This window comes from Dyella sp., from assembly GCF_035277725.1.
Classification (GTDB): Bacteria; Pseudomonadota; Gammaproteobacteria; order Xanthomonadales; family Rhodanobacteraceae; genus Dyella_B.
Map to the genome: position 1 here is coordinate 1 of NZ_DATEJY010000104.1, position 82,025 is coordinate 82,025.

At 61.4% G+C, this 82,025-nt stretch carries 59 protein-coding genes, 1 pseudogene and 1 riboswitch; of the genes and pseudogenes, 15 read left to right on the forward strand and 45 right to left on the reverse strand.

Going from position 1 to position 82,025, the window contains the following annotated elements:
• From VJR68_RS09310 to VJR68_RS09345, 8 genes are all read right to left on the reverse strand, one after another.
• The gene (locus VJR68_RS09310) at positions 1–183 is read right to left on the reverse strand and encodes a hypothetical protein (protein WP_324147394.1); all 183 of its coding nucleotides are present in this window, start codon (positions 181–183) and stop codon (positions 1–3) included.
• A 56-nt stretch (positions 184–239) separates the two neighbouring features.
• Positions 240–3,131 (reverse strand): TonB-dependent receptor, encoded by a 2,892-nt coding sequence (locus VJR68_RS09315; RefSeq protein ID WP_324147395.1) that lies wholly within the window; start codon positions 3,129–3,131, stop codon positions 240–242.
• A gap of 202 nt (positions 3,132–3,333) precedes the next feature.
• Positions 3,334–4,644 (reverse strand): HAMP domain-containing sensor histidine kinase, encoded by a 1,311-nt coding sequence (locus tag VJR68_RS09320; protein WP_324147396.1) that lies wholly within the window; start codon positions 4,642–4,644, stop codon positions 3,334–3,336.
• Positions 4,645–4,669: 25 nt separating this feature from the next.
• Positions 4,670–5,347, reverse strand: coding sequence for a response regulator transcription factor (locus VJR68_RS09325; protein ID WP_324147397.1), 678 nt, complete (start codon positions 5,345–5,347; stop codon positions 4,670–4,672).
• 130 nt (positions 5,348–5,477) lie between these two features.
• Entirely contained in the window at positions 5,478–5,762 is a 285-nt protein-coding gene (locus VJR68_RS09330) for a hypothetical protein (protein ID WP_324147398.1), read from the reverse strand.
• 80 nt (positions 5,763–5,842) lie between these two features.
• Positions 5,843–7,270, reverse strand: coding sequence for an efflux transporter outer membrane subunit (locus VJR68_RS09335; protein WP_324147399.1), 1,428 nt, complete (start codon positions 7,268–7,270; stop codon positions 5,843–5,845).
• Positions 7,257–8,468: an efflux RND transporter periplasmic adaptor subunit gene (locus VJR68_RS09340; RefSeq protein ID WP_324147400.1), complete on the reverse strand. Its 1,212-nt coding sequence runs from the start codon at positions 8,466–8,468 to the stop codon at positions 7,257–7,259. Before VJR68_RS09340 ends, VJR68_RS09335 begins: the two co-directional genes overlap by 14 nt.
• Complete coding sequence (locus VJR68_RS09345) at positions 8,458–11,670, reverse strand: efflux RND transporter permease subunit (RefSeq protein WP_324147401.1); 3,213 nt, start codon at positions 11,668–11,670, stop codon at positions 8,458–8,460. The genes VJR68_RS09340 and VJR68_RS09345 overlap by 11 nt, the downstream gene beginning before the upstream one ends.
• 284 nt (positions 11,671–11,954) lie before the next feature.
• On the opposite strand from VJR68_RS09345, the gene VJR68_RS09350 reads away from it, so the two are divergent.
• Together VJR68_RS09350 and VJR68_RS09355 are read left to right on the forward strand one after the other, a co-directional pair.
• On the forward strand, positions 11,955–12,872 hold the full coding sequence (locus VJR68_RS09350; RefSeq protein WP_324147402.1) for a LysR substrate-binding domain-containing protein: 918 nt from the start codon (positions 11,955–11,957) through the stop codon (positions 12,870–12,872).
• A 256-nt stretch (positions 12,873–13,128) separates the two neighbouring features.
• Complete coding sequence (locus VJR68_RS09355) at positions 13,129–13,650, forward strand: acyloxyacyl hydrolase (protein ID WP_324147403.1); 522 nt, start codon at positions 13,129–13,131, stop codon at positions 13,648–13,650.
• A 75-nt stretch (positions 13,651–13,725) separates the two neighbouring features.
• On the opposite strand, the gene VJR68_RS09360 is transcribed toward VJR68_RS09355, so the two are convergent.
• From VJR68_RS09360 to VJR68_RS09380, 5 genes are all read right to left on the reverse strand, one after another.
• A complete protein-coding gene (locus VJR68_RS09360; RefSeq protein WP_324147404.1) occupies positions 13,726–15,246 on the reverse strand; it encodes a DHA2 family efflux MFS transporter permease subunit in 1,521 nt (506 codons plus the stop codon).
• 223 nt (positions 15,247–15,469) lie between these two features.
• Positions 15,470–16,699 carry an efflux RND transporter periplasmic adaptor subunit gene (locus tag VJR68_RS09365; RefSeq protein ID WP_324147405.1) on the reverse strand — a complete coding sequence of 410 codons (1,230 nt, stop codon included), beginning with the start codon at positions 16,697–16,699 and terminating at the stop codon, positions 15,470–15,472.
• A 27-nt stretch (positions 16,700–16,726) separates the two neighbouring features.
• Positions 16,727–18,166: an efflux transporter outer membrane subunit gene (locus VJR68_RS09370; protein WP_324147406.1), complete on the reverse strand. Its 1,440-nt coding sequence runs from the start codon at positions 18,164–18,166 to the stop codon at positions 16,727–16,729.
• A 114-nt stretch (positions 18,167–18,280) separates the two neighbouring features.
• On the reverse strand, positions 18,281–18,745 hold the full coding sequence (locus tag VJR68_RS09375) for a MarR family winged helix-turn-helix transcriptional regulator (protein ID WP_414647761.1): 465 nt from the start codon (positions 18,743–18,745) through the stop codon (positions 18,281–18,283).
• An 86-nt stretch (positions 18,746–18,831) separates the two neighbouring features.
• Entirely contained in the window at positions 18,832–19,077 is a 246-nt protein-coding gene (locus VJR68_RS09380; RefSeq protein WP_324147407.1) for a hypothetical protein, read from the reverse strand.
• A 262-nt stretch (positions 19,078–19,339) separates the two neighbouring features.
• On the opposite strand from VJR68_RS09380, the gene VJR68_RS09385 reads away from it, so the two are divergent.
• The 5 genes from VJR68_RS09385 to VJR68_RS09400 all read left to right on the forward strand — a co-directional run bounded on the left by VJR68_RS09385 (position 19,340) and on the right by VJR68_RS09400 (position 26,583).
• Complete coding sequence (locus VJR68_RS09385; RefSeq protein WP_324147408.1) at positions 19,340–20,152, forward strand: helix-turn-helix transcriptional regulator; 813 nt, start codon at positions 19,340–19,342, stop codon at positions 20,150–20,152.
• 110 nt (positions 20,153–20,262) lie between these two features.
• Positions 20,263–24,783, forward strand: coding sequence for a DEAD/DEAH box helicase (locus VJR68_RS09390; RefSeq protein WP_324147409.1), 4,521 nt, complete (start codon positions 20,263–20,265; stop codon positions 24,781–24,783).
• Between the two features lie 208 nt (positions 24,784–24,991).
• Complete coding sequence (locus VJR68_RS22050) at positions 24,992–25,123, forward strand: addiction module protein (RefSeq protein ID WP_414647762.1); 132 nt, start codon at positions 24,992–24,994, stop codon at positions 25,121–25,123.
• A gap of 543 nt (positions 25,124–25,666) precedes the next feature.
• The gene (locus tag VJR68_RS09395) at positions 25,667–26,110 is read left to right on the forward strand and encodes a hypothetical protein (protein WP_324147410.1); all 444 of its coding nucleotides are present in this window, start codon (positions 25,667–25,669) and stop codon (positions 26,108–26,110) included.
• 92 nt (positions 26,111–26,202) lie between these two features.
• On the forward strand, positions 26,203–26,583 hold the full coding sequence (locus tag VJR68_RS09400) for a VOC family protein (RefSeq protein ID WP_324147411.1): 381 nt from the start codon (positions 26,203–26,205) through the stop codon (positions 26,581–26,583).
• 40 nt (positions 26,584–26,623) lie between these two features.
• On the opposite strand, the gene VJR68_RS09405 is transcribed toward VJR68_RS09400, so the two are convergent.
• On the reverse strand, positions 26,624–26,995 hold the full coding sequence (locus VJR68_RS09405) for a nuclear transport factor 2 family protein (RefSeq protein WP_324147412.1): 372 nt from the start codon (positions 26,993–26,995) through the stop codon (positions 26,624–26,626).
• Positions 26,996–27,115: 120 nt separating this feature from the next.
• On the opposite strand from VJR68_RS09405, the gene VJR68_RS09410 reads away from it, so the two are divergent.
• Positions 27,116–27,625, forward strand: coding sequence for a dihydrofolate reductase family protein (locus tag VJR68_RS09410; RefSeq protein ID WP_324147413.1), 510 nt, complete (start codon positions 27,116–27,118; stop codon positions 27,623–27,625).
• A 75-nt stretch (positions 27,626–27,700) separates the two neighbouring features.
• On the opposite strand, the gene VJR68_RS09415 is transcribed toward VJR68_RS09410, so the two are convergent.
• The gene (locus VJR68_RS09415; protein ID WP_324147414.1) at positions 27,701–29,281 is read right to left on the reverse strand and encodes a S10 family peptidase; all 1,581 of its coding nucleotides are present in this window, start codon (positions 29,279–29,281) and stop codon (positions 27,701–27,703) included.
• Between the two features lie 78 nt (positions 29,282–29,359).
• Positions 29,360–30,352, reverse strand: coding sequence for a transcriptional regulator FtrA (gene ftrA, locus VJR68_RS09420; RefSeq protein WP_324147415.1), 993 nt, complete (start codon positions 30,350–30,352; stop codon positions 29,360–29,362).
• Positions 30,353–30,431: 79 nt separating this feature from the next.
• Between ftrA and VJR68_RS09425 the strand changes: the two genes are divergently transcribed.
• Positions 30,432–30,830, forward strand: a complete 399-nt coding sequence (locus VJR68_RS09425; RefSeq protein WP_324147416.1) for a rhodanese-like domain-containing protein — start codon at positions 30,432–30,434, stop codon at positions 30,828–30,830.
• A gap of 157 nt (positions 30,831–30,987) precedes the next feature.
• Here VJR68_RS09425 and VJR68_RS09430 read toward each other — a convergent pair whose 3' ends face one another.
• From VJR68_RS09430 to zwf, 4 genes are all read right to left on the reverse strand, one after another.
• Positions 30,988–31,638: a bifunctional 4-hydroxy-2-oxoglutarate aldolase/2-dehydro-3-deoxy-phosphogluconate aldolase gene (locus VJR68_RS09430; RefSeq protein ID WP_324147417.1), complete on the reverse strand. Its 651-nt coding sequence runs from the start codon at positions 31,636–31,638 to the stop codon at positions 30,988–30,990.
• Positions 31,639–31,722: 84 nt separating this feature from the next.
• Positions 31,723–33,534, reverse strand: coding sequence for a phosphogluconate dehydratase (gene edd, locus VJR68_RS09435; RefSeq protein ID WP_324147418.1), 1,812 nt, complete (start codon positions 33,532–33,534; stop codon positions 31,723–31,725).
• Between the two features lie 105 nt (positions 33,535–33,639).
• Complete coding sequence (gene pgl, locus VJR68_RS09440; protein ID WP_324147419.1) at positions 33,640–34,332, reverse strand: 6-phosphogluconolactonase; 693 nt, start codon at positions 34,330–34,332, stop codon at positions 33,640–33,642.
• Positions 34,329–35,819 carry a glucose-6-phosphate dehydrogenase gene (zwf, locus tag VJR68_RS09445; protein WP_324147420.1) on the reverse strand — a complete coding sequence of 497 codons (1,491 nt, stop codon included), beginning with the start codon at positions 35,817–35,819 and terminating at the stop codon, positions 34,329–34,331. Before zwf ends, pgl begins: the two co-directional genes overlap by 4 nt.
• Before the next feature lie 274 nt (positions 35,820–36,093).
• Here zwf and VJR68_RS09450 point away from each other — a divergent pair, with 274 nt between their 5' ends.
• A complete protein-coding gene (locus tag VJR68_RS09450; RefSeq protein WP_324147421.1) occupies positions 36,094–36,846 on the forward strand; it encodes a GntR family transcriptional regulator in 753 nt (250 codons plus the stop codon).
• A gap of 17 nt (positions 36,847–36,863) precedes the next feature.
• Here VJR68_RS09450 and VJR68_RS09455 read toward each other — a convergent pair whose 3' ends face one another.
• Positions 36,864–38,057 carry a hypothetical protein gene (locus VJR68_RS09455; RefSeq protein WP_324147422.1) on the reverse strand — a complete coding sequence of 398 codons (1,194 nt, stop codon included), beginning with the start codon at positions 38,055–38,057 and terminating at the stop codon, positions 36,864–36,866.
• 138 nt (positions 38,058–38,195) lie between these two features.
• Positions 38,196–38,418, forward strand: a riboswitch (cobalamin riboswitch).
• A gap of 134 nt (positions 38,419–38,552) precedes the next feature.
• On the opposite strand from VJR68_RS09455, the gene VJR68_RS09460 reads away from it, so the two are divergent.
• From VJR68_RS09460 to VJR68_RS09470, 3 genes are all read left to right on the forward strand, one after another.
• The gene (locus VJR68_RS09460) at positions 38,553–40,451 is read left to right on the forward strand and encodes a TonB-dependent receptor domain-containing protein (RefSeq protein ID WP_324147423.1); all 1,899 of its coding nucleotides are present in this window, start codon (positions 38,553–38,555) and stop codon (positions 40,449–40,451) included.
• Positions 40,452–41,005: 554 nt separating this feature from the next.
• Positions 41,006–44,203, forward strand: coding sequence for an efflux RND transporter permease subunit (locus VJR68_RS09465; protein WP_324147424.1), 3,198 nt, complete (start codon positions 41,006–41,008; stop codon positions 44,201–44,203).
• 247 nt (positions 44,204–44,450) lie between these two features.
• A complete protein-coding gene (locus VJR68_RS09470; protein WP_324147425.1) occupies positions 44,451–47,639 on the forward strand; it encodes an efflux RND transporter permease subunit in 3,189 nt (1,062 codons plus the stop codon).
• Between the two features lie 154 nt (positions 47,640–47,793).
• Here the strand turns inward: VJR68_RS09470 and VJR68_RS09475 are convergent, their stop codons facing one another.
• The 7 genes from VJR68_RS09475 to VJR68_RS09505 all read right to left on the reverse strand — a co-directional run bounded on the left by VJR68_RS09475 (position 47,794) and on the right by VJR68_RS09505 (position 53,595).
• Positions 47,794–48,339 carry a hypothetical protein gene (locus VJR68_RS09475; RefSeq protein ID WP_324147426.1) on the reverse strand — a complete coding sequence of 182 codons (546 nt, stop codon included), beginning with the start codon at positions 48,337–48,339 and terminating at the stop codon, positions 47,794–47,796.
• 42 nt (positions 48,340–48,381) lie between these two features.
• Positions 48,382–49,953 carry a DUF2235 domain-containing protein gene (locus VJR68_RS09480; protein ID WP_324147427.1) on the reverse strand — a complete coding sequence of 524 codons (1,572 nt, stop codon included), beginning with the start codon at positions 49,951–49,953 and terminating at the stop codon, positions 48,382–48,384.
• 17 nt (positions 49,954–49,970) lie between these two features.
• Complete coding sequence (locus VJR68_RS09485; protein ID WP_324147428.1) at positions 49,971–50,585, reverse strand: hypothetical protein; 615 nt, start codon at positions 50,583–50,585, stop codon at positions 49,971–49,973.
• Between the two features lie 45 nt (positions 50,586–50,630).
• Positions 50,631–51,110 carry a DUF4189 domain-containing protein gene (locus VJR68_RS09490; RefSeq protein ID WP_324147429.1) on the reverse strand — a complete coding sequence of 160 codons (480 nt, stop codon included), beginning with the start codon at positions 51,108–51,110 and terminating at the stop codon, positions 50,631–50,633.
• 68 nt (positions 51,111–51,178) lie between these two features.
• Positions 51,179–52,105, reverse strand: a complete 927-nt coding sequence (locus VJR68_RS09495) for a type IV secretion system protein (RefSeq protein ID WP_324147430.1) — start codon at positions 52,103–52,105, stop codon at positions 51,179–51,181.
• A 206-nt stretch (positions 52,106–52,311) separates the two neighbouring features.
• Positions 52,312–52,950 carry a hypothetical protein gene (locus VJR68_RS09500; protein ID WP_324147431.1) on the reverse strand — a complete coding sequence of 213 codons (639 nt, stop codon included), beginning with the start codon at positions 52,948–52,950 and terminating at the stop codon, positions 52,312–52,314.
• A gap of 315 nt (positions 52,951–53,265) precedes the next feature.
• Positions 53,266–53,595: a hypothetical protein gene (locus VJR68_RS09505; RefSeq protein WP_324147432.1), complete on the reverse strand. Its 330-nt coding sequence runs from the start codon at positions 53,593–53,595 to the stop codon at positions 53,266–53,268.
• 202 nt (positions 53,596–53,797) lie between these two features.
• On the opposite strand from VJR68_RS09505, the pseudogene VJR68_RS09510 reads away from it, so the two are divergent.
• Positions 53,798–54,277 (forward strand): annotated as a pseudogene (locus tag VJR68_RS09510) (efflux RND transporter permease subunit); the annotation flags it as partial.
• 350 nt (positions 54,278–54,627) lie between these two features.
• Here VJR68_RS09510 and VJR68_RS09515 read toward each other — a convergent pair.
• The 15 genes from VJR68_RS09515 to VJR68_RS09585 all read right to left on the reverse strand — a co-directional run bounded on the left by VJR68_RS09515 (position 54,628) and on the right by VJR68_RS09585 (position 79,506).
• A complete protein-coding gene (locus VJR68_RS09515) occupies positions 54,628–55,080 on the reverse strand; it encodes a ShlB/FhaC/HecB family hemolysin secretion/activation protein (protein WP_324147433.1) in 453 nt (150 codons plus the stop codon).
• A 78-nt stretch (positions 55,081–55,158) separates the two neighbouring features.
• The gene (locus VJR68_RS09520; RefSeq protein WP_324147434.1) at positions 55,159–57,273 is read right to left on the reverse strand and encodes an HlyD family efflux transporter periplasmic adaptor subunit; all 2,115 of its coding nucleotides are present in this window, start codon (positions 57,271–57,273) and stop codon (positions 55,159–55,161) included.
• 4 nt (positions 57,274–57,277) lie between these two features.
• Positions 57,278–58,600 carry an efflux RND transporter periplasmic adaptor subunit gene (locus VJR68_RS09525; RefSeq protein WP_324147435.1) on the reverse strand — a complete coding sequence of 441 codons (1,323 nt, stop codon included), beginning with the start codon at positions 58,598–58,600 and terminating at the stop codon, positions 57,278–57,280.
• A gap of 49 nt (positions 58,601–58,649) precedes the next feature.
• Complete coding sequence (locus tag VJR68_RS09530) at positions 58,650–59,408, reverse strand: efflux RND transporter periplasmic adaptor subunit (protein WP_324147436.1); 759 nt, start codon at positions 59,406–59,408, stop codon at positions 58,650–58,652.
• On the reverse strand, positions 59,405–60,946 hold the full coding sequence (locus VJR68_RS09535; protein WP_324147437.1) for a TolC family protein: 1,542 nt from the start codon (positions 60,944–60,946) through the stop codon (positions 59,405–59,407). The genes VJR68_RS09530 and VJR68_RS09535 overlap by 4 nt, the downstream gene beginning before the upstream one ends.
• A 27-nt stretch (positions 60,947–60,973) precedes the next feature.
• Positions 60,974–69,322, reverse strand: a complete 8,349-nt coding sequence (locus VJR68_RS09540) for a DUF4347 domain-containing protein (RefSeq protein ID WP_324147438.1) — start codon at positions 69,320–69,322, stop codon at positions 60,974–60,976.
• A gap of 744 nt (positions 69,323–70,066) precedes the next feature.
• On the reverse strand, positions 70,067–70,684 hold the full coding sequence (locus VJR68_RS09545; RefSeq protein WP_324147439.1) for a phage tail protein: 618 nt from the start codon (positions 70,682–70,684) through the stop codon (positions 70,067–70,069).
• Between the two features lie 118 nt (positions 70,685–70,802).
• A complete protein-coding gene (locus tag VJR68_RS09550) occupies positions 70,803–71,420 on the reverse strand; it encodes a phage tail protein (RefSeq protein ID WP_324147440.1) in 618 nt (205 codons plus the stop codon).
• A 71-nt stretch (positions 71,421–71,491) separates the two neighbouring features.
• Positions 71,492–71,809 (reverse strand): DUF6916 family protein, encoded by a 318-nt coding sequence (locus VJR68_RS09555; protein ID WP_414647763.1) that lies wholly within the window; start codon positions 71,807–71,809, stop codon positions 71,492–71,494.
• Between the two features lie 54 nt (positions 71,810–71,863).
• Complete coding sequence (locus VJR68_RS09560; protein WP_324147451.1) at positions 71,864–72,469, reverse strand: GNAT family N-acetyltransferase; 606 nt, start codon at positions 72,467–72,469, stop codon at positions 71,864–71,866.
• 249 nt (positions 72,470–72,718) lie between these two features.
• A complete protein-coding gene (locus VJR68_RS09565; RefSeq protein WP_324147442.1) occupies positions 72,719–74,065 on the reverse strand; it encodes a hypothetical protein in 1,347 nt (448 codons plus the stop codon).
• A gap of 259 nt (positions 74,066–74,324) precedes the next feature.
• The gene (locus VJR68_RS09570; RefSeq protein WP_324147443.1) at positions 74,325–74,780 is read right to left on the reverse strand and encodes a hypothetical protein; all 456 of its coding nucleotides are present in this window, start codon (positions 74,778–74,780) and stop codon (positions 74,325–74,327) included.
• Positions 74,781–74,851: 71 nt separating this feature from the next.
• Positions 74,852–76,888: an alkaline phosphatase family protein gene (locus VJR68_RS09575; RefSeq protein WP_324147444.1), complete on the reverse strand. Its 2,037-nt coding sequence runs from the start codon at positions 76,886–76,888 to the stop codon at positions 74,852–74,854.
• Positions 76,889–77,255: 367 nt separating this feature from the next.
• A complete protein-coding gene (locus VJR68_RS09580; protein ID WP_324147445.1) occupies positions 77,256–78,902 on the reverse strand; it encodes a multicopper oxidase family protein in 1,647 nt (548 codons plus the stop codon).
• A 73-nt stretch (positions 78,903–78,975) separates the two neighbouring features.
• Positions 78,976–79,506: a lipocalin-like domain-containing protein gene (locus tag VJR68_RS09585; RefSeq protein WP_324147446.1), complete on the reverse strand. Its 531-nt coding sequence runs from the start codon at positions 79,504–79,506 to the stop codon at positions 78,976–78,978.
• Between the two features lie 94 nt (positions 79,507–79,600).
• On the opposite strand from VJR68_RS09585, the gene VJR68_RS09590 reads away from it, so the two are divergent.
• Positions 79,601–80,461, forward strand: a complete 861-nt coding sequence (locus tag VJR68_RS09590; protein WP_324147447.1) for a LysR family transcriptional regulator — start codon at positions 79,601–79,603, stop codon at positions 80,459–80,461.
• A 63-nt stretch (positions 80,462–80,524) separates the two neighbouring features.
• Here the strand turns inward: VJR68_RS09590 and VJR68_RS09595 are convergent, their stop codons facing one another.
• Positions 80,525–80,995, reverse strand: a complete 471-nt coding sequence (locus VJR68_RS09595) for a GNAT family N-acetyltransferase (protein ID WP_324147448.1) — start codon at positions 80,993–80,995, stop codon at positions 80,525–80,527.
• 115 nt (positions 80,996–81,110) lie between these two features.
• The coding region (locus tag VJR68_RS09600; RefSeq protein ID WP_324147449.1) for an autotransporter outer membrane beta-barrel domain-containing protein at positions 81,111–82,025 on the reverse strand (915 nt) is incomplete at its 5' end.

Sequence of the window (82,025 nt, forward strand, 5' to 3'; positions counted from 1 at the left end):
TCAACGCGGTACGCGCAACGACGAATTGCGCAACGCGTCTTCATGCTGCACTTCATCGTGTGCAGCAATCTCCTCCATATCCAGGGCGCTGTGACGCGGACCATGCATGCCACCCGGCGGGTTGGCGGCGTCCGTACTGCCTTCCTTGTTGATGCTGACGTCGGCGTTGGGTTTGGTGGTCATGCGGAGCTCCAGCGAAGATCCGCGTATTGTTGCATGGGTTCGACGTGGCATACGCATCACAAATGGATGCGTACCCCGGCCGTAAAGGTCTGATCGTAGAACTCCCGCTGGATCGGGCGATTGTCGCTGGACGTTTCCGTAAACCGCAGCTTGGTATTGGTGAGATTCTTGGCGCCGAAGTACACCGAGAACGTGTCGTTAAACGCATAACTCGCGCCGAAATCCAGCGAGGTGCGCGCCGACGAATACTGGTCGGCGTAAACACTCGACGGCGTGCCGTCCGCATTGGTGTACAGCGGGCCGCCTAGCGCAAAGATGTTCTTGCTTTCGTAATACGCACCAAGGTCCATGCGCAACCCGCGATACTCGTAGGTCAAGGAAAAGTTGGCCGTATCGCGGGAGGTGGACGGCAGCGGCGAATACACGCCGGGATGGATCTGGATACGGGAATCGACGTAGGTAAAGTTGGTATTCACGCCCAGCCCACTGAGCGCGCCCGGCAGCCAGCGGAAGCGGTCTGTGTAGGCCAGCTGCAGGCCGCGCGCAAACGCCGAGGAAATATTTTCGTAGCCGTTGAAGGTGACCAGGGTACCCGGCGCGAATACATCCAGGATGCCGGCCGGATTGGTGATCGTCTGCACCGACGCCAACGGCACGATGTAGTTGGTCAGCTCCTTGTCGAAAAAGCCGGCATACGCCAGGCCGCCTTCGGGCAGGTAGTACTCGAAGGACGCATCGATGTTGTCGCTATAGGTAGGCTTGAGTGCCGGATTGCCTTGCGACACCGTATCGTTGACGTCGTCCACCTGGGTAGCGGGCGTGACTTGCTGGAAGCCTGGGCGGGCGATGGTTTTGGAATACACCACGCGGCCGATCAGATCCGGCTGGAAGCTGTATTTCAACTGCAGCGAAGGAAATACGTTGCCGTAGTTGCGCTGGATGATGTTTGGCGAATAGCTGACCAGATTGCCATTGTTGGTCACGACATTCAGGCCTTCATAGCGCGCCCGCGTCGCCTCGTAGCGCACGCCGCCGAGAATGCTGAGCTTCTCCACCGGCTGGAATTGATACTCCGCGTAGCCGGCGAAGATGTTTTCACGGTCGCGCGCCTGCGATTGCAGATCGGCGAGAAAATCGTTTGCCGTGTTTTCGGCGAACGCACCGGGATTGCTGTTGAGCAGATTGATGAGCGTTTGCGGATTGATCAGCGGACCAATGTTGTAATGGCCGTTGTAATACGTGATCGGCCCGCCCTGCACGGCATCGGACAACAGCACGGCTGGCGGGTTGTAGTCGTAGCTGGCTTGCGCGCCATGGCGGCTGCGCAAACGCGCGTTCACGCCGAACTTGATGAATTCGTCCGTGCTGGTGGAAAACCAGTGCGTCGGCACGGTGACGTTGTCGCCGAGGTTGTATTCCTGATCGTGGTCGTGCTGCGTGCCGGCGCTGTAGTCGCTCAAGGTGTAGCCGCTGGGATTGGCCGGATTCTGCCCTTGCAGAATGCTGTAGCTGGGCACGTTGGGACGGGTGATGTTGTCGTAGGCGATGAGCGCCTGGCCGGAGCCGTCCGCGTTGTTCGGATTCGGACTGCCATTCACGAACGTTGCGTTGTAGTTGTACGGCATGTTGTAGGAGCCGATCGACATCGCCAGGTGGTAATCGGTGCGCCAGCTGTGGAAGTCGTTCTGGCCGCCGAGCATGGCCACGCGCGAATCGATAGTTTCCTTTTCATGCTGGTTGCCGCGTTGGTAGCTGGCGTCGTCGATCAATCCGTTCGGATTGTTGGGATCGACCGCCGGCGCACCGGCGAAGTTGAAGATCAGGTTGTCGCGGCTCTTGCGCTCGGTGTAGCCGGCATCGAAGTAGCGCGCGTACCACTTGTTGTCTTCATCCGGCTGAAAATCGAATTCCACGCCGTAACCGAGGCGCGTGCGCTGATAGTTGTAGAAACGCTGGTCCAGTGCCGCAAAAGCCTTATCCGGCACGCCTGCGCCCTGTTGATCGACGTAGCCTGCTTCGACGTCGTCGATGCCGCGATGGTCCTGGTAATAGTTGACCGTGCCGATCACCGAGAACGGCTTGTAGTTGGCGCTTGGACCAAAGCGCAGGCCACCGGTCATTTCGTAATTGTGGATCGGCGTGTCGCGCAGGTTTTCCAGGCCGGCGCCCAGCTGCAGATCAATGAACTGGTCCTTGTCCTTGGGCATCTGCTTGGAAGTGATCTCGATCGTGCCGCCGAGCGCTTCGGCGTCCTGGTCCGGCAGATTGGTGTTGGTGATGGTGAGCGAGCCGACCAGGCCCGCGGGGATCGAGTCGAACGCCACGGCGCGACCGCCGCCGGTCGGCGAGGCGGTGTTGGTGGGCATCATGCGCACGCCATCGAAAGTGGTGCTGTTGAGATCGGCATCCAGTCCGCGAATATTGACGAAGCGGCCTTCGCCGGTATCCGTTTCCAACGAAACACCGGGCAGGCGGCGCACCGCTTCACCCGCGTTGACGTCGGGCAGCCGTTCGATAGCGGACTGCGGCTGCACGAACACCATGTTCGGCGCCAGTTGCTGTTGCGCGCGCGCCTCCTCATCGGGCGTGGCGGCGGCGATCACGCGGACCTGGCCCAGCGATTTCACGTCGTTGCCCACGATGAAATTCTCGACCGCCGGCGCGCTTTCGCGCACGGTGATCTGCCGTTCCAGCTCAGCCTGCCCCGGCATGCTGATCACCAGCGTGTAAACACCCGGCACCACGTTGTCGAGGCTGAAATTGCCGTTGCGGTCGGTGGTGGCGCTGCGTTGCGCTTCGCGCAGCTCCACTTGTGCGCCGGCCACCGGCGCATGTGTTTTGGCCGTCTCCACGTGGCCATTGACGCCGCTTGGCGCTGCCAACACCACGGTGGGCAATGCCACCACCGCCAAACCCAGGGCCATACGACACGCACGTGCAAGAGACATCGCTTTTTCCTCGCTGCTGACTGCCCGTGGGCGGCCTCACCCGGACCGCCCACGAAAGCCACCAACGTAGGTGGGTGCGATGACAGCGAGAATGCAGCCACTATACGAATTCGTAAGCTTCAAGCTGAATGGCCATTCGCAGGCTGGGATGACAATCCCGGCTTTTTCTCGAATTCCCCGAATGCTGGGATGTCATCCCAGCCTACGTGAAGCGCATTTCGACAGCTAATCCGGGCTGGCGATCCGCCAGGTGCAGCGGAATGCGGTGCAATTGAGCAATCGCTGCTACCAGCGCCAGGCCAAGGCCGCTGCCCGGCGAACTGCGGCTGCTATCCAACCGCACGAAGCGATTGAACACGCGCTGGTGCGCTTCCGCCGGAATGCCGGGACCGGTGTCCTCGATACAACCGACGACACCTTGCATGGTCTGCATCAGCGACACGGTGATGCGTGTTCCCATTGGCGTGTGATGAATCGCGTTCTCGATCAGATTGGCGAGCATCTGCGTGATGAGCGCGCGGTCGCCTTTGAAGGCGAGCCCTGGCTGGATGTTGGCATCCACGATGCGCCCCGCATCCTCAGCCACCGGCCGGTAGACCTCGGCCATCGACGTGAACAGCTCGGACAGGTCCACGGGCGTAAAGCCTGCCCGGCGCTCACGCGCCTGGATGCGCGAAATGCGCAGCAGCGCGCCGAACGTCGCCAGCACCTGATCGACTTCCACGATGCATCGTTCGATCGTTTGACGTTGCTGCGCGGGCTCGTGTTGTTCGTCGCAAGCCGATTCCAGGCGCTGGCGAAGACGCGTGAGCGGTGTGCTCAGATCGTGCGCGATGTCGTTGGAGACTTGCCGCATGTTTTCCATCAACGTGTGCATGCGCTCGAGCATGCGGTTGAGCCGCGCGGTCAACTGCACGAATTCCTCGCTGCCGCGCTTAAGGCGCAAGGGGCCGGCTTCTTCGCCGGCAACGATGCGTTCGGCGCGTGCACTCAGGCTATCGACCGATTTCACGAACACGTGTCCGGCAATGCCGCCTGATAGCAAAGCGAACAGCATCGCCGCGCCCACGCTCACGAAGAAGTAGCGCCCGAGATCTTCATCGAGTTCGCCGATATCGCGGTTGTCCTGCCCCACCGTCAGCCAATGTCCGTCGTCGAGCGGCGTCACCAGCAGGTCTACTTGCGTGGCGTGATGCGCGTGAATGCCAATGGCATCGCGGATCGGCACGCGTTGCCAACCGGCAGCGGTGGGATGAAACCGCAGATTGCCAGCGATGCGCTGTCCACGCTCATCACTCAGCAAGTAGTAATCGGCGCCTTCCTGCTTGACCGACAGGCGCTGGCGAATTTGCGGCGCGAGCATGCCATCGCGCGCCGCTTCGCGCAGGCTCGCGGTTTCTATCTGCACCGCCGTGCGCATTTGATCCGCGACGTAGGCATGAATTTCACGCCATACCAGGCCGAACAGACCGGCGACCACGCAGGCGAACAGCATCGCCTGCAAGATGGCCATGCGAAACGTGGCCGTGCGGACAAAGCTAATCGGGCGCACGCAGGCAATATCCGGTGCCGCGGATGGTGTGCAGCAACGGCACGGCGTAACCGCGATCGATCTTTGCACGCAGGCGGCTGATATGGGTTTCCACCACGCTGGTTTGCGGATCGAAATGAAATTCCCATACGTGTTCCAACAACATGGCGCGCGTCACCACCTTGCCGGCCTGCTTCATCAAATATTCGAGCAGGCGGAATTCGCGCGGCTGCAATTCAATCGGCTGCTGCGCGCGGCTCGCCTCACGCGTGCGCCGATCCAGCTGCAGATCGGCCACGGACAGGCGCGCATTCGCATCGAGTGCCGGCAACCGGCGTGCCAACGCGCCGATGCGTGCCTTCAGTTCGCTGAGCGCGAAGGGCTTGCCCAGGTAATCGTCCACGCCGGCTTCCAGGCCTTCCACACGTGCATCGCACTCGCCCAGCGCCGAAAGCATCAGCACCGGCGTCTGCTTGCCCTCCGCACGCAGCTGACGCACCAGCGAGACGCCGTCGATATACGGCAGCATGCGGTCGACCACCAGCAGATCGTAGTCACCGCTCTGCGCCAGCTGCCAACCCGCCGAACCGTCGTGCGCGCAGTCGACAGCCTGCACCGTGCCGGCAAGGCTGGTTTTCAAATAGGCGGCCGTTTCGAGATCGTCTTCCACCACCAGGATCCGCATGTCACCTCCCGCGCTTGCGATGCGGTCGGCACCGAGGCGATGGTGCGGTGCCGGCGACCCGGTTGGGGTAGCGCGTCGGCAAGTGTGGCGCGCGTATCGCGGCAACTTGATGACAATGGACTGCGCTGAATCAGAGCATCCTTAAGAGAAGCGTGCCGATCTGTGCTGCCCGGTGCGCAGCCCAGCTTCTCCACTCATCAGAGACATGCGGATGGCGGGAAGATTCCGCCCATACTTCCTGCGCGATGGTCAATGCCTCGACATCATCGGCCTGGTAGAGCGGGTCGCTCTCGTCCATGCGCGGAATCGCACCCGTCGTGGCGGAGGGAATCCAGCGCATGGGCGCCATGTCGTAGACCGGGGCAAGTGTAAGCTGTGCGGAGCCATTGTCCGCGGGTAGCAGGAAGGAAAGCATGAGTAGGTTGGGGCGCGAACCCCAACGTCCTGACCTCGATATGCATGGCGATGATAGGGTTCGCACCCCAACCTACGCGGCTATTTCTGGGCCAGCTGGTCGGCGGACCAGCCGCCGCCCAGGGCGCGGATCAGATGCACGCTGGCGCGCAGGCGTTGCGTGTCCAGATCGAGCAGGCCGCGCTTTTCCTGCAGGGCGACCGTTTGCGCCTGCACCACATCCAGGTAGCTCACCGCGCCTTGTTTGTATTGCGACATGGACAGATCGAGCGCGTGCTGCGCCGCGTCGGCGGCATCTTTCTGATTGGCGCTGGCGGTGCCGAGGTGATCGAGCAGCGCGAGGTTGTCCTGCACCTGCTGGAAGGCGCCGAGCACAACGCCGCGGTAAGTGGCGCCGGCTTCGTCGGTCTTCGCCCTGGCGGCTTCGATGGTGGCCTTGCGGTAGCCACCATCGAATAGATCCAACGCCAGCGTCGGCCCCAGTGCCCAGATGCGGTTGCCGGCGGTGAGCAAGTTGGCCCAGCCGGTGCTTTGATAGCCGCCTTGCGCATTGAGGGTGAGCGACGGGAACCAAGCCGCGCGCGCCACGCCGATGCCGGCGTTGGCGGCAGCAACGCGGCGTTCGGCTGCCGCGACATCGGGTCGGCGCTGCAGCAGCGTGGAGGGCACGTCGAGCGGTACCACCGGTACCGGTACCGGCTCAGTACGCGCCGGCAGGCTGAAGTTGGCGGCGTTCTCGCCGACCAGCACAGCAATCGTGTCCTGCATCAGCGCGCGTTGGGCAAGCGTCTGCGACCACTGCGAACGCGCATCGGAAAGCTGCGTCTGCGCGCGCGAGACGTCGAGGCCGGAAACGATACCGCCGCCATGCAAGGTCTGCGTGAGCTTCAGCGCTTTCTCGTAGGCCTGGATGGTTTGCTGCAACAGCTCGATCTGCTGATCGAGACCACGCAGCTGCATGTAGCTGTCGGCAAGTTGGGCTTGCAAGCTCAGCTGCGCGGAAGCGAGATCGGCTTGCGCAGCAAGCGCATTGTCGCGGCCGGCTTCGACCGTATTGCGCACGCGGCCCCACAGGTCGACTTCATAACTGGCCTGGGCGCTAACGCTGTAGCTGTCGTAATCGGCCGGCGCGGAAGGATTGCGCACCGGCGGCGCGTGATCGGACTGGCGCTGGCGTACGCCGTTGGCTCCCGCGCTGAGCTGCGGAAACAGCCCGGAGCGTGCCTGCAGCGCGAAGGCCTGGGCCTGCTGGTAGTGCGCCAACGCAGCCGCCAGGTCGGCGTTGTTTGCCAGCAACTTGAGTTGCAATGCATCCAGTTCGTCTTCGCTATACAACTGCCACCAGCTCTCGCGCGGCAGCTGATCCGAAGGTTGCGCGTTGATCCACGGCCCGACGTCGCGATACGTCTGCGCTGACGGCGTCGCTGGCGGGTGATAGGCCGGTGCCAGCGAGCATCCGCTCAGCGTCGCCGCGATCATCACGACAAGGAGAGACTCACGCTTTTTCATGCGGCTTGGCCGTTGTGTCTTCGGTGGCAAGTTTCATGTCATCCGTGGCGAGCTTGACGGCGTCGCCATCCTTGATGCCATCGGGCGGGCTGTCGATCACGCGATCCTCGGCGCTAAGGCCGCTGCCGATTTCCACCGTCTTGCCGTAGTCGAACAGGATGCTCACCTTCTTGAAGGCGACTTTGTCGCCGGCGCCCACCGTCGCCACGCGCAAACCGGCATTGTCGAAAATCAGCGAGCTGGCTGGCACGCGCAGTGCGGTCGTGTCCACCGGCAAGTTGAAGCGCACGTGTGCAAAGGCGCCGGGCATCAGCGTGTTGTCGGCATTGTCGACCTGCAGCTGCACCAGCGTGGTGCCGGAGGTGGTGTTGACCGCATTGGCTGTTGCGACCACCTGCGCATGGAATTCGCGGCCCGGATATTCCGGCACGACCAGCACGGCACTGCTGCCGGGACGAACCGACGGCGCGTAGCGTTGCGGTACCTGCACGTATACGCGCAGCTTGTGGATGTCCGACACCACGAACAACTCCGGGCCGGTGCCACCGCCCGAATTGATCAATGCGCCGACGTCGGTATCGCGCGCCGTCACTACGCCATTGAACGGCGCGACGATGCGTGCAAACGCCTTGGCCGCTTCCAGGCGATCCACGTTCGCTTGCGCGGCTTTCATCTGCGCCAACTTGGCGGCATAGTCGGCGGTGCGCTGATCCACATCCTGCTGTGCGACCGAGTCGCTGCTCAACATCGCTTGCCAACGCTTTGCGGTCACGGCAGCCAGATCGGCATTTGCCTTGGTACTGGCGAGATCGGCACGCGCTTGCTGCAGTTGCTGATCGAGTTCCGGCGTGGAAATTTCGCCGAGCAGTTCACCCGCTTTTACGGGCGTGCCGATATCGGTTTTCCATTCTTTCAAATAACCGCTGACCTGCGCGTAGATCGGCGCGCGTGTATAGGCCTGCAGCTGACCGGGAAGATCCAGCACCGGACCGGTTTTGCCGAGTTCCGGCGCCACCACGCTGACCGTGGGCACGGCCTGTTCCTGCGTCCAGGTTTTCAAGGTATTCGCTTGCGTGGCGCGCGTAATCAGGCCGATCACCACGACGGCAGTCAGGACCACAGCGATGACGATGCCTGTAAGGCGCAGGCCGCGCTTGGACAGCTTCTGTGAGGGATGGATGCTTGCTTCAGACGACATAACCAGGTTCTCCGGAAGCGCGAATGGCTTTGGACGCATGGCGTCCATGGATGATGCTGAACACCACGGGCACGAACAGCAGCGTCGCGCCGGTGGCGAAAATCAAACCGCCGATCACCGCACGGCCGAGCGGTGCGTTCTGTTCGCCACCTTCGCCCAGCCCTAAGGCCATCGGCGCCATGCCGATGATCATCGCCAGCGCAGTCATGCAAACGGGACGGAAGCGGGTGAAGCCGGCTTCGAGTGCGGCCAGCGTGGCATCGCCGTGTTCGGCCAGACGCTCGCGACAGAAGCTCACCACCAAAATCGAGTTGGCGGTCGCCACGCCCATGCACATGATTGCGCCGGTGAGCGCCGGCACCGACAGCGGCGTATGCGTGGCGAACAGAATCCACACGATGCCGGCCAATGCCGCGGGCAACGCGGTGATGATCACAAACGGATCGCTCCACGACTGGAAGTTCACCACGATCAGCAGATAGATCAGCACCACGGCGCCAAGCAAGCCGAACAACAAGCCCGAGAACGCGCTGTTCATGGTCTGCACCTGGCCGAGCAGCACCACGTGCGAACCCTTGGGTTGCTGGCTGACACTGCTGTCGATCAGCTTCTGCACGTCCGCCGCGACGGCGCCGAGATCGCGATCCTGCGTAGCCGCGTAGATCTGCACCACTGATTGGATGTCGTATTGATCGATCACCGCATTGGTGTTGTTGCGCTTGAGCGTGACCAGGCCGCCAAGCACCTGCGATTGTCCATTGCTGCCGTTGATCGGCAGGTTGCGCAGCTGTGCCAGGCTGTCGAGTGCGTATTGCGGCGTCTGCATCACGATCGGGTACGACACGCCATTGGCCGGATTGAGCCAGAACGTCGGCGCGACCTGGCTGGAGCCGGCCAGGTTCACCACCAGGCTGTTGGTGACGTCGCGCTCGGTGATGCCGAGCAATTGCGCCTGCGTGCGATCGACGTTGACGTCGAAAGCCGGATTGGCTTGCGATTCCTGGATACGCGCATCGACCACGCCGGGAATGCGCTTGATCTGGCCCAGCAAAGTATTCGAATAAGCAAAATTGGCTGCCAGATTGGGGCCGCGAATCTGCAGATCGATCGGCGCCGGCGAACCGAAGTTCAGGATCTGGCTGACGATATCCGCCGGCGGAAACGAGAACGTGGCGCCGGGATACAGGCGAGGCAGCATTTCGCGCAGCTTGCGCACGTATTCGGCCGTGGGTCGGTGACCTTCGTTGAGCGCGATCTGGATGTCGCCATCCTGCTCGCCGACCAGGCCGGTGTTGTTGTACGTCGTGTTGATACCGCTGCCGGACACGCCGATGTTGTCCACTACCGTGCCCAGGTCTTTGGCGGGGATCACGTCGCGCACCGTGTTCTCGATCTTGTTGAACAGGTTGGCGGTTTCTTCCACGCGTGTGCCGACCTGTGCGCGCACGTGCATCAGGATCTGGCCGCCGTCCACGTCAGGGAAGAAGTTGCGGCCGAGAAACGGCACCAGCAGGAACGACACCAGCACGAAGGCGAGAAAACCGAGCACGAATGGCCGCCGATGCGCCAGCGCCAGATCGAGCATGCCGTGATAGGTCGTCCGGATGCGTTCGAAGCGCGCTTCGAACGCGCGCTGGAAACGCACCAGCGGATTGCTCGACGGCGGTGGCGCCGCATGCGTGCCTTGACTTTCGACACCATGCGCATCGACAGAAGGCGCATGCGGCTTCAGCAGGAACATCGCCATCGTCGGCACCAAGGTGCGCGAGAGGATGAACGAGCACACCATCGCAAACATCACCGCTTCCGCCATCGGCACGAACAGGAAGCGCGCCACGCCTTCCAGGAAGAACATCGGCACGAACACGATGCAGATGCACAGCAGCGACACGAACGCCGGCGTCACGATCTGCTTGGCGCCGTCGATGATCGACGTTTCCACGTCCTTGCCGTGCTCAAGATGCCAGTTGATGTTCTCGATGGTTACGGTGGCATCGTCGACCAGGATGCCGACCGCCAGCGCCAGGCCACCCAGCGTCATGATGTTGAGTGTCTCGCCAAACGCGGACAGCAGCGCGATCGCACCGAGAATCGCCAGCGGAATCGATACCGCGATAATCACGGTGGAGCGCCAGCTGCCCAGGAACAACAGGATCATCAAGCTGGTGAGTGCCGCTGCAATCACGCCTTCGCGCGCCACGCCGCTGATCGCCGCGCGCACGAACAGGGATTGGTCGCCGATGGGCGTGACCTTGAGGTTGTCCGGCAGGATGCCCTTGCTGTCGGCCAGGCGCTGCTTGATGCCGGACACGATCGCCAACGTAGATGCCGAACCGTTCTTGAGAATGCTCAACAATACGGAACGATTGCCGTCCACGTGCACGATATTGGTTTGCGGCGGTGCGCCGTCGCGCACGTGCGCCACGTCGCGAATGTAGATGGTGGTGCCGTTGACCTGCTTGATCGGCAGATTGCCCAGCTCGTTGATGTCGGACGGCGAGTTGTTGAGGTTGAGCGTGTATTCGAACGTGCCGATCTTCTGCGTGCCGACCGGGATGATCAGGTTCTGCGCCGCCAGCGCATTGGCCACGTCCTGCGCCGACAAACCGCGCGCCTGCAGCGCCGCGGAATCCACGTCGATCTGCACCTGGCGCGTTTTGCCGCCATACGGATAGGGAATGGCCGCGCCCGGCACCGACACGAGCTGCGGACGCAGGATGTTCTGGCCCAGGTCGCCCAGGTTCTGCTCGCTCAGGCCTTTGCCCGACAGCGCCAATTGCAGGATCGGCACGGTGGAAGCGTTGTAGTTGAGGATCAACGGCGGCGTGATGCCCGGCGGCAGCTGTTTGAGCATCGTCTGCGACACCGCCGTGACTTGCGCATTGGCAGTGGCAATGTTCACGCCGGGCTGGAAGAAGATCTTGATGATGCCGTAGCCGGCGATCGACTTGGCCTCGATATGCTCCACGTCGTTCACCGTGGTGGTGAGCACGCGTTCAAACGGTGAGGCAATGCGACCGGCCATCTGTTCCGGCGGCAGGCCGGTGTACGTCCACACCACCGCGATGACCGGAATCTTGATGTCCGGAAAAATATCGGTGGGTGTGCGCAAGGCCGCCAAGGGACCGACGATCAGGATCAGCAGCGCAAGAACGACGAAGGTATAAGGCCGCTCCAGCGCAAGCCGTACGATCCTTAGCATGGGGATGGGCTCCAGGGGTTGTTCGTCCGGGCGACGAGAGGGGCTGCCGATCTTGCGTTGGTTGATTTCTTCCTCGCCGTCATTCCCGCGAAAGCGGGAATCCATGTTGCTTTGATGTGAAAAGCGAAGATGGATTCCCGCTTTTCGCGGGAATGACGGCCGGCAAGTTCAAGACATTGCGAGAACGTGTAGCCGCCTGTGGCTAAGGGGAGTCGCCACAGAACGTGAAGATTAGTTGTACGACTTGCTAAGATCGATACAGCAACGCGAATGGCTTGATACGCATGACGAATGATTACCTCGAGCTGCGGCATCTGAAGTACTTCGTCACCGTGGCCGACGAATTGCACTTCGGTCGTGCGGCCGAACGATTAGGCATATCGCAGCCGCCGCTCAGCCAGCAGATTCATGCGCTTGAAACACGCCTGGGCGCGAATTTGTTCGAGCGCAAAGGCCGCGGCATCGCATTGAGCGCAGCCGGCACCGCCCTGCTCCCGCGCGCGCGCACCATTCTTACGCAGGCCGAACGCGCGGCCGAATCCGTGGCGCGTTCGCAGCGTGGAGAATTAGGCGAATTGCATCTCGGGCTGGTGTCGTCCGGCCCGTTCACCGTGGTAGTGCCGCGCGTGCTGGCACGCTTTCGCGAACGCTTGCCCAACGTGCGCCTGCTGATCCATGAAATGGCCACCTCGCAGCAGATCGATGCACTGGAACAGGGTTTGATCGACGTCGGCGTGATCCGTCCCGATGCGTTGCCGGAGAACATCAAGGCGATCGAGTTGTTCAAGGATTCGCTCACCGTGGTGATGCATGCGAGCAATCCGCTCGCCGCCGGTGAAGGTCCCGTCGATATCCATGAACTGGCCGGCGAGGATTTCATCTTCTACCAGCGCCACCTGGGCATGCGGCTGTATGACGAAGTGATCGCGCTGTGCACGCGCGCGGGTTTCAGTCCGCACATCCTGTATGAGGTGCGCGAACTGCCGACCATCATCGGCTTGATTTCCGGTGGTTTCGGCGTGGCGGTGCTGCCCGGTTCGATCCAGCGCGTAAGGGTGGAAAACGTGGTGTATCGCCCCCTGGCGAACACGGAAGCGGCCACGGCCGTGTGGGCCATTTACCGCGACGACGCCAACGACCCGATGGTGCATGCATTCCTGGATATCGCGCAGTGCCTGGCGTCCAAGGGCGTGAAAGCCTGAGATTTTCGCTGCGCCGCCACTGGCATGGCCACGCCGGGCGTAGCCATGGTCGTCCACGGCCTAAGTACCGCAGACGTGGTATCGAAGGTTGTGGGTGCCGATATTTGCTTACGCATCGCTGACGTTTTCCCGTACCGCTCTATCGGTCAACACTGTGTTGCCCGAAATGACACAAATATGGCTGGCGGCTTATCTTAATCATTTGTAAACTTTCGAGTACATAAACGCACTTCCTATCCCCCACATAGGTTCACTCATGCGCATGCATCCCCTTACCCGCGGCGCCGCTGCTGTACTGATGTTTGCTTTACCGGCGCTCCCCGCCATGGCGGCCCGCTTCGAACTGCAAGGCGGCGTCAGCTTCATGGACAGCTACAGCACGCCTGCCGCGTTCGGCGAAGTGATCTTCGACGAGCACCCCTTCGGCAGCAGCAACTTCACCTGGGCACCCGACATCACCGCCGGCTGGATCAGCGGCCGCGACTTGAAGCGCTTCGACGGCGGCCGCTACACCACCCGCGACGACATCGGCCTGGTTGGCGCCGGCGTACGCATCCACTACGGCCCTGCCGATGCGTGGTACCGCCGGCTCTTCATCAGCGAGCAGCCGTCGGTACATACCGGCCGCACGGAAGCACTGAGCAGCGCCTTTGAATTCGCCACCACGGTGGGTTACCAGGGCGATCACTGGAGCATCGGCATTCGCCATATTTCCAACGCCGGCATCCATGAGCCGAACCGCGGCGAGACGATGGCGCTGGTGGGTATTGCGTTCTAAACAACGCTATCAATGCATAAAGCAACGGCCCCTTGCGGGGCCGTTGTTGTTTTCAGGATCGACGGGCGGGCCATATCAATGCCCGCCACCGCCTGCCCCGGCTTTCGCGCCAAACGGCGGCTTGGCCAGCCAGATCACCACGATCAGCGACAGGAAGATCCATCCCAGCACGTAGAAGATTTCGTTGAAGGAAATCTGCAGCCCTTGTGCACTGATCGCTCCGTTCAACGTCGCCAAGGTCGTCTGCGCATCGCTGCTTTGGCTGAGCGCCTGCTGCGCCGTCGGGTTGTACGGCGTGATCTGTTCGGCCAGCTGCGAGTGATGCAACACGGCGCGGCGTTCCCACATGAAGCTGGTGAGCGAAGCGGCAAAGCTGGCGCCGACGGTGCGCAGGAAGGTCGCCACGCCACCGCCCGAAGCAAGTTCATGCGGCTGCAAATCAGACAGCAGGATGGTGGTGACGGGCATGAAGAACAGCGCCACGCCCAAGCCTTGCAGCAACTGCACGCTGGCGATGTGGTTGAAGTCCACGCCGATATAGAAGTCCGAACGTATGAAGCAGGTCACGCCCATCACCACGAACGAGGCCGCGGTAAGCATGCGCAAGTCAAAGCGTGCTGCATAGCGACCGACAAACGGCGTGAGGATCACCGGCAAGATGCCCAAAGGCGCCGCCGCGAAACCGGCCCATGTCGCGGTATAGCCCAGGTTGATCTGCAGCCACTGCGGCACCAGCAGGTTGATGGCGAAGAACGCGGCATACGCCAGCACCAGCGAAATGGTGCCCATGCGGAAGTTGCGGTGGCGGAACAGTTTGAGATCGACGATCGGTTCCTTGTCGGTCAGTTCCCAGATCAGGAATACCGCAATCGCGATCGCCGAAATAATCGCGGTAATGACGATGAAGTTGGAATTGAACCAGTCTTCGTCGTTGCCTTTGTCCAGCACCACCTGCAGTGCACCGATGCCGATCACCAGCGTGACCAGGCCGACGTAGTCGATCTTCGGCCGTGAGGTGACCACTTCGCGCAAACGCATCTGGTTCGCCACCACGAAACTGGCGAAGATGCCGATCGGCACGTTGATGAAGAAGATCCACGGCCAGGAATAGTTGTCCGTGATCCAGCCACCGAGAATCGGGCCGGCAATTGGCGCCACCACCGTCACCATCGCCAACAGCGCCAACGCCATCGGTCGCTTGTTGGGTGGATAGATGCCGATCAGCAAAGCCTGCGTCACTGGATACATCGGACCGGCCACCGCACCTTGCAGCGTACGAAACACGATCAGCATGCCCATGCTCTGCGCGATGCCGCACAGGAACGAGGCGATCGAGAAGGCCAGCGTGGCCCACACGAACAGTTTCACTTCGCCGAAGCGGCGCGTGAGAAAACCGGTGAGTGGCAGCGCGATGGCGTTGCTCACCGCGAACGAGGTGATCACCCAGGTGCTCTCGTCGGAGCTCACGCCGAGATTGCCGGCGATGGTCGGCAGCGACACATTGGCGATGGTGGTGTCCAGCACCTGCATGAACGTGGCCAGCGACAAACCGATTGTCGCCAGGACCAGGTTGGGTGGACGGAAATGCGTGCTCATGGAATGTCACCTGCAAACTGTGCGCATAGCTAGCCCCTCTCGCCGCGGACCTCAACCCGTCATTCCAGCGAAAGCTGGAATCCCGTGCCTTTAGACCCAAAATCGCTGGATTCCAGCTTTCGCTGGAATGACGAGCAAGAGTTTTCGGCGCTTGAAAATCTTAAGTTCGGAGCATTGCTTCCAAAGGGACAGGGGAGACGAAGTGCTTCACGGTTCCTGCAAATCAGTGCGCCTTCGCCATCGGGTCTTCGCCCTTGGCATTCACCGCCTGTCCCATGTTTTCGTGAACGATCCGCTCGATCTGCGCATTCGCATCGGCGAGCTGGTCTTTGTAGACGTCGGTGCTGAAGCGCGGCTCGGTACGCGCCGATTGCGCCAGCGTCGGGCCGCTCTGGTCGTGCAGGTTCACGTCGGTGGTCATCGACATGCCGATGCGCAACGGATTCTTGTCGAGCTGCGACGGATCGGTGAACACCACGCGTACCGGAATGCGCTGCACGATCTTGATCCAGTTGCCGGTGGCGTTCTGCGCCGGCAGCAGCGAGAACGCACTGCCCGTGCCCACGCCGAGACTTTCCACCTTGCCCTTGTACTTCACTGAGCTGCCGTAGACGTCGGAGGTGAGTTCCACCGGCTGGCCGATGCGCATCTGCGTGAGCTGCGTTTCCTTGAAGTTGGCATCCACCCACACCTGATGCAGCGGCACGACGGCCATCAGCGCGGAACCCGGCTGCACGCGCTGGCCCACCTGCACGGTGCGCTTGGCGACGTAGCCGGTGACCGGTGCCACCATGGTGGTGCGCACGTCATCCAGATACGCGGAGCGATATTGCGCGGCAGCGGCTTTCACGTCCGGATGCGAGGCGACGACGGTGTCATCCACCAGCACCTGGTTGGTCTGCAACTGCTGTTGCGAGGTCGCCAACGCGCTCTGTGCTGCCGTCAGTGCATCGCGTGCGTGCGCCAGTTCCTCGGCGGAGATGGCACCGGACTTGGCGAGATTGCGGCGGCGGTTGTAGTCGTCCTGCGCTTTCTGCAACGCGACCTTTTCCAGCGCAACCTGCGACTGCGCGCCGGTGACAGTGCTGTACAGACCACGCACGCGGCGCACGGTATTGGCGAGATTCGCCGTGGCGCGCTGCAGGCCCACGTCGGCGTCGGAGCGATCAAGCTTCACCAGCACTTCGCCCTGCTGCACCATGTCGCCGTCATCGGCGGTGATGCTGACGACGGTACCGGCGATGCGCGGCGTGATCTGCACGATGTTGCCGTTGATGTAGGCGTCATCGGTACTTTGGTACCAGCGCCCGACAATGAAATACCACGCCGTCCATGCGATGGCGGCGAGCACGATCACCACCAGCAGCAATCGCAGCAGGAAGCCACGCCGGTTGTTGGCCGGCGGTGCCTGCACGGCGGACGTGTCGGCGGTGTTGGGGTTCGGACTGGACATGGGAGCTGCCTCAGAAACGGATGGGGATTACTTGGAGGAAAGTTGGGTATCGGCCTGCGGTTGATAGCCGCCGCCGAGTGCCTGGATCAATTGCACGTTGAGATCGGACTGCTGCGCATGCAGTGCGGCCATGCGCTGCTCGGCGGCGAGCAGTTCCTGGCGTACGCTGAGCGCTTCCAGGTAGTTGCCGATGCCGGCCTTGTAGCGTTGTTCGGAGAGCGTCCATGCATCGTTCGCCGCCTCCAGCGCGCGTTGCTGCGCGGCGATCTGCGTCTGCAGCGAGGCCACGGCGTCGTAGTCGTCGGCCACTTCATTGACGGCGGATACCAGCGTCTTGTTGTACTGCGCGACGGCGAGGTCGTACTGCGCATCCTTGCTGTTCAAGTTGGCGCGACGGCGGCCGCCATCGAAGATCGGCAGGCTGATCGCCGGCGCCACTTCGTAGAAGCGATTCTTCAGCGTGAACAGATTGGCGCCGCCGAAATTGATCAGGCCTGCCAGCGCGCCGATGTTCACGTTCGGCAGAAAGTCGGTCTTGGCCGATTGGATGTCTTTGCTCGACGCTTCCACGCGCCAGCGTGCCGCGACGAGATCGGCGCGATGGCCGACCAGATCCACTGACAGATTGCCTGGCACGGCCAACGCGGCTGGCGGCAACAATTGCGGACGGGCGATGTCGAGGCCGCGGTCAGGGCCTTTGCCGAGCAGCACCGACAACGCGATACGCGCTGCATCGACGGCGCGATCGGTTTGCGCCTTCTGCCCTTCCGCGCTGGCGACTTCCGAATCGCTCTGCTTCAGCTGCATCTGGTTGTCGATACCGGCGGCGACGCGCTGGCGTGTGAGGTCACGCGCTTCGCTGGCGCGCTTCAATTCCGCTGTCGCGACGTCCTGCTGCGTGTAGGCATAGCCGAGTTGCACATAGGCGCGCGCGACATTGGTGGATAGCTCGATGCGCGCGGCTTGCGCATCGACTTCGGCGGCGCGTTGCTGGCCGAGGGCTGCTTCCCATGCATCGCGCTGGCCACCCCATAGGTCCAGGTTCCATTTGAAGCTGGCGTCGGCGTATTTCAGAGCGCCGACGTGGCCGGTGCCAAAGACGGGAACGGATTTGGGAATGAACGCTTCGCCGATGCTGCCGCCGACGTTGACGGTTGGCTTGCGCGAAGCATCCGCCGCACCGGCGGCGGCCTGTGCCTGGCGCGCGCGTGCATCGGCTTCGGCCAGGCTGGGGTTGTCGCGCAGGGCTTCGGTGATCAGCGCGCTGAGTTGGGGATCGCCCAGCCCGCTCCACCAATCCTGCTTCGGCCAGGCGGCGTCGGAGACCTGCACGTTCGCCAGGCTGCGGTCGGCCTTGAGCGACGACGCATCGGTCAGCGTGCCGTTCGGATGCAGACCGCCAGGGGTCGCGCAGCCGGCCAGAGCCAACGTAAGTACGACAGCAGCCGCAACAGTTTGCAGACGCATGGCTTTCAATCTCGGTGTGGGGTGTTTGTAGGCCGGGATGGCAATCCCGGCATCGGTGGAGTTGGTGGAAGCCGGGATTGCCATCCCGGCCCGCTCGCTACAGGTCGTCCATGGCTAACTTCGGTTCTTGTCGCGCAAGGCGTGCAGCACGCGGCCCAGGTAGTCATGCAGGCGCTCGCGCTCGACGTCGCTCAAGGAGTGTTGCGCCGCTTCCAGGACACGGTCATTGCAACTGGTCAGTTGCTGCCACAGCGCGTTGCCGGCCTCGGTCAGTTCGATGCGCAGCGCGCGCCGGTCCTGTGCGTGCGGCCGGCGGCGCAGATAACCCCTGCCCTCCAGCTGGTCGAGCTGGCGCGTCATGGCGCCACCATCCAGCTCGACCGAACGGGCCAGCTCGGTGGCCGTCATCGGCCCGAGCATGGCCAGCCGCTTGAGCATCACGAACTGGATGTAGCGAAGGTCCATGCCTTTGGCGGCGATTTCCGCCTCCATGCTGCGCACCAGTTCGACGCGAACCAGGTTGATCAGCAGGCCAAGGCTTTCCTGGCTGGTGGGAGTAACGAGCGGTCCGGTGTTCATGGCCGCGTATTCTATTGCCTCCAGAATATTTGTCAAGGCAAATATGTTTTGGGCACCTTTTGTTTTGGCAAATTGACAGAAATGGATTACTTCACGAGTTCGGCCAGCTCGTCATCCAGCCAGGCCTTGAGGGCCGGATCGCGCAGTTCGAACAGCTGGAAGACGCCCAGCGCGCGCAATGCGGGCAACTGCGCCAGCAGGCGCGGCTCCATCGCCCGGCGCACGGCCTCGGGTGTGGCGGGGTCCAGCATCTGGTGTGCACAGGCAACGAACGTCTCCAGCGGAGACCGCGAAACCTCGGATTTCAGGGAAACCAGTTGAAGCGGGGACATGACCTTTCCTTCTCAGTGCAGCGCGGATCGCTCAATAGACGGACGAACGAGGCGTGCCGTGACAGACATTTGCGCGCGCCCAACCAGGGGCCTGCGCGCCTGGCGCAGTCATGGCACAGCCCCCTGGGTTGGATCGGATAGCCGCGAGCGGCGGCAGCGGCGTGGGTGGACCGGCACCATCGGCCAGTCAGTGGAGGAAGCTTAGGCAAAGCCGATGACAAGCTGATAACGTTATTTGGTCAAATAATGTCGAGATTCGGCCATGCAGCGGACCAAGCAGGAGCTTTACGAACTGATCGAGCGGCTGGATGGCCCGGCCCTCATCGCCTATTGGGACGACGGCGAAGCCTTCAGCGAATACACCCAGGAAACCAAGCAATACGACTGGCACAGCCATGCGCGCGGGCAGTTCTTCTGCGTGGAAAGCGGGCTGGTGCATATGCACACCGCGCACGGTTCCTGGCTGTTGCCGCCGCATCGCGCCGGCTGGATGCCGCCGGGCGAGCTGCACAAGGTCAGCATCAACGGGCCGTTGACCGGCTGGGGCGTGTTTCTGCATCCGGACGTCGCGCATTGCCTGCCCGAACGGCCCGGGGTGATCGGCGTGAATCCGCTGATGCGCGAGCTGGTGCATCGCGCCAGTTCCTGGACCTGGAATCCGGAGCTGACCGAGCGGCAGGAACGCGTGATGGGCGTGCTGCTCGAAGAAATTCGCGCGGCGCCGCTCGAGCCGCTGCATCTGCCGATGCCGATCGACCGCCGCCTGCTGCGCATCGCGCATGCCGTGCTGGAGCAACCCCACGACAATCGCAGCCTGGAAGAATGGGCCGCCTGGGCCGGCCTTTCCGCGCGCACGCTCAGCCGCCTGTTCCGTGCCGAAACAGCGTTGAGCTTCGCGCAGTGGCGCCAGCAGGCGCGGCTCACCAAGGGTCTGGAGCAATTGGCCGAAGGCCTGCCGGTCGCCACGGTCGCCGATGGGTTGGGCTATGCGAGCACGAGTGCCTTCATCGCGATGTTCCGCCGCTGTTTCGGCCACTCGCCGGCGCGGTACTTCGGGCAGCGTGCGATGGCCTAGCGCGTCTCATCCTTTGCGACAGGGGGCAGCGAGCATGCTTTTACGCCGGCGAATCACCCCTATGTCATGATCGACGAGCCTTGAGCCCGTGCGACCACGGGTTACCTACGATGCCTCTGCAGAACTTCCATCCCGCGGTTGCCGCCTGGTTCGGCAATACGTTCCCGGCGCCAACGTCCGCGCAGGCCCAAGCGTGGCCGCAGATCAGGGCAGGGCGCCACACGCTGGTTGCCGCGCCCACCGGTTCGGGTAAAACGCTGACCGCCTTTCTTGCCGCCATCGACCAGCTGGTGCAGGAGAGCGTGGCCCGCGGCGGCACGCTGCCGGACGAAACACGCGTGGTGTACGTGTCGCCGTTGAAGGCGCTGTCGAACGACATCCACATCAATCTGGAAGCGCCGCTGGAAGGCATCGGCATCGAGCTGGAAAAACTCGGTCTGCCCGATGCGCCCATCCGCACCGCCGTGCGCACCGGCGACACGCCGCAAGCCGAGCGCAATCTGATGCGCAAGGCGCCGCCGCACATCCTGGTCACCACACCGGAATCCTTGTACGTGCTGATGGGTTCGCTATCCGGCCGCGAGATGCTGAAAAGCGTGCGTAGCGTGATCGTGGACGAAATCCATGCGGTGGCGACAAGCAAGCGTGGCGCGCATCTGGCGTTGACGCTGGAGCGGCTGGAAGCCCTGTGCCAGCGGCCGTTGCAGCGGATTGGTCTGTCGGCGACGCAGAAGCCGATCGAGGACGTAGCTCGGTTTCTCGTAGGGGAGGGGACTGGTTTTGCTCCCTCTCCCCTGCGGGGAGAGGGCTGGGGTGAGGGGCGAACCTCGCCGGAAGCTGAAAAAGAGCCACAGCCCTTTACTACCGACCTTTTCGCAAGAGCCGCCGCTCACCCCAACCTTCTCCCCGAAGGGGAGAGGGAGCAGGAGTCCTCAGGCGAAAGAGAAACGAACTGCACCATCATCGACGTCGGCCACACGCGCGCCCGCGACCTCGCCATCGAAGTGCCACCGGTGCAGCTGGAAGCGGTGATGTCCAACGACACCTGGGACCTGGTCTACAACCAGCTCGCGCAACTGGTCGAGCAACATCGCACCACGCTGGTGTTCGTCAACACGCGGCGCATGGCCGAGCGCGTGTCGCGGCATCTGTCCGAACGCCTTGGCCATGAGGCTGTCGCCGCCCATCACGGCAGCCTGGCCAAAGAGCAGCGCCTGGACGCCGAACAACGCCTTAAACGCGGCGAACTGAAAGTGTTGGTCGCCACCGCGTCACTGGAACTCGGTATCGATATCGGTGACGTCGACCTGGTATGCCAGCTTTCATCGCCACGCTCCATCGCGGCATTTCTGCAACGCGCGGGCCGTTCCGGTCACGCGGTGAATGGCACACCGAAAGCGCGTCTGTTTCCGACCAGCCGCGATGATCTGGTCGAATGCGCGGCGATGCTCGATTGCGTGCGTCGTGGCGAACTCGACACCCTGGTACAGCCGCCGCAACCGCTGGACGTACTGGCGCAACAGATCGTGGCCGAAGTAGCGTGCGCGGAATGGGACGAAGATGCGCTGTTCGATCTGGTGCGTCGCGCATATCCGTACCGCAGCCTGCCACGCGATACCTTCAATGCGGTGGTGCGCATGCTCGCCGATGGTTTCAGCACGCGCCGCGGTGCACGTGCGGCGTATGTCCATCGCGACGCCGTACATCATGAATTGCGTGCTCGGCGCGGTGCGCGACTCACCGCCGTCACATCGGGGGGCACCATTCCTGACACGGCCGACTACCTGGTCGTGCTGGAACCGCAGGCGACCATCGTCGGCACGGTGAATGAAGACTTTGCCGTCGAAAGCCTGGCCGGCGATATCTTTCAGCTGGGCAACACCAGCTATCGCATCGTTCGCGTGGAGCGCGATCGCTTGCGCGTGGAAGATGCGCAAGGCGCGCCGCCGAGCATCCCGTTCTGGTTGGGCGAGGCACCGGGACGCAGCAACGAATTGTCGGTGGGCGTATCGCGTTTGCGTGAAGAAATCGCTGCACGTATCGATGCCGGTGGCGTGCAAGCGGCGTTTGACTGGTTGCGCGACGTTCTCGGCTTGAACGAATCCGCCGCGCAGCAGATCGTCGAATATCTTGCCAAGGCCAAGGCCGCGCTAGGTGTAATGCCGACACAATCCACGCTGGTGTTCGAGCGTTTCTTTGACGAATCCGGCGGCACCCAGTTGGTGATCCACACGCCATGGGGCAGCCGCATCAACAAGGCGTGGGGCCTGGCCTTGCGCAAACGCTTTTGCCGGCAATTCAATTTCGAATTGCAGGCCGCCGCGACCGAAAACGCGATCGTGCTGTCGCTTTCCACCAGCCACAGTTTTCCGCTGATCGAAGTAGCGCGTTACCTGCACAGCAACACCGCCGAACACGTGCTGATCCAAGCCCTGCTCGATGCACCGCTGTTTCCGGTGCGCTGGCGCTGGAATGCCGTGACCTCGCTTGCCCTGCCGCGTTATGCCGGCGGCAAGAAAGTGCCCGCGCCCTTGCAACGCATGAAGAGCGAGGACCTGCTCGCCACCGTCTTTCCCGACCAGGTTGCCTGCCTGGAAAACATCGTCGGCGAGCGGCAGATTCCCGATCATCCGCTGGTGAACCAGACCTTGCACGATTGCCTGCGCGAAGCGATGGACGTGGATGGACTGCTGGATGTTTTGAAGAACATGGAATCGGGCGCGATCACCGTGGTCGCGCGCGATCTCACCGCCCCCAGCCCGCTCGCCAGCGAAGTGCTCAACGCCGCGCCTTACGCGTTTCTCGACGATGCGCCGCTGGAGGAACGCCGCACGCGCGCGGTGCAAACGCGTCATTGGAATGGCATCGAAGATACGGACGATCTGGCCAAGCTGGATCCGGAAGCGATTGCGGCGGTGCGCAGTGAAGCATGGCCGGACGTGCGCAGCGCGGATGAAATGCACGAGGCGTTGAATGTGCTCGGGTTCGTCACGGAAGAAGAAGCTTGCGCGAATGAAAGTTGGCTCGATTGGCTGCACAAGCTCGCCAAAGTGCATCGCGCCACGCAGCTCACGCGACGGCAAGAAGAAGGATCGGCTTCGCGCGACATTTGGATCTGCGCCGAAAAACTGCCCATGTGGCAGGCCGTGCACGAACACACCGCACTCAATCCATCCATCACCGCTCCCGCCGAATACGCCGCGCAAACCTGGACCCGCGAAGACGCTTTGCTGGAACTCGCGCGCGGCCGCCTCACTGGCCTGGGTCCCAGCACCGCCACCGCTCTCGCTGCGTCCATGCAGGTGGAAAGCACCGACATCGACCTCGCCCTGATCCGCCTGCAATCCGAAGGCTACGTGATGCAGGGTCACTTCTCGCCGGATGCCAACGACACCGAATGGTGCGAGCGCCACCTGCTTGCGCGCATCCACCGTTACACCATCGGCCGCCTGCGCCGCGAAATCGAACCGGTCAGCCGCCGCGACCTGATGCGCTTCCTGCTCGAATGGCAGCACACCACACCGGGCACGAAGCTCAGCGGTCCGGATGCGCTCAGTGGCGTACTGCATCAATTGGAAGGCTTCGAAGCCGCGGCTGGCGCGTGGGAAGGCGAGTTGCTGGCGTCGCGCATCGAGGATTACTCCAGCCGCTGGCTGGATGAACTTTGCCGCGCCGGCCGCGTCGGCTGGAATCGCCTGCGCAGCGGTGGTGGCAGCAATGGCCCGGTGCGCGCGACGCCGATCGTGTTGCTGCCGCGTCGGCAATTGCCAATCTGGACAGCCCAGGCCGATGGCAACCAGGAGCAGGAACCGCTGCTGTCGTCGCGTGCACAAGCCGTCGCTGATGCATTGACCGCACACGGCGCCTTGTTCTTCGACGAACTGCTCGACGCTGCACATTTGCTGCGTACCGAGCTGGAGGATGCACTGGGCGAACTGGTTTCTGCCGGGCGTGTCACCTCCGACAGCTTTGCCGGCCTGCGCGCGCTGCTCACACCTGCCGCCAAGCGCGAATCGTCGCGGCATCGCCGCGTGCGCAGGCATAACTTGAGCGAGATCGAGGATGCCGGCCGCTGGTCGATGGTGCGCAAGCTGCCCACAACCATGTCACCACGCAGCGAAACACCCGCCGCCGTGGACGATCCGGTCGAGCACATCGCGCGCGTGTTGCTGCGCCGCTACGGCGTCATCTTCTGGAAGCTGCTCGAGCGCGAAGCCCCGTGGCTGCCTTCGTGGCGCGAACTATTGCGCGTCTACCACCGCCTCGAAGCCCGCGGCGAAATCCGCGGCGGCCGCTTCGTGGAAGGATTGGTCGGCGAACAATTCGCACTGCCCGAGGCAATCGCCCATTTGCGCAGCATCCGCTTGCGGCCACCCGAACAAGTACGCGTCACGCTCAGCGGCAGCGATCCTTTGAACCTGGTCGGCACCGTCCTCACCGGCGATCGCCTGCCTGCCTTGGCTGGCACGCGCGTGCTTTACGAAGACGGCATGCCGGTCGCCGCATTGGTCGCCAACAAGCCGCAGTGGTTGATGGAAGGCGATCTTGCGCAGCAGCGGCGGTGGTACAACGCGCTGTTGCGGCGGCAAGAGCCGGATGGGACTAGCGATGTAGCATACGCCCATCGTTGATGGCGGATACTCAATCAGTCGCATTGACCAGCCCCGAAGGTGTTCAACTAAGGCCAATGCTTTACTGCGGTGAGTATCTGGTTTCACTCGGCGACACAGGTCGAACACTCCATCACGTCGCTTACTACGAATGGCCTTCACTGGTCGGCTCAACTCGGGCGTTGTGCGCTATTGGAACAAGGCACCTTTCGGCTTATCCTGTGAGCCCATGAACGCCAATCTTTTCAAGCTTCCCGTCAGCGAACGCATCCGCCTCGTCGAAGACCTGTGGGATAGCTCTTCCACTTACTTCGGAACAACGTTCCGAGCTCGATCATCGCCTGGACGCCTACGAAGCTGATGGCAATTCCGGTCGCCCGGCCGCCGACGTCGTCGCCGAGATACGCAAAAAATTATGAAGGACATTGTCCGGCTCAGGGATGAGGCGGATCGGGATTAGCCGACGCGGCTTCTTGGCATGAACAACAACGGGCCGGACTCGGTCACGAATTTCTCGGTGATGCCCAGGCCCTATTCGACCGGATTGGTGAGGAGCCGCTCAGCTTTCCAGGCGTACATAGAAAAGCACACCGTGCGGTAATGAGCCGATTTTCCTTTTGTATTTATTTTGTCGTGGAGCGGGTCGATATCGTTGTCTTTGCCGTCATGCACGGGACTCGTCATCCTCACCGCTGGAAAGGACGCACATAACAACGCGCTCAACAATAGGGCCGCGAAAAGTACGCCGTACTCGTTCGCGCAAAACGTCGGCCATGCTCGCAGAGATCGTCACTCATGGCACAAATCGTCTACATGCTGATTAACGAGGCCATGCCAGGGATCGTCAAGATCGGCATGATAACGGACTCTATCGAATAACGCGCTTAACGAGTACAACCAAACCATGACGACCGACTACGCACCCGTCAATTTCAACGACCTGCTTGAGGCGTTCATATGGGTAAGCGGCGGCAATTTGGGCTCGGAACCTGAGGCCTACGTATCCCGGCAAACGGGCAAAGTGTATTGGTCCGGCATTGCCGAGTTCGGCGTGGACGAAGATTTGCCGGAGGACATCGGCGATTCCGATCGCTACGTACCCGTGCCACACAAGAACGATCTTGATCTTGGGCGAGACCTCGTTTTTCGCTTTGCCGAGCAATATCTTCCCGATTCATGCGAGTTGGTCTACCACTTCTTCCGCAGACAGGGTGCTTATGGACGATTCAAGGACTTGCTGGATCGCAAGGGGCAGCTTGAGCACTGGCATGACTACGAAGACAAAGCTACGCGCCAGTCGCTACGCGACTGGGCCCAGGAAAATGGCCTTGCAATAGTCGAGTCGTAACGGTTATTTCTGCATTGTTATCAGGTGCCATTTTCGGCTCAATCTGACTGGCTTGGCAAAAACACTCGATATCTCAATTCAGCGGATCAACCATGCATCATTCAAGACTTTGCGCCCTGCTTATCGATTGCAACGTGGCTGACATCGACCAAGCCGCCCTGTTCTGGGCCAAGGCATTGGGTCGCCCGGTCGACTATGAGCACCCAGGCACCCACGGCAACTACCGCATGCTGGAAACACCACCCGACGAACCCATCGTGCAACTCCAGCGCGTCGACCACGAAAGCCGCGTGCACATCGACATTGAAACGGACGACATCGAGGCCGAAGTGCGGCGCCTGGAAAAACTCGGCGCCCGCATCGTCAGTCGCCTCGAACGCTGGGTGGTGATGCAGGCACCGAGCGGGCAGCGGTTCTGCGTGGTGCGGGTGCAGCGGCCTGGTTTTCCAAAAAATGCCAATCGCTGGGATTAGGGCGAACCGTTTGCGTCGCATCGACACCGACGACATCTAATCAATCGCTGTAATCGGCGATATAGATCAGCAGGCCATCGCGCTCGCGGTATTCGCTACGCCCGTCCAAAGCCATGCTTTGCCCCGCGCGTATGCCATTGGGCAAGTCGACGGCGAAAGTACCTCGGAAGTGGATCTGCGCGTAGGCGACACCCGCTGTTTCGGCATAAGTTGTAATGGTCTGGTGTCGCGCCGAAAACAACTGCCGCGAGCTCTCCGCGAGATGACGCAGCTCGTGAACACCCACGGTACGCACGCTGAGCACACCGGCAGTGTAGTTCTCGAAGATCACCTCGCTGTGCATGGTAGCGAGCATGGCATCGATGTCGATGCGGTTGTAGGCGTCTATGTAGCGGTCGATAAGGTCGCGCATGGCATGTCTCTAAGGCACGGCGTCGAGCATAGCGGAGTTCCCGAAACCCGTGCAGCAACGAGCGTAAGATGATGCTTCGGCCCGCGAGGCGTCACCGGAGGCGTCGCGATGAAAGCATCGGTGTTTGTCGGCATCAGCGTTGACGGGTTCATGGCCAGGCTGGATGGCGGCCTGGATTTTTTGCCGGAAGACGGTGGCGAGCCGCACGGCTATGAGGAATTCATGCGAACCGTGGATGCCCTGGTGATTGGGCGCAACACGTACGAAACCGTGCTTGGTTTCGGTGGCTGGGCCTATGGCGCGAAGCCGGTTGTCGTCTTGAGTTCGCGCGAGCTTGCGCCGGCGCCGGCCGGGTCGATCGTCCAGCACATGCAGGGAGAACCGAAGGACATCGTCGCCAAGCTGAGTGCCCAGGGGATCGGTCACATTTACGTAGATGGTGGCGTGACGATTCAGGGATTTCTTCGCGCCGGAATGATCCAGCGGTTTATCGTGACGCGCGTGCCGGTGCTGATCGGCTCGGGCATTCCGTTGTTTGGTGCGCTTGAACGGGATATCCGGCTCAGGCACGTTGCAACGCGGTCATACGCCAGCGGATTGGTGCAAAGCGAATATGAAGTTGTAGCGTGAGGAAACGTAGGCTGGGATGAAATCCCAGCATCGTCTTGCCTATGGATGCTGGGATTTCATCCCAGCCTACGGTTTTCAATGCTTCTTGACGTTGTCGGACTGCTCGATAAACCGCGCCACATTGTCGTGCAGCAACTTCAACGACGCCTCGTGCGCGTACACCATGTGTCCCGATGGATACCACGCGTAACTGATGTTGTTCATCAGCGCCGGCTGGATCGGCATATGGTGCATCTCGTAATCGGCGGCATAGAACGGCGTCGCCAGATCGTAATAGCCGCCGTTGAGGAACACCTTCAAGTCCGGATTGGTCTTCATCGCCTTCGCCAGATCGGGCATGACGTTGACCGCGCCATCGTGTCCGTTGTGCTTGAAATCCCAATCGTTGACGTCGGCAAATTCGCGGTAGACCTGATCCTGGCCGAATTTCAGATCCTTGCGTACGTAGTCGTTGAACGCCGCGATGTAAGCCGAGCTGATGGCGGACGATTGCGGATCGTATTCGGCTTCCTTGCTGAGCGGGTCGAGCGAGGGACCGGCAAAACGCGAGTCCAGGCGCCCGGCGGTGTCGGCACTGTCGGCCAGCAATTCATGCTCGAACATGCCGCCGGTGACGCGCAGATCCGCCTTCAGCAGATAGGCCACCGGAAGACCGGTGTATTGATGCAGCTTCTCGGCAATCGCCTGCTTGCGCGCATCATCCAGGCGCGAACCCTGCATCAGCGCCTGCGTGTAATCGCCGAGCGCGAACTGTTCCACCTCTTGCAGGAACGGCTCCAATGCAGCCGGTTGTTGCGGCAGCTTGTGATGGTAGTACGCGGTAGCCGCAAAGGTTGGCAGCCCCAATTCGTAAGGCAGATCGACGCCCGGGTTTTGATCTGCACCGTCGATGCTGGTGTCGAAGTTGAGGATCTGCGAAAGCAGGATCACGCCATTGAGATCGACGCTATTCTCGTTTTCCAGATCGTTGGCAAGCACGGCCGAGCGCGTGGTGCCGTAGCTTTCGCCGAACAGGTACTTCGGCGAATTCCAGCGTCCATAGCGCGACAGGAACTGCACGATGAACTGCGCAAAGGCGCGGCCATCGCCATCGACGCTGTAGATCTCCTTGCGGCGATCCTTCATCTGGTCCGCGCGCTTGGAGGCATCCGGATCGTTGGCGACCAGGCGGCTGAAACCGTCGCCGGGTGCGTCGATGAAAACGAGGTCCGACGCATCGAGCAGACTGTAGTCATTGTTAACCAGCTGATAGGGCGCCGCTGGCGTGTGGCTATCGTCCTTGGTCACGACGCGGCGCGGTCCGAACGCGCCCATGTGCAACCACACCGTTGCCGAGCCCGGACCGCCGTTGTAGATGAAGGTGATCGGTCGCCCGGATGCGTCATCGCCTTTCTTGAAGTAGGCGGCGTAGAACATGCTGACCGTGGGTTCGTTTTCCTTGTCGCCCTTGCCATGCAGCACGATGGTGCCGGCCACAGCCTTGTAGGCAATGTGTTTGCCTTCGACGGAAACGCTGCCTTCGCTGGTGGACGCTTGTGGATGCAACAAGGCCGCTTCCGGCTTTGGCTCGTCCGGCGTTTTGTCTTTTTTGTCGGCGGCAGCGGCATTACCCAGCAGCAACGCAGCCAGGGCAATAGCGAGCGGAAGCTTACGCATGGGAATCCTTCAAACGGCGCATTCGCGCAGGAATTCCCAGCTTAGGCAGCAATCACGGCGAGTTTCATACGCCAAAAGTCACTGTGCCACCTGCGCGAAGCGCTCCCGATAACGCGCCGGGCTCACTTTCAGCACACGGCGGAAATGGTGCCGCAGCGTATCGGCACTGCCGTAGCCGCAGGCATCGGCGATCCGTTCCACCGGCCACTGGCTGCCCTCCAGCAGTTCGCGCGCACGCGCCAGGCGTTCCTGGGTAAGCCACTGCTTGGGCGAGCAGCCGGTGGCCTCTTCGAAGCGGCGCAGGAATGTTCGCTCGCTCATGCGTGCGCGTTCGGCCAGTTCGGCCAGCGGCAATGGTTGATCCAGGCGGCGGCGCATCCATTCCAGCAGCCTGCCCAGCGCCACGCCCTGCTCAGGTAGCGGCGCCGGAATGAACTGCGCCTGCCCGCCGTCGCGATGGGTGGGCACCACGGCACGGCGTGCCACCTGATTGGCGATGCGCGGGCCGTAGTCGCGGCGGATCAAATGCAGCGAAAGATCGATGGCGGCAGCGCTGCCTGCCGAGGTAAGCACGCTGCCTTCATCGACATACAATACGTCCGGTTCGATGCGGATGCGCGGATAGCGCGCCGCCAAGGCGTCGGCGTAACGCCAGTGCGTGGTAGCCGTTTGGCCGTCCAACAGTCCGGTAGCGGCCAGCACGAACACGCCGGAGCAGAAGGACAGCAATCGTGCACCACGCTTGTGCGCGGTTCGCAGTGCTTCAAGAAGTGCCGTTGGCGGCGCGGCATCCACGCTGCGCCAACCTGGCACGACGATCGTGCCGGCCTGTGACAGTAGCTCCAGTCCGCCATCCGCCTGCACTCGCAAACCACCGGCGGCGCGCAGCGGCCCGCGTTCTATGGCGCACGAGGCAAAGCTGTACCAGCGATCGAATTCCGGCCGCGCAAGGCCGAACATTTCCACCGCGATGCCGTATTCGAACGTGCACAAGCCGTCGTAGACCAGAGCCACGACACGAGGGTTGGCTGGCCCTTTTCCGAGCGCGGAACGCTTTGGCGGTTTTTTCATGGTGACTGGCATTCTTGCCAATGTCGGGCGACGGCGCCAGTGCCCACACTGTGGGCATCTTCACCACGGAGCACTGCCCATGAGTACGGTTGTCACCCGCGTTCCTGCCGCCGCCAGTGCGTTGGCACTGGCGCATTTCGAAGCGCGGCTTGGTTTTGAAACCGATTGCGCCGACGTGTGGTACGCGACGCAGCACGAAACGAAAGACTTCGTATTGCTGGACGTGCGCACGCCAACACTGTTTGCCGCCGGTCATGTTCCCGGTGCTATCAATATGCCGGTGCGCACGATCAGTGAGCAGCGTATGGCGGACTATCCGGCCGATACGGTGTTCGTGGTGTATTGCGCCGGGCCGCATTGCAATGGCGCGAACAAGGCGGCGGTGAAGCTGGCGCAACTGGGGCGGCCGGTGAAAGAGATGATCGGCGGCCTCACGGGTTGGCTGGACGAAGGCTTCGGCCTGGAACGTGGCGCTTGACATGTCTGCGCCGGTGCAGGTTCGTCGCGGCGTTATGCGCTGCCGCTTGCGTAGGTTGGGGTGAGCGGAACGCGAACCCCAACCTCCGGAATGCATGCAGATGGCGATGTTGGGGTTCGCACCCCAACCTACATTTCATCCCACGATGTGGCGGGGATCAGCCGTGCAACGCAGCGGCTTCGCGCGCCAATTGTTCGATACCGGCCCAGTCGCCCGCCTTGAGCTTGTCGGTGGGCGTAAGCCAGGAACCGCCCACGCACAACACGTTGGGCAGCGAGAGAAAGTCCTTCGCGCTGGCGAGGGAAATACCGCCGGTCGGACAGAAGCGGATCTGCGGCAGCGGACTCGCCCACGCGCCGAGCAGCTTGGCGCCGCCCGCCGGAACGGCGGGAAAAAACTTCAAATGCCGATAGCCGCGCTCCAGCAGCGCCATCGCTTCGCTGGCGGTGGCGATGCCGGGCAGCAAGGGCAGGGCGCTGTCGTCGGCGGCAGCCAGCAACTTGGGCGACATGCCGGGCGACACGGCGAAGCGCGCGCCAGCTTTTTCCGCCGCATGCAGATCGTTGGCGGTGAGCACGGTGCCGACACCGACCACGGCGCCTTCCACTTCGGCGGCAATGGCGCGGATGGCATCGAGCGCAGCCGGCGTGCGCAGCGTCACTTCGATTGCCGGAATGCCACCGGCCACCAGTGCGCGCGCCATCGGCACGGCGTGCTTGGCGTCCTCAATGATCACCACCGGAATGACCGGGGCGAGGCGCATGGTGGTTTCGACGTGTTGTTGCTTGGTTTCGATATTCATGGTCATTCGGAATAGGTAGGTGGGGGTGCGAACCCCAACGTCGTGGTATCGACAGGGATGACGATGTTGGGGTTCGCACCCCAACCTACGTTAGAGCACGCCCGCGCCAAGGTCGGCAGTCATCGCATTGCGGCGGAAAATGCCGAACAGTTCGCGCCCCATGCCGTGCTGGTGCCGGGAAAGATCTTCCACCGCGGGTGTGCGTGCGGCGAATTCGGCGGCATCGACCAGCACGTCGAGCCTGCCGTTGACCGCATCCAGGCGAAGGATGTCGCCGTCCTGCACGCGGGCGATCGGGCCGCCATCGTCCGCTTCCGGCGTCACGTGAATCGCGGCCGGTACGCGGCCGCTCGCACCCGACATGCGGCCATCCGTCACCAATGCAATGCGATGGCCACGGTCCTGCAATACCGCGAGCGTAGGCGTGAGCTTGTGCAGCTCCGGCATGCCGATCGCGCGCGGCCCCTGGAAACGCACCACGGCGATGAAATCGCGGTTGAGCTCGCCGCGGTCGAACGCGTGCTTGATGTCGTCCTGGTCGTGGAATACCACGGCCGGTGCTTCGATCACCAGGCGATCGTCCGGCACCGAGGACACCTTGATCACCGAACGGCCAAGATTGCCGTTGAGCATGCGCAAGCCGCCATCCGCGCGGAACGGCTCGCCGACCGCACGCAACACACCGCGATTGCCGCTTTCCTTCGATACCGGTTTCCAGTTGAGCTTGCCGGCTTCGTCCAGTTCCGGCACCTGCGCGTAGCTGGAAAGCTCGGCGCCCATGATCGTGCGTGCATCGCCGTGCAACAGGCCGGCGCTCAGCAGCTGATCGATCAGGAAACCCATGCCGCCGGCTTCGTGGAAATGATTCACGTCGGCATAGCCGTTCGGATACACGCGCGCCAGCAGCGGCACCACCGACGACAGGGCGTCGAAGTCTTCCCAGCGCAACGCAATACCGGCCGCCTGTGCGATCGCCACCAAGTGCAACAGATGATTGGTGGAACCGCCCGTCGCATGCAGGCCGATCACGCCATTGACGATGGCGCGCTCGTCGACGATATGGCCGATCGGCAGATGTTCGCCGGCCTTGCCGAGCGCTGCGCAGCGACGCACCGCTTCGGCGGTGAGCGCATCGCGCAGCAATGTATCCGGCGCAACGAAGCTGGAACCCGGCAAATGCAGGCCCATGATCTCCATCAGCATCTGGTTGGAATTGGCGGTGCCGTAGAAGGTGCAGGTGCCGGGCGCGTGATACGAGGCGGCTTCCGCTTCCAGCAGTTCGTCGCGGCTGGCTTTGCCTTCCGTGTACGCCTGGCGCACTTTCGATTTCTGTTCGTTGCTGATGCCGCTGGGCATCGGCCCGCTGGGCACGAACACGCCGGGCAGATGGCCGAAGCTCAGCGCACCGATCAACAGACCGGGCACGATCTTGTCGCAGATGCCCAAGTACAGCGCGCCGTCGAACATGTCGTGCGAGAGCGCGATGGCGGTGGTCATGGCGATGAGATCGCGCGAGAACAGCGACAGCTCCATGCCGGCACGCCCTTGCGTGACGCCATCGCACATCGCCGGCACGCCACCGGCCACCTGCGCGGTAACGCCGGACTGGCGCGCGACTTCGCGGATGAATTCTGGATAGCGCTCATACGGCTGATGCGCAGAGAGCATGTCGTTGTAGGCAGTGACGATGGCGAGGTTCGGCGTGTGGCCTTCGCGCAAGGCGGCCTTGTCGTGCGTGTTGCAGGCCGCAAAGCCATGGGCGAGGTTGCCGCAGGAAAGTCGCGCGCGGTGCGGGCCGTCGATGACGGCGTTATTGATGCGTTCGAGATAAGCAGCGCGTGAGTCGCGGCTGCGTTCGCGCAGGCGTTCGGTAACTTGGGCAACGACGGGGTGCAAACTCATTTCATGCTCCGGCCGAACGGGTTCGGCGCTCTAACGTAGGTTGGGGTGCGAACCCCAACGTCGTGGTGTGTGCAGGCATGGCGATGTTGGGGTTCGCACCCCAACCTACGGACACCAATAGATTTCCAACGGCCGCTTGGCATCCAGAACACTGGCGATCGGCAGCCTGCTGCCCGGCTTTTCAGCCTCCGCCAGCACCTCGCGCTTGTCGCTGCCTTGAATGTGCAGATACAGCGTCCGCGCCTTCAGCAACACCGGCAAGGTGAAGGTGATGCGCGGCTCGCCCGCGCCCGGTGCGCGCATCGGCAGCACCAGGGCGGCGTTCGACGTATCGAGCGCTTCGCTCAAGCGATCGCCGCCAGGGAAGAACGAAGCGGTGTGCCCATCCGGCCCCATGCCCAGCACGATCACGTCGAACGGTTGCTTCAAGCCAGCCACGGTTGCACGCACCTCGCCGATGCCTGCTTCCGGCGTGGCAGCTTCCACGTACAACGGCACGAATTCGGCATCCGCCGCTTTCCGCTGCAGCAATAGCGATTCCACCAGGCGCGCGTTGGAACGTTCGTCGGTGTCGGGCACCCAGCGTTCGTCCACCAAGGTGACGGTGACGCGCGACCAATCCAGTGCTTCGTTCGACAACGCTTCGAACAGGCGCTTGGGCGTGCTGCCGCCGGAGACGGCGATCACCGCTTCGCCGCGTGCGTCGATCGCTTCGCGCAGCCTGCCGGCGATGCTGGCCGACAACGCCGTGGCCAGCGCCTGCGCATCGTCGAACGCGTGCAGATGTTGCTCGCTCACTGCTCGAAATCCTCGTCCCAGGTGCGGCCGTCGCGTTCGATCAAGGCGACCGCAGCGCTCGGACCCCAGGTGCCGGAGGTGTACGGACGCGGCGATTCGCCACTCGCCGCCCACGCCGCCAGGATCGGGTCGGCCCAGTTCCATGCGGCTTCCACTTCATCGCGGCGCATGAACAAGGTGGGATTGCCACGCACCACGTCGAGCAAAAGACGCTCGTACGCATCAGGCTGCTGCACGCCGAAGGCTTCGACAAAGCTCATGTCCAGCGGTACGTGACGCAGACGCAAACCGCCGGGGCCAGGATGCTTGATGGTGAGCCACAGCTTGACGCCTTCATCCGGCTGCAGGCGCAGCACCAGGCGGTTCTGCGCGAGCGGTCCGGCCGAGGAGGTGAAAATGGAATGCGGCACCGGCTTGAACGCCACCACGATTTCCGACACGCGCTCGGCCAGGCGCTTGCCCGTGCGCAAGTAGAACGGCACGCCGGCCCAGCGCCAGTTGGCGATTTCCGCCTTGAGCGCGACGAAGGTTTCGGTGTTGGAGTGATCGACCTTCGACTTGCTGCTGCTGTTCAAGTCTTCGATATAGCCCGGCACGCTCTTGCCTTCGCCGACGCCGGCGCGGTACTGGCCGCGCACGGTGAGCTGGGAGGCATTGGTGTCGTTGATCGGCTTGAGCGCGTGCAGCACTTTCAGTTTTTCATCGCGCACCGCATCCGGCGACAGCGAGGACGGCGGCTCCATCGCCACCATGCACAACAGCTGCAGCAAATGGTTCTGCACCATGTCACGCAGCGCGCCGGCGGTGTCGTAATACGGACCCCGGCGCTCTACGCCCAGCGTTTCGGCCACGGTGATCTGCACGTGATCGATGTGGCCGGCGTTCCACAGCGGCTCGAACAGCGCATTGCCGAAGCGCAGTGCCAGCAAGTTCTGCACGGTTTCCTTGCCGAGGTAGTGGTCGATGCGGTAGGTCTGTGATTCGTCGAACACGCGGCCGACGTCATCGTTGATGCGGTTGGCGCTCGCCAGATTTTTGCCGATCGGCTTTTCCAGCACCACGCGCGACTGGCCCTGGTTGAGGCCGTAGCCGCCCAGGCGCTGGCAGATGTCCACAAACAGATCGGGCGAGGTGGAGAGGTAAAACACGCGCACGTGGTCCGGACATTCGCCCATCAGCTTGGCGAAATCATCCCAGCCGGCATCCTTGCGGGCATCGAGCGGGCGGTAGTGCACCAGCTTGAGGAAGGCATCGACCTTGTCGGCCTGCTTGGAAGCGGCGCCGTTGAGCGCACCACGAACCTGGTTGCGGTAGCCGTCGTCGTCCAGACCCTCGCGGGCGACGCCGACGATGCGGCTGCCGGGCTGGATCTGGCCGTCGACAAAGCGGTGGAAAAGGGCAGGGAGCAATTTGCGGACGGCCAGGTCGCCAGTACCGCCGAAAATCACCAGATCGAACAGCTCGACCGGTAGCGCAGGTGCAGTCACAACTCACCTCTTCAAATGCGGGCAGCCGCGACAGTGCGACCGCCGGGGAAAGCCCGATGGTACCAATGCTATACCAGGCAATACCAGTCCCTTGTGCAGTGCAAACGTATGCATTCTTTTCATAACGGCGGGAATCGTAAGCCGCACATTGAAAATCGTAAAAATCGGCGTCACTGCCAGCACGGCCGAGCCGTCCCGGCGGCGGCCGAGCCGGAGGATTTGCGATGCAAAGACCAGTTGTCGCAGTGGTTACGCATTGGTATGGTTTGCAACTATGCAGAATGCCCTGGCCGAGGAATACCGGCGGCTGAGCCGCGATACCACCACCCACCAGCCGCTGGCTTACCTGCGGCTGCGGCGGGCCATTCGCAACGTGATCCAGCATCGCGACATCGAGCCTGGCCAGACCCTGCCTAGCGAACGCGATTTATCGCAGGCCCTGGGTTTGTCGCGCGTGACGGTGCGCAAGGCGATTTCAGGTCTGGTTGAAGAAGGTCTGCTCACCCAACGTCACGGTGCCGGCACCTTCGTGGCCGAACGCATCATCAAGCCGATGTCGCGCCTCACCAGTTTCACCGAAGACCTGCGCGCACGCGGCCTGCATCCGCGTTCCGAATTCTTCGAGCGCAGCGTGGGCGAGGTGACGCCGGAAGAATCGATGGCGCTCAACCTTTCGCCCGGCGTGCTGGTGGCGCGCCTGCATCGCGTGCGCTATGCGGAGGACGAACCGCTGGCGATCGAACGCAGCGTGGTGCCGGCCAGCGTGCTGCCGGATCCGCATGAAGTGCACGATTCGCTGTACGAGGCGCTGGAGAAATACGACTGCCGCCCGGTGCGCGCCCTGCAGCGTTTGCGCGCGGTGTTGCTGGCGGCGCGGCAGGCGCGTTTGCTGCACGTGAGTGCGGGCAGCGCAGGCTTGCATATCGAGCGGCGTGGTTTTCTCGACGATGGCCGCGTGGTGGAGTTCACCACTTCGTGGTATCGCGGGGATATTTACGATTTCGTGGCGGAATTGCAGACGGATTGATCCACGCTGCGTTTGGATCAGGGCAGCGTCATATGCCGCCCGCCCGGATGCTGGTTCACGATGCTGTAGGGTAGCAGCGACCAATCGTCATTGGCCTCGCATACGCGCATTGCTCGTGCAAACGACGGCGTAAACGAAATGCCCTTAGGCGTGAGATGCCACGAAGGGAAGTCCCACACAGAGGGGTCGCCGTAGTCGCAATCGTCATCCTTGATGTTCGTGGGATACAAGGCGGTCAGCTGCTGCGCCAACCACGGCGCCAAGTAGGTGCTGCGATACTTCGAATACTCATCGAAGCTCACCGCGTTGGCTTGGCCGTCGGACGCGGAACCGTCGTTCCCGGTGTCTTCGATGTAATGAAACGGCTTGCCCTTGCCCACCCAAAGCACGTCCTCAAGGGTGAGCACTTGTGCAGTATGAGCATCCAGATTGATTGGCGCATCGCCAAAATCGGGATGCGCGCCGCCGCAGTAGTAGCTTGTGAAAACGCTGATGCTGATCGCGTTGGGCGACAACAGCTGCGGCGTGACGGTTTGTTCGTAATCCCCTCCGCCTAATCGGCTGTTGCCCAGCATGCACGCATGGAAAGCACTCACCTCAGACCATTGGCGAGCGCGCAACGCATCGTTGATCTTCTGGCGCTGCGCATCCGGATAGCCGTCCAGAATTTCAAACAAGGCGATCTTCGATTGCGGCTCGACCCACCATTGCAAGGTGTGGCCCATGAAGGTTTCTTTGCGATCCTTTTGCAAGGTAAGACCGCTTAAACGCAGATATTCGTAAAGATCGCTGGCATAGAGTTTTTGCAGATAGCCATCCGAACCGACCGCAGGTGCCGGCAACTTGGCAGGCTGTAAAGCGAGCGCAAGGGTTTTGCCCTTCGGACTGCGCCACGTTCCCGACCAGTTGCCGCTGGCCGCTCGCGTCAGGTCGATTTGCGGGAGCTTTGATGCGTCATCATCCTGCCCCTCGGACATATGCATGCCATTCGGATTCTGCATGCTGCCGCCAAGCGGAAGGTCGCGATGGTATTTCGTATAGAAATAGCGCCCATCGATATGACCGTCTTTATCCGTATCGATTTCCATCACGATCGGCTGTGTGCCCAGCGTGCCGGTATAGACGGCCGCGCCTTCTTTGGCCATGGCAACGGCCAACCATGTACACCCGGCGCATAGCGCGAATACCACACGTGCAAAAGAACGGTTCATGGGCTGTCCCCTCCGTGGATGTCGTCGCGAACATTCAAACATACCGTTGCTTGCGACAAAAAGACCAGGACAAGGCGGAGTTCGGGCCAAACGCGCCATCCACATGGCGAGCCGTTTGCCTCGCTGATCGCCACCGGCTACAGTTCGCGCGTTCCAGGTGTCCCCAAGGATCAATCCAAGGGGATGAAACGGGAAGCCGGTGCGCTGTTCGCGCAGCAAAGCCGGCACTGCCCCCGCAACGGTAAGCGAGCAAGTCGAGCGATCACGCGCCACTGTGCGTAAGCATGGGAAGGCATCGTTCGAAGCATGTACAAACATGCCACTCGCAAGTCCGGAGACCGGCCTGGAACAGGTTCTGGCATTCGCGGTGGGCGAGGCACGGAGTTCGCGCTGTGGCGTTCTGCGCCTGCCCGCCTTCCGTTCCCACGTTCCATCCGACGCCGGCTTACTCATGCTTTAGCCGCGCGGGGACGTGCGGCAGGGGAAACATCCATCGTGTCGAAGAAGAACGCGCTTGCAGCCGCCTTGCTGCTGTCACTGGCCGCGCAGGCCGCTTACGCCCAATCCAACGGCGACCAGAATGGCTCGCTGGCGCCGGTGATCGTGACCGCCACGCGTACCGCCATCACCGCCAACGAGGCGCTGTCGTCGGTCACTGTGATCACGCGCGAGGACATCGAGCGCCTGCAGCCGGTATCGATCGTCGATGTGCTGACCGGCCTGCCCGGTGTGTCGATCGCGCAAACCGGCGGTGTCGGCGGGCAATCCTCGTTGTATCTGCGCGGCACCAATGCCACGCACGTGCTGGTACTGATCGACGGCGTGCGCATTGGCTCGGTGAGCATCGGCTTGCCTGCCTTGGAGCAGATTCCGGTGCAGGCGATCGACCGTATCGAGATCGTGCGCGGCCCGCGCGCCAGCCTGTACGGCTCGGATGCGATCGGTGGCGTGATTCAGATTTTCACCCGGCATGGCCAGCCGAACAGCGGCATTTCGCCATCGGTGAGCGTTACCAGCGGCAGCCATGGGTACGTCAATGGTCAGGCCGGCGTTTCCGGCGGCGATGCGCATCTCTGGTACAACGCCAGCCTCGGCGGCACCTACACCGGCGGCATTCCCAATTGCCGCATGGGCGCGGCGGAGCGCGGCATTGCCTGCTACGTGGACGATCCGCGCAACGATGCGTATCGCAACTGGAACGGCTTCGCCAACGTCGGCTATCGCTGGGACAACGGCACGGAGCTCGCCTTCGACTGGCTGCGCAGCAAAAGCAACGCGGAATTCGCCGGCAGCCCCTACAGCGGCAACGACAGCCTGGAAGAACAATACGTCGCCGGTGCGCGCCTGAGCTTTACGCCACTGTCGATCTGGAAAGTCACGCTCAGCGCCGGCCAAAGCCGTGACGATCTCGCCAGCTATTACCAAGGCACTTATTTCAGCCAGTACTACCCGCGCATGGCGACAGGTTATTTCAATTCGCGCCGCAACCAGGCGTCGTGGCAGAACGACATCACGCTGGCCACCGACCAGTTGCTCACCGTGGGCGTGGATTACCAGCAAGAACATGTCGCCAGCGACACGGCCTTCCAACAGACCACCCGCGGCGATACCGGCACGTTTGCGCAGTACCAGGGCACCTTCGGCCATAACGAAGTGCAGCTGGCAGCGCGCCACGATCACAACGATCAGTTCGGCAACCACAACACTGGTTCGGCAGCGTGGGGCTATCACTTCGAAAACGGCCCGGTGCTGTCGGTGAGCTACGGCAGCGCCTTCCACGCGCCCACGTTTGATGATTTGTACTTTCCGCCGCTCGGCGGCTTCCCGACGGCCAATCCGGATCTGCGGCCGGAAACCTCGCGCAGCGCGGAAATTGGCCTGACCCAGCAGATGCAGCACTGGAACTGGGGCGTCAACGCGTACCAGACCACCATCGACAACCTGATCGTGCTGGACCAGAACTACGTGCCGCAAAACCTGAGCCGCGCGCGCATCCGCGGCCTGGAAGGCCAGGTCGGCTTCAACCTGGACGATTGGCGCGTGCAGAGCTATCTCACACTGATGCAGCCGAAGAACAACGACGGCGGCCCCAACAACGGCAACCTGCTGCAGCGGCGTGCACAGCGCACGGCGCGCGTCGACGTCGATCGCAAGCTGGGCCGGTTCAACCTGGGCGCCACGTTCTTTGCATCCAGCAAGCGCTACGACGACATCGCCAACACCGAACGCATGGGCGGCTACGCCACCACCGACCTGCGTGCCAGCTACCGCTTCGCACCGGATTGGCAGGTGGAGGCCAAGCTGGCGAATGTGTTCGATCACAACTATGAAACGGTCTACTACTACAACGAGCTGGGCCGCACCTGGTATTTGACCGTGCGTTACGGCCTCTGACATAGGTTGGGGTGCGAACCCTGAGGTATCCCCACGTTTTTGCCGTCGTTCCGTTTAGGGGAATTGAAGTTCACGTCAAGCCCATTTCAGAGCGAGTCGTCATTCCGGCGCAGGCCGGAATCCAGTTCAAATACGCCGTGCGAAGCACTCAACATGGAAGATGCTGTGTCCTTCGGACGCTTATTCCACTGGATTCCGGCCTGCGCCGGAATGACGAGCAAAAGAACATCACACGACTATGTCTTTGATTTTTTGGCACCACTGAGCAAAAACCGTTGGGGATACCTCAGGGTGCGAACCCCAACTCTCGTGATACATGGAATGGCGATGTTGGGTTCGCACCCCAACCTACCTGGCTCGGGCGGGCATGAGATTTCTTCATCATGCCCGCCATGCCTTTCGGCACGGCCCGACTTCAGGCACATTTGCGCTTCTGGCCCCCAAGGCATAAAGGTGCCCATGAATGTGCCCTTCTTTTTGCTTGCGCCACGGCCAGCGCGGGATGCGCGCGACCGTGGCTTTCGCTTGCCTGGCGTATCGGCGCGGGTGATGGCATGAATATCTTTGCCCCCATCATCCGCCGCCCGATAGGCACCTCGCTGCTGGCGATCGGGCTGACCATTGCCGGCTTCTGCGCCTATCTCATGCTGGGCGTCGCCGCATTGCCGACCCTGGATTTCCCGGGCGTGTTCGTCACCGTCGCGCAGCCGGGCGCCAGTGCGCAGACCATGGCCAACACCGTGCTCGCGCCGCTGGAGCGCCATCTTGGCCGCATCCCCGGCGTCGAGGACATGTACGGCAATGCCAACCAGGGCAGCGCCACCGTGATGGTGCGTTTCTCCTTCGGGCGCAACATCGACAAGATCGCCGAGGACGTACAAACCGCGATCAATGCCGCCCAGCCCGACCTGCCTTCGTCGCTGCCGAGCCCGCCGCAGTACTTCAAGTTCGACACTTCCCAGATTCCGATCCTGCACATCGCGCTCACATCCAGCAGCCTGCCGCCGGACAAGCTCTACGATCTCACCGATACGCTGCTCAGCCCTGCGCTGGCGCAGATTCCGGGCGTGGCGCGGGTCGAATTGTTTGGCGGCACGCCGCACGCAGTGCGCGTGGACGTGAACACCGCGGCGCTGTCCGCCAAGGGTCTCACCGCCAATGACATCCGCAACGCGCTGATCGCCGCCAACGTCACCTCGCCGCAGGGCATGCTGACCGACGGCCAGACGCAGATGATGGTGACGGCCAACGACGCGCTGCACACCCCGGCGGATTTCGCCAAGCTGGTGATCTCCAACCACAAGGGCGTGCCGGTTTATCTATCCGACGTCGCCAAGGTCAGCAGTGGCGAGCAGGATAAATACCAGGCCGCGTGGTTCAACGGCATGCGCACCGTGGGCCTGCAGATCAACAAGCGGCCGGAAGCCAATGCGGTGGCAACGGCCGAAGCAGTGCGCGCCAGGCTGCCTAAACTGCGCCATCTGCTGCCGGCCGACGTGCAGATGACGCCGATCTTCGACTTCACCGAAAGCACCAAGGGCGCGCTGCACGAAGTGGAAGTGGCGCTGTTGATCAGTATCGTGCTGGTATCGCTGGTGATGCTGGTGTTCCTGCGCCGGCTGCGCCCCACCTTGATCGCCTCCCTCAGCGTGCCGTTGTCGCTGGCCGGCGCGTTCGTGGTGATGTGGTCGCTCGGTTACACGCTCAACACGCTGTCGCTGGTGGCGCTGGTGCTGTGCATCGGCTTCGTGGTGGACGACGCCATCGTGGTGATCGAGAACATCTTCCGCCACATGGAGCACGGCGAGGCGCCACTGGATGCCGCCATGCGCGGCGTGAGCGAAATCGGCTTCACGGTTATTTCGATCACGCTGTCGCTGATCGCGGTGTTCGCACCGCTGCTGTTCGGCAACAACATGCTGGTGATGCTGCTGCGCGAATTCTCCGTAACGCTCACTGCGGCGGTGGTGATTTCCGCGATCGTGTCGTTGACGCTGACGCCTGCGTTGTGCGGCCACTATTTGAAGCCCGAATCGGCCTATGCCGGATCGCCTTCGCGCATCGAGCAGTCGCTGCAACGTTTCGATCGCTGGTTGCATGGTCATTACGAGCGCGCGCTGGATTGGTCCATGCGCCATCGGCGCCTGATGCGCTGGCAGCCGCTCACCCTGCTGGCTCTCACCGTCGCGCTCGGCATGGCGATCGTCAAAACGGCCGGCGGCACCTTCATGCCGGACCAGGATACCGGCCAGCTCGCGGTCTCGCTCAAGGCCGACGCCAATATCTCGCCCACGCTGCTGGCTACACGCGTGCAGCAGGCCAACAAGCTCCTGCAGAACGACCCAGCCACGCAGGATGTGCTGACCGTACTGGGTTCGGAGAACAATGGCGGCGGTGCGGTGGGCAACGCCGCGTCGATGTACGCGGATCTCAAGCCGCGTGGCGATGGACCGGGCCAGCGCAAGGAAGACATCAAGAAGGTGATCGAGCGGCTGGAGAAGAAGTTCGAACCGATCGCGGGCATCAAGGCGTACTTCAACCCGATCCAGTTCTTCAACGGCGGCGGCGCCGGCGACAACGCCGGCCAGTATGAATTCCAGATACTCGATACCAGCGGTGGCCAGGACTTGCAGCCGATCACGCTGCAAATGGTGCGCAAGCTGCGAACGATTCCGCAACTTTCCGACATAAGCAGCAATTTCGACCTGGTCGGCAAGCAGCAACAGATCCAGATCGACCGCGAGAAGGCGGGCCGCCTGTTCGTGAACATCGGCGACATCGACTCGGTGCTGCTCAACTCCTTCGGGCAGAACCAGGTCTCGGTGATTTATTCGGATATCAATCAATACCGCGTGGTGCTGACCTCTTCCAGTTCCGAATCGATGAGCGCCGAGTCGCTGCTCAATCTGTACGTGCGCAACAGCAAGGGCCAGATGATCCAGCTCTCCTCGCTGGCCAGCATCGTGCCGGACATGAGCCCGCTCGGCATTCGCCACCATAACCAGCAACAGGTGGCGACCATCAACTACAACCTGAAACCCAAGGTGCAGCAGAGCACCGGTATCGACCTGGTGCAGCAAGCGGCGTTCGCCGTGCACATGCCGCCCGGCGTGCGGCTGGATTTCACCGGCGCCAACCAGCAATTCCAGCAGGCGCAATCCAACGGCGGCATCCTGCTGCTGGCATCGATCGTTGCCATGTACATCGTGCTGGGCATTCTGTATGAAAGCCTGGGGCATCCGCTGACCATTCTCTCCACGCTGCCGGCGGCCGGCATGGGCGCATTCCTGGCGATGCTGGTGACACATACACCGCTGTCGTTGATGGCGATCATCGCCGTGCTGATGCTGATCGGCATCGTAAAGAAGAACGCCATCCTGATGGTCGACTTCGCGCTGGTGGCGCAACGCGAACACGGTCGCTCGCCACCGGAGGCCATTCGGGAAGCGGCATTGGTGCGCTTCCGCCCCATCACCATGACCACGCTGGTGGCAATGGGCGCGGCGTTGCCGTTGGCGATCGGCTTTGGCATCGGCTCGGAAATGCGCCAGCCGCTGGGTATCGCGATTGTTGGCGGCCTGCTGGTATCGCAGCTGCTGACATTGTTGAGCACGCCAGCGATTTATCTGTGGTCGTACGATCATCGCCTGCGCAAGGAAGCACGCAAGGCGCGGCGCGAGGAAAAACGCCGCTTGCGGCATTTCGGGCAGGCCACACCGGTGATCGAATCCATCGCCGACGAGGCGACCTGACGTAGGTTGGGGTGCGAACCCCAACATTGCCACGTTCGCAGACATCACGATGTTGGGGTTCGCACCCCAACCTACACGTACAGCCTCATGCAAGCCTCGGCATGCCTTCTGGCACGGCCCGACTTCATGCACATTTGCGCACGCGCACGTCAGCGTATGAAGTGTCCATGGATATTTCTCATACGCGCAACAGCCGTTCATGCGGCTTGTACATGGCCGTCGTCCGTGCGCACACGCGGGTGCTGGCATGAATATTTTCGAGCCGATCATCCGTCGACCGAGAGGCACGTCGCTGCTGGCGATCGGCCTGGTGCTGGCGGGTTTCTGCGCCTATCTGCTGATCGGCATCGCGTCGTTTCCTTCGCTGCAATTTCCTGTCATAGCAGTGGTTGCCACGTTACCCGGCGCCAACGCGCAAACGGTGGCGTCGACGGTAACGGCGCCGCTTGAACGCCAGCTCGGACGCATTCCCGCCATCCAGCAGATGACCTCCGACTCGAACGCCGGCGGCATGCTGATCCTGATTCAGTTCGACATGTCGCGCAAAGCCGATCAGGCCGCGCGCGACGTGCAGGCGGCACTCAATGCGGCGGCGCCCGATCTGCCGGCCGTAATGGCATTGTCGCCGCCGCAGTATTTCAAGAACGACACCTCGCAGATTCCCGTGCTGCTGATCTCCATGACGTCGACCAGTATGCCGCCGGACAAGCTCTACGATCTGGCCAACACGCTGATGCTGCCAGCCGTGGCGCAAGTCACCGGCGTGTCGCAGGCGCAATTGATCGGCGGTTCGCCACATGCCGTGCGCATCTCGTTGAACAACAGCGCATTGACGGCCAAAGGCTTGACCGCCAACGACATTGCCAACGTGCTGCGCGCCGCCAACGTTGCCTCGCCGCAAGGCATCCTGAGCGACGGCTTGACGCAGATGACCGTGTCAGCCAACGACGGCCTGCAGACACCTGCCGATTTCGCCGCATTGGTCATCGCCAAGCAGAAAGGCGTGCCGGTGCATCTTTCCGATGTCGCCACCGTCAGCAATGGCCAGCAGGATTCCACCCAGGCAGCCTGGTTCAACAACCGGCATGGCGTGATCATGCAGGTGCAGAAGCGTTCCGATGCGAATGCCGTGCAAGTGGTACAAGCCATTCGCAATGCGTTGCCCAGATTGCAGAAGCTGGTGCCGGCCGACGTAAAGATCACGCCGATTTTCGATCTGACGCTCTCCACCAAATCCGCGCTGCACGAAGTGGAAATCGCCCTGCTGATCAGCATCGTGATGGTGGCGCTGGTGATGCTGCTGTTCCTCAGGCGCCTTCGCCCCACTCTTATTGCCATGCTCAGCGTACCGCTGTCTCTGGCCGGCGCGTTCGTGCTGATGTACGGGCTGGGCTTTACGCTCAACATGCTGTCGCTGATTGCGCTGGTGCTGTGCATCGGTTTTGTGGTGGACGATGCGATCGTGGTGATCGAGAACATCTTTCGCCATATGGAGAAAGGCGCCAAGCCGCTGGACGCCGCGTTGATCGGCGTGCGCGAGATTGGCTTCACGGTGATCTCGATCACGCTGTCGTTGGTGGCGGTGTTCGCGCCGATGGTGTTCGGCAATAGCCCGATGGTGATGCTGATGCGTGAGTTCTCGGTCACGCTGATCGCCACGATCGTGATTTCCGCGCTGGTGTCGCTTACGCTCACCCCCGCCCTGTGCGGCCGCTACTTGGTGGAAGAAACGCACAAGCAGAACGCACCCAGCAAGCTGGAATTGGAGGTCGAACGGCTGGATCGCTGGCTGCTGCGCATCTACGAGCGCGCGCTGGATTGGGCGATGCACCACCGGCGCGTGATGCGCTGGCAGCCGCTGATTTTGCTGGTGTTGACGGTGGGCCTGGCGATGGCCGTGGTGAAGACGGCCGGCGGCGCGCTGATGCCGGAAGGCGATACCGGCATGCTGCAGGCGGACATGGTGGCCGACCCGAACATCTCGCCCGACTTGCTCGCCAAGCGCACCCAAGCCGTGCAGGCGGTGATGCTGGCCGATCCGGCCGTGCTCGACGTCGCCGCATTCCTGGGCGGCAACAACACCAATGGCGCGGTCGGCAACGAGGCGTCGTTCTTCATCGACCTCAAGCCGCGCGGCGATGGTCCCGGGCAACGTCATGAGGCGGCTGACAAAGTGATCAAGCGCCTCACCGATCAATACAAGAAGCTGACCGACGTCAACGTTGCCGTCACCAGCCTGGGTTTTTTCAACGGCGGCGGCGGCAGCCGGGCGAAAGGCCAATATGCTTTCTCGCTCACCAGCACCACCAGTCAACCCTTGCAACAACCGACGCTGCATCTTGCGCAGGTGATGCGCAAGATGAAACAGTTCAAGGACGTCAGCACCAGCTTCGACAACATCGGCAAACAACAGCTGGTGCAGATCGATCGCGACGCGGCGTCGCGCTTGCAAGTCAATATCGGGCAGATCGATCAGGCGTTGATCGATGCATTCGGACAGACACCGGCATCAGTGATCTACTCCGACATCAACCAATATCAAGTGATCCTGGTGGCTGACAACGCGCATTCGCTCAGCCCCGCCACTTTGCTCAACCTGTATGTGCGCAGCAACACCAACAAGATGGTGCCGCTGTCGGCCATGGTGCATATTCGCCCGCGCATCGAGCCGATCGACATCCAGCATTACAACCAGCTGGAAGCGGCCAGCATCAACTACAACCTCGCTGACGGCGTGAGCCAGGCCGATGGCCTGAAGTACGTCGATCAAGCCATGTTCGCCGCGCAACTGCCACCCGGCGTCATGAAGCAATACACCGGCGACAACCAGAAACTGCTGGAGGCGGCCACCAATGCGCTGATCCTGTTCATGGCCGTGATCCTGGCGATGTACATCGTGCTGGGCATTCTCTACGAAAGCCTGATCCATCCCTTGACCATTCTTTCGACGCTGCCTGCCGCAGGCATGGGCGCTTTCCTTGCCATGCTGATCACGCACACGCAGCTCAGCACCATGTCGGTGATCGCCGTGCTGATGCTGATCGGTATCGTGAAGAAAAGCGCGATCTTGATGATGGACTTCGCGCTTGTCGCCGAACGCGAAGGCGGCCTTACGCCACCGGAGGCGATTCGCGAAGCCGCCCTGGTGCGCTTCCGTCCCATCACCATGACCACGCTGGTGGCCATGGGCGCGGCACTGCCGTTGGCGATCGGCTTCGGCATCGGTTCGGAAATGCGCCAGCCATTGGGTATCGCGATTCTAGGTGGCTTGTTCGTTTCGCAGCTGTTGACCTTGCTCAGCACGCCCGCGATTTATCTGTGGCAGCACGATCGGCGCGTGCGCAAGGCTGCACGCAGGGCGCGTCGCGAGGAGAAGCGCCGCTCGCGGCAGTTGGGCAAGCCGATGGCGACGCCGGAAGTGGAGCGGGCCGGATAGACGTAGGTTGGGGTGCGAACCCCAACATTGCCATATATGCATGCATCGTGATGTTGGGGTTCGCACCCCAACCTACGGGATCACGCGCTAATCAGCAGGCCCGGCAAGCAGGGGGAGCCGCTTTTCGCGACGGCCGGATCGGGCTTGTGGTTAGCTATTTGCTGTTCAACCGCACCCATTTGTTTCCGACCAACACGCAAACGCCGCCTTCTGGACAGGTGGTCAACCGGCCGGCTTCGACGGCCGTGTTGATCTGCTGTACCCATTCCGAGCGTTTGATCTCCGCATGGGATTCCCGTGCGACATAGATCGCCACCGCGATAACCACTAGGGAACCGAGCGCACTGGCAAGGAAGGTTTTCCAGGCATGCGCGGTGTTCAACCGCCTCACGGCGTGCAAGCGCAATTCAAGCTGCGCAAGGGCCCGCTCGAATTGCTGCGTGTTTTCACGCATCGTTCGGTCAAGGTCCTGCATGGCATCGCGAACGCCTTCTGCGATGGCCAGCTGTGCGCCTTGGCGAATTTCCGCCATGGCTTGCTGGGTCGACCTGTGGGATGTTTCCAGCGACTGCTTCGTTTGCTGATCGAGCGCCTGCGTGGCTTGTAGCAATTGCCGTGCGGCTTGATCGATGCGCCCTGCCAACTTATCGATGGCAGTACCGAGCTGCAGCGCCAGGGTTTTGACTTCCAAAGTGGACATATGGGAATTCCTTTTGCGAACACGTTCAGCGGTGCAACGAGATCAGCGGCTCATCGACGGCGCCTTGTGCATCATCTGTTCCTGGATCGCCTGCTGTGTCTCTAGTTGCTGGTTGTAATCCCGCCCCATTTGCAACCACGCCTGGCCGTGCGCCGATTGCTCATAAGCTTGGGAGACGGCGCTCATGGACGCATGATCATCCGCTACGCAGGCGTGGTACAAAGCTTCGAACATATCGTCGATGGAACTGTGCGGGGTAATGGTTGAGACATCGACACCGCGCGCCATGGCGGTTTCGCGTTCCTGCGCCGGCTGCTCTTGATGGCGTTGCTGCGGCAAGCCGTGTTCGGGCATGTACTGGGATTGCAGACGGCGTAGTTGTTCTTGCAGGCGTTGCAAGTCTTGCGACATCTGTTGTTCCGGCAATAGTTCCGTCGAAATCTGTGCAGCCATTGGCATGGTTGGCAAAGGTGCAATCGCTACCGGATGACGATCCGCTACCTTGGCGGCCACGGCGGCATCCACCGGTTCGGGTGGCAAGCAGGCCAAGGTGGCGCGGCAATCGGGAGCGCCAGCTTGCGCACCGCGCTCGGCGCGTTCGCCATGCTCACGCACATAGCGGGTGCCGTAGAAGAATTGATGATCTTCCGAGCGATGAATCATGTAACGCTGCAAGTCGTCGGGTTCGGCCTGCTTTTTCAACAACGGCGCATCGCTGAGCGCATTGAGGTAGTCCGCCGCCAGATTGCGGTTGAGAATTGCCAGGCCATCGTGGTGGTAGCTGCCACCGAGATCCGAATGCGCACCGGGCAGAGTGACAGCCAGAAAGCGACCGTCATCGGAAGCGCCCATGGGAATGATGAGCGTCTCGGGAAACGCATCGCGCCGTTCGTCGCGTGCGGTGAGTTGGAAGCCAGAGACGACGGAGGGCGGCAACTGGCGGTCACGGCTATGCGGTCGGCCTGTGCCGACCGGGTCTATCAGCATCACGGCTTGGGGGATTTGGGCAGGAGCCACCAAGGGCGGGTTGTTGTAAGTGATGGTGTTGGGGCCGAAGAGGTGATGGTGGATTTTTTCGCCTTGCCAATCTTGAATGCCACGTTCGTGGACGACGCGAGTAAAGCCGGCAGCTTGTTCGGCGCCACGGCTGAAGCCGGTGGCGACGACGCGGATTTGGGCGTCAGGGTCTTCCTCACGCCAGGTTTTTGCCTGACGAATGAACTTGTCATACATGTCCTCGATGCGGCTGTCGTAGGTATAGCCGATGGCGCCATCGGCAACGCGAGCGACCCAGCTGGATTGGGTGCCGGGGCCGGAAAGGTACCAGGTAAAGACATGAGGGTTTCTACTTGAAACCTCTTTCAATTGCTTGTTGAAAATCCCAATGGCGGTCATGTGCTCGGGATCATGTACGGCATCATTGCCGGTGCCATCAAAGTTGGCGATGAACAGGCGGTCGTGCGGATTGTTGGTATGTAAAAGGATCGGGGCCGGAAGACCACTCAATGAATGCTGCGCCTGATCGTACAGATGAAAATCTTGGCGTGTAACGGGGACCAGCCGGGTACCATCCTCGCGAATCCCATCGGGACCTACTTTGTGTTTCTCGCTCATCCTGGCGTTCCTTGAGATCAGTAGGTATGGGTGTAGGCCAAGTTCATCTCATGCACGCTATTGCTAAGCGGATTCGATGGGTCGCGTGGCTTCTTCAGCGCAATCGTCGTTTTCATATAAACGCTGATGGTGCGATCGTTCACCACCAGAACGATGTCCGCCCCGTCAAACGCTGCCGTTTCCGTTGGAATCTGGTCTTCCGGTACGTGATGCAAAATTCGCTGATCTTTGAAGATCGCTCCAATATCGATCTTGGCCTCATGCGGCACGCCGTCCAGCGAGCGCCAAGTGACAATGGCGGGTGGTGGAAAGTTTTCTATAGGGCCAGTATCGGCATTCAAGTTATTTGGATAGTTGGGCAGCGGCGGCGGAGAGACTTCGTTTTCCTCATCCAAGGAGTCGTAAAAGTTGTTGTACAGCACCTTGCAGCCAATCGTATTGAAGCAGTAAGAACCAAAGTTATGCCTCTTGAATTTCAGAGGGAACGTATTTCGAACGACATCGCCTTCGCCGAATTGAGGATGAGGGCTGGTCATGGCGTTTGAGCATCCTGTCATGAGTGCTAAGGCGCACAGCGTGCCAGGCGTGCTGCGCGGGAGGGTATGCGGAATACGATGCAAGAACCGTTTCAAATCATCCTCCTTTGAAAGACGCCTTTACTAGGCTTATTTCAAGGTTTAATTGCTGACCCATTTGGCGGGGCTGCATTCGGTGCGTAAGAGCTCACAATGCTTTTGGCCTGCTTTCTTGCATGACTTCATGGCACGCTTAATGGCTTTCTGATTTGTAGCATCGCTAGATGCATACCCCCCATTTTCGCCATTGACAACGGCAATACATGCATTTTGATAAGTCAAATTGACTTTGCATTGCGTGCCGCCTTTTGATATGCAGTTTTCTATTGCGCTCTCCTGAGCAATTCCTTCGCTGGATTGGTTGGATGCCCATCCAGTAGTGCCATCACTGCTGATTGCTAAGGCGCCCCATTGCTCCTGCCAATGTCCTTGCAGCTGGTCGTAGTCGGACCGAAGAGGCCCGCACGATGGAATGCCGTTAGGACTCGAGTATTGGCTCATACCCGGCGGACATGGCCCCATTTGCGCATAGGCGAAGTGCGTGGTGAGTAAGAGACTGATACCGAGTACCCATTTCTTCATTTGCGTTCTCGTGATGATTCATCAATTTCGTGGTGAAGCGAGAGGAAAGCAGTAGGCCACTGTGATGTTTAGGGCTTTAATCTTGGGTTGTTGTTAGTGTCCTGTTGGCTTGCGCCACCGTTAGCCGGCATCCCACCCCCTCCCTTCCCATTATTCCCAAACGCCGAGTAATGCATAAAATTCCCTACCGTCCGCTGAAAAAAGCCTCCCGCCATCGGCGGCACGGTGATGATGAGCATGGTGAGAATCAAGCCGATACCGCCTTGCTCCATGGAGATTTGCATCAAGCCTTGCTTCATCGCGTTGGGCAGGAATCCGCCGAGCAGATCGGCGGCCCATACGCCGGTGGCCACGCGGATGCTGATGTCCAACATCATGGCGCTGACCACGTTGAGCATGGCCATGGAGAACAGCGTGCTGAGGCACGACATCAGCCATCCGTGGAACAGTGATTTGGTGGGTTCGTACATCAGGCAAAGGATGAAGATGGGAGCCAGGCCGATCACCAGGGCCATGGCGAAGCGGTACATCAGAAGCATGACGGCGGCGCTGATGGGTGGGGCAGCAACGCCAAAGACGGCATAGTTCTGGGCCTTCTCCTGATTGGCGGTGGTGAGCGGATCGGCCGCGGCGCCCTTGCCCATCTGCACCGCGTTGACGGTACCCATGACGACGGTGGTCAAGGCGAGGTTCTTGTCGATGGCGGCTGGGATGCTGGTGTCTTTGCCACTGATGAGCTGATTGACGCCTTTGCCCAGATCGCTGCCAATAAGCTGGCTCAGCTGGGTACCGAAGAGCGACATGGAGCAGGCAGTGGTGACGATAAGCACGACCTTGGCCATGTTGACGACCACCGCCATCAGTGGTTCGCGCAGCGTACCCGTGATGGCGCGATAACCGGTGAACATCACCCACAGGGTGACCAGTGCGTAAGCCATGATACCGACCCAATCCATGGCGCGGCCCATGAGATCGTCGGTGAACGTATCGATCATGCTGTTGATCTTGGTGTAGATATCAACGAAGTAGACGAAGCCGCCATCGATCGGCATGGAGCTATTCCTTATTGAGTGCCATGGGCCGTAACGCGCCTTGGGGGAATTTGTCGTGACGATTACAGACCGTCGAGCACGCTACCCAGGGCGCTGCCGGTCACGCTGCCACCGCCGCCATTCAAGGCGGCACGCGCCAACATGCTTTGCTATTCTTCCAGCGTACGTATGATGGTGTCATCGGCCTCGATCTGCGCACGCCAGTTGGCCATCTCGGTGGTCAGCGCGTTGCTGTAGGTCTGCGTTTGGGTGGTGGCGCGGCCGGCGTCGGCCAGCGTGTCGATGTTGTCGATGATGCCCGAAACCTGGTCGAACGCCGTGTGGTAGCTCTGCACCTTGTTGAGCATGCCCACAGTAGTGTTGTACTTGTCGACCTGGGCCATGACGATCTGCGCGCAGATTTGCTGCTGGCTTTCGCGGATGGAATGAGAGGCAAGGGATGTCAAGGCGTTTACCGCGCTACCGATGACACCGCCGGTATTGTTCTGGCAATTGAGCTGAATGAGGTTGTCGCGGTCCCCATCGCTGACTCGCTGCAAGGACTGCTTGCCGAGGTCGACATTGAAGTGGAAACCCGTGATCTTGGACATCAGCTGTTCGAGTTGCCGCTTTTCGGTTTCCAGCTGATGGATGGTTTGCTGCAACTGGCTGTAGAAACCTTCTTTGTTGGCTTCGAGGTTTGCCTCGTCGATGACTGCCCATTGCGCGCACGTGGGAAGAGCCACCAGGCTCAGCCCCAAGACCAGGCCAGCTCGACGAAGACAGTTAAAGCCATGAAACGCGGACATGGATGATCCTCCTGATGGTTCGTGCGGAACGCATCGCGTGCGCGGTAGTTTGCGCGCTCGGCTAACCGCATCTGGTGCGACATGCTTAAGTCCGGTGCGGATGCCACCTCGGCAAACCGGCCTTAATTCGAACTATCCAATGCGCATCTGCGTTTGGCATAGGCGGCATGCGCCGATGGTTTTGTAGTGAAAACCTGGGGGTTGTAGGGCGACACTGTCAGCGTCCAAACCCCGCCACTTTGTTAGCGTCCAGAGGCAGCACGCCGCTCCTCAGTCGGCATGCCGCGAAGGGACCGTACAGTGCACGAAGCGCGGCTATCCGGCCGACTCCGGCTCAAGCGTGTCCGCGTATTGCTGCAGCAAGTAGACGGCTGCGTGCAGGCCGGTGGTTTGTACCGGATTGAGCGGCACGACGATCCGCGTGCTGTGCGGGGCGTTGGGCTGTTTGCTGGACTCACTGCGCTCCAGCACACCGCGGACCACGTTGATAGCCAGCGAGATGCCGGCGAGTTTCGCGGTGTAGTTGTCGAAGTTTTCCAGCCCCAGGCCCAGCGGGTTGCGCGGATCGGTGAACGGATCGGGTGGGGATTTGGGTTCTTTGCGAACCGATGGGCGTGCGTGTGCCGTATGATCTATGGAGGTCATAGTCAACAGTCCTAGTGTTGGTTGTGGCTCAGCAGATCGTGGGAGCGGCTAACTCTCACGGTCTGCGCTTCTCCAAGCATTGCTGCATGGGTCGTCGACGTTGCACGGATCAGATTGCGTCGACGACGGGGCGAACGTCGCAAACCTGTATGGGTCTGTCTGTAAGGATTGAATGACGAGCGATGTGCGCAGGTTGTAGGTAAGCATCAACCACAATCTCGCCGATGGCGTGAGCCAGGCCGATGATTTGAAGTACGTCGATCAGGCGATGTCCGCCGTGCAACTGTTCATGGCCGTGATCCTGGCGATGTACATCGTGCTGGGCATTCTCTACGAAAGCCTGATCCATCCCTTGACCATTCTTTCGACATTGCCTGCCGCAGGCATGGGCGCTTTCCTTGCCATGCTGATCACGCACACGCAGCTCAGCACCATGTCGGTGATCGCCGTGTTGATGCTGATCGGTATCGTGAAGAAAAACGCGATCTTGATGGTGGACTTCGCGCTTGTCGCCGAACGCGAAGGCGGCCTTACGCCACCGGAGGCGATTCGCGAAGCCGCCCTGGTGCGCTTCCGTCCCATCACCATGACCACGCTGGTGGCGATGGGCGCGGCACTGCCGTTGGCGATCGGCTTCGGCATCGGTTCGGAAATGCGCCAGCCGCTGGGCATCGCCATACTTCGCAGAAGCTCAGGACATCTTCTAGCCGTAATAGAGCCGATAGAACCATGCCCACACCGTCTAGATCTGTTTCTGGATCCGTGGCGGCACAGCATGCGGCGTGGGTATCGCCATGGGGGTGGATTGCCAGTGCGGATACTTCATCCGGTAGTGGCTGTCGCTTTCCTGTTACTCCATCATGAGCTGCTCCAGATCAATCTTGAATGGCGATAGCCCCAACCAAGCGTACAGATGCGACATGCACTTCATCGGCTGCGCGATCAGATCCTCGAAGCGCACGAAGTACAACCGTTGCTTCACCGCATCAGGCAAACCCGGTACCGCCTGCAATGCGATAAGCGGTGCGTCGATCACCCGATCTTTCGCGAACAGCGCATCCGCGTGACTGAAGCGTAGATCAGTGCAGAGTACGCCAATCCGAACCGGGTGCGTGCACCGTTGAGCGCAAAGTCATAGGTCGTGTAACGACAGTGCATGTGCTGGTCGGAGGACGAAAGCTCCACACTGAGCTGATCGCCGAGGCCAGCCAGATTGTTCACCGCCACGTTGCTGCTCAAGCGGATACGGCCGGTGTAGCGATCTCCCGCATCATCCAGGGTGAGGTTGCCGGTCACGAGCGGCGGCGCCTGGGCATCGACATTGAGGTCGCTGGTTCCGGACGTACTGCCGGAGCCCGGCACCGCATGCCCTTGCACGCCAGGCAGATCGTTCAACAACAACAGCTGACGATCCAAGCCATCCTGCGTCACCGGTTGACCGCTTTGCAGCGGACGAAGGGTCACGTTGAGCAGGCTGGTCTGCACACGGCTGTGGTTGGCGACCTACACCTGGTCATGACGCGCTTCGATGACTTTGAATTGCACGACGCCGTCGTTATGACCTCATCCACCTGCTTCCCGCTCCACTACTGCCACCAGTTGCATCAGCATGTGCCATGCATAACTTTCACGAGCATGCCCCAGCTTCGCTGTTCCAACCATCTGCCGGCTGAGTGATGTCCGCTCCCGGCAGTTACCGATGCGCACTCGATAGGTTGCAACGATTGGTACCAGCTGATGCGTAGCCTGCTGCTTCTCAGCGGCTATCGGGCCGCCGTAAGGGCTGCCAATCGCAGGTTCGTCAAGCGTGGCAAGGTTGACGCGATCTACGGCCGTCACTTGGCAGTGCAACGTGCCCATTTCCGGGACGGACGCCAAAAAGCGGGCGGAATCACCCGCAGCAACATGACCGATACCTTCTTCATCGACAAAGGCCTCGCCTTTAATGCCCGCGGGGTCAATTACGTCGAACAGATGTTCGCCGCGTGGCAACCAGGTACCGCTGGCAAGCCCCTCTCCATCTGTCTGCAGGGTACCGTCGAAAGGGGCGCGCAAGGTGAGTTGCTGCGTTTGACGTTCCAATCCTGCCACTGTTTCGCTCGCCGCCTCCCAACGCTTATAAAGAGCGACTCCTTCTTCCAGCAATTGCTGATCAAATGATTGCTGTTCAACTTGCCAGTGCAAAACCGCTTCGTCCGCGCGCGCCGCTTTCAAGCGATATTCGAGGTCGGGTGAAACGAGCACAGCAAGTACGTCGCCCGCATGAACATGCGCACCGTCACGTGGTAAGGGGGTGTCGGCCGACACGTAACCTGCTTCCGGCGCGTAGAGACCTTGCGCTCGCAACGGGCCAACCACAGCGGGCGCCCCCACGCCGTTATGCCAGGGCAGGACCAGCCAGCCCAGCAGAAACGTACCGAGCATCACACTACGCACCGTCTGCTTGTGCCAGCGGAGCTGGTCGCGCCTACGCCAGCACGCGGCGACTTCTCCCACCATGGGCCGTACGATGAACCAGCCAAACTCGACGGCAAACAACAGCATGCCTAAGGCTTTGAAGAAGGTGTGATAGACAATCAGTGCGATCGAGAAAAACACCACAAGCCGGTACAACCAAGTCACATACGTAAAGCCGATCAAAAAGCGGCGACGACCAGGTGTGCAGGGTTCGGGTTGCGGATCGCCGAAGCCGAACAACCATTCGCGCATCCACCAGCGGCCGAACGCGAAGGCCCGATCATGCAGGTTTGGCATGCCCAGCCAGTCGGACAACAAAAAGTAGCCGTCGAAACGCATAAAGGGGCTGGCGTTGATGGTCACCGTGCTGATCCACGTCGTGGTGGCGAGCAGGAATGCTGCAGCACTAAGCGGACCGTCAGGCAGCAGGCTCCAGGCGAGCGCGGCGAAAGCGGCTAGCGCGAGTTCGGCCAGTATGCCGGCCGCGCCGATGTGCAGGCGTGCGCTACGGCTGGGTAACTTCCATGCCTCGGTGGTGTCGGTATAAAGCATCGGCACCATCACCAGCACCGCAATGCCCATGGTCGGCACGCGGCAGCCATAACGGTAGGCGGTAAAGGCATGGCCAAATTCGTGCAGCACCTTGGCGAACGCAAGGGTCAGGCCGATCGCGAGCAATCCATGCCAATCGGCGTATGCGCGAAAGGTATGCACGAACGAATCCCAGCGCCGCGAAACCAGCGCCAAACCAATCAGGGCACAGAAACCCACGACGGTCCAGAACGCCGGCTTGTAGACGAATTCCACATGGCGTGCACAGCGGCGCAGAAACGGCATCGGATGCCACAAAGGAATGCGAATCAGCAAATAGTGCTTGAGCAGCCACATCGCGCGCGTCATCCGGCTTGCTTCGGCCACGGCACGCAAATGCTCGGTGCTGTCGGCACTTGCCGACACAAACAGGTTTGCGCGCTGGAGCAAGCGCCGCAGCGCTTCGAAATCGTCCAGGCTCACCGTCAATGTCGTTTCGTCGTTGACCGCATCGACAATTTTGTGCGCGTCATCCAACGTCCAGCGGGAGAGCATTTCGAAGGCCGGCCAGCCCAGCTGGTAGAACTGATTGGCCGCCGGATCGTGCAACATCCAGGTCGGTGAGCCGTCAGGCGCCGCTGCACCACGCGTCAAACTCAATTCCTGACGTAATGAAGGCAGTTGTGCCATCGCCTTACCAACCCAGCCACTGCCGCACGGTGGCCAAGGGTCTGCGCAGCAGATAGTACGCCAGCGGCACCCAACGGCCATGGATGCGTGCGGTGCCCATCACGCCCAGCACGGGGCGTGCATTGCTGGTGAAGCTGGCCTTGATGCGATAAGCAAGCACACCATCGGGCGTAGGTTCGGCGCGATACGCGATCGTGTCGATGCGCGCATCGTAGCTGACCAGGGGCGAGCTTTTTGGATAGAGCGTCAGCGTGGCACCCGGCTTCACATCCACGTTTTCCGCAACGGGCAGGTAAGCGGTCAATTCCACGCGGGAAGGGTCGGCCAGCAACATGACTTTCTCGCCCACCGACACGGCGCGGCCGATCCAGTCGTTGGGATCGGCGAATACCGCCACGCCATCACGCGAAGCGGTAACGCGCAGGCGCGCAAGCTGTGCTGCCGCGTAGTCGAGTTCCACGGCACTTTCATCGAGCTTGCCCTTCTTCAAGGCCATGTCGAGGCGGTTCTTGTCGTCCGTGACGGCCAATTGCGCGGTCTGCCGGTATTCCTCCTGCGCAGCTGCGTAATTCTTGCGCGCCAGCGCATCGCGCGAAGCCAGTGTTGTCGCATCGAGTGAAAACAGCGGAGCGCCCACCGCGACGTGCTGATTCGGCTGGACGTTGAGCTGGTCAATCACGCCGTCCAGCGGTGAGCGCACCACGAATGGGTCTTTTGCCGTGACTTCGGCCGGGGCAAGCACGCTCATCGGCACGGGTGCCAGGCAAACCATTGCCAAGGCGATGAGTACGCGGCGCCGTAGCTTGCCCTGCCGTAACGCCCCTGCCACGCGTGCAAGCGGCGAAGCCTGTGGCTCGAATGCATGCAACGCATGCGCCCATACTTGCGCCAGCTCGGCAAGCAGGATCTTTTCGGTCGAGTTGAATGGCTCTTCGCGAGCGAACACGATAGCGCTCTGCATGCGCTTGCGCGTATCGATCAGCGGCAACCACAATGCATGCGCCGGCCACCATGACGCCCAATCCGCCGCAAGTTCCACCGGCAGATCCGATACGGTAAAAGCATGCGGCTGTGCTTGCGCGGCATCCTGCGGTACCTGCTGGCGTGCAAGCACACGGCAGACCGAAGTCAGCCACTGCACGTAGGGTGCGCCCGGATCACATTGCGGCAATCCAGATACTGCGGCGATGGCACCTGGCAGCGCACCACCGCCACGCCACCATGCTGCCTGCCGATACGGTATCAGCGCCTGCGTTTCATTGACGATGGTGAAGCCCAGCGCCGCCTGGTTACCCGCCTCGCGGGCGCGCGCTGAAAGCTGCCACATCAGGGCAAGCCGGGGCGCGTCGATGTGAACGTTTTGAGTCACGGCACCGTTACGGTTTAGCGAATGTGGCCCAGCCACTCATGCCAGGCAGAAGCTCGGGAACGTCGCCGACCAGCGCGGCCGTAACGTCCACCGTTTGCGTGACGGGATCCACGCGCGCGCCGATCCGCGCAACGCGTGCGTCATAAGTCTTGCCAACTTCATCGACTTGTACGGTCAACGGGCGGCCTGGCTTCATCCAGGTCAGCCACTTCGAAGGCACGATCATCTTCAATTCCAGATGGCCGGTATCGACGATGGTCAGCAGCGGCTTGCCTGCCTCCACGAATTGATCGGGTGCGGTCGTACGCTTGACCACACGGCCGGAGAACGGCGCACTGATCACGCAGTTGTGTACGGTAGCCTGCATGTAGGCCACTTCGGCAGCGCTGCCTTTGGCCTTGCCGCGTGCCTGTGCCACTTCCAGCTCGCCGACCGAGTGGAACTGGGCCAGCTTGGTATCGGCCTGCAGCAGCTCCTGTGCGGCTTCTGATTCGGCCTGCGCCTTGTGCAATTGTGCGTCGTAGAGTGCGCAGTCGAGCGAAACCAGCGTTTGCCCGACGTGGAACGCGTCGCCGTCGCGAAATGGCAGCGTGGCGATCTTCCCGGCTATCTCGCTGGATAGCTCCACCTCATCGCGTGAAACCAACTGGACACGGATGCGCCCGTCATCGGCTGCCGGGTGCGATTGATCTGCTGCGTTACCCTGCTGCGTCGGCCACATCGCCAAAAAAACGATGTAGCCAAAAGCCATGCTGCGCAACTTCATGGTTTGTTGCCGCCTCCCTGAGCGAGGGTGTCCCAATGCTTTTGTTCCTGATCGATTGCCTGCTCCAATGCAGCCAAGTCGTGCGACTTCACGGCATCGGGTACCGGATCCAGGCCAAGCGTGGCGAGCAATTGTCCATAGGCGCTTTCAAGTTCACCGTAGCTCTGATACAGGCGCAATTCTGCCATCATCGCGCCAGCTGCCGCCCGGATCTCGTTGAGCTTTCCGACCGCATTCGCATTGGCAGCGTTGCGAGTATGTTCGAGGATCTGTTGATCCACCTCATTCATCTGCTTAAGCAGCTCGAACTGACGGCGCTTGGCAGCCAGGTCGGTGCGCGCGACATGCACCTGCGTCAGGACTGCCATCGCCAACGCCTCGCGCTGGACACGCGCAACGTCAAGCTGGGCCTTGGCCTCGCCTCGGATGTTCTTTACGTTCAGCACATTTAAGAGATTCCAGCTCACGCTCAGCCCGGCATCGCGCCAGGTATGGAAGGCGAGAAAACTGTTGCTGTCGTAATGCTCACCCAACTCCACCTGGATGCCCGGCAACAGTTTGGCCATCGCCTCGTGCGTTTCATTGACGCCGATGCGTTCGTTGTAGCCTGCTTCGAGCAGCTCTGGACGACGTTCCAATGCGGTGGTTTCCATCTGCGCGATGGGCATGTCGAATTGCGGTTCGTCGAAACCGGCCGGCGGCGCAAGCTTGAACTCCTTACCGGGATCGAGGTTCATCAGCGACGCAAGCCTAGGCTTGGCCTCTTCGAGCTGGTCGCGTACTAATTCCAGTTGCCGCATGAGGTCGAGCAGTTCATGCTGGTAATTAAGCGTATCCAGCGGCGAGGCCAATTGCGCCTGTTGCTCGCGCTTGGAATCGTCAAGCGCTGATTGCGCCGCGTCGAGCAACGGGCCAATGCGATCATGAATGCGCTCGGCGCCCGCTGCTTCCCAGTATGCCTCGCGCACTTGCTGCATCAGCAATTGCACCACCTTGCGGCGGCGCTGCTGCACGACTAGCACACGATCGGCCTGCTCTTTCGCCTCGTAGTAACTCACACCGAAATCGAGCAAATTCCAGGAGAACGAGAGGTCCGCGGTGTGCATGTCCTTGTCGGTGGAATATGACGGCGGCACCGTGGTTTCGCTTGGATTGTTGAGCAGCACCGAGCGCGAAGCCAGCTCGTGATTGCGCGCGGTGTAGCCTGCCGCCGCCGTCAATTTCGGCAGGAGGTCGAAGTTGGAAAGATCCAGTTGCCGCTGCGCGAGCGCCTCTTCCATCATCTTCTGCCGCTGATCGAGGTTGAAGCGGATCGCCCGCGCCAGTGCCTCGTCGAGCGTGATTGGACCATTCACTGGATCCTGCTGGCTGAACATCTCGGTGCGCTCGGTTGCCGCCATGTGCGCGCGTTCAGCGTCCGTGAACGGTTTTGGATGAATGGCGCAACCGGATAGCAACACCACCGTCGACAATGCAAGCATCAGCGGAGTGCGGCGAAGCCAGGTACCGGTACGCGCAGCGGGAAAAGGCGAATTCACGTTGATATCCCCTATTCTATGATCGTGTCAAGTGTGCGTGGCAGACATCGAAGAGCGCACTGCGGGCGTCGAATCTTCATGCTGCATGGGTACAGAACGAACGACATGGAAGCTGCGCCGCTCGCGTTCGAACTGCTCACTCAGCGAGGGCTTTGTGGCAATAGTTGGTACATGCTGCGTACCGCGATGAAGCTTGGCGTGAGACGTGTGGCCATTGCCGAAATCGAGCACGATTTCGCGATACGACTGATGTCCTTCTTGGTCACGCATGGCCACGAGCAGGCGCAATTCGCGTGGCCCGTGTCCGCGTGCTGGCGCATGGCCTTGCAACTGGCCGGTGGCCGCGTCGTAGTGCGCCCAACTTGGCAGCGCGCGACCATTGGCCTGTGTCACGGCAACGATTCTCGCGTTTTCGCTCACCCATGGGGTAAGCGCCAGCGCGAACCTGGCTCCCGGCGCAGCAGCTTGATGTTCGGTAACAACCGGCACGTTGAATGGCGCGACGATTGACTTGGGCAACGCCATTGGCTGCCCCTTGACCTGCGTCTCGCCCAGCACGTCAGGACGGCTGTTTTGTTGCGCGCTTGGGGCGGTGAAAGTTGCCGTATGGAAAAGCAGCGTGGGTTGACCTGGTACGAGTTCTGGTGCGAGTGCATCCAGCACGACGGGTTCGCTCGCCAAAACATCCACCGTCTCTGCTGTCGTCGGTGCAACGGGTAGCACAGGAGGCTCAGCCGGCACAGAGGTCACGCCCTTGAAGCCCGCGTTGACAGTGATTGCGCGCGTCGCGGCAGCACTATCTACCGTGCCGTCGTTTACCACAAAGGCGATGGTCCGGTTGCCAGCAGCAGCCGTGAGCGACGTATCCGTATACGCTACCGAGGCCAGCGCAGCTTGCCATTGCGCCAGCGTGGCCGTATCGCCAGCAGACGTGAGCGTCAATATACCCGTCGACACATCGTATGAGCCGATGATGTTGCCCGTGGACGTGCTGTTGTTGACGAACAACAAGCGGTCCTCACCGCGGTGGAAACCGGAGACGATGGATACGGTGGCGCTTGCAAGCGTGGTGTTGTCACGGTCGGAGACGGTAATGCCAGGATCAATCAACACCGGCGCGGTATGCCCGATGCCGCCGAAGACCGCGATGCCGCTGGAAGTCGTGACGACAGGTGTCTGGTCGACGTCGGTGACCGTCACCGAGCGCATCGCTGCCAGGCTGGTCTTGACGCCATCGTTGATGGTGAAGCTGATCGTGCGCGTGGCGTTGTTCGGCGTGATGGCGGTATCGGTATAGGTGATCGACTTCAGCGCTGCCTGCCATTGCGCCAATGTCGCCGTAGCACCCGAGGATGTAAGCGTGAGCACGCCGCTCGCCGCATCGTACGACGCGGTGACGTTGCCCATCGTGGCGCCGTCGTTAGCGAATGCGAGTACGTCTTCACCGGCGTGGAAGTTGCCGGTAATAGCCACCGTAGCTGAAGCCAGCGTGGTGTTGTCCCGGTCCGACAGCGTGATGCCGGTATCGATCTGCATGGGTGTCGATACGGTGTTGTCGCCAGCGGTGAATGAGGCGCTTCCGCCCGACGTCGTAATGATGGGTGTTTGATCGGTCTCGGTAACCGTGACCGACCGTATCGCCGCGGCACTGCTCTTCACACCATCATTGACAGCAAAGCTGATCGTCCGCGTGGCGTTGTTCGGCGTGATGGCGGTATCGGTATAGGTGATCGAATCCAGCGCCGACTGCCACTGCGACAGTGTCGCCGTAGCACCGGAGGAAGTAAGCGTGAGTACCCCGGTCGCCGCGTCGTACGACGCGCTGATGTTGCCCATCGTCGCGCCGTCGTTGGTAAATGCGAGTACGTCCTCGCCGCTGTGGAAATTGCCGGTAATGGCCACGGTGGCCGACGCCAGCGTGGTGTTGTCGCGGTCCGACAGCGTGATGCCGGTATCGATCAACACTGGTGTCGAGACCGTGTTATCTCCGGCTACAAACGAAACGCTTCCAACCGAAGTCGTGATGATGGGCGTCTGGTCCGTATCGGTGACAGTGACCGCGCGCGTCGACGCGGCACTGTTCTCCACACCATCGTTGACAGTAAAACTGATCGTGCGCGCAGCATTGTTCGGCGTGATGGCCGTATCGGTATAGGTAATCGAAGCCAGCGCTGCTTGCCACTGCGCGGCCGTTGCCGTCGCGCCGGACGAGGTAAGCGTGAGCACGCCAGTCGCCGGATCGTACGACGCGGTGATGTTGCCCATCGTCGCGCTGTCATTGGTGAACGCCAGCACGTCTTCGCCGCTGTGGAAATTGCCGGTGATGGCCACGGTGGCCGACGCCAGCGTGGTGTTGTCGCGATCGGACACGGTGATGCCGCCATCGATCACCACGGGTGTCGACACGGTATTGTCACCCGCCACAAAAGCCGCCGAGCCACCCGAAGTCGTTACGATCGGCGTCTGGTCCGTATCGGCCACTGTTACCGTGCGCGTGGCTGTATTGCTCGTTACAGCGCCTGCATCTACCACGGCGAAGCTGATCGTGCGCGTCGCCGTATTCGGCGTGATGGCGGTATCCGTGTAGGTGACCGAGTCGAGTGCGGTTTGCCATTGCGTGAGCGTGGCTGTGGCACCCGCTGAGGTCAGTGTCAGCACGCCCGTGGCTGCATCGTACGAAGCGCTGATGTTGCCCATCGTCGTGCCGTCATTGATGAACGCCAGCACGTCCTCACCGGCGTGGAAGTTGCCCGTAACCGATACGGTGGCGGTGGCCAGCGTCGATGCCCCACCGTCCGTGATGGTTAGGCCCGAATCGATTGCCACCGGCGTCGAGGTCGTGTTGTCGCCGGCCGCGAATGAGGCGGAACCGGCATCTGTCGTAATGACCGGTGGAGCGAGCACATCCACTGTATCGGTGGCCGCGGCGCTCGTCTTGATGCCGTCATTGGTCGTGAAGGCGATCGTCCTGTCGCCAGGCGTCGCCGTCGTGCTCGCTGAGAACGTTACGGCGGAAAGTGCATTAGCCCACTGCACATCAGAGGCCGAGGCACCCGACGAGGTCAGCGTCAACACGCCGGTAGCCGAGTTGTACGAACCGATGATATTGCCGAAGGTGGCCGAGCTGGTATTCGTGAAGCTAAGCGTATCGCCACTGTGGAAGCCCGAGGTAATCGAGACGCTGCCCACTGATTGCGTGCTGTTATCGCTGTCACTGACCGAGATCCCGCTGTCGATCGTCGTGGCCAACGTACCGCCTACGTAGTTTGTGGTTCCACCCGTGGTCGCCACGATTGGCGTCTGGTCGGTATCAGTGACCGTGACCGTGCGCGTGGCCGTGTTGCTCAGAAAGGCGCCGGTGTCGATAGCTTGGAAGCTGATGGTGCGCGTTGCGTTGTTGGGCGTGATGGCCGTGTCGGTGTACGTCACCGCATCGAGCGCCGCCTGCCACTGCGCAAGCGTCGCCGATGCGCCGGAAGACGTCAGCAACAGCACACCTGTCGCCGCGTTGTAGGACGCCGCAATGTTGCCGAATGTCGCCGAACTCGTGTTTGTGAACGTGAGTACGTCCTCGCCGCTATGGAAGTTGCCGGTGATCGCAACGGTAGCCGAAGCCAATGTCGGCGACGTGCCGTCCGTCAGGCTCAATCCCGAATCGATGACGACGGGCATGGACGTCACATTGTCGCCCGCCACGAACGCAGCCGAACCCGAATCGGTCACGATGGTAGGTGGACCAAGCAATGCCACCGTATCCGTCCCCGCCGCGCTGTTTTTGATGCCGTCGTTGACAGTGAACGAAATCGTGCGATTACCCGGCGTCGCACTCGAGCCGGCTGAGAATGTCACGGCGCTCAACGCGTGGGACCACTGCGCGTCGGTCGCCGTCGCACCCGATGATGTCAGCGTCAGCACGCCCGTGGCCGCGTTGTACGAGGCCGCGATGTTGCCCATCGTCGAGCCATTGTTGGTGAAGTTCAACGTATCGCCGCTATGGAACCCTCCGCTGATCGATACCGTGCCCGACGATTGCGTGGTGTTGTCCAGATCGCTGACCGAGATGCCGCCATCGATCGTCGCGGCGGCTGTGCCGCCAACGTAGTTCGTCGTGCCGCCCGTCGTCGTCACGATCGGCGTTTGATCCGTGTCCGTCACCGTCACCGTGCGCGTGGCCGTGGCGCTCGTATTACCCGCACCATCCACGGTGGTGAAGCTGATCGTACGCGTCGCATTGTTCGGCGTAACGGCCGTGTCGGTATACGTCACCGATTGCAGCGCGCTCTGCCATTGCGCCAGCGTCGCCGTCGCGCCGGAAGAAGTCAGTGTCAGCACGCCCGTCGCGGCGTTATACGACTGGACGACGATGTTGCCCATCGTCGAACCGTCGTTCGTGAAGGCGAGCACGTCCTCGCCGCTATGGAAGTTGCCCGTGATCGCGACCGTTGTCGTGCCCAGCGTCGTCGCGCTGCCATCGGTGACCGCCACACCCGCATCGATTACCACGGGCGTCGACGCCGTGTTGTCGCCCGCCACGAACGCGGCCGAACCCGAATCGGTCGTGATCGTCGGCGGCGCCGTGATGTTGACCGTGTCGGTCACCGCCGCGCTCGTCTTCGTGCCGTCGCTGGTTGCAAAGGAAATCGTGCGGTTGCCGTAGGTGGTGCTTGTGCTGGAGAACGTCACCGATGACAACGCGCTGGCCCACTGCGCGTCGGAAGCCGTGGCGCCCGACGAGGTTAGCGTCAACACACCCGTTCCCGCGTTGTACGAAGCAACGATATTACCGAATGTCGTCGAGTTCGTATTGACGAACGTCAGCGTGTCGCCACTGTGGAAGCCACTCGTGATCGAGACAGTACCGGTCGATTGCGTCGTATTGTCCAGATCGCTGACCGTGATGCTGCCATCGATCGTCGCGGCGGTCGTGCCGCCAACGTAGTTCGTCGTGCCGCCCGTCGTCGTCACGATCGGCGTTTGATCGGTGTCCGTCACCGTTACCGTGCGCGTCGCCGTGGCGCTCGTATTGCCTGCCCCGTCGACCGAGGTGAAGCTGATCGTACGCGTCGCATTGTTCGGCGTGACGGCCGTGTCGGTGTACGTCACCGACTGCAGCGCGCTCTGCCATTGCGCCAGCGTTGCGATATGGCTCGCCGACGTCAACGTCAATACGCCCGTGGCCACGTTATACGAGCCCGAGATGTTGCCCATCGTCGCGCCGTCGTTCGTGAAGGCGAGCACGTCCTCGCCGCTATGGAAGTTACCCGTGATCGCAACGGTCGTCGTGCCCAGCGTCGTCGCGCTGCCATCGGTCACCGTCAAGCCCGAATCGATCACTACCGGCGTCGACACCGTGTTATCGCCCGCCACGAATGCAGCCGAACCCGAATCGGTCGTGATCACCGGCGGCGCGGTGATCGTGACCGTGTCAGTCGCCGCCACGCTCGTCTTCGTGCCGTCGCTCGTCGCGAACGAAATCGTGCGATTGCCGTACGTCGTGCTCGTGCTTGAGAACATCACCGAGCGAAGCGCGCTATCCCACTGCGCAAGGGTTGCCGTCGCACCGGATGACGCCAGTGTCAGCACCCCTGTGGCCGCGTTGTACGAGCCCGAGATGTTGCCCATCGTCGCACCGTCGTTCGTGAAGTTCAGCGTATCGCCGCTATGGAACCCTCCGGTGATCGATACCGTCCCCGATGCCTGCGTCGTATTGTCCAGATCGCTGACCACGATACCGCTATCGATCGTCACGGCCGATGTTGCGCCCACATAACTCGTCGTGCCGCCCGTCGTCGTCACGATCGGCGTTTGATCCGTGTCTGTCACGGTCACCGTGCGCGTAGTCGTGGCACTCGTATTGCCCAGACTGTCCGTCGCCGCGAAGCTGACCGTACGCGTCGCGTTGTTCGGGGTAACCGCCGTGTCGGTGTAAGTCACCGCTTGCAGCGCGCTTTGCCATTGCGCGACCGTCGCCGTCGAACCGGCCGACGTCAGTGTCAGCACACCTGTCGCGGAACTGTACGACGCCGCAATGTTGCCGAACGTCGTAGCGTTCGTGTTCGTGAACGCGAGCCGGTCTTGTCCGCTCGCAAAGCCGCCCGTGATCGCGACTGTTGCCGACGAGAGCGTACCGATTGCAGCATCGCTCAATGTCAGGCCTGAGTCGACCGCAACAGGGATGGAGGTCGCGTTGTCTCCCGCCACAAACGCGGCCGAGCCGGAATCCGTCGTGATCTGAACGGGATTGACGACATTGATCGTGTCGGTCGCCGCAGCGCTTGTCTTCGTGCCGTCGTTCGTCGTGAACGAAATCGTGCGATTGCCGAGCGTCGTGCTTGAGGTCGAGAACGTTACCTCCGACAGCGCATGTTGCCATTGCGCATCGGTGGCCGTGGCGCCAGAAGAGGTCAGTGTCAGCACACCCGTCGCTGCGTTATATGAGCCCGAGATGTTGCCCATCGTCGAGCCATCGTTGGTGAAGTTCAGCGTATCGCCGCTATGGAACCCTCCGCTGATCGATACCGTCCCTGATGCTTGCGTGGTGTTGTCCAGATCGCTGACAGTGACGCTGCTGTCGATGGTCGCGCTGGACCCACCCGAGTAATACGTCGTCATCCCGCCCGTCGTATGCACGATCGGCGTTTGATCCGTTGCCGTGACGGTCACGTTCTTTGTCACCGTATTACTGGACGTGAAATAGGCGTCGCTCGTCAACTCAAAGCTGATCGTGCGCGTTGCCGTATTCGGCGACACTGTCGTATCCGTGTAGGTCACTGCACGGAACGCGTTCTGCCATTGAGCGATAGTGGCGGTGCCGCTCGTCGACGTCAGGGTCAACACACCGGTCCCGCTGCTGTAAGAGGCGCTGATATCACCGTAGGTCGCGGAATTGGTATTTACGAACGCCAGCGAGTCCTGGCCGCTCGCGAAATTGCTGGTGATACTGACCGTGCCATGCTTCGCAGTGGTCGCATCGCCATCGCTCAAGGTGATTCCGTTGTCGATCACAACGGGCGTGGAGGCGACGTTGTCAGCTTCGACAAAGGACGTGCTGCCGCCGCTGGCCGTCATGGTCGGTGGCGACGACAGATCGACATAGGCGAAGTTGTTGAACGTCGGCGACAGGAAAAATCCGTCCGTCTCGACGAATTTCAGGGTGGTAATGCCGGAAAACCCTGCGTTGCTCGAAAGGTCCACATGACTCGTGGAACCGGTAATGGCAACTGACGCGACGATGCTACCGGACGCATTGAGTCCCTCGATCGTCACCGCTCCACCGAATGTGTCGACATCGAAACTCTGGACAGCCATCTTGTCGCCGTTTGTCAAAGCCATCGTCATCGATGTCAATTGCGTGCCCTGCACATTGCCGAACAGCACCCCATCGGTCGGACCCGTGCTCAACGGCGGCGTGCCGCCTTGATTGACAGTTGTACTGTCAACGGCAAACTCGACGGGCTGATCCATCGTGTACGTGAAGCCATCGAGCGAAAACGACGTAACGCCCGTAGCGCCGCCTGGCGTAACGTAGCCCAGTTGGCTGTCATACGTTTCATCCGTCACCGCCAACAATGCGCCATATTGCTGCTCGGCCGCAGTTGAAAAGATCACCCGCGTATGTACAGCGCCCGCATCGTATTCAAGCACCCAATCGCCGCCCAACGCCGCCGCACCTGTCGCATCGGTCGACGCCGCCACGTTCAATCCGGAAATCGAGGCGATCTGCTGCACGAATGCCTTGCCGTCCGCGTTTTCGGCGACGTCACAACCGTAAATCAGAAAATCACCGCCGGGCTTCATGGCCGCGCCGATCTGCGCAAGCTCGGCGCTATGTGCTGACAGGTCACCTTCGGTGAGCCACGTGTCGCCGACCTGAAATTCGCCGTCCGCCCCGTGCGAGATGAGGTGGATCGCGCTCACATCGTGGTGCTGTTGCAGGTACTGGGCGATCTGCTGAAGACCATCGGTATCGGCGTTCAGTACCACATAGCGTGTGCCGGCCGGCAGTCCCGTGATCAGCTGTTGATAGTTGGCCACGTTGGAGTTGATGAAAACCACTTGGCTGGCCTGGGGGCTACTGGTCATATCACGGTTCGCCTGGGCCAGGCTACGTGCAGGCGTGCTGGCGTGCGCTTGGGTTGCGCCGTCGCTCCCCACTGCCGCGGCCAGTTCGGTCGCATGCACGATCTGGGGCCGAATGCCAGCGATGTGCGCGTTGACTTCGACATGGTGCTGCGCCATGCCGGCCGCCGCGACCGATGCGTCATAAACAATGCGAGGCTCAAGCACCATCAGCAAGGGCGCCGGCGCAACCGCCTTTGAAGTGCTGCGCTGGTCGCGCATACCGAGCCGCTTGAGAAATTCCAGAGCCTTCTTCATAACGACAACTCTCCAATAGCGGCGCACCGCACGGGGTGCACGTGCGACGCAATCGCTCTTGTGAGCGGCTGTTCGCTAGCGAATACAGGGTGGCGTAGTACACGGCGGGACAACGCAGTAGAGGTCCGGCACGCGGCATGGACCGACTCACCGCGCCGGCCATTCGATGTTTTTGAAAAAATCATTTGGCCTGTGCTGACGGCCAGTACCGCATAAGTAAGGACGCGCGCCACATCTCCCCCTGATGTCGCTGTGGCCTGTGTTGCAGCCCTATGCGCCGACTCCGGTTCACGGCCGGACGCCTAACGCAATGTCATACCCTGCTGCTCCCCTTGCCGGCCTCTACCCATCCGGCACCTCCATTTGTGAACACCCGCCTGAACCTACGCACTCCACACCCCGGCGCGCAACGGTGCTCTGACACAGCTTACCGCTCCCCGGACGAGCTTGCGTGAAGCTTGCCGGCCGGAAATTTACCCAACCACCGCAGACAGCGCAATCAAGATTTATGCCACGCTAGATTTCCCTTCGCCCGTAAAGGCACACGCCAAGGCGGACAAAGCTTTCGCGGCGTAGAACCTGCATTTCTTCGCGGAAATGACATCCAGCGCACCCGGAAACTGACCAGGCGTGTCAGATGCGCGAAGAAGCCTACGGGAATTTTGCACAATCCAATTCGAGTCCAGACGCCTGCCGCCACGCGAAACGCAGACGGCGAGGCGTGAAGACTGGACATCCGTTGGTTCAACCCCGCGTTGGGAAAATGCCCTGCATCGAAATAATGGCCGTGAGACCGAGGTAGGGGGACTGCACCGAAAACGGCTGGCTGGCGCCCGTGGTACCCACGTTGATCGCAGGGAGCGTACCGTTCGACTGCAGCGTAAAAGGCTTCAGGTTGGTATTGGCCGCGGTCGTGGTGTACAACTCACCTGGCCGGCCACCGGCGCTGACCGATCCCAACACCGTGGTCGCTCCGGGGGTTGCCGTCACGGTGCCGGAAGTCGGCGACGAGCAAGCCGGTACCGAAACACTGCCGCTTACCGACAGGCTTCCGCTGCTTTGCGCCGTATGCGTATGCGCAGGCAGGTTGCTGAGGGTGAGCTGGATGGACTCACTGCCGCCCATCTCGCCGGGATCTACCGTGGCAAGCCCCATACCCGTGCCTGTGCCGACCGGCGAGCGTCCGCGTAGATCAGGCAGACCGAACGTGCTTTGGCCATTGCCTCCGTAGACCGTCCCCAACAAGGCGAACAGCGCCTGGTTTTGGACGATCGATATCAAATTGCCAGCGCATTGGGCCCAGCCGACGGGCGCGAACGTAAAGCCGACAAAACGAATTTCGCCGATATACGGATCGCTCATGATGTTCCCCCTGCTTGAAAGTGAAGGATCGAGTGGTTATGTCACCACCCGTGCGGCGGCGCTGCGCCGCACGGGTCGATATATTGGAACGCAGGCCATGCATGGCCGCGATCAAGGCTCAGGAGCGGGTCGGGTAAATGCCCTGCAACGCGATGATGGCCGTGAGACCGAGGTAGGGCGATTGCACCGAAACCGGCGTACTGCCGCCGGTGGTACCGATGTTGATCGCAGGGAGCGTACCGGTCGACTGCAGCGTAAAAGGCAGGAGATTGGTGTTGGCTGCGGTTGTGGTGTACAGCTCGCCTGGCCGGCCACCGGCGCTGATCGATCCCAAAACCGTGGTCGGTCCGGGGGTTGCCGTCACGGTGCCGGAAGTCGGCGACGAGCAAGCCGGAACCGAAACACTGCCGCTTACCGACAGGCTTCCGCTGCTTTGCGCCGTATGCGTGTGCGCGGGCATGTTGTTGATGGTGAGCGTGACGGATTCGGTGCCTGCCTTCTGGCCAGACACTACCGGACTAAGCCCCAGGCCGGTGCCCGTGCCGACGGGCGTGCGTCCTTGCAGATCAGGCAGGCCGAACGTGCTTTGGCCATTGCCGCCATAGGTTGTACCCAACAAGGCGAACAGCGCATTGTTCTGGCTGATCGACATCAGGGCTCCATTGCACAGAGCCCAGCCGACCGGCGCGAAGGTGAAGCCAACAAAACGAATTTCTCCAAGAAACGGATCGCTCATAATGTTCCCCTGCTAGAAAGTGAAGGATCGAATGATGACGTCGCTACCCGGCACGACGGTTCTGTGCCGTGCTATGCGGTGTCGTTGGAACGCAGGTAATGCATGACTGCAGCCAAGTTGGCCTGGCCATTGGCGCTGGGCCGCGTCGGCGTGGCAAGCAAATCCCAGGACGCGCCATCGGGCGCCGTAATGCGATAGGTATCCTGGGGAAGCCAGATGCCAACGGGCAGCTCGAAAATCGCCGAATAGCTGACATACGTTTCATCCATCGCGACGCCGACCGGCGCAGCGGCCAGGCGCGCCTCTACGCGACGGCCATCGGCTGTTTCCAGCACGAACGATTGGTGTAGCGATGCCATGAGTGCTTCATGAGTTGGAACAGCCTGCATTTGCCCCCCCTTGTTGCGTTCGCGGCCATGCCGCCAACGTCATGCAAACGTCGACTACTGAAAGTGATGGTTCAAACCTCTTACTGACGCCCGCGCCCCTTCATCGTCAAAGGGCATGGCACGCCGATGCATCAGTTCGTAGATACCGTTTTCACCGGTCGGCACGAATCCAAGCCGGCGATACAGCGTGCGAACCGGATTGTTGAATTCCACAAACAGCTGCATGGGCCTATGTTTTCGCGCCACTTCGGCCACGATCGCGCGCATCAGGCGCGTGCCGATGCCTTCGCCGCGATACGCCGGCAACAGTGCGATATCGATCAGCTGGACAACGTCACCGTTCCAATCGTGGTAAAGCCGGCCGACGTTTCTCTCACCGCGCATGATGATGTCAAAACGACCATGTGGATAATGCCGGCGGTAATAGTCGTGCTGGATGGAAAACTGGCTGGCAAGCAGCGTCTCGGCTTGTTCGAGCGGCATGCCCGCACTCATGAATTCCTGCCTCCGCGTGGACGAAAACACATCGCGAAGAAAATCCATGTCCGCATCCGTGGCGGCGCGTAACGCGATGTCATCCTGCGACCCGCGGACAACGTCATCCGCCGATGAGCTTTCGGCTCGTCGTCTCAACCACGTATCACTGCCATCCATCCCCATGGAACCCACGTGCCCCCTGTCCCTTGCGGTCCGGAATCTACTCGGCCGATTGTTAAGGTGAGATCAAGGAGCGCCCACTTGCTTGACTCGAAAAAGCGCCGAGAAAACCAGGAGTTTTTCGGTGTGCCACTGCACAACGCAATCTACGCGAAAAATGCCGTCCGTTCTGCGAATAATCACTGCAGTGCATCACGAGCCGGGCCGCTCGCTTGATGAGCAGCCCGGTTCGCACTCTGACCGTACGATGGGTCAATGAATGTCGTTAAGCGCCGGATCGCGTTCCACCTTGAACACCTTGGCCGGCGGCTTAGCCGACTTCATCAGCTTCAAGCGAAAATTGCGCGCCTGTTGACACGCGTTGCCGCCGCCGACGAACACGCCGCCTTGGTCGCACTTCCAGTCATAGAAATTGGCGATGCCGCCAGCCAGCTGCAGGCTGTAGTCGGTACTCAGCGCTACTGCATCGAACGGCACGCCGGCTTCTTCATTCTGGAACCAGCGCATCCATTCCTTCGAGCCCACGGGCGGTACTTTGTCCGGCGCCTGGAAGGTGGGATTCATCGGTGAAAGCTGCGGGCTTTCGGCGGTCATGTGGCAGCTCATGCAAGAGCTGACCGGGTTGTCGACCGGACCATTCAGACGTCCATTCCAACCCAGGTGCGTGGGCGGCAACTCGGGCTTGGCATTGATCGCCGATTCCATAATGGTCGGGTTGATCTTGGTAACGGTAGGTTGCTTGTTGGTGTAGTCGTTGCCGTTGTTTTCCGGATCGTTGCCCCACATCACTCCCACCGGCACCAGGTTGTCCCAGCCCGGCTTGCCGGTGATGGCACCGTTGTACTGGAACGTACCGAAGACCCAGCCTGTGCCCGGCACGCGGCTATCGCGCACGGCGAAATCCATCTGGATCAGGGCGACGTTCTTGATCTCGCGATTGGCCGAATCGAAGCTGTCGGTGATATAGGCCTGCCACAACACCGGATTGACCAGGAACGGCACCTGCTTGAGGTCGATGTCGGCAAACAGCGCTTTGCACACCACGGTTCCGTCATGGAAGCTGTTGGGCTTGGAGGTAACGTTCGGATCGGGATCCTGCGGATTCTTCCAGACCTGCCCGATGGTATAGGCGCCAACGTCGTTGTAGATGCCCACGGCGTAGGTCTGTCCGGTCGTGACCTGCGTCGGTGCAAGCTGCTTGGATTGGATCTGCGCTTCCTTGGTAAGCCCGTGGATGCCTTCGCGTCCCAGCGGTCCGTAGTGTTGCCATGGCATGTGATACCAATGCCGAATGGTGTTCTTCTGCACGTCCCAGTCGTTCTCGACGTTGCCTTCCAGGCAATACTGCTTGACCGCATCCACGTACGGCCGCCATTGCTCGAAGTTGTTGGTGAGCTTGGCGGGCAGCAGCTTGAAGAACGCCGGCACCGGTCCGCTCGGCGGCGTTGCCGGATAGTTCTGACTCAAATGGAACAGCGGACCCGTGTAGGTTGCCGGCGGCTGGTAGCCATAATCCGGAAAGGTGCCCGCATTGACAACAGCACTTGTTATCACCAATGCCGCGACGGCACTGGCTTTTACGCCTTTGGCGAAAAGCATGTTGTTTCCCCTTTGTTGGTCGTCCTGTCACACCCAGGCGTTGCGCCTGCGTTCTTGTCCGGTCTGACGCTGGCCCGGACAGCCATTCCTTGAATTCGCCGATTAACTTGAGCTTGGTAACGTGGTGGAAACGTGAAGACCGCTGCATCGCTTTGCCCGTGCATCCACGGCAGGCAACCGATCGGTGAGCTCTGTTGGCCAACGCTGCGGACGCGCCGAATTTGCGCGTCCGCTTCCGCCCGCGGCTATACCGAAGGCATCAATCGGCAGGTCCGGTGCAAGCCGCGTAGCGCTTGCCGTCGACGTCCAGCGCCGGGGTTCCGTCCAGCATCACCTTGCCGGAAAAATGCTGGGCCGAATCGAGCTCGATGTGCGCGGCACCTTTGTGCCTGCCGCAGTTCACCTGCCATGCCAGCGCGACGTTCGTGCGATGTTCGCCACTACGTTGGCAATTGGTTTCAGGCTGCGAGCTGTCGGCAAACGTGGTCCACGGATCGGCACCATCGTAGAAGCATTTCCATTTCACTTGGTCCTGCGCGTGGACGCCCTTGAGCGTGTGCAGCGTAATCTTCCACAACCCCGGCATGGCCTGGAAATCGGCCGGATCGGCGTGCACGCCAGTGCTGACGGCGGCGGATGCGCCGATCAGCATCAGCGCGGCGACGGGGTTGGACCAGCGGCTCAGGTGAACGGTAGAGCGTGCGAACAAGGTCATCGTGGATAGGCAGCGTAAGTGAAAGAAATGCCCTGCCCGCTTTCGCAGGCAGGGCATACATCAGAGCTTACTCAGTTTTTTGTTACAGCATCGCTGCTGTCGCCATCCCAATGACGATGGAAGTTGAACATGTCCATCAGGTCGCCGATGGCCGGTGCATTGAGCGGCACATACGGGTTGTTGGGTAGCGAGATCGGGTTCGGCAGGTTGTCGCGGCTGCGATGGGAGATGGTTTCATCCAGATCCCAGTTGGCTTCCACGAATTTGTCGAAGGACACGTGATCGTAGTAGGTGTGCACCACGTGGCCACCTTGCGAGTACTTCGACACCACCAGCAAGGGAATACGCGTGCCGTCGCCGAAGAAGTCGATCGGCTGCACGTAGCCGGAGTCGTAGTAGCCGCCGCCTTCATCGAAGGTGATCATGATGGCGGTGTTGTCCCACAGCTTCGGGTTGGCCTTCACCGCGTCGATGATCTTCTGCGCGTAACCTTCGAACAACTCCAGCTTGCTTGAAGCTGGATGGCCGTCCAGAAGTCCATCCGGCTTGGCGATGGCCACGGCCGGCAGGGTGCCGTTCTGGATGTCGCTGAAGAGGTTGTTGAGATCCTGGTTGTTCGCGCGCAGGGCCGGGTTGGTCATGATCTGCGTGGAGTACAGGAACGGATCGCAGATGTTGCAGAAAGTGCCGGCTTCGCCGTCTTCCTTGCCGCCATCCCAGCCTTCACCGTAGTACTTCCAGCTGACGTGACGACGCGACAGCAGCAGGCCGAGGTTCTGTTGCTTGGTCGGCGGAATGGTGAATTGATCCGCGCCCAGCGGTGCCGGCGTGCCATCGCCCAGATAGCCGGGGTTGTAATTGTTCACCAGGTAATACGCGCCCTTCTTGCAGTCGCCGTGGCGGAAAGCGTCGTACGGCAGGCTCTTGAGATATTTGCGCACGGCGCCGACACCCGGCTGGCTGTCATCGGAGCAGTTCACATAGGAACCGCCGCTGTAGCCGTCCTGCACCCACCAGTTGTTGGTGCCCGACTGCGAGTTCGGGTTTTCGATCTGGTTGGTCGGCGGTACGACGGGGTCACCGTTCGCATCGGCGTAATAGATCGCGTCACCGAAGCCCAGCATGATGTGGTTGGCACCCGTGCCGCCCATCACCGACTGGTGGAAGTTGTCGCTGAGCGCGTATTGCTCGGCCAACTGCTTGAAGTACGGCGCATCACCCTGCGCCATGTTCAAGAACTGCATGGAGGTGGAGCCTTCACCGGTGGTTTGATCCGTGAAGTTGGCCGGCTGGGTCTTGCCGTTGTTGCCGGCACCCATGGTCACTTCCACCCATGGGAACAGATCCGCGCGACAGCCGCTGGGATTCTTCCACGTCGCGTGGCTCATGCTGCAATCGAGCTGCTGCCACATCTGGAAGAAGCGGTGCACCGGGCTGTTGGCATAGTCGTTGTAGCTGATCGAAGCATGCATATCGACCGGAGCATTCGCCAGCGTGGCAGGGAAGCGCGTGTCCTGCACGTCGTTCGGCAGTCCCGTGCCACCTTCGGCGAGAAAGGGATAGTAGTCCGTCGGCAAAGCCGGTTCGATCGCTTCGGCTTGCGCAACCGAAGAAAGATAAGCCTGCGTGGGCGCGCCACCGGTGTTCATCACCGGCAGGTTGGCATACGCACTGGTGTGCTTGGGCGCGAGCGAATAATCACCGGTCTGGCTCGCCTGCCACTGCTGCGCCTTGGCCACGTTCGGGCCGGGCGTGCCGTCGGCTTTCACGATGCCTTCGGACAGCAGGTTCTCCACCGTTTGTCCTTTCGGCGGCGTATAGGTGGCAAACACGTGATCGAAGGTGCGGTTTTCACCGATCAGCAGGATCACATGCTTGATCGGCGTGCGCGTGCGATTGCTCGCATCCGCGGAATCCGGGCTGTAGAGCGTGACGGCACCACCGGGTTGGCCGCTTACCGGCTTGATGGCGGTGGCAGGTACGTTGGCGCGAAATTTTGCGTCATTGGATTGATCGGCATTCTGCGCATTCGCCACGCCGACGAGGCTGGTAACGAGCGCGCAAAGTACAAAGGGTTTCAACCGGGTACGGCCATACTTCGTGGGCATAACTGGTGTCTCCTGCTGGCATGTCGCGAAAGCCTGCAATCGAGTAATCCCCCTGATTACGGTCTGCGAGGTAGAGCCTGTTCAAGACCTCAACGTGGTTTGCATGGCCCCTGAGTGCTCGTCAGGTGGTCGTGCGTGGCGCAGCGCCAGACTGGTTGTCTGGTCAAGCCGCGCGCGGCCGCATGGCGGTCACTCAGGGGCCATGCGGGCTGCGCTGAGGTCTTGGACAGGCTCTAATCCCCGCAGACCGCCGGGAAGTCTGCGCCGCTCATGTGACGCGACGTTGGCAGGAGCGCGACATCACGTCATGAAGTGATGACAGTGTTGCGACAAAGGTGACGATAGGCATGCCGCATTGACGCGCTCTTTACGATTGCGCGGACAGTACCTCGAACGGCCGCATCATTTCGTTGTCCTCGTGCTCGAGGAAATGGCAATGCCAGACGTAGCGGCCGGGTTCGCCTTCAAAGCGCATGGCGATGCGCGTGACCATGCCGGAGTCGGCGCGTACCGTATCCTTCCAGCCAAGTTCTTGCGGTTCAGGTGGCATGGCGGGGCCCGTGAATACGAGCTTGCGGTGGGCATTCCATGCGAACAGATCGAACGGCCGGCGATCGATCACCTGGAAACGCACCAGATGCAGATGGATCGGGTGCGCGTCACCGGTAAGGTTGACGAAGCTCCAGGTTTCGATACTGTTCTGGCGCGGATTTTCGGTGACCGGATCGGACCAGCGCTTGCCGTCGAGCAGCATCTGCATCGCATTGCCATTGGCGTCGTCGGTTTCGTTGAGCGTGAGAACGCGTTCGCGCGCGGCGGTGGCCGGATCGATGCGTGTGATCGGGCGCAGCGTTGCAGGTAACGCGGAGGTATCGCGATGACTTTGAGCATGAACGCGAAACTCTACGATGCCTTGCGATTCATGGCGCAATTGCACGGATTTACCGGCAAAGCCGGCGAAGTCGATCACCACGTCCGCACGCTCGGCGGGATAGAGTTCGATACGCGCGCGCTCCAATGGCGCAGGCAGCAAACCTTGATCGCTGGCGATCTGCTGCATGGCTTGATCGTGCGATAGCGACAGATCGAAGAAGCGCGTGTTGGCGACGTTGATCAGGCGGAAGCGATAACGCCTCGGCTCGACTTCGAGATAGGGAAAAACCTTGCCGTTGCACAGCACGAGATTGCCGAGGCATTGCATCACCCACGGCGCATGCGGGTCATCCGACACGGGATAGTAGAGCTGCCCATCCTGGGCAACGAGCCGATCGCATAGCATCAGCGGAATGTCGTAATCACCCGCAGGCAGATTGAGCGCCTGCTCTTCCGCATCACGCACGATGTAGGCGCCGAACAAGCCGGCGTAGATGTTCAACCGGGTGATGCCCATCGCGTGATCGTGGTACCACAGCGTGGCCGCATCCTGTCCGTTTGGATAGTGGTACAGCGCCGAATGCCCTGGCGGGTACCAGTCTTCCGGAAAACCATCGGATTTGGCTGGCGCACGCGCGCCATGTACGTGCGTGACCGCGCGCACTTCCGGCTTGTCGCGTTCCGCGCCGTGGATGGTGTGATCGACGGGCAGGAAATGCTTCGACGGCAAGCCGTTGATCCATTCGATCAATAGCGGTTCGCCACGCCGCGCTTCGACGGTCGGACCGGGAAACTGGCCCTCGTAGCCCCACATCGGCGTCGCCGGTAGATCGCGATGCAAGCGTACTTTGCACGCGCGCATCGTCATGCGATAGCACGGCAACGTGCGGCCGGGATATGCCAGGTGCGCGCGCGCGCCGGATGCGCGCGCCAGCTTTGGCACGGGAAGCGGATCGACGTAGCGCGCCAGCGAGCTCGGGTTGACCAGCGCCACCTTGGGCGCCGCCAGCATGGCCGCACTGGTTCGCGCCGGCATCGCCATCGGCATGGATGCGCGTGCCTGGGACCAGACATCGGCGAACGTATACGCGCCGACGAGCACACCGGCGCTGCGGAGAAAATCACGCCGCGTAAGGGCCATTCGCTGGAGAACTCAATCGCTGAATCGTCCAGCCACCCTAAGCGCCGCACATGACAAAACTATGGCAGTGCTTTCAGTGGCCGTCCGTCGTTGCATCGACACGCCGCCATACCGAAATCGGCACATCGCCGTTCGGACGCGGCGGCACGCGATAGCTCAGCACGTCGCCTTTCAATTCGTATTGACGGTGCTGCTCTTGGCCTTCCCAATTGGGATATGAGGCGCCTTCAATGCGAAAGACCAGTTCGCTACGCGCCGAATCCACGCTGACAGTGCCGAAATGCGTGCTGGAGCCCATCACGGCAGCCTTGTATTCGACATCGCTGCCCTTGGCCTTGTCGGCGCCGCTGAAACGCGGACGATCGGCGCTGAAAATTTGCAACGAGTAATGCCCTTGCTTGTCGATCAGCAGCAGGCCCTTGGGCCTAGCGCCGAAATCGGAGGTACGCGAGCCATCCGCATGCAATACGTCCGCCGCCGCCAGCGTCCAGGTTCCGGCCAGCGTGGGCGGCATCACGGGCGGCATGGCCAGCGCGGCCGAGACCGGGAGGATCAGGTTGCCCAGTAGTGTTCCGACCAGAATGGACCAGCTCGATCGTTTCATAGCGGTGTTGTCCGATGTGTCATGCGGCAAAGGCTAGCGGTGATCGGTCATGTGATATACCTATCGCATCCGCTTTCAATGATTCGAATTTCACATGACTGATTCCACCCGGATGCTGGACATGGAAGCGGTGCGCGCCTTCGTATGGATCGCGCAGATGCGCAGCTTCACCCGCGCCGCCGAGGCTTTGAACAGCACGCAATCCGCGCTCAGCCTGAAATTGAAGAAGCTCGAGGAACACATAGGTCGCCGCTTGCTCGAACGCACGCCGCGGCAAGTGCGCCTTTCCGCCGAAGGCGCGGTTTTTCTGGATGCGGCGCGCGCACTCGTCGACGCTCACGAACAGGCCATCGGCACGCTGCATGCGCCACAGCGGCGGCTGGTCATCGGGCTGAGCCATCAGATTGCAGGCATGCAGCTGCCAGCAGTGCTGCGCCATATGCACAGCCAGCAGCCGCAGATCCAGTTCGAACTGCGCATCGCCGGCTCGCGCGAATTGCTGGGCTCGCTCGACGCCGGCACGCTGGACGCTGCGCTGATCATCCAGTTCGACGACATCCGCCGGCGTGGCGAGAAGCTCTTCGCCGAACCCTATGGCTGGGTCGCCTCCATCGAGGCGGCCAACCGCATCTGCGAACCGATTCCGCTGGCCACGCAAGGCGAGCACTGCAGCATCCGCAACCAGGCCGTGCGCCTGCTCGATCGTGCCGGCATCCGCTGGAAGGAAGTCTACATAGGCCAGGGCGCCGCAGCGCTCGGCGCCGCCGCTGCGGCGGGCCTGGCGGTGGCCGTATTGGCGCGCGCCGCCACGCCGCAGGGAACCATGGATGTCGGGCCGGCGCTCAAGCTGCCCGCGCTGCCCGTGCCAAACGTGTTCCTGTATTCGAACCTGACGGACAGCGGCTCGCGCAGCGTGTTGCGCACGTTGGCGAGGGCATTCAAGACGGCGGGTTGAGTGATGCTACCGGCGCTTCAGCTTGCGAACGATGCCTACGAAGCCCTGTTTCCACGTGGCTCGTTATGCCACCAACATCCGCTGCATGACCCGCTCACCATTCGCCGCCACACCGACGTGCACGAACCCGAGGCGCGCCAGTAGCCGTTGCGCCGCACGCCGTTCGAGCTTGCGATTCTCGATCGTCGCCACCAGCCGACGTGGACCGCCCGGCTCTTGCGCGAGTTCGGCGAACCCTTCAATCATCCGCTCCATCACGCGGACATTCAGGCCCACGTGCCGGCTGCTCGGGCGAACGAAGATGCGCACGAAACCATACGATCGCTGCTGATCGTCCAGGCTGATGCCAACCGTGCACACGCCGGCAAGGTTTCCGCTTTCTTCCTCGTGCAGTACGCACGCCACTTCGAACGAACGGCGCCACGCTTCATCCGGATTCGTCAACGCACCCTCTTGCAACCAGAACGCGACGATCTGGCGGCGCAAGCCTGGCGTGATGCTGCCGAATACCCATTGGACGTTGAAAGCGCGCATCGATGTTCCAGGTGAAAACACAATCGGTGGCGATCATAGCGATCTTGCCGTTCACTATGTCTTCAAACGACCGACATCAACCCGCCCCTGCACGCAGGGGCGGGAACAACGCTACTTAGAACTTCTTGCTAAAGCCCACGCTCAACGCGTTGTCATTGACGTGATTGGCGAACTGACCCTGGTAGTCCAGGTACAAGCTCCACGAGGCACCCGCCTGCGCGGTGATGCGTGCGCCCACCGTCGCCATGCCACCGCCCAACGATGCACCCGGCATGGCGAACGCCGTGCCGTCCTGGCTAGTGGCCTGCACCACGGCGTCGCCGCCGTGCGCGTTGTAGCGGTAGCCCACGTCGAACTGCGGCACGTAGCTGATGCCCTGCGCCACGAACGAACGCGAAAACTGCACGCGTGCATATGGCTGAAGCGTGGTGTACGTGCTGTGCGCAGCTTGCACCGCAAAAGCCGAAGCCAACGGATTGTTGCTCGACACGGTTTCGCCGAAGGCATCCAACGTCTGGTGTTGATAGAGCGCACCGAGCGCCGGCGTGATTTGCCACTCCGCCGCGGCAACCGGCCATGCGGCTTGCAACGCCGCGGATGTGGTAGTGCCGTCAGGATGCGCCACGCTGTGGCCAATACCGGTCTGGCGATATACGCGGTAGCTGCTGTGGGTTTCGTCGATCAGGCCGGACAGCACCACCGCACCGGCGTTGGCATAGGCATACAAACCGCCGTGTACATTGTCGATGTTGCCATTACCGTCGTTGCGATCACTGCCGTTGATGCGATCGAAGCCGGCTTCCACGCCCACGTGCAGCGCATCGCCCACTGCGTGATCGAAACCGCCCTGCAGCCCGAACACCGAACTGTTCATGCCGTTGCTGCCGGTGAGCGAATCGCTGCCGGCGCTGTACTGCACCCACAGGTCGCTATGGCACGACGACGCAACCGTGTTGGCGTGCGCAGCGCTGTTGCCGTTGCACGCGGTGTCATCCGAACGCAGCGTGGCGCCCAGCACGGTGGAGAGCGA

Excerpts from the sequence above, each read along its gene's own strand:
- VJR68_RS09310 (WP_324147394.1), bottom strand. The coding sequence starts at position 183 with ATGACCACCAAACCCAACGCCGACGTCAGCATCAACAAGGAAGGCAGT.
- VJR68_RS09315 (WP_324147395.1), bottom strand. The coding sequence starts at position 3,131 with ATGTCTCTTGCACGTGCGTGTCGTATGGCCCTGGGTTTGGCGGTGGTG.
- VJR68_RS09320 (WP_324147396.1), bottom strand. The coding sequence starts at position 4,644 with ATGGCCATCTTGCAGGCGATGCTGTTCGCCTGCGTGGTCGCCGGTCTG.
- VJR68_RS09325 (WP_324147397.1), bottom strand. The coding sequence starts at position 5,347 with ATGCGGATCCTGGTGGTGGAAGACGATCTCGAAACGGCCGCCTATTTG.
- VJR68_RS09330 (WP_324147398.1), bottom strand. The coding sequence starts at position 5,762 with ATGCTTTCCTTCCTGCTACCCGCGGACAATGGCTCCGCACAGCTTACA.
- VJR68_RS09335 (WP_324147399.1), bottom strand. The coding sequence starts at position 7,270 with ATGAAAAAGCGTGAGTCTCTCCTTGTCGTGATGATCGCGGCGACGCTG.
- VJR68_RS09340 (WP_324147400.1), bottom strand. The coding sequence starts at position 8,468 with ATGTCGTCTGAAGCAAGCATCCATCCCTCACAGAAGCTGTCCAAGCGC.
- VJR68_RS09345 (WP_324147401.1), bottom strand. The coding sequence starts at position 11,670 with ATGCTAAGGATCGTACGGCTTGCGCTGGAGCGGCCTTATACCTTCGTC.
- VJR68_RS09350 (WP_324147402.1), top strand. The coding sequence starts at position 11,955 with ATGACGAATGATTACCTCGAGCTGCGGCATCTGAAGTACTTCGTCACC.
- VJR68_RS09355 (WP_324147403.1), top strand. The coding sequence starts at position 13,129 with ATGCGCATGCATCCCCTTACCCGCGGCGCCGCTGCTGTACTGATGTTT.
- VJR68_RS09360 (WP_324147404.1), bottom strand. The coding sequence starts at position 15,246 with ATGAGCACGCATTTCCGTCCACCCAACCTGGTCCTGGCGACAATCGGT.
- VJR68_RS09365 (WP_324147405.1), bottom strand. The coding sequence starts at position 16,699 with ATGTCCAGTCCGAACCCCAACACCGCCGACACGTCCGCCGTGCAGGCA.
- VJR68_RS09370 (WP_324147406.1), bottom strand. The coding sequence starts at position 18,166 with ATGCGTCTGCAAACTGTTGCGGCTGCTGTCGTACTTACGTTGGCTCTG.
- VJR68_RS09375 (WP_414647761.1), bottom strand. The coding sequence starts at position 18,745 with ATGAACACCGGACCGCTCGTTACTCCCACCAGCCAGGAAAGCCTTGGC.
- VJR68_RS09380 (WP_324147407.1), bottom strand. The coding sequence starts at position 19,077 with ATGTCCCCGCTTCAACTGGTTTCCCTGAAATCCGAGGTTTCGCGGTCT.
- VJR68_RS09385 (WP_324147408.1), top strand. The coding sequence starts at position 19,340 with ATGCAGCGGACCAAGCAGGAGCTTTACGAACTGATCGAGCGGCTGGAT.
- VJR68_RS09390 (WP_324147409.1), top strand. The coding sequence starts at position 20,263 with ATGCCTCTGCAGAACTTCCATCCCGCGGTTGCCGCCTGGTTCGGCAAT.
- VJR68_RS22050 (WP_414647762.1), top strand. The coding sequence starts at position 24,992 with ATGAACGCCAATCTTTTCAAGCTTCCCGTCAGCGAACGCATCCGCCTC.
- VJR68_RS09395 (WP_324147410.1), top strand. The coding sequence starts at position 25,667 with ATGACGACCGACTACGCACCCGTCAATTTCAACGACCTGCTTGAGGCG.
- VJR68_RS09400 (WP_324147411.1), top strand. The coding sequence starts at position 26,203 with ATGCATCATTCAAGACTTTGCGCCCTGCTTATCGATTGCAACGTGGCT.
- VJR68_RS09405 (WP_324147412.1), bottom strand. The coding sequence starts at position 26,995 with ATGCGCGACCTTATCGACCGCTACATAGACGCCTACAACCGCATCGAC.
- VJR68_RS09415 (WP_324147414.1), bottom strand. The coding sequence starts at position 29,281 with ATGCGTAAGCTTCCGCTCGCTATTGCCCTGGCTGCGTTGCTGCTGGGT.
- ftrA (WP_324147415.1), bottom strand. The coding sequence starts at position 30,352 with ATGAAAAAACCGCCAAAGCGTTCCGCGCTCGGAAAAGGGCCAGCCAAC.
- VJR68_RS09425 (WP_324147416.1), top strand. The coding sequence starts at position 30,432 with ATGAGTACGGTTGTCACCCGCGTTCCTGCCGCCGCCAGTGCGTTGGCA.
- VJR68_RS09430 (WP_324147417.1), bottom strand. The coding sequence starts at position 31,638 with ATGACCATGAATATCGAAACCAAGCAACAACACGTCGAAACCACCATG.
- edd (WP_324147418.1), bottom strand. The coding sequence starts at position 33,534 with ATGAGTTTGCACCCCGTCGTTGCCCAAGTTACCGAACGCCTGCGCGAA.
- VJR68_RS09450 (WP_324147421.1), top strand. The coding sequence starts at position 36,094 with ATGCAGAATGCCCTGGCCGAGGAATACCGGCGGCTGAGCCGCGATACC.
- VJR68_RS09455 (WP_324147422.1), bottom strand. The coding sequence starts at position 38,057 with ATGAACCGTTCTTTTGCACGTGTGGTATTCGCGCTATGCGCCGGGTGT.
- VJR68_RS09465 (WP_324147424.1), top strand. The coding sequence starts at position 41,006 with ATGAATATCTTTGCCCCCATCATCCGCCGCCCGATAGGCACCTCGCTG.
- VJR68_RS09470 (WP_324147425.1), top strand. The coding sequence starts at position 44,451 with ATGAATATTTTCGAGCCGATCATCCGTCGACCGAGAGGCACGTCGCTG.
- VJR68_RS09475 (WP_324147426.1), bottom strand. The coding sequence starts at position 48,339 with ATGTCCACTTTGGAAGTCAAAACCCTGGCGCTGCAGCTCGGTACTGCC.
- VJR68_RS09480 (WP_324147427.1), bottom strand. The coding sequence starts at position 49,953 with ATGAGCGAGAAACACAAAGTAGGTCCCGATGGGATTCGCGAGGATGGT.
- VJR68_RS09490 (WP_324147429.1), bottom strand. The coding sequence starts at position 51,110 with ATGAAGAAATGGGTACTCGGTATCAGTCTCTTACTCACCACGCACTTC.
- VJR68_RS09495 (WP_324147430.1), bottom strand. The coding sequence starts at position 52,105 with ATGATCGATACGTTCACCGACGATCTCATGGGCCGCGCCATGGATTGG.
- VJR68_RS09500 (WP_324147431.1), bottom strand. The coding sequence starts at position 52,950 with ATGTCCGCGTTTCATGGCTTTAACTGTCTTCGTCGAGCTGGCCTGGTC.
- VJR68_RS09505 (WP_324147432.1), bottom strand. The coding sequence starts at position 53,595 with ATGACCTCCATAGATCATACGGCACACGCACGCCCATCGGTTCGCAAA.
- VJR68_RS09520 (WP_324147434.1), bottom strand. The coding sequence starts at position 57,273 with ATGGCACAACTGCCTTCATTACGTCAGGAATTGAGTTTGACGCGTGGT.
- VJR68_RS09525 (WP_324147435.1), bottom strand. The coding sequence starts at position 58,600 with ATGTGGCAGCTTTCAGCGCGCGCCCGCGAGGCGGGTAACCAGGCGGCG.
- VJR68_RS09530 (WP_324147436.1), bottom strand. The coding sequence starts at position 59,408 with ATGAAGTTGCGCAGCATGGCTTTTGGCTACATCGTTTTTTTGGCGATG.
- VJR68_RS09540 (WP_324147438.1), bottom strand. The coding sequence starts at position 69,322 with ATGAAGAAGGCTCTGGAATTTCTCAAGCGGCTCGGTATGCGCGACCAG.
- VJR68_RS09545 (WP_324147439.1), bottom strand. The coding sequence starts at position 70,684 with ATGAGCGATCCGTATATCGGCGAAATTCGTTTTGTCGGCTTTACGTTC.
- VJR68_RS09550 (WP_324147440.1), bottom strand. The coding sequence starts at position 71,420 with ATGAGCGATCCGTTTCTTGGAGAAATTCGTTTTGTTGGCTTCACCTTC.
- VJR68_RS09555 (WP_414647763.1), bottom strand. The coding sequence starts at position 71,809 with ATGCAGGCTGTTCCAACTCATGAAGCACTCATGGCATCGCTACACCAA.
- VJR68_RS09560 (WP_324147451.1), bottom strand. The coding sequence starts at position 72,469 with ATGGGGATGGATGGCAGTGATACGTGGTTGAGACGACGAGCCGAAAGC.
- VJR68_RS09565 (WP_324147442.1), bottom strand. The coding sequence starts at position 74,065 with ATGCTTTTCGCCAAAGGCGTAAAAGCCAGTGCCGTCGCGGCATTGGTG.
- VJR68_RS09570 (WP_324147443.1), bottom strand. The coding sequence starts at position 74,780 with ATGACCTTGTTCGCACGCTCTACCGTTCACCTGAGCCGCTGGTCCAAC.
- VJR68_RS09575 (WP_324147444.1), bottom strand. The coding sequence starts at position 76,888 with ATGCCCACGAAGTATGGCCGTACCCGGTTGAAACCCTTTGTACTTTGC.
- VJR68_RS09580 (WP_324147445.1), bottom strand. The coding sequence starts at position 78,902 with ATGGCCCTTACGCGGCGTGATTTTCTCCGCAGCGCCGGTGTGCTCGTC.
- VJR68_RS09585 (WP_324147446.1), bottom strand. The coding sequence starts at position 79,506 with ATGAAACGATCGAGCTGGTCCATTCTGGTCGGAACACTACTGGGCAAC.
- VJR68_RS09590 (WP_324147447.1), top strand. The coding sequence starts at position 79,601 with ATGACTGATTCCACCCGGATGCTGGACATGGAAGCGGTGCGCGCCTTC.
- VJR68_RS09595 (WP_324147448.1), bottom strand. The coding sequence starts at position 80,995 with ATGCGCGCTTTCAACGTCCAATGGGTATTCGGCAGCATCACGCCAGGC.